The following is a 115,343-nucleotide window of genomic DNA, read 5'->3' on the forward strand; positions in this document are numbered from 1 at the left end:
GATCTGAAAGTAACAGATTCAAAACAAAAACTTGGAAGGTGCCATAGCTCAGTCGGTAGAGCAAAGGACTGAAAATCCTTGTGTCGCTGGTTCGAATCCAGCTGGCACCACCACAAAAGTCCATCTCAAACGAGATGGACTTTTTATTTATACCCCTACTTCACTTATCACTACATTACTGGACACTCCATCACTACGTTACTAGTCACTCAGTCACTGGTCACTATTTAATTTCCCTCTTGTAACGGAAGTTTGATAATCCTGATATTATCATGGTAAGCAATCCGCGTAAGCCCCGTCTGTGTTCCATAAACACCCCATTTAATATAACCGATATTACCAATATTTACATTGCCCGCAAAAGTACGGTAGTTTGTTTTCTCATCAACCAAGGTATAATCATTTTGCCCTAGAAGTTTCATATAAGTCCTCATATACCCTGTAGGTCCATCTGCCCATAATACATCTACCCTGAAATGCATCCATTGATTTACATAAGGACGCAGATCGGGAATAATATTTTTGATAGAAGATGAACCCTCATATCGTAAACGCATCGTATTTCTCGCCGTACGAAACTGGAGTGGAACACCCGATCCTGTTGTACTATTTCCTGATACCTTTAACTGGAAAACATTTGTTTCATAAGTAGGACCCGAAACCCATGGCGTCCAATCTTTAAGCAAAACACTAAACTCGTAACGACGCTCATCACCCGGAAAAAAACGCGCATTCTTTATAGCCACAGCATCACTTTCACTTCTGTAAGCATCATCGGAGTAATATCCCTGATCGCCAAATACAATTTTATGAGCAATGGCATTGGTGGCACCATTTTCGGCAAGATTAACCATATATGCGGCATCAGATGCAGTGGCTTTAGTCGACGTTACTCCCGTAATACCCGAATTAAGCAAGCCATTTTCGTATGTTACATTTAAAATTGTATCATTTTCAATAATGGGCTGTGATTGTACCCCCACTGGCCTCAAATCAATCAGATCTTGGTCATTTACACCTTTGCTGTTTTTACTACAGGAAGCCATGAACAATGTATTGGCAATGAATAGATAGTACTGTCGAGAAATCGATTTCTTTTTCATATATGCTTAAAAGAGTAGTTTATTTGATTTTATCATCTTAAAATTTATGTTTTATCAGGAGATGTAGTATTACAGTACAACATCCAAAGCAAAAATAAAAATTCAACAAAGCGATCCGAAAATTGTTTGATATCATACCTTTTCAAGACCAAAATCCCCTAAAGATTAACGTAATGACAATTTTCTCCTCAGACTTAAATCCCAATTTTTTATTTAAAAATGCAAATATAGATAATTATTGAATATCAATAAAAGGATGGTTTTTCTTTTTGAGAAGCTTTATTTGTTACATAAACAATACGGGGGCCAAATGATCTAATTCCCTCATAACAGAGCTCCAGGCATCATTTCTAGGATTGATGTAAAATATTTTTTCCCAACATTAAGAATTTAATACGATCTACTGGTTTTTTCAAAAGAAATATTGTAGCTTTAAGTGTAAGAAAATTAAGTTAAACCAAATTATAGCAGCTATGAACCGAGTATTACTGAAGCTGGAGAGAGCCATACTATATTATGGCATTCCACATTTAAATGAAGAAGAACATGTTAAAGCCGATCAAAACCTTCTTACTATCATCTTCCAGTTAGAACAAGAATTTGTTCTACGATATGGCAACAAAGAAATATTATTACTAACACGCAAATCATTCAGGCTGTTCTATAGACAGTTATGCAATTTGTTGGATGAGCTCTACCGTTATAAACATAAACAGGCCGATGAAACAATTCTTAAATACTACCAATTCCTGATCCATATTGAAACCAGCTATAACAAGGATATGGACCCACAGGCATCGCTTACACAATTTCACCTTCATGTCTTAAAAACAGAAATCATGGAGCAGTTTCCTGCTCTAAAAGCTACTTTAATAGAAAAAGATGTTTCCGAATGCTTTCTAATTGAGATTCAGCACGTACTGGAAGATCAGTTCCGTGCGCCCGGTCGGAACCTCAGCTATGAGCAACAATTATTCTTCATCAAACTTCTAAGGGTACTCAGACACATTGCCCACGATACGTGGGACAGGGATTATAACCATTGCTTTATTAAATTTATGATCAGTATAAATTTCAATCACATCGGTTTTCTCAATCAATGTTTCGATTTGCTGGATAAAACATTAGAAGATATAGCCGACATAGATAAACAACGGAACTATCTAAATGATATCCTGTTCAAATTGAAACAGGTGGCACGCTATTCTACGGTACAATTTGACAGCAAAAGTAATAGTTTATCTAAAAAACTGATCCAATATGTCAAAAAAAAGATCAGCAGCACAGGCGAAATACCCGCATCCCGCAATTACGACAGCGATGAGAACAGGAGTATCTTTAGTAATTTAACCGCGGGAGGACTTACCGTATACCACCACTATTTTCAAAAAGTGAAATTTTCAAAAGGGGAAACTAAAAAACTGTGGGGTCAAAACTTTGTAAATCCTATTCATACAGCCAATGGGATAAAGATGACCGAAGCACAGCACCTCAAGTTTGACAAAACCAAACTTCATCATGAGATTCGTATTCTGAAAAATAAACTGATGGCTATTATCGATCAGCTCAATAAGGATCTGGATGATTCGGCAACATCCTCTAAAAAAAAGCCTAACACAGCCTAGGAACCACTGATTGGCCTACCCCCCAAAAAAAGGGTAGGCTAAAATAAACTGCACATCGCCCTTTCTCCTTTCAAAAAAGGGACGCTAAAGGAATCAAAACCACTTCGGTTCACACTCGTCTATTCGATCTAACCTTTTATATCGCATATCACTGACTGATTCACTCGCAATTTTAGTTGTCACAGCGCAACTTGGTTACTCCTTAACTGTTTTCATCCGGGGCAACCCAATTTCATGTTCTTGTGGGTAAGGAGCTCTAAAAGTCATGCTGACATCTTCTCTCATACGTTCCTGCGCTTCATACTTCTTTTCCTCATCATGTGAGTAACGTGGATCAGGAATAAAAGGCATCTTTGCCATCTTCGTTATGGTTATGGTCGGAAAATGGAAGTCCACTTCTACCGTTCCTAAGAGTAAATAGCATCCACCCCCTTGAAAAGGATACCGTTCCAGACAGTCCGGAAAATGAGCCGTATCAAAATAATCACCATTGTTGTCCACCCAGGTCCCGAAATACATGATTCCCCTTTTTGTAGGTACATGCTTCCGTGAGATCAGATAAGCAAGCATTTTGACCTCCTTTTTATGATGTTGGATCAGATCTTTAGCCATCACTGTTCCCCTGTACTTTGTCTGCAGCAGATCGAAGGGCGTACACGAGACCGGAAAACTTAAAATTTCTATCTCGTCAAAAGCATCCTCAAAGATATTGCGTTTCAATTCCGGAAATTTAAAATGCTTGACAGGCTCCTCAAATAAGGTTTCAGCGCGACGTCCAGGTTTAAAATCACCGAGCAGCACCCTTGATTTTAACAATAGCTCATTTTTGGGTACACCGCTGAACCGAAAAGCTCCAATAAAGATCAAAATCTGCAAGGTTTCAATACCGATCGGAATACGTTTAATAAAATCTTCCAAAGAGCGATACTCCCCATTTCTGATCCTTTCTTCAGGAATCAACCGGCCAAGTTTCGCTTCCAATTTCTCCAGATGCATAAATCCCAGATAAACCTCATCACCATAGATGGTAGTCTGCTGCTCACTCCTGTTCACGCATGGATTCAGGATCTTGGCGCCAGACATGCGGGCCTCATGGATGTACACTTCCGTTCTGTAGAAACCGCCCATATTATTGATGACAGATACCATAAATTCAAGAGGATAATAGAGTTTGAGGTATAAGCTCTGGTAACTCTCCACGGCATAAGAAGCAGAATGCGCCTTACAGAATGAATATCCAGCAAAAGATTCAATCTGCCGGTAGATTTCTGTACTCAGTTCTTCCGGATGCCCCTGTTGCCTACAAGATTCAAAAAAATCATCCTTTACTTTTTGAAGCGCCTTACGCGATCTGCCTTTTCCACTCATGGCCCTACGCAATATATCACCATCAGCAGCAGAAACCCCGCCATAATGGAGTGCAATTTTAATCACGTCTTCCTGATAAACCATAATACCATAGGTGTCACCGAGCTGTTCTTCAAATATCGGATGAAAATATTCAAACTGATCTGGATTATTATGCCTAAAAATATATTCCCGCATCATACCACTTTGCGCTACACCGGGACGTATAATCGATGATGCCGCCACCAGCACCTTATAATTATCACATTTCAATCTTCGCAGCAGGCCGCGCATCGCAGGACTTTCAATATAAAAACATCCGATCGTTTTCCCCCGGCTTAAAAATTCATTACATAGGGCTTCATCCTTGGAAAGCGTCGTATCCCTAATGTTTACTTTAATTCCCCGTTTTTCTTCCAATAGTTTCACCGTATCATTGATAGTACCGAGTCCGCGTTGCGACAGAATATCAAATTTATCAAAACCGATATCCTCCGCAACATGCATATCCCACTGCACGATCGGAAAACCTTTGGGAGGCATTTCAAGAACCGTAAAATTGGTAAGCGGTTCTTCAGAGATAATAATCCCACAGGCATGCATGCTGCGCTGATTGGGAAACTTTTCCAATAACTTTCCATACTCCTGCACTTTCTGGACCACCTGATCTTTAAAAACTTTTTCCGGATTTTTGGTCAGTTCATCGAGCTCCTCTTTCGGTAAACCAAATACCTTACCCATCTCACGAATAATGGAACGGTACTTAAATTCGACATTCGTACCACAAAAAGCAACATGGTTTTTTCCATAGCGGTCAAAGATATATTTCAATATCATATCCCGCTCCTGCCAGCTCCAGTCAATATCAAAATCGGGCGGACTTTTTCGGTTTAAATTTAGAAATCGCTCGAAGTAAAGATCCAGTTCCAAAGGACAGATATCCGTTATGCCCAAGCAATATGCAACTATGCTATTGGCTCCGCTTCCCCTACCCACATGCATAAAACCCATGCTGTTGCTATAGCGGATGATATCCCAGGTAATGAGAAAATAACCACTGAAATTTAATTCATCGATCACCTGAAGTTCCTTTTCAACACGCTGTTTCGCTACTGCATGATCCTTTCCATAGCGTCTTTCCAGTCCTGCATAAGCCAGTGCTGTTAATTTATTGATATCGTGCTCCTTTGATCCCTTGTAGTGTCTTTTATTTCTCCGTGTGGTAAACGCAAATTCGAACTGGCATATCGAAAGTATATTTTTGGTATTCGCAATGATTTGCGGATAATGCTGATAAGCCTCCAATAGCGATTGTTCCGACCTCAAGTACTCCGATTTACTGCAAATTTCACTTTTCGGCAATTTCGACAGCAGCATATTGTTGTCAATCGCTCGCAGTATCCGGTGTAGATTAAATTCCTTTTTCGTTGTGAAAGTCACAGGTTGCAAGATCACCATCTTTGCAATCAGCGCCTGATACTCTTTACGGAACAAGCTATTCAGTTCTTCCTCCCGGATGCCGATATATTCATTTTCATGGAGCTGCGCAGGAATATTGCTTAAAGGATAGATCACAAAACAGTTCGGAAAATCAGGCTGTGCCGGCAGGTCAATCCCATCGCAATTATAGGAAGTCAAAACCCGGTTCACCTCTCCGATACCCTGAAACTCTTTTGCAATGGTAATATAAAGCAGCTCACTTCCTCTGCGAACTTCAATACCAGCAATAGGTTTGATGTTCTTTTCTTCACATTTCTTTTTGAATTCATAGATGCCCGAAATGGTATTGATATCCGTCAGCACAAGCTCCTTTAACCCCAAGACGGCGGCCTGCTCCACGAGCTCCTCTATGGAAAGCGTTCCATAACGAAGACTGTGAAAAGAGTGGCAGTTAAGAAACATAAGACTATTAAGTTGAAAAATTAAAACCTACTGCCCTGCCCACCGCATCACTGCCATAGCGCATTTTGATGGCGTCCATTGCCTGATACAGATTGATAAGCTGTGTATTATCTTCAAATAAATTCATTTGGTAACTTCCGTGCACCAGATCGGTAAACCGAAGTCCTACCAATCGAAGACGCATCCGTCTAGTATAAATTTTATCAAAAAGTTCTAAAACGATCCTTGTCAGCGTATGATCTGCAGAGGTATAAGTGACACGGCATTGTTTCGTTTCAGTATCAAAATTAGAGTACCTGATCTTGACTACTACGGTGGAAGTCAACCATTTTTCACAGCGCAGCTGGTAAGCCAGCTGTTCGGCCATACCCGAGATGAGGCTTTTCACAACACGAATATCTGTGGTGTCGCTATTAAAAGTTCTTTCCTTGGAAATCGATTTTCTTTCCGAATAGGGCATAACAGGAGTTTCATCAATCCCATTTGCCTTTTTCCATAAATCGACCCCATTTTTCCCGATCATCTGCTGCAGCACCTCAACAGGAATTTCGGACAATGTACCTATTGTACGGATCCCAACTCGTGATAAGAGCTGGAAAGTAGCATTCCCCACCATCGGCATCTTTCTAATGGATAATGGATTAAGAAAAGAATGAACACCCACTGAAGGTATTTCACGATGACCATGAGGTTTGGATTCGCCTGTGCCGATTTTACTGACCGTTTTATTAATAGATAAAGCATAGCTGATAGGCAAACCTGTTTCCTTTTCAATTTTGGCTCCCAGTTCATTGGTCCACTTATAAGCCCCGAAAAATTTATCCATCCCGGTCAGGTCAAGATAAAACTCATCGATAGAAGCCTTCTCCATTACTGGAGCACTTTCTTCAATCACTTCTGTCACCGTATGGGACATCTTGGAATATAATTCCATATCCCCTTTTACTACTCTGGCCTGAGGACAGAGCCGTAATGCCATCTTCATCGGCATCGCAGACCGCACACCAAAAGTTCTTGCTTCATAACTACAGGAAGAAACCACTCCCCGATCCCCTCCACCAATAATCAACGGAATATCGTTGAGTTGCGAATTTACCAGCCGCTCACAGGATACAAAAAAGGTATCCAAATCCATATGTACAATCGCCCTATTCATTTCACTAAATTATTTAGTAAAAATACTAATATTTTTCACATTTATCCTTACATTTGATGTGATTAATATTCACAAAATGTCAACACTATCGATTTTGTCTGATAATATCAGGTACCTCAGGATGCAGATACCCGGACTTACACAAGGAAAAATTGCTGCTGAACTAGCTGTTACAAGAGATTCTTATGCGAAATACGAAATCGGGAAAACGGCTCCACCACTAGATGTGCTCTTAGCGCTATCGCGCTACTTTCAGGTCAGCACCGATCAATTACTCACTGTTGATCTCAGGAAATATAAACTACAAGAAATATAGCGCTTAGCGACTCGGTTATTCACGCTCCGTACAGATAATAAAAACTTACGATTATAATAATATCTGGTTATAAAATGAGCTTATTCAAGAGTAATGCGGCTATATATAATCCAAAACCATATATAGCATGTGCCTGTAAGCTTCTTAATCGCGCCGTGACAGGTTTTGGAGTTTTAGATGCGGCGATGCCAAAACCAAACGCAGGCTGCATCATAAACCAAGGAGCTGCAGTAGTCGCAACTCCGACAATTATACAAACTAAAAATGTAGGTTGGTACAACCAGTCCAGACCGCAGATCAATAAAAGTAAAAAGCGCAAATGAAATACCGATGAGGTAATGTGCCATCCAGCCCAAAGCCCTTTCACCAGTGATTTTTTCAGCATGCACAATGTTTTTATGAGCGAAAACACCCTGTTAAAAATGACCTATCCAACGCCCTACAAGAGCATAATCCAAAGAGGGAATTTTAAAAATCAGTTTTGATAAATAAAGCATACAAATCCATAAAAATCGTGGCACCAACGCCGATAAATATGGAATAACTGATGTATTGTGATAGGATGTTCATGTGCTTGTTATTTTATAAAATTAATTTCTCTTTACTGATTGGCTGTATCCACTTTTGAAGTTATGATTTTCCTGTGCCATCATTCTAACATTTTAATGATTCAAAGTTAGCATGCTTCAACCGATAATAACTGACACATATCCTTGGGAAAACTGCACAAATCAAAGGAATCGCAACAGAGAACAGCAATAAACATTAACTTTATCAGGTTTAAATTATCACACTATGAATAGGGTCCTGTATTAAATTATATCCCATTCAAGTATATTGCCTTTTATCAGGATATTACCCCTCAAGCCTTAAGCGGCATATATAAGTACATTTTTTAACCTGAGTTCAGCGTTTACTGTAAAAAATAACAGAATTTTGTTCACTAATATATACGAGCATGATTAGAAAAATTAACATAACAGATTATCCCACTCTGATAAAAATATGGGAGAGTGCAGTATCAAATACACACGATTTTCTTAAAGAAGAAGATTTCAATTATTATAAAGAACATATCCCAAATTATTTTGAACATGTTAAACTATTTGGATATGATGACAATGGGACTTTAATTGGATTTATGGGGATTTCTGGTGAAAATCTTGAAATGCTATTTATTCACCATAATGCTCGTGGCAAGGGGATCGGAAAAAAGCTGGTGACCCACGGTATAGATCATTTCAAGATCTCCAAAGTGGATGTTAATGAACAAAATTTACAAGCCGTTGGATTTTATACGCATATCGGATTTCAGATACTGAACAGATCCGAAATTGATGGACAAGGCAAAGCATATCCGATTTTGCATATGGGATTATAATCTTGCTTTTAACTCAAACGCCTTATTATTTTAGCGTAGTTTAGCTTGCCATAAGAAAATGAAAAAGACCATGCGGATATGACCGAAAAAATACAACTCAAAAAAATAGATGAACTGATTCAAAATTTAGATTCTGAAACCTTATCCGCTTTAGAAAATACTCGAGAATTAAAAAGATATAAAAAAGGGGAATTTCTCTTACATCAAGATAAACTGTGTCGGTATAGTTTCTGGATTGAACAGGGAATTCTACGAAAATTCTATTGGAATGATACGAAGGAAATCACAACCGAGCTTATTTTTGAACATGATATTGCGGTTTCATTTGATAGCTATGTACTTCAAAAACCCAGTAAGGAATTTATTCAAGCCGTCACAGATGTAACGGTTTACCAGACCGAAGCGCAATCATTTCAGATGATTAAAGCAAAGTTCCCAAAACTGGTTGAACTTGATCTGATGATGACAGAATATTATGCGATGTGGCTCGAAAAAAGGTTATTTGAATTTCGAACACGCAATGCAACTGAGAGATACTTACAGTTACTCCGGCAACAGCCTCACATTATTCTTGAAGTTCCACTTACCTATATTGCTTCTTATTTAGGCATATCCTTGGAAACACTGAGCAGAATCAGATCCAAAATTTGATTATTTGACCTAAGTCAAATGGAATGCAGATTCAATCTTAGAAATTTGAATTTTCATTTAAACATTACATATTATGGGTAACAAAAGTAGAATTATTGGGTTTGATTTAGCGAGAGCATATGCCATTTTTGGAATGTATATTGTCAACTTTAATATGGTGTTTGGGAGTTATAACGACACAAGTCTGGTCGGAAAATTTCTATTGCTTTTCAGTGGAAATTCAAGTACTATATTTGTCATGCTTGCAGGAATGGGAATAGCTTTGATGACCAATAGACCACATTATACGGCCGAGGAGAGGAAAAAACTAAGACATATTGTTTTAAAAAGAGCATTGTTCCTATTCGTTTTAGGATTATTGCTCAGCATATGGTGGCCAGCAGATATCCTGCATTTCTATGGATTATACCTATTCATTGCCACTTTTCTTTTATTTTTACCCACAAGATATTACCTGATCGCTAGTATTCTATCAATCTTAGTTTTCCATGTGTTACTGCTTATTATTCCATTCGAAAAAGGATGGAACTTTGATACACTTGAATATACCGATCTATGGTCGATATCGGGATTTATACGAAACACATTTTACAATGGCTGGAACAGTGTTTTTCCTTGGATAGCCTATTTTACCACCGGAATGTATCTCGGCAGATTAAATTGGACATTATTGATCACCAAAAAAAAGGTATTTCTATTAGGAGCCGCACTTTTTATACCCATTACCATATTACAGATCTGCGCACAAAATATTTTTACCAATAAAGAATTGATAGAGATCATTACTGCAGATTATCTTCCTCCCCTTTTACCATTTTTGTTGAGCACAATAGGTTTTGGACTGATGCTGATCGCAGGCTTCATGTATAGCAGTTCGTTTTTCTTAGAAAATAAATTTATCCAAAATTTAGCAACAACTGGACAAATGACCCTCACCCATTACATCGCGCACTTAACCATCGGAATGATTATTTTTTCACTCCTCTCCGGTAAACCCTATGGAGCAAATATCAATGAAACAGATTATGTACACCCCTTGTGGATATTGACATTCTCTATAGTATATTTTATCTTCAGTTACTATTTCAGCAAAATATGGAAGACAAAATATAAGAATGGCCCCTTGGAAACGCTGATGAGAAAAATATCAAGTTGATATCTGAATAACGATAATGATTTAGCCTGTATTACAACCACATGGCCAATCCCCTGCAACATACATTTTCCAGTTTCCGACTTTCATAATGTGGTTAAATAATGTAGCGTTAAATACAGTTTCTCAGCGTAGAATTTCACATTTCGTTCTTGTCTGGCATATTTTGTAACTTGTATCCAATAACTCAAAACAAACAAGGCGTATTAAAATACACCTATTAAAAAACAATACAATCATGACAGCATACAAAACAGTAAATATAGAAGAGTGGAACCGGAAGGAACACTTTGATGCTTATCGTGATGCGATAAAGTGCGGATTCAGTTTGACCGTTAAATTAGATATTTCAGCAGTTATTCCTTTTGTAAAAGAACAGAGATTTAAATTTTATCCTGTGATGATTTATCTGCTGTCTAAAGCCGTGAACCAACATCCTGAGTTTAAAATGGCAATGAAAGATGGTGACTTGATTATTTGGGACTCTGTAAACCCGGTTTATACAGTCCTTCATCAGGATACAGAAACTTTTTCTGCACTCTCTGTACCCTACACCGATAGCTTCCATGATTTTATAGCCAGCTATAACGCGGTCCTTCAAAGAAATGAAAACAACAGAAGCTTCCTCCCTGAAAAAGCTCCCAAAAATCATTTTAATATTTCGGCACTTCCGTGGATTCATTTTGAGAGTTTTAACCTCAATATTGCTGATTTTACGGACTATTTTGCCCCCAGTTTTACTTTTGGAAAATACCAGACGGAAGGAAACAAAATCCTCATGCCATTGGCCATACAAGTGCACCATGCCGTTTGCGATGGCCTACATGTTGCCAAATTGATCAACACCTTACAGGAATTTTGCACGACCATTCAAACATTTAAATAAAGCTAAAAAGATGAGGAAATCGATTTTAATTTAGCTCGAAAAATATATGGATATTAGAAAAGCAACATCGGCAGATCTTCCACAGATAAAAGCACTTTATTCACTGCTATTTGAACAGCTGGCAAACTATGAACCTGATTACCTTCAGCCTGCCCTTCAGGATGAAGCCTTTCTTCAGCAAGTAGTTGCAGCAGCAGATAATTTTGTTGCATTCATTTACACTATAGATGGAGAGGCAAAAGGTTTTGCCATTGCAAAACTAGAAGAAAGCCCGCCTTATAATTGTTTTGTTCCGTTAAAATGCATGTATTTAATGGATATTGTGGTTGATCAGAATATGCGCGGAAAAGGAATTGGAAAAGCATTGATTGACCGCATCAAGCAATGGGCAAAAGAGCAGGAAGCAGATTATCTAGAACTAAGTGTACTGGCAAAAAATACCCTAGCAGAGGCATTGTATCTGCGTGAAGGTTTTGAAACCTTTAGTAAATCTATGCGAATGAAAATAAAATAGCAGCTTATTGATTTCAATAAAACGCTATCGTTAAATTAAAATATATGGAACGACTTAAAACCCTTAAGAATTTAATATGATAAGAATTGCTGCACAAAATGACTACAGTCATTTAATTGATATCTGGCTGGAAGCTTCCATAAAAGCACATCATTTTATAGATTCATCCTTCTGGATCAATAGCGCTCAAAAGATGAAAGATATTTATTTACCATCCAGTAAAACATGGATTTTGGAAGATGAATCGAATAGTATTAAAGGTTTTGTATCAGTCGTAGACCATCATATTGCAGCCTTATTTATAAGTCCTGCTCATCAAGGAGAAGGATACGGTTCTACACTTCTGCAGTTCATAAAGACAAAATGTGATCAGCTTTCGTTAAATGTTTACGCCTTGAATGAACAAGCAATCCATTTTTATCAGAAACACGGTTTTCGGATTACCGAAGAAATGTTGGACGAAAATACAGGCGCAACAGACTGCCGAATGGAATGGATAAAGGCCAAATAATCGGATGATCCAAATAATCTTAAAACAAAAATCTTATCTTTTATTCTTGATGAACTCCACTATACGCTCACTTGCAGTGTCACAGAAGTCAAGACCTGAATAATCCGGATTCAGCCCGCCAATAAACGGTACAGCCATAATAAATAGATTTTTAGTCGCACTTCCAAAAGCATCAAGTGCCTGAAAATGGTCATTAATACTCAGTCCCTTTACCTGCATATAAAAATTGTTAGTACTGCTTTTCACATGATAACCCTTTTCGTTAAAATACTTTTCCCCTTCAGCCCTATTCTTAAAATTCAGGTATCCTGTACTGATCAGCCCCTCGTTTTTGATCCCTTCAAACGGCATGTCATTAAATTCCAATGGTTGTTGTCCTGTACCGTCAACATATAATTGATAATGCGTTTTCTTTTGTTTACCCTCAGTGTCCATGTAGCTATAAATGGCACCGAAATCATGATGAGGGTCTACCTGACTAGCTTTATCGACTTGAATATGGTCAATGACACCAGCTTCATATAATGCAATAATTTCTCTGTAGGATTCCTGAGGTAAAGAAGCAATGATCACACTGATGAGCGGCATCAAAACCCTCCGCAACCGAAGCATATCTTCTGCAGAGAAGTGTTTAGCAGGATAGTTCATAGCATAGCTAAAAGCAGCCAGTTTTTCCTTCCAGGATATCGACTGCCTTCTGTCAATGGATTTTTTTGCTTCGAGATATTCCGCTCTAAAAAGCGTAAAACTGTCAAGTTCATTTCGGATGCGCAACATTTCTTCCACAAACTGCTCAATCGTCATTTCTTTTATCTTTTCATAAAAAGCAGGATCACTTTTCTGCAACGGACATTTAAAATTCCGCTCAAAAACGTAGTCAAGATCTACAAAACCGTCATTTTTCTCTTTGTATTCATAAATTTCATCCAGTGTCATGGACCAAGATACCGCATAAGGTTCCTCTTCCGAGTGAAAACGCAGTGCAGGTAGATAACCACCTGTGGAAAATAAATGGATCGCAAAATTGGGCGATTCTTCATGCAGAACATAACTCACCTGATCATTCTCTACGATATAACGGCCATTCAGACGAGATAATGTCTTTACGGCATCGACAGCAGTTAGAGAAGCACCCTTAATAGCGACCGGAAAATTAGTCATTTGATCAAATTTAGCAGGTGGATAGGGCGAATCGTACCACCCTTTTATCTTTCCTTCAAAAGTTTCGGGCCAATAATGCCCGGTACAGATAACAACCATTTCAGCTTCATATTCAACATCAGTGGCCGTAAATACGGAGTAAAATTCATTTGCCCTATCATACACCAGATCAATCACTTCGGTCTCGGTAAAAACCTCCACCTTTATTTTACGCTTGATGGCCAAGGCTATGTATTGGTGAAATTGATTTTCAAGATAATCCCCTAAAAGAAGTCTTGGTAAAACCTGATAGGGATTCGATTTACCATGCGCATAGTAATCCGGAAAATCAGTTCCAGCATAACGTGACAGATAAGTCGGGACATCGTCAATTAATGCTGGAATTTCGTTGGCCGAAACATTGGCCAAGTGTTCCTTACGGGCCCCATATTTACCATAAGGCATTCCAACTCCCAAACGTTCATTTTTTTCGAAAATGGAGATATGTTCAACCGCAAGATTTTGGTTGACAATCTCCTTTAACATAAATAAAGCGGCTGGCCCCCCACCGATCAGCGCAATGGAACTTAATTTTTGATTGTCCATACAATTTAAGGCTATTGATTAATTTTATACGTCAACTTTCTACTGATTTTACTTTCCATCGAATATGCTATCGGCATACTGTGGAAGGTCGATTTTTACATTGTGTTCTACAGGTCACTTTCAGTTTCCCATAATCTTTAATAATATTCTCCAAGTGATCGATCTTGATGATCCAAGTATTATGCTCTTCGACAATTTTTCCATTAGGAAACCTTAAAAAAAGGTAATCTCGCTCTCCTCCTCATTCATGTTGAATAAAAGATCATTTGGTCCAAATTTCAGCTCGACTATTGTTTCGCTAAAATTTTAAAAAAAGGTTTTTTTCGGAAAATACCTCAATCCTTATAAACACCGTATCGCATATTCGCAATGATAACAACGTATCGCTAGCAAAGTTCTGCTAACGGTAAAATCAAGTATTTATGTGAAGCCAACAGGCATAAACCACCTATCCCAATAGTTTATACTTATTACAGCATCATTTTCTGCATTCCGATAACTTCGTCTCTCATATTTCACCCCAGCGATCAGATCTGGCATCTGTGATAGATTGCTGAACTTCGGTATCCAGCCCCATTCGGTTCATAACAATGAATTTATACAAAAAAAACATTTAAATTTACTAAAACCCCTAGCCTTGCGACTCTAATTTTGTACTGTAATTTAAAACTATTGAAAAATTAATTCGATATAAATCAAAACAGATATGACGACAAATAATTCTTCGGTCGCCTATGCTTTACTGCGGGCAGCAATGGGCGTCAATATGCTGGGACACGGCTTAGCGCGTATTCCAAAACTTGGTGCTTTTAGTGATAACATGGTGACCAATTTTCAAAAAAGCTGGCTTCCTTCCTTTTCGATCAAAATATTCGGAATGGCTTTGCCTTTCGCAGAATTCCTCATTGGACTACTGCTCATCACTGGCCTATTTACGTATCGCACAAGTGTAGCTGGTGCTATCCTTATTATTTTATTACTATTTGGAAGCAGCACCATTGAAAATTGGGAAGCAATGGGTATACAAATGATTTATGCCTTGCTTTTTTACCAATTGATTACCCAAGTAAATAATAACAGTTATGCCGCTGACCACTTATTTAAAAACAAAATTAGACAAAATGAAAGCAATAGGATTTAAAAAATCATTACCTATCAACGAAGCAGAAAGCTTCATTGAATTTGAAAAAGAAATAGTTCCACCAACAGGACATGATATTTTAGTAAAAATCGAGGCCATCTCCATCAACCCGGTCGATTATAAAATTAGACAGGGCGCCGCAAAAGATAACATATTGAACGAACCAAAAATTATTGGTTGGGATGCTGTAGGTACGGTGGAAGAAATTGGAGATAAAGCAATGCTTTTCAAAAAAGGAGATCACGTTTTCTATGCAGGAGACATTACAAAAGACGGTTCCAATCAGGAGTATCAGCTGGTGGACGAACGTATTGTTGGCTTTGCTCCCAAAAAGATAAGCGTTGCAGAAGCTGCCGCAATGCCTTTAACTGCACTTACGGCTTACGAAATTTTATTTGACCGTTTACGCCTTGATCCTGAAAAAGACAAAGGCAAATCTATATTGATTATCGGTGGCGCTGGTGGTGTAGGGTCCGTAGCCATTCAATTGGCTAAAAACATCTTAGGCTTACACGTTATTGCAACGGCATCGAGACCAGACACAATTGAATGGTGCAAAAAACTTGGAGCAGATTCTGTTGTGAACCACAAAGATTTAGTGAACGAAGTAAGAAATACCGGTTTTGATTCGGTAGATATTATTGTAGATTTTGTAGATGTAAATCAATATTGGGATGCGATGGTGGCACTCATCAAACCGCAGGGAAAAATTGGTTCAATCAGCGATCCTACAGAACAGGTAAACCTCCGTCAGCTAAAAGGCAAAAGTGTCAGCTTTCATTGGGAGCTCATGTTTACACGTTCCATGTTTCAAACAGACGACATGATAGAACAGCATCATATCCTCAACAAAATTGCCCAACTCTTTGATGCCCGGACTTTACAGTCAACCCTTAATACGACCATCGAAGGATTTACGGCAGATAACCTCAAAGAGGCGCACCGTCTATTGGAAAGTGGGAAAACAATCGGTAAGGTAGTTCTAAAATTTTAACCCGAAATACAGATTACCCCAGTTTTATCACAATAGCATCAATAAAATATTTACAAAACGAAATAACATGTTTGCAAAACTTTTCGAATCCTATATCCTGAAAGGGATAGCATTAAAAAACCGTTTCCTGATGGCTCCGATGACACGCTCAAGGGCATCACAACCGGGCGATATTCCGAATGCCTTAATGGCAACATACTATGCCCAAAGAGCATCTGCAGGACTTATCATCACAGAAGCTACCCAAGTTTCTTTACAAGGAAAGGGCTATGCAAAAACACCTGGAATTTATACCCAAGAACAAATTGAAGGTTGGAAATTAACAACAAAAGCCGTACATCATGCCGGTAGCAAAATCTTCTTACAACTGTGGCATGTCGGAAGAGTTTCATCTTCCAAAGTTAACGGATTACAACCTATTGCACCATCGTCATTAATAGCAAAAGATACGAATGTTTATATATTTGATGGTGCAACCAATGGAGATGCTACTTTTGTACCTGTCGAAGAACCAAGAGAAATGACGCAAGAAGATATGGAGGTGGTCATTCAAGAATTTGCACAAGGAGCAAAAAATGCAATAGAAGCTGGTTTCGACGGAGTAGAAATTCACGGGGCTAATGGTTATTTGATTGACCAGTTTTTACGGAGCAACTCCAATCAAAGAATCGATGCGTATGGAGGTACTCAAGAAAACAGGATTCGATTATTAATTCAAATTACAAAAGCTGTAATTGTGGCTGTAGGGAAAGAAAGAACAGGCGTTCGTCTTTCTCCGTTCATTACTTTTAAGGATATGGACGATGCCGAAATACTTGATACGATTATGTTAGCCGCCGAGGAATTAAATAAATTAGATATTGCCTACATCCATCTCTGTGAAGCAGATTGGGCAGATGCACCCTTAATTCCAGAAATATTCCGAATAGAATTGAGAAAAAAATTCACAAATACCATCATCGCAACAGGAAATAAAACTCCTGAAGAGGGAGAAAAACTATTAGCAGACAATTTGGTTGACTTAATAGGTTTCGGAAGGAAATTTTTAACAAATCCGGATTATCCGCAACGTGTTAAATTGGAAGCTCCCTTAAATGACATATCAGACAATCATACTTTATTTGGAGGAGGTGATTCCCGAGGATACACAGATTATACATTTATGAATTGATTCAGACGAGCTGGATGGAAGGAGAAAAAAGATTATTGTGATGACAAAAGTGGAAGCATCCCTGCTTCCACTTTTGTGGTTTTAGAAAGATGTAATCAGGCCAAAAGTAACATTGCGCCCTGGATTATAGACACCCAATGAGAGGTCATGATGATCTAATCTGCCGGGTCTCAGACGGCTCAATGCATCGTAATATTTTTTATCAAGCAAGTTGTTTCCAGCAATATACGTTTGTATATTTAATCCCCTGATCTTAAACGTCGTTCCTAACGAAGCATTTAACAAAGTATATCCCGATACACTGGTTTCAAATTCACGGTCTACGCGTCGTTGCGCAAAAAAGTTATCAATACCGACTTTTAAATAACTGGCCGACAACCCTTTAATTTCCGGGCTATATTTCAGGCTATTTTTGAACTGTCCTGCTGGAATAAAAGGTAAAGGTCTATCCAGGGTTTTATTTTTAGCATACGTGTACGAGAATATATTGTTAAAAGTAAGATAACGGAATAAGGTAATATTAAAATCTCCTTCAAATCCATGCAGCTGTGCATCAACCTGACCATACCGATAAATTGCCATCCCATCGGCTGTTTCATCACCAGGCCGTGATGAGATGTAGATATAATCTTTGATCAGGTTAGAATAAAGACTGATACTTCCATTGAATATACCCCGATCGTAGTCTATACTGATATCCGCCTGATAACTTTTTTCGGGCTTCAGAGCCGTATTACCGATTTCATACCGGAACGTTCCCTCATGGACACCATTTGAACTTAGTTCTGCCGGATTGGGAGATCGAAAAGCATTCCCTAAATTGGCTTTTAGATTAATATATGGACTCACTTGATGCGTTAGACCCGTAGCAAAACTAACGTTCGAAAAATGATTTTTATACTTTTCAAACGTTTCGCCATCTTTGACATATCCATCACCATCATTGACACGATAATCATAGCGCACACCAGCATTAACAGTCGTGTTATCCCAGGTCTTTTTAAGATACCCAAAAGCCCCCACTCCAAAACTCTGGTAATCGGGAAGCAAAAATTCAGCCCCTTTATTGGAGTTTTTAGCATGTTCGGCACTGACCCCAAAAGCTGGATGCCATCCCTGAAATTCATTGACAGTATACTTCGCATCAAGGGTTAATGTATGTAGATCCAAAAAGAGATTGGGAACAGGATTATCATGTTCTCGACGCTGGTTGTTCTGATAACCAAGATCAAATTTTAATGATCCCTGATCTAGAATAAGCTGATTGTTCCAAGAAAGCTTTGTATGTCGGATATCCTGCTTCGGAAACTCCAGGCTTCTATTTTTAAAATCTCGATCCGTAAAACGATTCCCTGCCGCATCGATATAATTACCCTGGCTATCAAAAGCAGGTTCATAAAATCCAATATTATTGCGAAAAAAAGATGCGTTTACATGGGAATAACCCCAAGATTTATTAAGCCCAAACATGGCGCTGAAATTCGTTTCATTAAAACCTGAATTTGGAAAATAACCTGTAGGGGTCTTAAATGAATAAGCATTTTTATAAGTTCCTCTTCCTCTCCAGACAAATCCATTTTGATTACCTGTCAACATAGCAGAACTGGCACTTAATCCGCCGTTGGTCGAATAATTGGATAATACCTCGCCTTTAACTTCCCCACTTTGCGGAACAAGGGGCTCCAAAAAATTGATCACTCCTCCTAGTGCATCGGATCCATACATCAAAGATGCCGCACCCCGCAATACTTCGACACGATCTGCACCATATTGATCAATCTCGATCCCGTGCTCATCGCCCCACTGATTTCCCTGCTGCTTGACACCATTGCTAATCGTCACAACCCGGTTGGATGATAGCCCCCGGATTACAGGTTTAGCGATAGACGATCCAGTCGTAATCGCCGCTACCCCCGGCACTAGCCTGGCCAAACCTTCTATTGCATTCGTCGCAGGCTCCAATAATTGCTGTTTGCCCACAACAGCAATTGAAGTGCTATTTTTTTTACTGCTTGAGCTGATCGCCGCACTCGTTACAATCACTTCATCCAGCGTTAAATTGCTTGGACTTAATGGAATTGAAAGTACATCATGACTACTCAAATCAATTTTCAAACTTCGCGTCTGGTAACCGACACCGCTAAATTCCACCAAATGTTGCCCTTTATATTTCGGAGGAATGATAAACCCGCCGTTCTGATCCGAAACGAGCTCAAGCTTAAGGTCCGGTACTTTAATAGTAATCCCTGCTATCGGCGCCCCCTTTTTGTCATCCAAAATGCGCCCGGTATGCTTACTGTCCGTCTGCCCGTAACTATTAAACGTAGCAATAACCGACAAAGCAAAAAATAAAAACTTCTTCATCATATATATTCATTACTTCATCATTATTAGCCATGACAAAGCATTTTAAATCGTAAAAAACCAGAAAATGAAATGGTGCTACAGCACCATAGTGATATAATTGATGAAGATTGGGGGACCGCGAGGGAAGGTCGGAATTAAAGACTGCGAAATTTCATAAAGATCGATTGGAAATTTCCATAAAACACCCCACAGTGTAAAAAATGGATTTAGGTTATGATAAACAGGCCCTTCGGAAAACTCAAAAAGATAATCAGAACTAAAAGTACGAATTTCATTCTCACTATGGTGATCATTCCCCTTCTTTGTAATCGGATAAGGATGCTTATGCTGTATAACTTCACCAGATTTTAGAACATGGATATGTAGAAAAAATATACTACAGACAATCCAATAGAGATACAAAAAAACGATAAGATTCGCTTTTAAACTTCTAGATTGGATTTGTTTATGTATCAGCACAAGGCAAATATACTAAAAAGCGTAATAGCAACAAAGTTGCTATTACGCTTTTTAGTATATTTCTTTTTACCTGTACAGCTTTTCGCGAAACACTTGACTGCGATAAATTGCTTTGAATGGAATTTTTGCAGAACCTCAATTGTTCCTTTTCCAATTTTAAGTGTAATAAATAAGATTGGAAAAATTGTGATTTCAAAAGCAAACCCCGCAGGCAATGCCTTCAGCACATGCACTTACTTTTTAATACTCAACCAATCGATCGCATCTTGCAGCTCTCGGAGTTCATAGCCCTTAGCTTCGCCCGGACTGATGTAACTAAAGGCATCCGTAAATTTTTCTACCGCTTTCTGATCGGTTACGATGGCCATCTTCTTCCAATCCGTAAAGTGCTTCACTCCTGCTATCAGATCCTGCACCCAGGCACCTGCAGTAAAGTTCTGCACATCGGTATCCAATACCAAAAGATAGTAGATCTCTTTATATTGATTGGCCAGGGATTCCAGTCCGGGCAATAAAACTTCTTTTAAATCATCTTTGGTGACCTCTCCACTTGCACGAACGCCAAACACATGGTCAGGCAGATTTTGAATAACTGTAAGCATATCATGAACATTATGTATACAAAAGATACAAACAAGGCTCCATTTAGTTCACATCGACTCTTTGTTATAATTTTTCTAAAGTAAAATCATCTCCGTAAACAGTTCCGGTACCAGCCTTATAAAAGTATAAAGTTGCCGTTGTTTGTGTTGCTCCCGTTGTAAAAGTAACGGAATTATTGCTGTATGAAGTGGTATTAAAGGCCGCATCGACAGGAGCGCCGCCATAACCTTTAACCCCAAGTAACACCTGTTGTCCAGCAGCGGCAACTTTACCATATCCAGAAAACCGATAGGTCGTATTAGGTTGCAGTCCCGTTAAATACTGTTCAACAGCATTTGCTCCCCCCGTCAATTGAATACATTTTAATCCGGTACGCATATTGGAACTAACAATCGCCGCATTGCCACCCCAAGAAGTCCAAGGCGAAAGTGTACCCGTTTCAAACCCACCATTGTAAAAGATAGGCAGATTATAAACACGTACATAATCCACTTGCATATTAAACGGCAAATCCGCGTTCGTAATAGCACCAGGCCAACCCGCTCCACCAGCTTGATTTAAAATTAAATAAAAAGGAACATCAAATGGCCATTGTTGCCAAGTCGCTCCAGTGGCCTTCGTATACGTATACTGAAGGGTATTATTAACAAAAAATTTGAGTGCATTCGGGCTCCACTCGAGACCATAAATATTATAGTCTGCTGCATTATAGCTCGTAGAATGTGTCGCACTGGTACCTCCCCCAGAACCTGTTACGGTCGCATTATGCACCGATTGATGCACGACCATCTCATTATTGACATGCTCCATAATATCGATTTCACCGCATCCCGGCCATCCAGCATAAGCCGTTGCAGGTTCTGGCATCATCCATATCGCTGGCCACGAACCCCTTCCTTGAGTAAATTTTGCCCTGACCTCTACTTTACCAAAGGTCATACTGAATTTACTCTGTGATTTAACACCGCCACTATGATACGGAACCGGATCTGTTGGAATCACAGCATTGTCCATGCGCAGCACGAGATTATTACCATCTTGCGAAACATAATCAGATGTATGCGTCATATACTTGTTCCAGGCTACAGTACCGCGTTCGGCATAGCTCCATTTACTGTTGTCAAAGCCACCTACCGTATTGAATTCATCCGACCAAATTAATTCATAATCGGATAAACTTTGTACGGAAGCGGTAATCGCAACCGCTTTTGTTTTTGACACATTTAACAATTGATCAGTTGATTGGTTTACATGTTCTTTGCTGCAGGATACATGCATACTGAAAACAGCTAGCAAAGAACCAGCTGCCATAAAATTTAGGGTTTTTCTGTTCATAATGATTATTTAAAAATTTAAAAAGTGCTCACTATAAATTGTAACTAGAAAATCCTCTTTGATCACATTCTTTACGGTCTTATCTAATCTTACTCACGTTAGTTACAAGGTTATTGGTTATATTTATGTACTACATAATGTTTCTAAGATACAATAAATTTTAGGATAACAACTAATTTTTTAATAAAAACTAGACAATATGGGGAATGCATTCCCTTTGCACCTGCACTGAAAGACAGCAAAAAATTATAAGGATAGGTTTAAGCTATAATTTAAATCATTTCCGAGATGCTTAACGACATAAATGACATCAGATTTCTCTCAAATAAATAAATAACATAACATCAAACATTTTCTTGCTGTTTATACGTTAAAATAAGAAATAGTTGTGGGGAAGAATGAAGATACAGAAGAGTAAAAATTAATCAAATAGAGCTGTAATAAACGTGAAAAGATGCTTTCTTATTAAGGAAGCATCTTTTCTTTATAATGACTGCAAAGCTTTGATGTTTGTTTTCACCAAAGCTTTATCATTCTGAAAATAAGACTATCCGTTTAGCATTTTAACAGCTAGGATATGTTTACACAGTCCGCGTTTTCCTTGATGATTGGTAAACCAGTCGCAGGTACATTGCTGTTTGTCTCCAGCAATAATCACGGTATGTTTTACACCCGAACCTTCAACTCTGGCTTCGATGTAGCTTGGCGTATTTTTAACAAATTGAACACCATCAGTTGTCACTAATTTCTGTGCATTCTTCAATCTAGGATTTAGAGCCAGGATACGCTCTGTCTTAAAGGGCAATCTGCGGTAATAATGCTGATGATCATGCAGATCATACCCGAGTAAACCTATTGAAGAAAGGGAACCTGTCAAGGTATCCATGGATGCAAAATCCACATCGTGTTCTATCGCTAATAAAGTCGGATCAAAAAGTGCATTGGACTTGAGCAGGCTGTTCACGGCATGTACCCATTCTTGAGGCACCGCCTTGACCATATTTTCCAATACATTTCCTTCCCCTGAAAAACCGCGGTAGTTATCGGGCGATAATGCCAACGAAAGTCTGATCTTACCAAAATCGGCAACAAAGGCACAACTCTCGCCTCCGTCTTCCTGATAGACGATCAACTTTTCCGCATAAGGCAAGATTCCCTCCAATAAACGCAAGCGCTGTACACCGCCTACGCGTACTGATCCCGCTGTTGCAATAGGTGAAAACACAAACCTAGGCCCTCTCTGACTCAGGAATAATTCACCTTTTATATTCCCTTTTGGAATGCCCTGAAACAGTTGGATAATCTGTATTTTGGACAAACTGTATTTTTCTTGCATACCGGCAAGATATAGCTGTACAGAGGTCAATCCTTTGATCCATCGGGGTGGTAAAGTGACTTTCTTTTCCACTACTTTGGTTTTATCGGTACTGATGGAAACCTCTTTACTTCCGACACCCAGCACCATTTTCTCCGTTTTTTTAACGGCATTTAAGGCATTGAGCATAGGCTCATTAAAGTCTACATTGGTCGTACCACTGCTGATAAACTCGCCATCGATGGCATCTTCAAGCAGATCAACCCGTGCATACACACCATTGCAGGAAGAGAATCCTTCAAAGCGGATCTGATCTGTACCAGCAGATACAATAGGATCCCGTAGACTCGGGGGTACCGGTCCAAAACTGGACTGCACCACTTTGGCTAATGTCAATAAGCATTTTGAAGTTAACAGCGGATCGGTAATACTGCCCCAGAAAAAACACGGAACAGCACTTACTTCACTTAATTCGGACTGGTGGGCAAGCACCAATTGCTGCATACCTGATTGCTGTACAAGTGTTGAATTATTGCTGTAGCTGAACGCTAAATCTGTAATTGCCATGTCTTATTTGCTTAATTTTTTTAATATCGGTTGTAATGATTTAAAAACCATTAATTTCTCAAATACCTGCTTCATTTCAACGGAAATTTCCTGATTTTCCTTATGTACCAGATCATAATATAGTTCGATCAGTTTCTTGAAATTAGTCGGCATTTTTTCACCTATAGTGTAATTCAGGAGCATCTGATTGATCACCTGTATCAAAGCATTATTATGTTTAGATGAGATATCCCGACATTGCCCCAAAACCTCCTCTAATCTTCCTAATGGACCATAAGTATGACTCATCAGTATGCCCAGAAAATATCCCAGATCCTGAACCGGTAATCGATGCCTATCGATGGCCGTGATGAGCACTTCTGTAGCCATGGCTCGTACTTCTTTTTCTTTGTTAAAACATGAAGTCGCTAAAAATAGCACCGACTGCCGATCAAAGTTAAAGAAATCATACATCATTTCCTGCAAATAGCCGATCGGTGTCTTTCCACCTTGATCACATTTAGCCGCTAACCCCAAGGTCAGAAACAAAGAAAGACTTTCAGTATTCTGAGGCATCACACTATGCATGTAAGAGATATCATCTTTATAGAGATAATAACTATGCAAACTGTCCTTGCCCCGTTGATAAATATCCTTATGGTAGATAAAGGTGTGTGGCTCTTGTTTGAAGTTTGGAAAGTGAAAACTTAATTTTTCACCATCATACACCATTTCTGATTTTTTAGTCTCATAATTATATCCCTGATAATAAGAAGGTGTAAACGTAAGCTCCGGTTGGAAGGGCGCTACGGCAAAGGGTATGTCTTTCAAATTTTCATCTTCAAATTCCGGAAAAACAGCCTCTGGATAATGCGTCCGGGCAACAGTAGCCCAAACACCCAGCCAGCCCACATGCGCATTATCGGATGAAGATAAAAGCTTTTTGACCCATGATTTTTTTTCAATTTTCAGTTCGTCATCAAATCCTAACGCATAGGTCAAGACTGCTTTGACCTGACTGTCGTTTACCTGATCGATCAGCGGTACAACACCATCCAGATCTTCCCGAACGGTGCGGCTCAAAGCGATCGACAGATCCAATAAATCTAGGACTACGCCTTTATCTTGATAATCTAAAATACGCTGTACTACTGTTTGAGGAGCAATCCAAAAAGGTTCATGCGTCGGTAAACTCAATAAAGGCAATTGAATTTCTTTTGCGATATGGCGCTGTAGCTGTGTTAACTGCTCTCCGATCATACTCGCCCATTTGGAATAGTTTGAGTATCGATCCGTATTCTGATAGATCTTATTCGGCTGGAAGTACATATTTAAAAATACCCCCGAAAAGTGCTGAAACCATTGCGATTCCCGGTAAACTTTCTTAAGCTGATTGATATAGGGCTCCAGTTGTTCCTTATAATCCGCCGGAAAATTCGCTCTTTGCAAGACCCAGGCATTCATCAATATTTCCATCTGAACGGCATCTGTACTACCGATGACCTCTCCTATCTTAAACAAAATATCATTCCAACTCGCAGGATAAGTAATAGGTTGATGGAGTTTTTTTTCGTTCACTGGATCAAAAACATATTCCTCTCCGGTACTGATCAATAATTCACTTAAGATTTCCTGTTCAGTATAGCTGGATGCCGCCATTAAATTTTTTAAATCTGTAGGAATACTTCCCAGCATTTGCGCACTGTAAAGCGTAAGTTTTTCTGTAAGCGCTTCTATCGGATCTTTCTGATGTTTTAATATAAATTTCGCCGCTCGATCCTGCAATTGCAGATCCTGGACCATAAAGATATCGGCCGCCTGAAGGATAAATTGTTCTTTTACTTCGGGGCGGTTTTTAAGCAATTTATCAAATTGTACCAGCAGTGTTTTAAGTGCCGATTTAATATCATTGCGCATAAAAAGACCCTCAGACCAGGTTAGAAATTCTTCCAACCTAAAGTCAGCATGTGCAAAATAAGGTTTTAAAGTATCGACGACGAAATTGATCACCGCACTATTTTCGGCATGCAGCAAGGGAAAAAATAACTCCTGGTGCTCCAGTAGCATTTTCTCATCCACGCCTATCCGATCGATCAATTTTCTAAAATAACTCTTCAGGTTAATGTTCCAATTTTTGGTTTGAACCTCCAACGCACTTGTTAAAATAAACGCTTTATCAATTTTATTATCGGCCAGCAATTGATCAAATATCTTATCCCAGGTCAGTTCATTGACCTGATTTTCATACCTATAATTAGAGTAAACCGTATGGATCGGTGTTTCATAATCAAAAACAAGTGGAATATCGCGCTGTATGGTCAATTCATCCGTTGTAAAGAAGCTCAGTAAAGCAGCTGATGGATTATGGAGTCTTGACATCGAATTTGCGTAAACCTCCGGTTCAAATTCCAGAAACCCCTTACTTTCCGCGTACCTTAAAGTATCATAATCAACAGATTGCCACGTATTTTTACGAACGTATTGAAGCAAATATGGTGTCAGCCAATTGGGTTTGGCATACGTTAGAATCTGGTCAACTTCCGGGCTTCTCACTTGATTAATTAATTCGATAAATACATCCCAGCTAGCAGCATCCGAACCACTAAAGGTCGCTAAAGCCAATAATTTGACCATTCGTTGCTGCCCCTTTGTCCCGCGTATACCCCAATCATACTGCGCTTTCGACTTAAAAACAGGATCTTTGGAGAGATCCACATAATCAACCCAATAGCGTTTGGCAGCACGAATCTCCTTTTTAATAACCTCTAGATTCCCACTTACATATTCTTCCAGATAAGGAATAATATCAGATACACTGCCTTTACTGATGAGCTCTTTAATACGCTTCACCGCTTCTTCTTTACGCTGCGCTGAGGCGTTAGGTTTCCGCACAGTTCCCTCTTTTGTAACTTGTGGCGCTACTTCTACTGTGCCGTCCTCCGAATATCCTTTCTTAGTTTTCTCATTAATAAGCTTCTCCGCATCCTTGAGACACGCTTCTTCACTATCAAATGTTTTATCTTTAGATTGCCCAGCAGTACCATTTCTACCATAAGTCACTGTATGTGTTGCACCGTTTGTTTGTATTTCCCAGAATTTATCAGATGTACCGTCAATGAATTTTAGATGCTTAAACATAATTGCCTTTACGAATTGTTAAACCTTTATTGTCAAAACTAAATATATAAAATTTTGACAGATTAAACATCAAATATAAATTTTAAAGAAAAGAAAACGTGCGTTTGAAGCTATTGAAATCATATATACCAGAAAATATGCCGACACAAAGCAACTGTTTCACCTATACTTTAAGAGGGTAAAAAAAGCGTCATCATTAGTTCGTTTTTCGAATCACAAAACCAAATTAACAGGCTATGTATAAACTAAATATCCTTTTCTATTTTAATCGCACCTCTACTTCCCTTTTCTCCTTCTGTCCAAACGGCATTTCCATTAAAGTATATTTTTCTCGGGTACACGGTATTATTTTTATTGTACAGTTCCGCCCGCAGGGTATCCTGCTTCGGTATGTCTTTCCATTTCACCATAATAATAGATTCTTTATAAATTGGCGAGAATGTAAGATGTAGCGAATTGACAGCACCTATTTTTCTCAATTGAAAACTATCTACTGGCGGAGTGTCCGGCGTAAGTCGTCCACCCGTTGGAGACTCTCCTTCATTATTATTACCTGAAAGTGTTATTTTCTCAACCCTAAGGTCACCATCTAACAGGTCTTTTCCGACCTTGTTTTTTATTTCCAGTCCTATCTCTGTATCAAATGAATAATAAAGATCATCATCTTTAGCACAAGAGCTAAAAAGGAAAAGAATGGAAGAAAAATAAAATAGGCTTTTCATCATTAAAGGTTTTTTGATTTAAACGTAATATAGATCAATAAAGCTACATCTTATCATGAAATTTATTTAACTGAATCATAGCATGCATTAGACTTTACACTACAATTGAGATTTTAGGCTCCATTCTTTTTTCTTAAACACATGAAGTGGACTCTTAAAATACTCTCCACAGAATAAGATTTCCAATATTTTACATTAAGCAATTTCGAAACATGATTAACGAAGATACATTTATAGCAAAAAGCAAGCGGTCTTAATTATTTTTTTGACATTGTCGGCATGCACGACTAACGGATACTTATAAAAAATGTATAAATAATATATTAATCAAAGACATAATAACACTTAATTTTTTTCATAGATCTAACCACTCTTAAACTTGTAAAGTATGTTGCTAGCCACAGGGTATATGCAGATCTTTAGAATTAAATAAATAAAAAAATGTCACTTAAAAACATTATTTTAGTTTTATCAATGTCCTATAATTATGAAATATTTTATTGTTGCAATATTTTCGTTAGTTTTCAGCAACTTCAGCCTGGCTCAAAAAAAAGAAATCAACTGGTTAAAAAAGGAAATTATCGATCTCAATATCGATACAGCTGGTAACCTGACCAATAACCCAAAAGCCCTGAAAGATATTATTGGAGATGCCGAAATTGTATTATTAGGGGAACAGTCTCATGGGGATGGTACAGTATTTAAAACAAAGGGGCAGCTCATCAGATTTCTACATGATCAAATGAATTTTGATGTTCTTGTCTTTGAAAGTAGTCTATATTTAGCTGAAAAATCTTTCCAAAACAGTTTAGTCTCTAACAATCCTATCCGAGATCTTAGGGGATCAACATATCCACATTGGTCCTGGACAAATGAAGTGCAACCTTTAATTCAGTACATCAATACATCATCAAAATCTGAAAATCCGCTTATTGTATCCGGTATGGATTATCAGGAGATTTCTAAAATAGACAGAAATGATTTCCCAGTTGAATTATATCTAACCTTAAAAAAACTGAATATTGGTTTTATAGATCAGAATGAACAGAATGACTATTTCACATTCTACTCTTATCTAGCGGCTTATCTGAACAACTTGCCAAAAGATATTCAAGAAACCGATTTACTCACCTTATCTAATAAATTTATAAAGACTTCACAAAGATTTTTAAGCCAGTTAGAAAATCAGTCCTCTTCAGATATTGATTTACTAAAACAGGTTCTAAAAAACAAAGTAGCTGTTACTCCAGTTTTAATTTCGCGAAAATATACTGATAACAACTTTTCTATGAACACCAGAGACTCCATCATGGCAGATAATATTATATGGTTAAAGGAGAAGAGGTATCCAGGCAAAAAAATAATAGTTTGGGCAGCAAGTAGACATATTGCAAGGAATTATCATACTGCCTCCGAAAAATCTACTGGAGACTATTTATTTGAAAAATATAACGGTAAGATGTATTCCATTGCATTTATGACCAATTACGGCAATTGGGGCACTATTGGAATGAAAAAAGATAAGGTCATCCCCCCAGCTAAAGAGAATACTTTAGAAAATCTATTTTCTAAAACCGGTAAACAGAACTTCTTTTTGAACATAAGAAATTTAAATAAAAGCTCATGGTTACTCACAGAACAGGTGGCAAGACCTTTTGGATACATGGAAGAATCTAAAGTGTGGCCCCATTATTTTGACGGCATTATTTTTAATAATGAGATGGTAAAAACGACAATAGTTCAATAAACGGCTGACATAACTGTGAAATGAATATGAAGAGCATGCTTTAGAGGGATACGGTTCCTTTACAAATACTGATAAATGAAAAAGAAGTCTGAAATGGGGAAATAATCGTGATTTAACCTTTAGAAAAATTAACGACATGAGCATAGAGACAAAATCTAATGAGAAAAACCAACACATGGTTTTGAACAATGTCTTTTTAAAATATATAGACACTACTGATACTAAAAATATCCATAAACTCCGGACGGACCCTGAGGTGAATAAATTTATGAAACGTGATTTAACCCAATCGCTCGAAGAGATTCAATTATTTATTAAAGAGCGAATGGATACAACTCATTACTTTACGATCAACACGAGAGACACACAACAATTTGCGGGTACAATTACACTCTGGCGAATTAATTCTGAAAAAAATTCCGCAGAGCTGGGCTATGCACTGCTACCAGAATTTCAGGGCAAAGGTTTGATGAGTAGCGCAATAAAGCTGATCTTAAACTATGCTATTTTCACTTTAAAGCTCAACCACATCGAGGCAAAGACAGTTCGAGATAATCTAAAGTCTCGCCAACTCCTAGAAAAGAATGGATTTATCTTACTGCATGATGTGATTGATGAAAATAACGCGGACAATGTGATTTATACATATAACATGAAGCAAAACTGATTATAACTAAATATGAAATACCAATTTACATTACCCAACTTTCCAGAGTCAACCTTTGAAATGAAATATTCAACTTGGTTTGGCGAAAAATCTTTATACAAAGACGATGTACCTATGGAGCGATCAAAGGAAAAAGGAAAACCTTTTTTAATTCCTACTAAATCAGGAGAAATTTTAAAGGCTTATCCAAAAAATGACTTTCCGAGTATTGTCCATGCCCTAGAAATCGATCAGATCCAGCACAACATAGTAGAAAAACTTAGGTGGTACGATTTTGCTATTGCACTACTTCCCTTCTGTTTGGTTTTTATTTTTAACGGTAAAAGTATCCTCGTCGCAATTGCACTCGTAGCTTTTCTAAACAATTTAGATATCCTTAGAACTAATAGCACGCAAAAGAATAAATATCTAAAGTGATCGGTCAAACAGCGTTAATCGCTGCACTTTACTTTGTAGCGATACAGCTTTTAGAGCTATTAAAATAGAATAGAATATTTACAGGATCTAAAGAACCAATTACCATAAACATATTTTCTTAAACGGAACAAGACTTCCTTTTCACCTTGGTGAAGAAAACAAATATTATAAAAAGATAATGTCACTACCAAACATGGTTGAATCTACGTCAACCTAGCATAGACTTCCATTCCCTAAGGAAGATATTAATGCATTGATATCATGTTCTTTCATTGGGCAGTTGAGGTTTATTATTACGTCTCTAAAAACAAGTTTACAATCTGCAAAATAATATTATCTTTGTGCAACAATTGAAGTAGCCAGTAGAAAAGTAGTCTCAGTTTTAGTAAAATAAGTATTAAAATAATCAATACAATGTTTTCAATTTAGTTCTTAATACACCTATGTCATTAAGTGAAAGCTGGTTTAAAATAATTGCGATTAACTTTAAGTAATTAACCTAATAGCACACATGAAAAGCTTATATGTCTATTTATTCAGCCTATTTATGATCATAGGTTGCAGCAAATCAGAAGAAGTAAAACCTCAACCGGAACCTAATACCCCAGTTGAGTTGGAAACGTTGGTTCCCGATGCCGCAAACCGAAAACTGATTGTACTTTCAGGAAGAGCATTACATCTCAATAATGAACAGATCAAAGACCATGGTTTTATCATGCTTGCTGATACCCAGAATCAATTTCTCGAGAATAAAATTTCATTAGGTAAAACCATCCAAGTAGGCAAAATCACTAAAAAAATAGACCCGTCAAAAGAATTAATAGCGATTGGTTCATTTACTTATAAATTTTACGTCGAAACAAACCTAGGCACTTATTATGGTGAACCTATTCGAGTAACTTTATCGTCTATTTTCATTGATTACCAAAGCGACCTACAAGGTACAGTAGGAGAAAAAATAACCGTCAATGGTGATTTTGCCAAGATCACTGATGGCTATATCCTGTATAGTAATTATAATGATCCCAAAGAAATCAAATATGTAATCAGTAGTAATAAAAACAGTATTCAGTTTGAAATTCCGTCCGGATATAATCATGGCACAAAGTTATCCATCTATTTCAGACCTAAAGCCGGCAATACAGCTATTGATCACGACCTAAACATCGCGGAGGTTAAAATTTTGGGGACTTTAGAGCCACCAACTCATTATGAATTTTATTTAAATGATTACCTCCGTCTTAGCGGGCCCTCAGCAACATCAGGTCCTTTCGATAAAATGTATATTATCATAGGCGACAAACTTGTACCCTACTTTTACGAACTGGCTTTGTTTGACCTTATTTATGAACAACCAAGGTCATCCTACCGGATTGGTTATTTTAACGGGAGAGATACTGTTATCTTTCCAGAGAAAATTCGCTTTAAAACACCTCGTCCAGAAGACGTTCAATTAAGACAAGCTTTTGTACATCCGGGTGGGACCATGGCCGCTACAGGTCTAGATATGACACGATTTTATCACATGTCCGTGGCCACTGTAGGCAATAAAGAGGCGTACTATAATGCACATTGGACGGGCAATGATCAGATACAGATCGGTGATGTGCCCGATGGTAGTTATCCGCTTATCATTAACAGCCCATTCTTCAACTATACCAGTAAGGAAAAAATACAGGTGCAATCGTTAAAGCCTAAATCACTCAGTTTGAGTAAAGGTTATTATGGTCAAAAAATCACCATCTATGGTAATTTCATCAATAAGGAAAGATATTTTATCCAATTAGGAAATTATCAATATAGTGAAAGTATTGCAGAAGCTGGTTCAGTAACATTCGACATTCCAGGCGTAGCACCAGGGAAACACCCCATTACCTTGAGCTATCAAGACATGAATAGTAAAACCTATAGCGTGAAGTCCGCCCTGACGATAGAAGTACTTGCACCAACTTTTGAAAGTTTCTCTCCAAAAAGTGGTAAGCCCGGAGATATAATAACCTTAAAAGGTAAAGGTATAGGTTATGGCCGGATATTACTAGGAGGTGAATATGTCGATGTGATTGGTGGTAATGCTGATGCACCGCAGATTAGTATTCCCAACAGATTTATATATAAAGGAAAAGCACACTTTGATGTCCAATTCGATCATGAGTGGATACAGAGTAAGGAAACATTTGAAATTTTATAATTGAAAAGACCAACTATGACACTTTCTCAACTCATCGCCAGATATCCTTTGATCTATAAACTAATGGTTATACTTTTTCTATTCACATCTTGTAGCAAAGAAAAAGGGGAAACTGCGACACCAACAACTCCCCCAGTAGCGATTACTGGTGCTTTTGAAGCGATCAGCAAGAATTCGATCATCTTTAATGCTTCATTGGAAAATCAAAATAGCCTAGATCAAATCACTGAATATGGATTCATTGTTTATGCGATCAATGCGCAACAAGTAAAAAGTGCAGAACAGGAAATCCCCATTGGCCAAAAGTTAAACGAACAAAAAATTCGTTATACATACAAACCGACAGCGGCATTTGAAATGAATCAAACCTACTATTATTGCTTTTATGTCAAAACAAAAAATACATTTATAAAGGGTAAATTCAATGCTTTTGAACTTAATAAATTACAGTTAGGAAGTCCTTCAGAATTTATGGGAATGGCCGGTGAAAACATTCAGCTTCAGGGGGACTTCTCCATGCTGGATAGCAATTATTTTTTACGAACGTATCTTGACCAAACTGTCCGCATAAGTTATAGCATATCAGCCGACAAAAAGGCTTTATCTTTTAAGATTCCGCATCTTCCCAACCTCCAGCATGGAAAAAAATTGGAAATTAAATTAGAAAAAAGATATTCCGATGGAAACAATTACAGCCAATTGGTAGCAAATATTCGTATTCTAGGAAAAATCGAACCACCAGCACAGAAAACCTACAATTTTAGAGATAAAATGAGATTCTTCGGAACTGCACTCCCAAATTCATGGGAAAGTGACAAAACTTTACAACTAATAATCGGCAATATAACAGTCCCTTATCAATCTGAAATAGATATCAGTACCCTCAAAGAGTTGAAAGGTTCCACTTTCAAGATCGGATATAAAAATGGCCGCGATTCTTTGGTATTCTCCGATATGTATCAAGTAATTGGCCCTGATGCCAACAAACTTTCCTTCGAAGTTACCGCCATACATCCCAATACCCTATTTATTGTCAATGGTTTTTACTTTTATACTTATTTCGAGCCAGATAAGAGCAGTGCTAATTTGGGTGGGCATCCAATAGACTTGATCTCCTATGATTATAATCCCATGTCTTTCACGACTAGAAATATTCCGGAAGGCGAATATACCCTTCAGATCAAAAACAATCTTTATCAAGTAGACAGTAAACAAAAGCTTGTCGTGAAGAAATTTGACTGGCAGTCTATTGACAAAAAAACTGCCTATGTCGGCGAATATGTAACATTAAGCGGTAATTTTATCAAAGGATTCAGTTACATGATCTATGCTACTGAATATCAATATGCTGAAATCATATGCCAAGAAGACGGCAAATTACGCTTCAAAGCACAGTCTTTTATGGGCGAAGGATCTACACTAAAAATTGCCTATTATGTGTATTCTAAAGACAAAGGAGCGGAACTTTATTTCCATAACAAGGAGATACCATTTAAAAGCAATGAAATCACTTTTGACAGCTTTTCGCCAGGCTCTGGTGCTCCCGGCACGGTCGTTCAACTCAAAGGCAGAGGTATCGGTCTAGCTGTCGATTATATGATCGGCAATATGAGACTTTATCCACAGGTAAAAAGTGACGATGAGGTAACTATCATTATACCCATATTCAATGCAAAAGGTAAAGTCAAGCTATCCATTGTAAGTGCTAATAACAAAATCATCCAGCCTGAAGGATACTTTGAAATTTTATAATGGTATATATAATGAAAATAAACATCAAGATCTTCCTATTATTACTGAGCAGCTGTTTGCTTACTATAGCCTGCTCAAAGACTGAAGAAACAGAGATCCTTATAGCTCCCATGGAAGTCAGCTCCATGCCAATCACGATTAATAATGAATCGCAGATTACTTTTACTGGCAAGATTGATCAAATCAATAAGGAACCCATAATGGCCATGGGATTTATACTTTCTGAAAAATCAGCATCGGGCGGAACGGTCAACAAAGAGATTGCCGTTGATCCAAAGGAACTAGGGGCTGATAAGACGCTTAATTACACCTATAATTCTGAAAAACCCTTTGATATCGACAATTACTATTCTTACAAGTTTTATGTCAAAACAAAGAATGGCTATTACAGTAGTAAACCTATGCATTTTACACTAGATAACATCAAGGTCGAAACAGAAAAAACAACTTTGGCTTATCTCGGTGAAACGCTATCTTTCAAAGGGAATTTTAAGCAATTTAAGGAAACTTACTACCTCAGTATCAACTCAGAAGCAGGACAGCGACTTGAATACTCTTTTAAAGATAACCATACGACACTCCTAGTCACCATGCCAAAAAGTGGTTTTACACAAGACCAAAAATTTTCGATCACCTTATGTAAAGCGATCAATGGTATGCCGTACACCTATAGTAAGCAATTAACTGAAATCAAGGTCGTTGCTAGAATTAACCCACCCAGTAAATACAACTATGCCTTTAACGAAACCATCCCGATCACTGGTCTGGGCCTCCCTGAGTACTATGCGGAAAACCTGTTTCTACTGGTAGACGGACACCGGATCCAATATTATGGCAACTATCTATATCTCAGCCAAATTGAGAACCTACGCGGAAATAGCTTTAAGTTTGGATATGTAAATGGTCGAGATAGTGTGATTTTCGATAAACCATTAACAGTACAACAGCCGTCGGGAGATTTGATTAATATACGTGGCGAGCACACGCACCCTTACAGTGACCTGTTTGTGGATGGCCTTGATTTTTATAAATACTTTAATTTAAAGATCGAACAGGCTTCCTTGGGAGAACAAAAGCTTCCTCTTTCGATCTATAGCCAAGGTCAGGAATTATTGTATCTTCATGTTCCTGAAAACACAGCAGAAGGGAACTACGCCCTAAATCTTGTTGGCGGGCTAAGCAAAGTCAGCAGCAGTAAAAAATTGACCATAAAAAAATTCAACTGGGACAGCATTAATAAAAACAGCTTTTATTCCGGCGATACCATTCGGGTAAAAGGCAATTTTTATGATCATATTGGTTATGGAATGGTATTTGGAAACTTTGATATGACTGATCACGCCATGATCAGTAATGGTTCTGTAGCTTTTCTGGTTCCAAATATTACTCCAGGCAAATACAAGATCAAAATCTATTATGGCCTTTCATCGTCGCTTAAAAGAATATATGCACCACAGGAAATAAGTATCGAGGTTTTAACACCAACCCTAAAAAACTTAACCTCCATGCTCAAAAAACCAGAAAACACGATCAGTATATCTGGCCAAGGTTTGTATTCATCTTTCAAATATTATCTCGGTAATTATCAACTCCATGCGAGTATAAATGAAGATAAAAAATCGGGATATCTTTATTTCTGGGATGATATACCAGCAGGAAAGTACAAGTTATCCATGGTCACAGAATATGGTAAAATAGAAGCAAAAGACTTAATCGAAATCCAAAAATAAGCGCGATGAACTTCAATAGAAAACTCCTATATCAATTTTTATTCATCATTGTTGCAACAATAATATCCTGCAAACCTGAAGAAATAATCATCGATAAAACAGCAATTACTGTACAGACCCTCGACGCTGGAGAACTCAAAAGTACGCAGGTCACCTTATATGGTGAAATAGGATATCTGAATGATGAAACCGTTTTGGATCATGGTTTTATTATCAGAACGCTGCGTTCTTCTGATTCAAAAATAATTTCTTTAGGCAACAAACCTGAGTTAGGTATTGTGAAACACACCCTTATGGGTAATTTTGAAATTGGTCAGGGTTATAACTGCACATATTACTTAAAAACTGATCAAAAAACTTATGAAGGCAATCCTGTATATTTTACCGTAAATGATATTTATGTAGACAATGCAAAGGTTAGATATAGTTCCATTGGCGATACGATGTCAATCGCGGGAAATTTTCATCAAGTAGACGCAAGCTTTAAGTTACTTTTAGGTACTAGTTATACTGCGTTAGATGTCGCTTATAAACTGGATGCAAAAAAAGAAAAACTCACCTTTGTCATTCCCAATAAGGAGTTTTATCATGGTGATAAAATACGTGTCAGCTTTTCCAAAAACATACAGGAACAACAGTTTACGCAGTATCTGTGTGACTTAACCATAGCTGCTCGGCTTTTACCCCCAAAAGTAGGCCCGCATTATTTCTATCAACCGATCGAATTAAAAGCCACAGCATTACCACGTTATAATGATTCTTTCAAGATCATCATCAACAATAAAGTGCTTCGATTTGAATCTGAAATCTACCCAAGTACTTTGGACTTAAAAGGAAGTTCCTATAAGCTGGGTTATATCTGGGGTAAGGATACGATTTATCTCAAAGAAACTTGGGATTTTGAAAAACCTGATATGAGCCGGGTATCCTTTTTAGACAAAATCATTCATCCACATGGTCATACCGATATTACAGGATTTGATTATGACAAGTATTTACTCAACTCCAAATTTTCCGCTAAAATCGGAAATGCTCCAGGCTATTTCGATTCGAATCTATTTGAAGGAAATATAGGCTTTCGGATCGAAGAAGTAGCCGATGGAAAATATCCCGTTTCGTTTATCAGTGATGTCTATGGCGAATTAAAAATCAACGAGTTGTTAACCGTCCAAAAGTTAAAGATTAATAGTGTAGACGTTGGCGAAGGATACTACGAAGACCCCATCCGAATCAAAGGGAATTTCCTACCTAACCAGGTTTATACCATATCGCTTGGTGGGCAGCAGGTTTATTTTGGCCAACCCATTTCTGGAGATTTAGTCTTTCCATGCCCATTTCAATTTGCAAAAGGTAAAAATATGATTGAAATCGGTTATTCAAATTATGGTGGAAATCCATTCATTATCGACACCCGTGCTATACAAATCAATGGCATAGAAATAAAAAGTTTCTACCCCACCCAAGGTGCTCCAGGAGATCTGGTCACTATTAAAGCAAAAGGACTAAATTCCAATTATTATCAGATTGGTATCGGAGGAATGGCAACCACTCCTTTATTCGTAAAAAATGGTGAAGCACAGTTCATTATCCCAATCGTTTCTAAAAGAGGTAAGACAAAGATCAGTTTTTACGTAGATGGGAAAGAATTCAGGTCTACTGATGATTTTGAAATCATCTAATTTCAAAAGGAACTGATAACAATTTAAACAAATGAAAAGGAAGCCACGTTATGATCATACGTGGAGCTTCCTTTTTCATTATCAGATCTTACCTCTACTGAAAAGCCAAAGAGTTCGATACATGCTCTATCAATTTCTAAAAGTATCTCATTGTGATAAACCCGATTAGATCCCACATAGTCTTACCATTAGCAATGATTTAATTACGATATGAGGACCTTCTATACCCCGATATATGCGAGGTAACCGCCGACTAACATAAATACCACAAAGATTAAGAAAGCACGGATGATCACCCCTCTCGTATTGATTTCCTTTTTCATATTTCAAATATTTATTAAGTTTACTGCTCAGCTACTAATGCACCGATTCCTGCTAAAAACACTGCTCGGGTAGCTCCCGCTACTTGTCTTGCTGTTGTGGTAATGGAGCTATTGGAGTATCAAAGCATGTAAATCCAGGAGGTGGAGGTTCGCCTCTTAATCCATTTGATTAATAATTATAATAGCCACTGTAGTAATTGGCTATTATATTTTAATCTTGTTCTCTCATATTGATAACCATACAAAAACTAAACATACGTTGATTTTCTATGTAAGTTCGTATTAGCCTCCATTACACGTTTATTTCTCGAACGACAAGAACCACATAGCATTCTCGCGCTAGACTTATGAATGGGCTTCTAGTATTGAAATACTGAATATATTGTAATACTTTTGGATATGAAAGGAATCAAGGTAATACTACTGCTTTTAATTTTGGCGCTAAGTGGCAAAGCTAAAATTTATGCACAAGAAGATACAGCATTAAATAGCGCATTAGAAAAGATGGTAAAAGCAAATTTGACTGAGAATGCTACTGAACTTATAAAGTACACATCACCCCGATTAGTAAAAGCTATGGGAGGTAAAGAAAAAGCGATAAAACTGTTAAAACAGAGTTTTTCCTCCCAAAGGACAGATATTGCAAAGTTGGACAGTGTAATAAATTAAATGTAGCTAAATTAGGCTCTATCAATTATAAATTCATTCCTCAGATCATTGTAATGCGAATGCCTGGTAAAGATAATATAGTTATTGGTATCACCAATTTAATGGCTATAAAAGAAAACGCAAGTTCTGGCTGGAAATTTATGGATATTAATGACTTTGATGAAGCTAAAATAAACTATTTGCTTCCCGAATTTAAAAATAAAATCTCATTTCCTAAAAAGTTAGCAGAAAAGCCACTAGTCATTCCTAAAGAGGAACTACAACCATCATTACAAATGCTGCTAAATGCATTTGATGGGGCGCTGAATAAAGCATCAGCAGAATAGGAAACAATACTATAATGTTCTCAAATTTTGTTATTACTCACAATTGTTTTTATATACGATGCTATTTGTAAAAATTAATTTAACAAAAATAGATTAATGAATAAATTTATTCTAATAACAATTTCTTCTTTAGTGGGATTGACAACTTGTAACGCCCAGGAATTTATTGGCATAAAAACAACATATACGACTTCGAAAGAAGTTGATCGGGCCAGAAAAATAATACATAGGGATTGGTTTGGGCCTCTAATAGATCAAGATCCAATACTAATAGGCCCATTACAGCGCAATACAGCTTATTTTGAAATAGACTACAAATTGAAGGGTGTCATTAATAAAGGCTTTCTATCCATTACTAATAAAAATCTTAATACTAAGAACCGCACTATTGATCAAATTATTAAATCTGATATTGACTGGTATTTTCAAGACACAGATTTAGAAGATCGAGTGACTGGCTTTATGAGAAGTACAGTAATTCAAGCCGGTTATTATTTTGACAATTCATCTCCCATTATTTGCATTTACTTTTTAAACAATAACACAAAGGAAATAGTTGCTGCAAGTATAGATATCCTTGGCACAAAGGATGAGAAAATAGGTTTCACTAAAGATTTTATTATGAAATATGCAATGATAAAATGGAAAATAAAGATGTAATTGAGTTCAAGTTAATTGAATCATCCATCAAATAGACATTTTTTCATTATTAAAGTATAAAAAACTTAAGTACCCTTATAAGTATTTTTATCACATAATAACAAACCACAATGCTTAAAAATGTGCCGATAAACGGCCATAAGCTAAATAGTAATAAATCAAAACTTCCGTCAGTCATAATAGCTAATATACAATTTATTGCGATGTAATAAAACATCTCTAATGACAACGACACACAACTTTTAAAAGAAGAATATTCTTGAACTTCCGCCTAAATAAAGTGATGACAGACAAATAAAGGAGCATGAATCGCCTGCCATTTCAAATTGAATATGGAGGGATTATTTTATATAAAAAAGCATTATAAATAATTTTTTTTATGAACTTTTTTCAGAGACAGTTGTTTTATTATTGAAAACTATAGCAAACCTGCTTTTTATAAAGCAGAAAATAAATCGACGTAGTACAGTATTAAATCCAAATGCACCCAAAACTTTTGGATGACGAAACAAAAAAGAGGAAACGATAAGAAACATAAAAAAAATTACTGTACATCAAAACGTCAAGATAAAGGGTCTAATGAAAATTAGGCCCTTTTGACTTTAAACTAAAGGATAACATACCGCTACCCTTTTAGTACCAATAAAGATTGTGATTGATTTAATAACTACTGCTTTCTCCTTGATTTCAACTAACAATGGACTAGTCAGACAACTAACTTCTGTATCTCCAGAGCCATCAATTTTTATAGAATACCTACCAATGGAAAGCCATAAACTTAAATTTTAACGAAAATGCGTGCTCTATAAAATGCTAGCAAGATCAAAAAAACAAGTGTAAAATTACCTGTTGTCAAAATGAGTTGTTTATAAGCCGGCAGCATATTTTCTAGACCATAAGTCAAAGAATGTACGACAGATCTAAAATTGATCATCTCCCCTAAAAAATAAGCAACGATTGAATTCATGCCATAAATCTTCAGCCATTGGAAAGGCTTCAAAACTTTTTTCAGGTCGATAATATAGTAAAACACAGCCATCATCAAAAAGCAGATCCCTCCGGAAAAGAGCGTCATACTACTTGTCCAGATCCGTTTTATAATCGGCATCTGTAAACTCCATAATAATCCGATCGCCAGACAAACAACCCCCGTCAAAACTAAATGCCAAAAAACACGTTTCGGATTAGTCTTTATCCCAGTTTTCATCATCTTCCCAGCAAGACACCCCATCATAACGGTTACCGAAAAAGTTAAACTGCTCCATATCCAGCTATAATCGTATTGATCAGAAAAAATAGCATTTCCATTCTTCCAGTACGCACCATCCATAAATCCGCGCAAAAGCATTCGATCCACTTTAATCGCAAAATTCGACTGCGCCGAATAATCCCCGTCCAATAAAAAAGGTATAGCATATACGATCAGTAATACTATAGCGATCATAACGACCTTACGAATCCCCAGATTCAGGTATAGAATTGCCGTTACGACATAGCCCATCGCAATCGCCTGTAACGTATTGGAATATAATTTAAACTGTTGCCAGTCCCAGGACAATAGATTCCCCTGCATCACCATACCTAAGATCCATAAGATTAAGAACCGTTTGAAAATATGACGGTAGATCGGCCCGGTAGGTAATCCTTTTTTATTATCCAAAGAAAACGGAATTGTTATCCCTGTCATAAATAAAAACAGGGGCATAACCAGGTCCCAAAAACGAAACCCGATCCATATTTCATGATCAAATTGACGCAATAAACTATGGTAATAAATATTATCCCAAACCTGTCCGACACCAATTAAAATAGGTTGCAGACCAACGAGTAAGAAAAGATCAAACCCACGAAGTACATCTAACGATTCTAAACGATTTGATTTATTTGAAAGCATATCCATCCCATTATTTAATTTATCGATTTTATTTCTTTCAGATCCGTCTTGACATCTTTTTTAGACATTTTTTCAATTTCAATCACCGCATCTGCACCCCCAAAATCGTTATTTCTAACGGTAACATTTTTAGCGCCTATCAATTGGATTTCAGCTCGCTTGTCGCCCGATTTCATAAAATTTGTCCTCACAATCTTATTATTATTAAACAATAATCCATCTGTACTTTTTACCGACAAGACCGGATAATCATAGACTTTGAAGTGGTTATTTTCTATTTTAATATTCTTATGCACCCAATAATTAGGTAAAAATGCACTGTTTTGCGGAGAGATCTGAATGATATAATTTCCTGGATAAGAATTATAAGCGCAGTTTTCAAATAAATTATTTTCAATCGTGACATCCTGTACCGGACCAGATTCAAACCAACCCAATGCATCATTTTCAATTAAAATGGCGTGCATACCAATGCCTATAAAAGCATTATTTTCGATGATCACTTTTTTACGGGTTGTCACCAGAATTCCTCTCGTATTCGTTCTTTCAAAACGAGAATTTCTGATCGTTACCGTAGGTGTAGCCGTTATATTCTCCAGAAAAGTACCCACTTGCACAGCTTTAGAAACGGGTTTATCCAATTCGACCAGCATCTCCCTTTCAGAAACAAGTGAAGCTTTTTTAATAATGCCCTCATTAAAAACCTGAAGCGTTGCCGGTTGCACAAATCCGATCGTATCTCCTTCATGAAATGCCATAAACCCATAACTTTGACCATGCATAAATCGAAGCTTCAATGCCGTTGTCGATACCACTTCAACCACTTTTAAATGTGTTCCATGCACATTGATGGGGTCATCATGCATACCTTTAAAACGGCAATTATCAACGATAACTTCCCCTTTACAACCAGAAAAATGCATACCGTCGGCAGAAGAAGCCATCACGCGGCCACTATGCATAGCAGGTTCGACATATACATGATCGTAATGTAGATTTTCAGAAAACTGCGAGACAATACCTAATCCCTGCATATAGTGCATATAAACATGATCCAGCACAATATCCTTCGACTCATAGACCAATGCCCCCACATAATCGCGATAAGTATCCCGAACCGTTAAGATATCACCAGATTTCCCCTTAAACTTTGAAAAATCACCGGTGAATTTCACTTTTAAAGGTGCAATGATCTGGGCTTTACTATTTCTAAAAGGTATCCAGCTGCTGTATACATTAATACCCTTTACCGTATCCACCAATATTGCGTGGAAGTTTTTGCTCACCCATTTTTCTCCGTACCATGCTAAGGTATTATCGATAATATCAAATTTAGCATCGGGATGCACATTTCCGATCACATACTGAGAAGTTGCCTCCACAATAGTAAGTTCAGACATACCAGGTCGCTCATAATCGATTTTAACATTTTGAATCCGGATATTTTCACAGTTGTCCAAAATCCAGGAAATCATTTTTCCATGAAAGATAAAAGTAGCATTGTTGCCTTCGATGGTGATGTTTTTCATTCCCTTTAAGTAAAGACCTGCCCGTTGCTTCTTGGACGGATATTCTTTCTCAGTAGAAGTATTGCTAATATAGTAAACATGCTCTTCCGCTTGATCTGGCCAAAAATCATATCTCCCTTCCGGAAAATTAATCACCGAACTCGTTTCATTGCGAGCTGCCTCGATAGCCTTACGTACTGCAGATGTCGCATCCGAGAAACTATTAGGTATAGCACCATATTCGGTTACGTCGATCTTCTTTTGTGCTTGGAGTACATTATTGACAAATAGCGCAGTCACCAGCAACAAATAACTTATTTTCATATCATTAATCCTATTTAAGTAAAAACAAATCCATTAAAAAAACGTATCCTTGGTCATAGGCCAAGGATACGATCACTACATATTATTGCGCCATACAAGCGTCCGACTTATTTAAATGATGTGGTACCACCACCTTTTAATGTCAGCTCCATTTTAAGATTAGTTTTCCATTTTCCTCTTGTAAAATCAGGCACATCAATTGAATCAGAGCGCTTTTTAACCGATTGCTCACTTAATGGGGCGATTACACTCCATAAAGCGGCATCATATACGTCTTGATCAAGCGGTAGACCATTCCGCAGACAATCAATCAACCGCCAGTCCATCATCATATCCATACCGCCATGTCCACCTATTTTTTTTGCCATCTCACCCACTTTCTGTACAATTTCAGGTCTAAATTGTTCTTCCAGACATTTCATCTCATCAGAAGAGATCCAATCATGTCCAAAAGCAATCCGCTCCGGTTCCGGCCATTTTTGTGCAATGCCCTTTGTACCAGAAATCTGATGGATACGTGAGTACGGTCTTGGGCTGGACACATCGTGCTCCACTACAATTGTACGACCTTGAAAAGTTTTGATAGTCGTCACATTCATATTACCACGATAAGTATGTTTTGCAAAAGGTTCATAGAATGGATCTTTCGCCGCCAATGATTTAGCAAGAGGTTCCATACTGAAATCTTTTGAAGACATGGATGTCAAATATTCCATTTTATCACCTCTATTGATATCCATGATCTGACAGATCGGTCCCAACCCGTGGGTTGGATAAAGATTACCATTCTTAAAATTTTCCTTTAACCGCCACATATCGTAATAACTGTTCTTTCCAAAATTTTCATGGAGCAGATCATGTATATAAGCACCTTCACCATGGATAATTTCTCCGAAAAGCCCCTGTCGAGCCATGTTTAAAGTCATCAGCTCAAAAAAATCATAGCAGCAGTTTTCCAGCATCATGCAATGCTTTTGATATTTCTCCGATGACTCCACCAACGCCCAGCAATCATCCACTGTCGTGGCAGCAGGCACTTCGATCGCCACATGTTTACCTGCTTTCATGGCATAAATCGCTATTTTCGCATGTAAAGACCAAGGTGTGCAGATATAAACCAGATCGATGTCCTGCCGGTCACAGAGCTCCTTCCACGCTTCTTCCTTATCCGCGTATACCGCAGGCTTTTTACCGCCTTTTACTCCATTGGCAGATTTTTCAGCATAGCTTCTTCTGATATCACAGATGGCATTAATTTCCACACCCTGAATATGGTCAATCCGGTAAACAGCAGAAGCACCCCGGTTTCCCACGCCAATAAATCCAATCCGCACCACATCAAGCTTTGGCGCAGCAAAACCACACATATTGTTCTGCGATTTTAAATTATGTACTGCAGCATCAGTCCAAGTTTCCTCAGCGGGATTAGCCATTAACTTATTTCCCATTATCCCTAAACTTGTCAAACCTGCCAAGCGGATAAAATCTCTACGAGAAGTTTCCATTATCGTTTTTTAAAATTCTTTCTTAATTATTTCTTAAATGACACGACCTTGATTGTCCATGTTTTAGCATTCCCATTTGCCGCTGTAACCTGGTACTGCCATTCCTTGGTTAGATCTACCGGATCACCTAATTTAGGAGCACTACCTATAGGAGCAATTTTTGCAGCGGTCGATATATCCATATACATCCACAAATAATTCTGCATCAGCTTATTGCGGACTTCCTCCGTAAAAGTACCAGACGCTTGCGGTACGTCAATAGACAATTCGATCGTATTGCTATTTGCAACGACATTCTTCTGCACATTCAGTCGCTGATAAGCGACCACCGGTTTATCATTCAATATTTTACCACTTTCATAGCGGTATTCGACATAAACATTATCAATATTATTCACATCCCAGCTTTCATACTCCGGTAATCCCTTTTTAAGACAACCGTTCAGTAGCACCAGGATCATAGCTGCGAAGCCTATTATCTGTATTCTTTTCATTTTCATTATCTTTAATCATTAAAACTTACCAACCTGGATTCTGAAGACCAAAATTTGGATTACGATCCAGAAAAGATTGCGCTATAGGAAACAGATATCTTCTCGAAGCATCAAATTCACGTACGTTATTCGACGAAAAGAAAGCTCCCGATACAATTGAAAAATGTTTTCTATCCTTACTCATATCCATCACCTGTGGAAGGGCCGTCAATTCAGGAATTGTAGCACCCGAAGCTAAACCATGATTGGCATTGCCCCCATATCTCCCCCATCGCAACAAACTCCAGTAGTAGTCATTTTCTAAAACAAGATCCACTCTTCGCTCCCTTTTATAATCTGTCCACGCTGTGGCTAGATCTGACAGTTTCGCGGGTGGCAGTTGACCATGGGTAACCCGTGTCTGATTCAACAACTCAACCGCTTTCGGTAAATTTTGCTGTAACAAGTAAGCTTCGGCCATATTAAGATATACCCGTCCCAAACGCGTAGACACATAGTGATAATCCGTTGGCACACCGACGTAGATGCGCGGGTTAACATTATTGTACACCCCTTTTCGCCAATACATATTCGTCAAGGAAGTATAATAGGCCTGACCGTTCAATTTCATCCAGCGCCCCGCATTTCCTTTCACATCCGTAGTTAATGTTTCGCCATATAAAACTGCTGAAGAGTCACTCAATACACTAGCATTCCAACGAGCATCCCTACTTGCATTCGTTATTTTCCAGATGGTCTCCGTTTTACCGGGCTTGATCGACCCCCGTTTCACTTCCGACTCACCCGCTGCTTTTGGTATCAGCGATGTCGCAATTGTTGCCTGTTCATCCACCGCATTTTTATACTGCGAAGTTTCATACCAGCGCACAGCTTTCTGTTTATCTTGATCGTCTATCACTAAATAATCATCGGTCAGATTCATCGAAGGTCCATGATCACCCCAGGCTTCAAAAATGCGGATCGAAGATTTCAATAATGGAGTAGCCCCCGCTAACTTGATATTATCATTATTCAGATTTGGGATCATCACCTGCATCGGTGTTCCATCGCAGGTTGTATTGATCGCTTTACGGTAAACCCCAAAAATAATTTCGTTTGAATTTGGTTTCACTTCGTTGAACATCGCCCCGTATTCGGCCTCCAATTGATATCCGCCAGACTTCACAATCTCACCATATTGGATCACTTTCGCCAATAAAGGATTGTTTGGTGCCACCGTATTAGCCTGTGGATAACCTTCATAAGCAAGCGCCTGTAAACAGACCTCCGTTAACATTGCCGCCGCGACATATTTATTAGCTCTACCGTTTATTTTTGCAGTTGCAAGTCCTTCAACGGCATCTTCCAGATCTTTAATAATATAACCATAAGATTCCGTCGGATTTTTTGTCGCCGGCAGCATAAGCTCATCATTTGGTGTCAGTACCTTATCGATCCAAACAATCCGACCAATTCTTCTTGCTACATGGTAATAAGACATCGCTCTTAAAAACTTTGCTTCCGCGATCAATTCTTTCTTATCTGCCTCGCTAATCCCTGCAGATGCACCGACATTCTGAATAATCAAGTTACAACGACGTACATTTGCCCAGTTATTAAACCCCATATCTGACGTTCGGTCCAACCGTTCTGTAAATACATTTGCCGCACCATTATAGGTGCCATCCATGCTGATCAGATTCATGGTCCAGGCATCCGTTGCAGGACCCCCGTTAAAATTATTCATGATACCGTAAGTGCCGAAAATAAACGTCTCGGCATTGGCACGATTTGTCCAGATAACTTCCTCTCCCACTTTATCAAAAGGCTGTGTATCCAGCACATCCTTACATGAGTTTAAGGATAAAGTCAACATGAATAAAGCAGCCGATATATAGGTAATCTTTTTATTATTTTTCATATACATTAAACTTAAAATCCAACATTTACACCAATAGAAATTGTACGCTGAATCGGGTAATTTTCATTATTTTGATCCGATTCCGGATCCACAAAATATTTCTTCGTATTCGAAATGGTCAGCAGATTGGTACCACTCGCAAAAACCCGGAATTGTTTAAATTTTGTATTCTTCAGCAACTGTGATTTTAGGTCATAGCCCAATTGAAAATATTTTAAGCGCACAAAACGAGACGGTAATATCCAAAAATCACTACTCACAAAGTTATTTCCGCCATTGACGCCAGAGGTAGATACCTGCCTTGGGAACAGCGCATCGGTATTGTCTGTACGCCAGTAGTCCTGTTGAAATCCGTATATAAGCATATTATCAGGATTACTGCCCTGCATTATTCCACCTAAATAGCGATCCCTGTTACCAGAACCCATTATTACTGCAGACAGTGACCAGGCTTTATATCCAAGATCGATTGTTGTACCATAATTGATTCTAGGGAATGAGGCATTACCGATACGGGTCTGATCATTGCCATCAATTTTACCATCGCCGTTAAAATCTTGATAGCGCAAATCACCGGCAATCACATTGATCGAACTGATCCGTCGGGCACCATACAGTAAATCTGCATTATCCTGATAAAACCCTTGACTGGTATATCCCGTTGCAACCCCCAGATTAAGCGTTCCGGATTCCCTTGTATATGGATTTTTAAGCGCTGCATCATCCTCTCCGGGATTACGTTCCCACAGTTGGTTGAAATAAGTAAAGTTAACACCTAGTTTATACGAAAAATCGCCCTTTCTATCATTCCAGGTCAGATTAAACTCCGCCCCATGTCTACGCATCGCTCCCGGATCAAAGTTTATAGGAGGAAGCCCAATACCTAAGGTGGCAGCATAACGTGTATCTGCTACCACATACCCAGTGGTACGTTTATAGAAATAATCAAATGAACCACTTAAACGACTATTAAGGGAACTGAAATCCAATCCGATATTTCGTTCGCGGATACTATACCAAGAAAACATCGTACTTGGAAGGCTCCCCGGCTCAGAAGTTCCCTGCACCGGTCGGTCATTGACCACCCATGTATTTGCATTGATGGAGTACCCTGGTACATATGAAAACGGCGTAATTCCTTCTGCACTACCTACCAGACCATAAGAACCTCTTATCTTCAAATAATTCAAGATATTACGCTCTTTCAGCTCTTTAAAATAATTTTCTTCAGACAAGGCATAACCACCTGAAAAGGCATAAAATGTACCCCATTGTTTTTGTTTTGGAAAAAGATCCAGCCCATCATAACGCAAGGATGCATCTACGAAATACTTAGCATCATAATTGTAAGATAGACGCCCCACATAACCCGCACGTCCACTTTCAGATTCCGAACCACTGGCCAGTTGGTTTACTGTAGGTCCTGCCACAAATTGATCAAACAATATTTGATATTGCTGACGTGTTGCCGATACCGAGCTGCCTAAATTTTTAGCTTGTTCATATACTCCAGTAAAATCCACATTATGCTTACCAAACTGTCGGTTATAAAGCAAATAACCTTGTAATAACAGCGTACTTCCATCACCACGCGTTGCGGTTAGATTCGGTGGATTTCCCAATATGGGTGTTTTACTGCCATTCGCATAAGAGGGAGCAGTCAAGTTCCAGGATTTATTTTTTGAATTCCACATGTTATAGTTTCCATTGGCCTTTAAGGTCAATCCTTCTAAAAAAGGAGCTGTATATTCTAAGGAAAGAATACCATTAAAAATCCTCGAATTGAACTTATAATATCCCGACTGGTCGGATAGTTCTACCGCAGGGTTGTCCGTTGTATTTGCCGAAGGAAGACCAAATTCATTATAGGCAAGCTGTGAAGATTTTCTTTGCTGAATATGCTGAAAGAATGCGCCATAAGAAGAAGCCGTAGACGAACTTGGAAGTATATTATCTTCGACGTAACCATCCAATCCCGTAGTCACTTTCAAGTTCACCTCTTTAAAGTTACTCACCGTATTCAAACGATAGGTAATACGCTTATTATGGTTATTATCTGTCCGCAGGTTACTGTTTTGATTATAGTAAGATCCCGAAGCAAAATAAGTTAATTTTTCAGTTCCAGAAGTTACAGACAAATCGTGTCGCTGTTCAGAAGCAAAATCCTTCATTCCAACTTTTCTCCAGTCGGTATTTGGATACTCAAATGGCTTTTCCTGTGTTCTGTAAAATTCCAGGATATTTTCCGGAGTAGGTATCTGTAAACCCTCAAATTTGTATACATCATTGATTGTTTTCAAATTCTCATAGGAACTCAATTTTTTGGGAAAAATAGTCGGTTGAGAAATCGTTTCATTAAATGTATAGTTGATATCCATCTGCCCATTCTTTCCCTTTTTGGTGGTTACCAAAATAACACCATTTCCACCTTGTGCACCGTAAAGCGCTGTAGCGGCAGCATCTTTTAATACCGAATAGCTCTGGATATCACCAGGGTTGATATTCACAAAGTCATTAGCAGAACGAATCACATTATCGATTACATACAGCGGTGTACCCGCACCACGAATAGAGACCGAGCTTTTAGCTCCCGGAGCACCCGAACTACTGGTTACTATAACACCCTGTATACGACCTGCAATACCATCATTGATAGACTGAACCGGTAATTTAGCGACATTGTCGATATCTAGGGTACTGATAGAACTGTTGATATTCTTACGGTTACTATTACCATAACCAACCACAATAACTTCATCCAAAGCCGCTACATCGCGAACCATTTTAATCAATAATTCATTTTGACCAGCTTTCACCTCCTGGATAAAAAAACCTATATATTTAAGTACAATGGTCGCATTTGGTTTACAGTCCGTCAATGTAAATAAGCCATTTTCGTCTGTCGTCGTACCATTTAAGGTTCCCTTTTCAAGTACCGTAGCACCGGCTATCGGCTCTCCTTCTTCATTGACGATTTTACCTTTTACGGTCAGTTTTTGTACAGATAAATCTTTCTGTGGTAACAAATAGATCATACCGTTCTTGATTTTATAAGAAATGGCATATCTATTTTTTAACACATTAAGTGCTTCCTCTAAGTTTACATTTCTAAAATCAGCATCAACAGTACCAACAGATTCTATAAAATCAACATTATAAAAAATATCATGATTTGACTGCTGTTTAATTTGTTCCAGAACTTCTGCTAATGGCGCATTTTTCAGGTGTAGATTTATTTTTTGGGAATACGCAGCTCCATAAGAGGTTAAAGTTCCCAAAAGTGTTAACATGGCGATTAATTTCATAATCAGTAAGTCATACATAATTGGTCTATGCTTAAATTTTAGGCAATAGACCGCATAATACAATTTCTTGTATAGAATTTTTAAATTCATACTTTTGTAAGGTTAGGTTATAAGATTCGTTTTTTAATTTCCTGGCATTATCGGATGTGCTGGTACCACATCCGATTCCTTTTTTTAATCGTGTTTGTTTTTTATCATAATCATATTTTAAAAGTTAATTGGTTATTTATTAATTTTATTTTGAGGCCACCTACTTCATTTAGAACTTCCACAACCTCATCAATCGTAAGTTCTTGGGGAATTTTCCCTTGAAAGCGTAGGTCGGGCACAGTATCCCAGTCCACCTCCACGTTATACCAACGCGTCAGATCTTTCAGCATAATTTTTAACGGCGTATTGTTATAAATAAACTTGCCTGTCGTCCAGCCCAATATTTCATCATGATCAACAATTGCTTGCTGCTTTATTTGCATGTGATTTTTCTCGATATCCAGCTGCTCCCCAGGTCTAAGCATACGTTCTGATCCAATACGGTCGCCTTCTAGCACTTTTACAGATACTTTACCTTCAAATAACGCTGTGGAAGCCGCTTCTTCATCTAAATAATTGCGCACATTAAATTTCGTCCCGAAAACCTGGATTAATTGATTCGGAGTTTCCACTAGAAATCGCTGTTCTTTATTATGAGCCACTTCAAAATATCCTTCACCCACAAGTTCAGTCCCTCTATGCTCATGATGAAAGATCATTGGAAATTTAAACTGCGACATCGAATTGATCAGCGCTACACTGCCATCTGCCAATAATACTTCCATGTGCTTACCCTTAGGAACATCAAGACTTACCCATTCTATACCCTTTTCTTCAGTTCCTTTTTTAGTGAGAACTTGGATTTTATCGACTGATAATTGCTCGATCCGAGCTTCTTGATTTTCATACAGGAGTTTTGGACCATGGGCTATTGAATCTAAATAGACCACATCACCATTGGCAAACAAAAGCTTCGATTGAATCGATTTTTTTTCTAATGAGCTTGAAGCGACAGAAGAGACTCCATCTGCCTTTAAGAAAAATTTATACATAGGAACTGAACTTGCAAGTAACAGGCAAGCTGCAGCATAAGAAATCCATCTGATATTTTTTTTGAAGAATCCTTTTTCTTCGGCAGGGTTTATCCGTTTGTTCAAATAGGCATCTGTTTTCAAAAATGACTGGCGCATTTTGAATTGAAAATCAAGATCATCACTTAAGTCATGCGACCAGTTCGATTCGATGAGTTTCTTTACCTCTCCTTCATATTGGTCGTCAGCAAAATACCGAAACAAAAGATCCAACTCTTGCTCAGTACATTCTTTCCGCAAAAATTTTACGAATAATTGGTTTAATTCTTTTTCAGACAATGGTTTATTGTTATTGATTGTACCTAATACGAATCGTAACGAAAAACCAATTACTTAAAAATGTAAAAAAACAAAATAAATATGTAATAATCTGATTTCCAATTCTTTTTTATTATACGAGATGCCTTAACAATATGACTATTTACTGTAGCAATCGAAATATTGAGCAGTTTGGAGACATCTTCATAGCTTCTTCCTTCCAATTTACAGAGAATATATACTTGACGGCATTTTTCAGGCACCTGCTCTAATATTTTATCTAAATAAGCTTGAGTTTCTTTTAGATCAAGAGCATTCTCCGTATCATTTCCAGAGGTTTTTAGGTAATAGGTTTTAAACGTATCTAATTTCTTTCTATTGGCAGTTAACTGACGTAAATGATCATAAACCAGGTTTTGAGCAATCATATAGAGATAAGATTTAAAAGATTTATCAGGATCCAGTCTGTCTCTTTGATTCCAGATTCGAATAAATACATCCTGAAAGATTTCCTGACTCAATTCGTGCGATTTTATCAACTTAAAAATAGCGGTATAGATTAAGGGTCTATAACGATGATATAAGTCTTCAAAAGCTTCAGTACTCCCTTCAATTAGCTCCTTAACCCTTTTCCTTTCCTCTACTGGTTGCATTTTATTGATTAATAATTAGGTATGTATAATAATTAAGGTCAAAATTATCATAAAATTTAGAAAAACAAAATTACTTAAGAAATCCCGCCCTACAAATTTATGATCGATTGTAAATACAAAAAGATAAGTTTCTATCTATACATTTTATCATCCATTACAATCTCCAGCCCGCCCCAGCGCAATGTATTTAATCATAATCAGTTATTACAATAAGTTATGAGGTTAGATAGTTAGCAGGTTAGAAACTATTACTCTTAACTCCGTTACAACATCACTCGTTACGGTGTCACTATTAACTTCGTTACTTCTTCACTTGTTTCTTCATTACCTTAATTTGCCTCCGCTAGAGGAGCATCATAATTCCATATTTTTTCTACTCAATAATCTTGTAAAAAGCATTTTAATAAAAAGAAGTAATTTTCTAAAAGCAATTTAGTTGCATTTACAATATATACCTTTATATTTGTCAAAACTTAGCCGAATAAAAATGATCGTTAAAAAATTTAAGCATCTGCCCAGTCTAGTGGTAGTTCTTGCAGGTTTAAATTCCACTTCCGTTTTTGCACAAGAATCCCATCAAATTAAAGGAACAATCTTTTCGCAAGATTACGGAGCAAACAAAAAACCGCTGGCGAATGCAACAGTCGCCATTCAGAACATAGGACTTAGCACCACAACAGACCACAATGGAAACTTCAGCTTCTCTGCCATTCCTGCTGGACAACTGAAAATAAATGTATCTTATGTTGGAAGAGTTACTTCCGATACAGTAGTTTATTTTTCAAGTAAAATACCCCATCTTGAATTTGTACTTCGAGCCACAAATTTCAGACTGCAAGAAGCAGATGTAACTGCAAAAAATGAAAACAGCTATAATGGTACTTCTTCCCTGATCTCGCGCAACGCACTGGATCATCTACAGGCAAATAGTTTGGCTGATGTCATGGCGCTTTTACCTGGCGGAACGGTCAGCAATCAGGATCTCACCGGTAGTAAACAGATCAATATCCGTAACGTGGTCGGTTCAAATAGTAACGCAAATGCATTTGGCACCGGTATCGTGTTAAACGGTGCTCCAATGAACAACAATGCCAATCTCCAGACTATTTCCGCTACTGTTGCCGGAAATACGGCACCCTTAGCCGGCGGAGCTAACCCCAGCGGCGGTTTTGATACGCGACTACTTGCAGTCGATCATATCGAATCGATCGAGATCATACGTGGTGTACCAAGTGTTGAGCACGGTGATATTACCAACGGACTGGTCATCGTCAAAACGCAGGCTGGACAAGCGCCATTGAGAATCAATGCGAAGACCAATCCGAATATATACCAACTATCCCTCTCAAAAGGTCTTTTACTTGGAAAAGATGCCGGTGCATTAAATATCGCTTTAGACTATGCCAAGAATACCAATGATCCGGTACAATCGTACCTGAGTTATCAGCGGTTCAATGCAAACGGCCAATACAGCAATTCTTTTTTTGATAAAAGATTGCGTACAAACTCTACTTTAAGTGTGCTTTTTGGAAAAGATACGCGTAGACAAAATCCGGATGATGCCGTAACCATGAAAGCTTCCAGCGGACGTGATCTGGGCTTATCTTTCAATACAGAAGGAAACCTCTCCTTCACTGCAAAGTGGCTTAAAAACATCAACTATGTCGCCAACATTGCTTACACCAACAAAACCGCCTTTGCACAGGAACAGCAGACTTCAGCGACAGCACCCTATTCCATGACCAAAGAAGACGGGACCGTGCTCACAAACAAACCCGGCATGCCGATTTATGATATCGATGGTCATCTTCTAAACCCTCAAAGTTTGACCCTTACTGATCATTATGCACACTATTTGCCCAGTACTTATCTCGGTATGTACAATATATACGGCAAAGAATTCAGTACCTTTTTAAAAGCGAAAGCAACATTTTTCAATAATATCGGAAATACTCAAAATAAGTGGTCAATAGGTGCCGATTATAGAATCAATAAAAACTTCGGAAAGGGAACTGTTTTTTCACCAACAGCACCGCCCTACCGCAACCTGTCTTATGTAAACTCGACTTATCGACCTCGAGCATTCCAAGACATTCCTGCATTTAACCAGTTTGGTGCCTATGCTGAAAATCAGTTTTCCATGGATCTCGGCGAACGCCAATTAGCGATAGCAGCAGGAATTCGATATGATGTTTTTTCAACCAATAAACAAGCTTTGTCCCCACGTATTAATCTAAACTATGAACTGGTTCCGCGTACACTTAATTTTCGAGCGGCATACGGTAAATTAGCAAAGGGTCCCAGCCTACTTTACCTCTACCCGCAAGCTGCTTATTTTGAATACATCAATATCAACGAGATGGCAGATTCATATCTCGCAGAAGAAGAGCGAATTTTTATGACCACAACACGAAGTTTTGAGACGAAAAACACGAACCTTAATATCGCTTCCAATGAACGTATCGAAATCGGTACAGATCTGTTTTTGGGTAAAAAGAAATTTTCAATCACCGCCTTTCGCGACCATTTGAGAAATGGCTATGCAATGGGACTCACTCAAAACTCTTTTAAACCCGTCAGTTATATAGAATATGAGCGGACAGGTGATAACAGTAAGCCCATCTATGAAGTAGCGGCAAACAACCCTGTATTGGCAAAATATAATATGCCCACCAACAACAGGCAGATCAATACCAAGGGAGTTGAAATTGACTTTTCTCTCGGAAGATTTGAAAATATCCGGACCGAATTTGCTTTGAACGGTGCTTGGATCCGTAACGAAAGCTACTCCAATGATTATCATTATTTTGACGACAATAGCACAACTGGTGGTGCTGGACGAACACATATTGCCCTGTATGATCCCAACATAAGCCGTTCTTATGAGCAGTCTATGACTTCCACCCTGACCACTACCCACAATATCCCCAAAATAGGATTTGTCGTGACACTGCGTACCCAGGTCATCTGGAATGAAAGTAACTGGAACACGTTTGGGAATGATTCTATCCCCATTAAGTATATCTCAAAATTCGACGGAAAAGTTCATGATTTCGATCCTGCGCAAAGTGAAAACCCCGAATTTAAACCATTAATACGTAATATCAACCGGTTAAATGCCATTAGCGAGTCATTCAGTCCGCTCCTTTCTTTCCATATCAATATCAGTAAAGAGATCGCAGATCTTGGACGCATTTCATTCTTTGCAAACAACATGTTCAGACACTATCAGATCGCATCATCACAACGTGTAAAAGGATATTATTACAAAAGAAATGTTCCCTATTACTTTGGGATGGAACTCTCTTTCAAATTATAATTTATAAAAATCAGATCATGTCAACAGTTAAAAACTATATAGGGCTTGCCATGAGTATCCTATTACTCTTTGGTTCATGTAAAAAAATCAATTCGGCACTGGATACACCGATTGTCCAGTATTACAAAATTCAAGTCAAAACAACATCAACAATACCAACAATTTCAAATTTGGACGGATTAACGGTCAAGTTCACCAATTTTAAAGAGGGAATCGTAAGATCCGGAACCATTGCTCAGGGTCAGCTCCTTATGGATAGCCTTCCCCCGGGCTTATATAGCATCAACATCGCCGGGTTGCGAAAGGATGATCTTGAAGATTCATATTACTTAAATGCAGGTGTGGTCAATTATGGTATTGTAAAAAATGACCAGCAGCTCAATCTAGCTGTAAGCGGACTCAAACAGAGCCCTTTAGTATTTAGTCAGATCTATTACTCAGGGTCAGCACCTTTCTATTTTAGGGATCAATTTTATGAAATATACAACAATTCAGAGGAAACGGTTTACTTAGACGGTTTACACTTTGCAACTTTGACTCCGACCATAGCCACCCAAGTATTACCTGTATGGCCGACTGAAGATGGAGACAAATACGTTTATGGTGACCGCGTTTGGAAAATTCCCGGTACAGGAAAAGAATATCCCCTACTTCCTGGCGAATCCATTCATATAGCCCAATTTGCAGCAAACCATAAACTCGCACAATACAACCCTTCATCACCAATCGATTGTTCGACAGCTGAATTTGAATTTAACATGGACAATCCCAATTTCCCCAATCAGCCTGCATTGGATATGCAGCACGTATTTTATAATGGCAATTCATCCAAAGGATCTGTACCGCAATACCTGACCTCGGTCTTTGGAGCGGCATATGTTATTTTTCGCATACCAGAGGCATCAAACTGGGATCCTGTAAACAATATAAACCTCAGGACCAGAAATCTGGGAACCACAGGTACCCAACTTTTTGCCAAAATACCACGCAGCTATCTTTTAGATGCTGTGGAGGCAGGACACAATGCCAATATGATCACCGCCAAAAGAGTTCCTGCTGAAGTGGATGCCGGTATGACGTACGTCGGAGCAACATATATCGGACAGGCAGTAGCCCGTAAAGTCAGGGAGAAAAAAGAAGATGGCCGACCTTTCTACATGGATACAAATAATAGTACGGATGACTTTGAACGCAATACTGCTCCTCAATTCAGAAGAAATGGCGAAAAAAAACCGAACTGGAGCCATGCGAACTAAGCTAAAAAATTACGATCACCTAGCAATGAATAAAAAATGAAAATATCTTCTAAAATAGTCTATTTAACACTGATCGCAGCATTAAGCGGTACGCAGTTACATGCACAGAAAAGCCCCAACTCATTGGAACCTTCATCCGTTTCCTTAAATGAAAGTAGACGGCTTTGGCAACATACAGGAGTTGCAGCGGCATTGACGTTAGATTCAGTGCTACACTATTCCACTTTATACCTTGCACATCGTTCTGATCAAGGAGATTTCAGGCGTCCTCAGCAAGCTAGATCAGCAAATGAACAAACAATCGCCACTCGCGGTAATTTAAACCTCGGCCAGTTCTATTTGGAAGGCGGATTTAAATATAAACGGCAGCAATTGAATGAAGTCGATTTTAATGCTTCACTTATCGATCCTTACCGAGGAATGCCCTTTTTAGTCGCAGATACCAACAGTAGTGATTGGCGCAACCAGCATTATACTTTGGACTTTGCTGTAGCTTCCCCGAGATACAAAGATCGCTGGACTTTTGGATTAGAAAGCCAATATAAAGCCTCATCCGGAGCAAAACAGCGTGATATTAGAGCCGAAAATTATTATTACTCCCTCTACCTGAGTCCGAGTATCATGTATCATTTAGGCAAACACCATCTTGGAACGAGTTTTATATATCAAGATACGAAAGAAGAGTCTGCTCAATCTTTGGTCAATACCTATGTCAACCAACAATACTATACCGTTATGGGGCTGGGGCATTCCATAGCTGCACTTGGAGGAAGTGGATTGTATAACTATATGGGCAATTCCAGGGGGCTAGGTTTGCACTATGAATACAGTGGATCGGTTCGCGTTCTTCTCAGCGGCCATTACAAATGGGAAGTAGAAGATGTCAACAGCTCCTACAGCAGTCCGATGCCTGTGGGCTCTGTATCACGAAAAATTCTGTCCGCAAACGCTTCCCTATTCAAAGAAGATAACGTACGGCTCCATCGCATAAATGCAACCTTTTATCAGCGCGATATGAACGGCATCGAATATGTATTACAACGTGTCAACCGTGAGGAGGAAAATTATTGGGACATCTTATCAAAAGATATCAGATCCACATACCGCACGACAATCAGTGGTCTGAACTATACATTCTTACATAAGAAAAATGTTAGCTATAAATGGAAATTTAATGGGGGTATCCAATATGAAAAGATTGACGACCGCTATATCATCCCCGGTAGTAATAAAAAATCAGAAACATTTTTATATCAATTAGGTACCGAGAGACAGATCCTATTATCTTCCCACCTCGAACAAGGATTAATGATCGGTTTACAGACATCCTATCGTCAGCGCATCAGTGCAAACTATCATTATAAAGGAAATTTCCCTGAATATCCTACCGTAACGAAGCTCGAAAATAATGATCTAGCCTGGATGCAGAGCGATGCGCTATGCTTACACATTCCGGTCCGCTATTCGCGTCAAGTGCAGGAAAATAAGCTATCGCAACTTTATATTCAGGCTGAGGGAAGTTTAATGAAACCCTCAAGCAAAACATTTGATAAACGAACCTCCTACCAAGTGAGCCTTGGGATAAACTTTTAGATCAAGGATTACAAATGGGAGCATACAAAAAACATGCTTCCATTTGTAATTTCTTAAATGTAAGCCATAACAGCAGCATAAAAGAGATAAAGGTTGGAAGTGCTGATGACTAAACAATAGCCTATCGCACAGATTTTAACAAATAACGATAAATCTGCCCGATCTCCCTGCCTTTTATCATGAATAAACAATCCCAGTACTACCGAACACAAGGATAAGACGACCGATGTGAGCGCAAGAATTGTTTCAAAATTAACAATCCAGATAAATAAAATACTGACAAGCGCCTGGATTACGATATGCTTTCTGGGGATTTCAACGAGAGAAATAGTTCCCTTAAAAAGTTCTTCGACCTTCATCGAAACACGAGAACCAGCCCAGACCATTGCGCTGATCCCCGATACAAGCAGTAGCGCGATGACAACAGAAAATGCACGGCCTACTGTACTGCCAAAAATATTTTTAGCAGCCACTTCCCCTACTTCGACCATGCCTTTAAGTTGTGCTATACCAGACGAAGTCAAAAACACGAAATTCAGCAACATATATAAGACTGTGACCAGAGCCACAGACAAAAATAGAGACCGGTATAAGACCGTATCCTGTTTAATTTCACGGAAGATATAGACGCTTGCATTCCATCCCGAAAATGCATAGTGAACATACATTAATGATAACATATAGGGCACGGTAAATATCGCATCTATATCACGCTCACTCGGTTGGATCCGCACAGCTCCTTGATTACCGGCACTCAACCCAAAACCTATAAAAATCAGTAACACAACCACCTTAAAACCAGAAGAGATGGCCTGTAAACGGCTGCTTGTACGAATATCGATGGAATGCATGACACTGATACCGATAACCAGTGCCGAGGCCACAATTGCGGCATTACATAACGTTGTAGGTATTAAATAATTTGCAAACGCGAGCGCAGATAACGCAATTGGTGCAGAAAATCCAAATATTAAGGTGATAACCCCTGTTAGATAGGACGCCTGCTTACCGTAGAGCTGGCTCACAAAGTAAGTTTCTCCTCCAGAATCAGGAAAATAGCGAATCAACTGCCTGTAACTGACCGCTCCGCAGAAAGCAGTCAGCCCACCGATAAACCACAAAAGCATAATCGGAAATACAGAAGTGACACCCTCTAATTGAAAACCTAAACTTGTAAAAATTCCTGTTCCGATCATATTGGCAACAACAAGAGCAATCGCACCCAATAACCCTACTTTTGTGGAATATTTAGTCATTTCTTTTTGTTCATCGCTTTAGCATGATCTTGGATTAAGTCATAAGCTCGCACTGTGCTATCTTGGTTTAAATAATGCCCACGTAATGCTTTATAATTTTCTAAAACATGTTTCGCACTTTTATAAATTGCCGAATCGATAGCTGATGGCAGCTGGTCTTTGGGGTACGCATATACAAAATTCCCGGTTTCACGAGCGTAAGTCGGAATTTGAAAAAAGTTTCTTTCAACATGTATACCTGTGCTATCCGATTGTTGAAAAGCTTTAACGAAAAAATCTACCGCATAGTCCGGATAGCCAAATAAATAGCCATACCCGCGAAGCCTTTCATAGCGTTTTTCGTACTCATTGACCGTAAGCAGCACTGCAGGATCCGTACCGGGCACAAAACCATATTGTCCAAAGAACGATTTTCTTGCACTGAGCACACTGTCTACAGCAGAAATACGTAACACGGTCACTTGCAGTACCCGTGAAGAGCTGTACCCCGATCGATAAGGAACAAGAACAAATTTAAGGTCAGGAATTTGAATCAAATTTAACGCCTGCTGAATCTGGTGAAGTGTATCCAATTCACGAAACTGTTTTTCACCCGTTACAATATTCCCTTCCAGCCTTTTACTGCTATCACGATTGCCAATTGGAAAGTTAAAAGCCACAACGCTGCTCATAGGCTTAATGTGACCAAGAATGGTATACAAAGCTTCACCATCAAGTCCCGCCTGCAAAATAGAATCTCGCAAGCGAAGTATGGAGCTGTCATCTTTTTTTGATAACAGATTTCTGTTTGGAACCGTCCGACAGGAGTTATTTGCAACCACGGTTAGGACAGATAAAAAAATTAATGCGAACAAGCGCTGACTACGTTTCATATGATAAATGTGTATTTCTTATGCATACAAATGTACTGATTGAAAATTCTAAAAGCAATATTGTTGCATTTATAATTTATTTAAAGAGTAGTCCTTTTTAAATAAAGTTGTTATATCATAGAAAGCTATAGCAGACCTGCTGTTTATAAAGCAGCAAAATGGATTGACGTAGTACAGTAGAAAATCAAAATGCACTCAAAACTTTTGGATGACGAAACAAAAAAGAGGAAACGATAAGAAACATAAAAAATACTGTACATCAAAACGTCAAAATAAAGGGTTTAATGAAAATTAGTTACTTTTAATAACTCTCCAATTGCCATGAAATCCGTTATCAAGCAAAAATGGATTATTTTTCATCCAGCATACTTTTTGAGAAACGAAAAGAATTGTACTTAGTAAATAGCATTTATATATTGAAAACTATATCTTTAAAAACTTTAGAAATTATTACATAAAGCGCCATCTACTAAACCAACTTTTTTGAGACTTCAATGAAAAAATACCTATACCCTATACTTTTAATTATATTCCTATTTATCGCTTATAAATTTATAGCACAGCGCATGAGCCCAAAGAGGTTCGAATATGAAATACCTTTAATCCAATCCAGCACCTCTTCAAAAATATTAATACCTGTGACCATGAAAGATTCAACCTATCTCTTTCTTTGGGATACTGGTGCCGACGCTTCTATAATATTAAAAGATCAGGTAAAACTTAGAAATATCCCAATCGAGATCTTAAATTTTAAAGCTATAGACACCTTACATCATAGTCAAGAAACTTTCTTCGTGGAATCAGAAATAGCAAATATGGAATACGCTACGATTGGTGAATATAAAATCCCAGCACAACAGATAAGAGTAAATCAATTTAGTAAAATAAAAGACAATCATAAAGCAGGAATTGTTGGGGTTATAGGTCAAGATATTATTTCTACACTACATTGGAAAATAGATTTTCAAAAAAAAATAATTAAGATCTCAAATTTAAAATTTCCAGAAGAAAAAACTGAAAAAAGAGCACTCGTAATACCCTATTTTAATAATCTAAAATTCTCCAAAGTACCATTTTTCACATTGAATTTTGATGGGAATATGAAAGGAGATTTTCTTTTTGATACTGGGTGGTCAAATAGCATTACTATCAAAACTAATAAAATTTTTACACTATCACCATCATTAGTATTTAATAAGAATACAAACAAAATTAAATTTAATTCCCTAAGGACTGTAGAATTAGAAGATCAAAGCCCCAAAAAAAGACATAAAAAAATCATGACCCTTGATAGTATTACAATTAATAATTATGAATTTAAGAATTTTGTGATTGGTGAAGAGTATCTAAAGGATTTTAATTTTTGCACTTTCCATTTTCTACAGTTATTTCAAAGAATGTACTATAATCCAGATGAAAAGAAAATAACTTTTGCATTAGATCAAGGTCCTAGTAAATAAGAAAAGCGACGTCCCTTTTATAAAAGAAAAGTATCAAGTATAAACAATACCTTTTATAATAAAGGGGATAGTAAAAAGCTATCCCCTTTAGTTTGTGAACCTTTAAAATTAATCTCGTCTCATTTTAATAAGGAGAAGAATCTAGTCGCTTTTACGTCGCCGTACTCTCCCTAAGAGCCTACTGGTCACAAAACTCACCATAGTACCCACCACAGCCATCAAAGCTGTTTGCAGTACATCCCCTAAAGAAAAGCTTGCCCAGATCGAACACAAAGTACCCCCAATAGCGCCTATCCGGATATCATTCCATTTCATCCTGTACCTCCTTTTCTTTTTGTGAAGAATCCTCCGCCATTGGTGGCGACTCCTCCTCTCCTTTTTTGTCTTTATCATCCAGCACCGTTTCTATCACACCTAGACCCAGAGCGATATATTTAATAATATTCAATGCCTTTCCCGGCAACTTAATCGGCGCTATTAGCACAACCTGCAGCGCACGGCTTATTTTTTGAATTATATTTTTCATGTTTTTTAATTATTAGAAGGTTATAAGGTTAGATCGTTAGTAAGTTATTTAACAAAGTATTCCCCTCGTCACTCCGTTACTCTGTCACTAGTTACTCCGTCACTTCAATAAACACCTCTCCTTCCACCAGCAAATCCACCAGCATCCCATACAATTTCTTATACGCCGTTACCGACTGCACCAACCGAAAGTCTCCATGCTCAAAGACATAACCCGTTCCTACAAGCAGACAGCCCGCAGTTTCTTTGTGCGTATTGCCGATATGGATATAGACATAGCTAAAAGCAGGAATATCCTTGATCTCGATCATACCCCGATGCAGTTTCGGAAAACGGTCATAATAGTTACCGTTCATGCCGCCATCCTTATTAAAACCCAAGGGATAAATACCCAAGGGAATGGAAGTACTTCCCGGTATCTTCTTCGTGCGGGGGATATCTTCCAGCCCATAGCAGATAAACTGGTTATTCAGGTAGATTTCAGACAGGGTACTATTCTTCCCCTGCTGTTTACGCAGCACTTTTAATATAGATTTCTTAACCATGATCTTAATTATACCACCCCAGATACTGACTATTACTGCAATTCTGTTTACTACGGTCGTGTACGATCAGGTAAAGGTGTACCCCAAACTGCTCCATCCCCGCAGGAAGTTCCAGCTGTAACTTCCCAGCTTTGCGCCACACCTGCTCCTCATTGACAGCAGCAAGCTCCTGCTCTACCGCATAAGCACAAAGCAATACCCGATCATCGCCTTCAGTACAAGCTACTCGAGATACTTGTGGATCCCACGACACGGATATGGACTTACCGACACGGGAAATATCCGTTACCCGAAGCCCACTTATTACACCGGCACTCAATCTTGCTTGAGATGCATTGACGGTGATATCTGGGAATAAACCCTCCATAGCACTATGTAAAATATAGGACATGGCCCTACCTATTGCAGTCCCTTTATTTTTGCCCCGTGCAAAACCAATCTGGATAATTGCATTAACAGGATTCAAAAATTGACGTGCTTTTTGAAATTTCAACCGAACAGTTTGACGACCATTTTCAATGTTAGATTTTTTTGGAGATTGCATTGCTAATATTTTCATATCAAATCCATTATGTAGCCGGCACATAGCGCCGGCTACAGGTTAAACCATTAAGTTAAATCCAGTTCACCCAGATAATTCGTTTTACTTACCCGCTTTCCTTTTCTATCGGCAAAGAACATCCAGGCATGTGCCTTTTCACTCATGAAATGTTCCGGATATTCGATATCCACTGCCCCACTTCCTCTAGTCGGTGGAACAGGAGCCGTTAAGAACTCATCGATAGCAGGCACATACAGCAAAATATGTACAACATCATCCAGCTCGCCCTTCTGTATTTCTATCGCCTCGGGCGACCAGGTAACGGAGAGGATACCGATCGAAGCACTGGCCCCTATTATACCTCCAGGTTGCAGATTACCCTTTGAAATCAGTATCTTACTGTAGTCAAGCGTAAAATTGGGATATGTACCGACCACTGCGGTCTTGATATTGGCTTGTAGCGCCACATTGGTCGGCGTCATGATATCGGCATTGATCTGACCGAATCCCAGCTCGACAAAAGACGCTATCGGCATGATGAATTTGGCTATCGTATAAAAACGCGCCTGCTGTATCAGCTGTTCTTCCGATGCAGGTTTCGTCCGTTTCTTAGACAATCCCTTAATATAATTGATACTCTTCCAGCTCGAACCTATAATAGCTCCCGCTTTACCGCTAAATCCTCCTAGCGCTCCTTGCAAAATTTTTCCCATTGTTTTCTTATTTAAATATTAAACCATCATAAAGCATTGATGCATACCGGTATAGCTCACTTTACGAAAGCAAACATACGACAGGAAACACCTCAAAATCAAGGGGTAAAAGACCTTTGTCCACTTGCTGACCGGCCCAAATTGCGGATAAGAACCATAAGACAAGTAAATTGTCCATTTGCACTCCTATGCGTTTTTTAAGGCTTGAGGGTTAGATGATTGGTTAGAAAGTTATGAGGTTGAATGGGTATAAGGTTAGAAGGTTATGAGGTTAAAATGTTAGGGTGAACGTCTATTATCACTCTACCACCGATCACTTCGTCACTAATTAAATGTCACTTACTTATTACTACTTCACTAGTCACTCCGTTACTTGTCACTTTGTTACTTGTCACTACTTTACTTGTCACTACTTTACTTCATTATTCGTTACTATGTTACTTCATCACTAGGTCACTAAAACTAGTCACTAAAAGTTCGAGATTTATTCGGGTCGTCTTCGGGAAATTTTCAGCTTTCCTACACAGATCTTATACACATCCTATACCCTGCCTCTACTAAAACACTAGAGGAACTGTAGAGGCACAGTAGACAAACAGTATAGACGAAGTAGAGCATTGCCGAATCCATCCCGAACAGTGTGCGAATGCAATGACAAGCTAATCCTAGCAGAAAATCATACAAACTTGAAGCAAAAATGGAAATACGAAAGAAGAATTAAGGTCGCTATTCCGGGCGGAATACGGATCGATCAGCAGTCTGATCAATCGGGGAGATTGTGGTATATTTTTTTCAATTTGACCATATCCTCATAGCGATACAGTTTCCCTTTACTGGTTCGGCTATGGTAGCTGATCATGTTTTTCTTTTCACAGCGGTAGAGTGTTTTAGGCGCGATGGCTGCGTATTCGCATACCTCTTTGCTATTGACCAATACCAGGGGCGGATCGGGAATTTTACGGCAGATCAGATCTTTGATTTCCCTTTTGCAATCCAGGATCTCTTTTCTTAAAGACTCTAAAAAAACAAACCAGCAATGATGCTGGCAGCCCTTTGATTCCGATGGTTGTCCGAGACAACGACACGATTGGTTTTCCTCCATATGATTCATGTTAGCGTCAATTCCCTTCTAAACTGCTGTATAGTTAGCAACTGACAGGTTTAAAGAAAAAGCGCTACTTTTAATGGAAAATACATTTTTTGTACATTTTGAAAAGCCACCGGAAATGTTTTCGAAAAGAACGTTGACTACGGACCGAAGTTTTAATCAAATCATCAGAACGGCCTTTCAGTGTAGCAAACGAATCATCAAAATCTGCCAGCAGCACCGCATCACTGGTTAAAAAACTCTGCAGCATGAATTCCTTCTGGCTCAATTTAAATGGACGCTGCCCATTTCCATAAACAACAAAACCATCCCTCAGAATGGATCCATACTCATAAAAATTCACCTTCTCCCGATCACCTTTGTGGGCAGACTTTACACATTTCTGCAGATAACGGGCCAGTAAATTCGCTTCTTCCATCAATACCCTGAGCGAAGCCACATGCTCAAACTTGCCGTAATCATTGCATTCTTTAATCAGTAACAGCAATTCCTCGAAAGCTTTCCGGTCCCATATTTCAACACTTTTAATGGAAGCATAAGCAATTGCTATCGTTTCAAAACTTAGATCTAGGCAGAGCAGTTTCAGACGTTCCCTAAATTTTTCAAAAGTTAATGTTTTATCAAATTTATGATGATAGTACATATAGAACTTAAAATAAGTCAAATGCTCAAACTTCATAATATGAAACATCGGTACATCCGAACAGATGATTTTGATCCAAGGATTGTCCATTTTCAGCATCTCTTCCATCAGGTCTCGGTAAAGACGCACATATCTCGGAATTTCATGAAAAAAATTTTCCTTTGTAAGCCTGACATATTCGTATAATGAACTGTCAAAATAGGCTTCACCGTTCAGCTTTGCCAAGTCTATCCAACTAAAATTAAAAGTTACCATCAGCTTCTGAATTTCATCAACTCGGAGCACCGTATGACCTTTTGTACGGTTGATAACAGACCTTTTTCCAACGCCAAAAACAGCTATCAATTTTTCAGAACGAACGATTGGATTCGGTTCAATTTTAGCGATCAGTTCAAATATGCTCTCATGAAATTCTTTCATAAACGACTTTATCTACAGCAATATATTTAACACAATAAATAATACAAATTCTAAATGTATTAAAATATCGTTTTAAATAAAAATTAATTTCACTCAATTTAGTATCAAATCAAGTACAAAGCATAAAATATACGCTACAATTTCATTAAGAAACATTTTATCAACTACAACAATATTCACATGTAACAAATACTTCCAGAAAGTAATCTGCGGAATAAAATATACCTTCCTTTTCAGCGCAATAGGTACTAATTTTATGAAAGATCGACGTATATGCTACTAGGCATGCCCTATTATAAAAAAGCTCCAATTCCAACATGCATTATAGGTTGATCAACTAAACCGGATAAGGATGAAAAATGATAAAATTAGTGCATTTACGAATGTTAGCGATCGTCAATTGCGACGTTTACGCAATACCGCTGTGTTTTATAAAACTTTAGACTAAACTATGGGAACCTATTACACAGAAAAAGAAGTACTGCAAGACTTCTACTCTTATTGGGAAAAGATATATCCTCCTTTGGAAGATTTCCATCGAAACTGGCTGGAGAAAAATGCACAGATCCTGCGTGTCAAAAAAGGACAGGTACTATATGAATCTGACGATCAACAAGAAAATCTGTACATCGTATTGCGTGGTCTTCTAGTTAAAGAACGGTACACTGCATGTAACGACAGCAAGCAAATCCTTACGGTTGCTTTGCCTAATATGGGCTTTTTCACGACCATGCATTATTACAGCCAGAGCCCGGCACTGGGGGATATTGTTGCTGTCCGGCCAGGAATTGTATTGCAGATCCCCTACAGGAAAATAAAACCTTACCGCAACAACGATAAAGGCATCGATACCCTGTTACAGCTTTTAATGTATAAAAAGAAATACCAACTCGAACACTTACGGGCTATGGATGGTATTACTTTGGTCACAGACCGCCTATTCTATTTAGCAGACAATCTCCCAGACCTTTACCGCAACCTCAATAGACAGGAGCTAGCTAGATTACTTCTTACATCCGAGAGCTCGATATATCGGGCTAAAAATCTATTTCTGAGAAGAAAAAATAGTCGATAATCGTTTTCTGTCAACCGCTATTATCTATTTTGAATGGATAAAAAAAAGGCACCGGAATCTTATCGGTTCGGTGCCTTTCATTTTATTTCTGACTGAGCAGTTTATCGATATAAGCGATGATACCCGGATTCGAAGGACGAATGCTATCGTTGTCCACGATAACACCTTTTTTATCCAGTATCACGTTATGGGGTATACCATGAATCTTAAAATAAGCTGTAAAATTATTATCAATATCCTCAAGCTGGGTCCAGTTCATATTTTGATCCTTGATGATCTTCAATCTGTTTTTGACCTGCTTTTCCTTATCATCAAACGCAGCAACACTGATGAACGCAATATTAGGGTTATCTTTATAATGCTCGACCAGCTTTTTAAGATGTGGAATTTCTTCTTTACAAGGACCGCACCAGCTCGCCCAAGATTCAAGAAATACCATTTTACCTTTTAGGTCTTCTAATGTCAACGTATCATTGGTGATTGTGTTTTTTAATTTAATCGCCTTACTAATTTTATTTCCCGGCTTTATTTCACTTATGATAGCCTTTCGACGAGAAACAAGCTTTTGCAATTTATCTCTAAACGCTCCATTCGTAATCCAGGGAATGAAAGTCTGTAAAGAATCGACCTGGGCCAACTGATGTGTGTTGAGAATACCCACACGAATTTCATATTCCAGTACATAATCGCGCACTTTACCAGTAAACAGCTCCTTTACGAGCAATTGCCTTGAAAGCGGAGTAGCATTAATTTTTTGATAAACTGCACCAGGATATTTTATCAAGCCTTCATCTTCAAGAAGAAATATCTGTTCAACGAAGGATCTATATGCACTTGATTTCAAATTTTCATCTTGATTCAGTTGATTCCACAGATCTGGAAATCCGAGATCTTTCAGATAGATCTGACTTTTTTCAGAAGGAATCGTATTGTTATAGCAATAATTAGCGATAAAATCATGTAATTTGGAGTACTCCTTATTCAGTTTAAAAATCGATCTCCATTCCTTGATCGAAGGATCACTGGGATCTTCTTTCAGTAAACTATCCACTCTTTTATCATAATTTACCCATGCCACATTATTTAAATAATCGACATAGGTTTTTATATCCTTTTTAAGCCAATTGATTGTATCTCGCTTTCCTAAAGGAGTTAAATAAAGCTGCGAAAGATGTTTACCCTTCCCATCTATTACAACAGATTTCTTTGTTTCATCTGGATCACCATCTTTAATATTGGCCGTAAGTTTTAATGAATAATCTGGTGCTATATAAAGATTTAAGAATAGTAACGAGCTTTTATCCTTATCCGACAACGAGAGTATTGCAAAAGAAGGTTCCTGCACGACGTCTTGTAAATCGACCGCAAACTTCCCATCACTTGACACACCGATTGTACTATCCAATTTTACTGTTGCATTCGATAAGCGTAATGTCAATTTATAATCTGACTTATAATTTGACAGCTGTCCACTGAGCTTTGTTTGCCCGTTTGATTTAAACAGTACAGCAAATATAGCAAGCAATGTAATGAAAAGGTTTTTCATCGGTTTAATGGTTAAAAAATTTACTGAAGATAATTATTTATTCCATGATTATAGAATGACGGTATAAAATAGAAATATGGTGGCACCCCATCAGCAATAAAAAAACCTTTATCAAGATCTAGAGCAAAAAGAATCCATTTTCCCAAAAATTTGTCTATTTCAGGTCACCTTATGACCTACTTTCGCCAAAATTCCTGCTATATCTTTGAAATATACGAAAGAAGAAAAAAGGAGTAATAACAGAATCATCATGCAACAACAGAAGACAAGTAAAGGACAATCTGGAAGGCAGCCAAAAGACGGGCGCTTTGCTAGCTCCATGATGAGCTGCGGGTCTACAACTATGAGCTGCGGGACTGCTGGACAGATTGCGGTAAACCGCAGGTCTTTAAGAGGAAACTGCTGTTGCGCAGGTCCGGTGCGTGATGCACATGGACGTAGATTTACGATATTCCCCAGAAAATGGTACGGGGAAAAATTGATCTTTCAGTTGTGTAATCACTGAAAGATCGGAAGACCTATTGTTGCAGTACCTGATTACAAAGGTACGATACCGATAGTCGGATAAGCAGTAGGCCAATCGTGTACAAGTTCTCGCGAAACTTAAGAAGGGATTGTAACCATTATAAATCTAATGTTAATATAGTAATAAAGATCGGAGGCCCAAATGGCGTATTTTTCATTAAATAGCGGCGGTGATCCCGTAGATCCTCAAGACTATACATTGCAAGCAAGTCAACCTTCTTGTAGTGGCTCAAATCAAATCTGTGCTATTCAAGCGGCAAATGATGGTAATAACCATCCTGAGTTAACTGAAGCAGTAAAAGATCAAATGATTAAAGCCCTTAATAGTAGGACTTCAAATGCAACTGTAAGCTTGAAGAGCTAAGGATTACCCGTAAATAATCTTTAGTAACAAGGGGCACTTTTAACGGTGCCCCTTTCTGTTTATTTTACTTCCTCAAAGACCAGCACATCAATTTCTCGTTGCTCCTCTACAATCTGTAATCCATAATTAGACAGACCTTGATTAAGCTCCTGAAGATTTTTATAAGAAGGCAGAATAAAACTTTCCTTTACATCAACCAAATCAATTACAATCGGGTATTTATTCTGCATATCTATTCCAAATGCAAGAAAATCTGTACTCGATATTTTATTACCCTTCACCATTTTATCAGACTTATGAAAAGTTCCCTTAATGGCCCATACCTTTCTCATTTTTTTACCCCAGTAAACTTTTATGTTCAAAAACCTGTCCATATCACTCAATGTTAGTTTGGCTTGCTCTACAGGACTTCGTGGATATTTGTCTAATCTTTCATAACAGATTCCGTTTTGAGAAAGCCAAACTTGAGAGGTTACAAATGAATTAAAATCATCAAATTTTGAAGAATCAGCAACCAATAGTTCAATTCGTTCAGGTCTCAAGATAAATTTTGGTTTAAAAATCTCACTATATGCTGTTGTATATGCAGCTATAATCGATTGATTTATGATGCTAGTTTTATAAAAGCCACTCGTACTATCCAAGCTATAGCTATAGCTTTGAGTAGGCCTTCCATCTTGAAATCCTGTCAACTTAACTTCACCTAACAAGCTTTTCGCCTCAACATCTTTAATGAGAGTTACATCATTAAAATCCCATTTCAGGGGGAGAGATATTATCCCTTCCTTTGATAATTTCAATATATTGTCACGATTAATAAACTCTGAAAAAGTAACTGCCTGAACATGACCTCTAAATAACCATGCTACATGAGGAACTCCCGTATGAGGAAAGAATTGACGTAATAAGGTATCTCCATAAATAACAGGCAATTGAATTTTATTTTCTCTAATAAAAGCATTTGACTTCCAAAATTTTTCAATTGTTGCTTTATCCTGCCATGTAACCATAACAATTTGCAGGTTCTCCTTTAATTCATCCTGTAACTTCTGAAGCTTAGGAAGGGAAGCAATACATGCTGTACAAAAAGTATCAAAAAAATCTAGTAGCACAACTTTATCATTGCTATGAAGTTGTATGTCCTTTGCTGATTTAAATAATATCTGACTATTGTCCAGTTGGGGAACCTTATCCCCAACATTAAGCCTCTGACTAAATTTTGTTTCATGCTTGTTTTGAGCATGTGCACTCCATGCAATGAACATACATAAAAAGTAAAATATATTTTTGATCATCATTCCTTATCTTATATTTTGTGTTATTCCAGTTTGTTCAATTACGATTTGAGGGATTTTAATAGCATATTTATGAGAATTAGGTTCAAGTGAATATGTTTTCCCATCTAGTACACGTACTAATTGTTTTGCAAATCGAGGTTCTTTATTAAGCCTTTTAAGGTCAGCCCATCTTCTCCCCCTAAAAATCAATTCCAATCGTCTTTGTTCAAGAATTAGCGTTAATAGTTTCGTAGGATCATTTTCCAAACTTGGGGTATAAAAAGTATTACTTATCCTATTCTTCAATAATTTATTATAATCAGCAAGAGCTTGAGCAGCACGATTAGTGCGGACTGCAGCTTCAGCCCTTATCAATAGCAACTCTGGAACCGTCAGTCCAACGAAAATACCGGAAGTTGATCCATCATAAGATCCTTTAAAAGAATAATAATTTGGAGTGCCGGAGCCAATCCTAAAGAAAGCTGTTTTACGTAAATCATGGGCACCATATGCTTGATACAAATTAGTATCTACCCTACAAAATGCAATACCTAACGGTCCTGCGGAAGGCGTACTGGCTGAAAAAATGACCTCACTATTGAAACGTTTAAATGGTATGCTCAAACCTACATTGATGGTATTAAAATCGATAATTGAATTATTCATGTTCAATGCAGAATCGGCATAAGCATATGCACGCTCATAATCTGACATATCAAGATATACCCGAGCTAACCCCGCATATGCCGAGATCTTCGCTGGTCTGCCCAACAGTATTTCCTGCTCTGGCAGTAACCTAACCGCTATCTGATAATCTGTTATTATCTGGTCGTAGGTTTCCTTAAGCGTGGACCTTACGGACTTAAAATCTATATCTGGAGATAACCGAAGAGGTAATCCTAACGCATTTACATTTGAAGGAACATATACCGGAGCAAACACAACTGCCAGCTGATGTAGCGCAAATGCTCTATAAAAACAGGCTCCTCCTTTTATCCTGTCATACAAGGATAGTTGTTTATTCCTTTCAATATCCTTTAAAACTTCCAAAACTTGGTTGACCTGATAAATGGCCCGATATGATGCTTGCCATTGTTTACTATTTGCAATATCGGGATCACTCCAATTATAGGTTAATTTCTCGTCCATATCCGAAAGCCCACTCCAATTAGCGGTGCTTATAAAATAGTCATCAGAGGCAATTTCACCAAAAGTTGGATAAACCGAATTCAATGTACTATAATCATTTAACAGTAGATCCGCATGTTCCAAAGTCTTTGGAACAGCCATTTTCTGATTAGGTTTGCTATCTAAAAAGTCGTCGCAAGAAATTGTTATTATCAAGATAGCATATACGAGTATTCTAATATAATTTTTCATCTGTATAAATTTGTTTATTCATTATTCAATTTTCCCTTTAAGCATTCATGCTGCCTTCGGCGGTTTAAATTGTGATGAAGCTATCATGATTTATTCATTTCCAATGTGATTGAATAAATCATGATAGTTTCATAAGATTTCCGTTATAAACTAAAATTTAAACCAACTGAAAGAGCAAAAGGATCCCTAACAGTCTTACCATATTCGGGATCAATTCCAAATTTATTTGCACGCCATATGGTACAGATATTTTGAGCATATCCATAAATCCTTACACTTTTCACCCCCCTTAGTAAATGTGACGGAATCTGCCATGAGAGCTGCAAATCCCGTAATTTAATTTGGTCAGCCGAAGCAATAAGAGCAGAAGAATACTTATAGAACTGACTTGCAAAACTGTTATTCGGGTAAGTAAATGCAGGTACATCAGTAACAAGTTCATCACCTGGTTTCTGCCAACGCCTTGCATAATCAGCATGGCCTTTGCCCGATTCAATAAAGAAATTATTATCAAAAGATTCACGGCTAAATACATGCCCCAACTGATAGGCGATATTAAAGGAAAACTCAAGGTTACCTAGTTGAAAAGTATTTCTTAATGAACCAAAATATAAAGGCAGCAAAGATCCATGGTTTTCCAGATCAGTTACCAACGAACTGTTCACCATAGTAGCATAGTCCTTCGAGACCTCTCCATTCAGATAACCACGAGGAGAACCGTCAACTGGATCCAGACCAGCCCATTTATAAGATAATTGACTAAAAAGATCTAGCCCCTCAATTGGAGTCATCAGTAATCCTCCGGGGCCACTAATATAATTTTTAGCTCTATAATTGCTGAGATAGGATTTTTCTACTTTTGTCCTACTATAGGCAAAAACAAGATTAGACATCCACTTAAAATTATTATAGTTTATATTTTTGCTGTTTATCGAAATATCTACTCCTCGTCCTTTCAAGTCAGCACTGTTGATGTTCATTCCGGTAAAACCTGTTGTTGGGTCTATTTGTGTATTTGTAACAAGGTCAGTTGGTCTTTTGATATAATATTCTATAGATCCGCTTAATCTATTACTTGACAAAGCAAAGTCTAATCCCACATTCAACATTCCTACCTTCTCCCATCTCAAGGAAGGATTTGGAGGAGATTCTATTGATGCATAATTTTGATTAGTCGTATAGTTTGGTGAAGATTGCACATATATAATCGGATAAGCCGCAGTCGTATTGTTCACATTACCATTGTAGCCATAGGTCGCTCTTAATTTCAGCAATGAGAATCCAATATCTTTCAACAGCTCCTCTTTAGACAATAACCACGAACCGCCTATTGACCAAAACGGTTGTCCTTTACTATTACTTTTTACTCCAAAAAGATTCGAAGCATCCTTTCTAAAACTACTTGTAAGTGTATATTTCTGTCTAAACGAATAAGCTCCATTCACATAATACGAAACAAACCTATTGGTAAAACCCGTAATTTGATTGTAATCCGTCAGGAACGCTCCGCCAGCAATACCGTTTAAGGCCGGTACAGTGGCTCCGTATTTGACAGATTGAAATGAAAGAGTTTCTGGATCATATCCGAAAAAAACAGAAGAAATAGAATTCATATTCATCGATCTGATCTCAGCTCCACCGATAGCATTTATTTCATGATCACTGCCAATAGATTGATGAAAATCAGCTTGAAACCTACCTTGATGAGTATTGAAATTACCATGCAATGTGTTGAGATAATCGCCCGCGGGCAATCCCCAAGTAACACCATTTTTATCCCAAGAGGTATAAAAGTTTATCTGTTCACGCTGTTGAACAGTACCTATACCCCGCCAAATTTCGTTAGGTTGATACACATTCTGATAGGAATAAAGACCGCTTAATTTTAGTGATTTTGCTAATTGATAATTCGCAGAGATGTTAGCCATGGATTCCCTAATCGAATTAATCTGATACGATTGATCCATTTCATCCAGTGGTCTATATTTCCAATCTAATAATCTGCCGCCTGCTACAGTATCTCTAAAAATAGGATTATAAGGTACATCATCGACAATTTTCGAATTCCCATGATCATCAGCCAATTGCAGGTATGGATAATTTTGAACCATCATATTATATCCCATGGGCACATAGCTTTCTTTACTTTTTGATTGCGTATAAGAAATCCCTAGATCCAAGGTCAAATTTTTGATAGGACGATATTGTGTATTACTCTTAAGTGAAACCCTATTAAAACTTGAGGTGACCAGTGACTGTTTATTATTATCGTACCCGAGGGATATCGATGAATTTAATTTTTCTCCACCTCCTCTCATCTGCAAACTATATTGCTGATTTACCGCTGGTCTGTACATGTACTTTAAATAATCAGATCTGCTATCCACTCCCCTTAATCTATCCAACTCAGTGTTGATTTCACCCTCGGATATTGAACCTTCCTTTTTTCTCTTTAAAAGTTGTATTACAGGAGACAATGTGTAGCTATAATTTTCCATACGACTATCCCAAAAACCTTTTTCAAAGAGATATTGCTCTGCATTGATATAATCAGAACTGTTCATCTGTTTAAGCGAATAAAAATCAGGTTTTTGTGAAACAGTTAAATTAGAATTAAAATCCAACTGAAAGGGCTGATTAAATTTCCCTCTTTTAGTCGTAATTACAATGACACCATTGCCCGATTGCGCACCCCAAATTGAGGAAGCAGCAGCATCTTTTAATACAGTGATATTTTCAATGTCATTGGGATTTATGTTATTGAACATACCTAATCCAAATTCCGTATACTTACTTGGATAAGGTACCCCATCTACCACAATTAATGGCCATTTTTCCGCACTCATTGTACTCTGTCCCCGCACATTAATATTTAATAATGCTCCCCTACTAGATTGTGTATTTTTAATAGATGATATACTCGGCACCACATCTTCCAACCTGCTTACAAAATCTGTCGAAACTTTTCTATTGAAAAGCTTATTATCGACAAACTCAAAACTTCCCGTTGCCCGTTCTTTTGGTATCTTCTGGTATCCTGTCGATACGATTTCAATTTCGTCAAGTTTATTATCTTCAGGTATCAATTTCACCGTTATTGATACTCCTGAGGTATAATTGATTTCTTGGCTTTTGTAGCCTACATAGGTAAACTTTACCACTCCTTTCTGACTCTCTACCGAAAGGCTGAAAGTACCATCTTTCTTGGTGGAGGTTCTAGCCTTTTCGGCTTCGACTCGGACGGATACACCATCTAATGGTCTGTTATCTACAGCAGATACGACTGTACCGCGTAGCACATGATTGATAGGCCCATCAGCCCCGCTGTCCTTGCGGGGCGTCTGAGCACTACTCAACATATGAAAGGTCATGAATAAGCACACTGAAAGCACCTTACTGATCAGCAGTACGTCTGCTCCTCGTGGCTTGCATTGCTTCCGGAGATATCCCCAGAGCTTGTTTATATAGAATATATATGTGTTCATTGTTGTTAATTTTTGGACAAAGCTTCCCCTTTCACCGTTTCTTGCCGAGGATTGACCAGGTCGTCAATGTATCCCTCGGAAGACTCGGCGTCCACAGGTAGTGAAACTTTATGAATACTTTTTTAATTTAATTCTTGATCTTTTTCACCTGAAACTTTAGCTTTTATGATCAGCATTGGCAGTTCTTCCCAAATCAATTCGACCAACTCACCAGCAGTAGTAAATACTCTTCTACTGTCTTTCACTACGGAAAGATTCTCGACTTTCACATCTAACTGAAAGTGCTCATTCAGATCGTTCAAGATCTGCTGTTGATAGGCTTCTATACTTATACCGCTAGGAACAGTGAGCTCATAGTCGAATAACAGTTTTTCACAGTACTGGCAAGATCGACAGGGGATATATCGGACACGATCGTCACCATGAATGATGATCTGCTCACTCGGAAAGTTAGCGGGCAGTCCCAGTGCAAAAAGGTAACACTCATAGATCGCCATATTGACCATTGTAATCCGTAATACATCATTCCGTACATTCTGTACAACAGTAATGAATGGACTAATATCTTTTTCAGATGGAACCAATATAGAATAATAAGATTCCTTCGCCCTTTTTTCTAAGATAGCCTGGGGCAAATAAGGCGGGCTACCTTTAGTTCTCATTTGTCTAGCATTTTTCAATGTTCTTGTGGGTAAGAGTGTTATCATAATTGGTTTTTTGATAACGTCGACTCGAGTTTCACTCAAATACGAAAACATTTCTTCCTCTCGGGATAGCGCATAGCTGTCCCCGACGCAAGTTTTTTGCATTTTTTTAGTGTTTAAATTGGTTCCCTTTTACCCTACCCGATTGGACATAACTTGGGCATTAAGGAAACCAGGTTAAAAAAATAAAGAATGAAAATGCAATTATATAGTCCTCGTCAATTGGTTATTTGTAGTCTCCGCTATTGCATAATTTGGATTAAAGAACAAAACCGACTTTTATAATATTAATGTATTACGATAAAATATTAACGTACATTATTTGCTTTACTAAAAGAAAGATGGTACTTTTAAAGTGGAAAAAGAAAAGTAGGCCTCCGATCCTCTTTTTGTTGGAGCATCTAATTGTGTACTAATAAAATAAAAGTCGGTAACATAAAACCATTCAGGAATGGTAAGAAGCTGATAATAACCTATCAAGAGCTCGCATTTTTTAGTATCAGGTATGGTCATCACACCATGCTTTCTACTATCTGCGCACCTTTTGATTTGGTACTAGTTTCCCCTAACCTATTTGGCAATATGTTTTTTGCAACGTTTATTCTGGCGCCCAGAATATGTTCTTTATTAAATCGGAATTCGCGAACCGATGACTATAATCCTGGATTATGTCGTGAGTGGTTCTTTTGGTGGTTACTTCTCGTTTCATCATAATTAATTTTTTGGTTATGAAAAACGATACACTGTTGAAGCAAGGGAATTCCTTATTGGTTATAAAAACCAATAGGGCGGAACTCAATGCTTTTGAAACTGGTACCGTCAAGACCCCTCAAACCGAGATTTGAGTTTCACAAAAGACTAACATGAGCTCCGCCCTATTGAATAAGATATCACGAAGATAACAAAACTCAATAGATATGGCGAACTCACGATCAGCTCATGTGAAATTTGACGGTTTCGTTTCATGAGTGACATCGTTTAGAAAAGCTTAACAAGTATGCTTCTCCTAAATTCACGCTATATACTACACAAATATAGGTAGTTATAAACAATAAAGCAACTACAGTTGCAATTAAATACAAAACAAACTGATAAACAGATATATAAAATGAATTTCAAAAGATATTTAATGAAAGTTATCCCTGACTTTGAAGAGAAACTAAAAGATAAGTTTGATAAAAATGTGCTTGATGACCTATTGAATAACCAGTTATCAAAAATAAAAGGAAAGCCTTTCTATAATATCATGATATTATTAACATCAGAATTTGATTTAATTACGAAAGATACTTTTACTTTAATAATTGAAGATGCAAAAGCATCGATCCTAGATAAAAAAAATAAAGCTAACACAGAAGAAAAGCGACGAAATAATATTCAGAAATTTATTGACCAATTTATTACCCTACAAACAGATATAGCCGATTCTGCATACATAAGTGAAACACGATTGAGTAAAATCCTAACTTCAAAAATTGATGACTTTTATGCATGGGAGGTCGTTTCAATAGCAAATTCACAAAATTACTCGCGCTTAAAAGCCTTTGAAGATCTCTATAAAAATGATTCCGTTTAACATACCAATAAGAAGAGATACAAAGAAATGGAATAAGGTATAATAGCGAATATGTTTGGAGAGTGATAAATAGTGTGACGAATAACAATACGTAATTTTATTAAACTAGAATAAATATCATGAGATCATTACTACTTTTTGTATTCCTACTGTCAATGACTACTATCACACTTGGGCAGGAAACCACTATTAAGCCTATTATAGAAAATCAATCAGTTCAGAAGTATGCCTACGCATACATAGTAATTAAAGGTAAATTTCTATCAAAAAAGCTTAAGGTCAATGTTGATTTTGGTGAAACCAAAGAACAGATTAAAGCTGGTAAAGAATACTCCGACTTTCTAACTAATAAAACATCATATGCCGCAATTCTTAATCATATGGTGGACAACAACTTTGAATTAGTCGAAACTCTGGATTACAATGATATAACAGATGGCAGTGGTGGTACAACGGGAATTGTTTTTATCATGAGAAGGAAATTGTAACGAATAATAATTAGATATGGATGATCTTATTAAATCAATGGAAAAAAGTCTCTTAGCATTTGATAAAGAAAGCATTGAAAGAGAGTTAACAAGAAGAGAAAAGAAGGAAATGGAAAATCTTAAGTACGAAATCTATTGGATTAAATTCAAAAAATTTAAAGCAGATTTCGAGAGGTTAATCTTCACTGATGTTCAAGAACTAGCCAATAGTTTAAAAACCACTCTTCTGGATAAAAATATTGTGCTTAGAATCGAAACGCATATAAAAAACAGTACCAGATTTTTTGGTCCTGATCTTTCTTTTTATACAATCATATCGATTAGTGATAAATCGCTAAGCTTAAATAATCGATGGGAAAAATCCCCTTTTCTTTTAATAATAGGTAAGGATGAAAAAGATACAATTGAGCTGTACGATTGTAATCAAGATCTAGAATATGTATATAATTATATTGAAAAAAATGTGTGGGGTGACCCAATAGACCAGTTTAAATTGAAGAAGTACAATTTTTCTTTATTGAAACCACATATTGAAAAGTGGATAGATAAAAATGTAGACAGAATTCTTAATAGCTAGTCTTACAAAGAGAATAATAAGATTATTTAATCTAAAAAGCTGACCAAATTTAAAGAATTACAATAATGAATTATATAACCAAAAGAACTAATGAATCTATCCTTTATTAACATAGGAACAACGGAAATGGCACTTCTTGTCATCCCTCCTCTTCTAGTAGTCATATATACTATTTATCATATTATAAACAATAATAATTTGTCTGGCAGTAAAAGAATACTATGGCTGACAGCAGTACTACTCTTGAACGTTTTTGGATGTCTTTTCTACTGGATAATAGGTCGAGAGAAGGTTAAAGCTATATGAAACATAAATTTACAATTCCTAATTTACCAGATTCCAACTTTGAAATAGAAGTTTCATTTTGGACAGGTAAACAAACATTATACAAAAATAATGAACCTGTTCAGCAATCCACTGAAAAAGGAAAACCTTTTCTTATACCAGATAACAATGGAGGTATCGTGAAAGCATATCCAAAAGCATCATTTCCAGAGATCGTACCAGCTCTAGAAATCGATAATATAAAATACAACGTCATAGAAAAACTTCCTTGGCACCAGTCAGCGCTGTCACTCCTACCCATGTTATTAGTATTCACCGGAGGTGGAATTGGCGGAGGCATCGGTGCAGTTGCATCATTATATAACATGCAACTGTTAAGAGATAACAGACCAGGAATTGGTAAATATCTAAAAGTTATCGGTGTAACATGTGCTGCAGCTGCACTTTATTTTGCTCTAGCAATAGTTATTAAGAAATGGATTGGTTAGGAAATTGAAAGGATCCCAATAATATACATTCAAAGTTAGCAAAGGAATATTAAGCTTTTAAAAAGATAATATGATAGAAGAAATCAAACAATATATAAATGGGTTAGCAACAAAATTCGGCGCAAAAGTTGATTCAGAAAATAGCAACTCTTATGCTATCAGAAACAATGTTGGTGAAGAAGCTTTAAGAGATAATGGTGCTTATTTTGGATTTGTTGAACCTGAGGAAGGAACAAGTGGTCAATATCATGATTTTTCTCTCGTTATTTTCCCCACGAATAATGAGAAAGCATGGCTTGTATGTCTTGGTATTGGGTCTTCTGGTTTCAAAAACGATTATGAATTAGCTTCATATCCTGGTGTGAGACGCTTGTTCAAAAACCTGATAACTGAAAATGGGTATTGCAAATCTGACTTTACAGATATCGAATCTTCATTATCTAAAGCTTTTACTGGTCGTGAAGATTTAAGACATCTAAAAAATAGCATTTCTAGATATACCAAGTTTTTACCTGTTTGCGAAATCATACAAGATGCATCATCTGAAAGTGCTAAAAAAACTATTGCTGCGTTTGTAGCTGCGTATGCACAATTAAGAAACTGGCCAAACAATAATGATCAAAGAAAAGCTGTAAACATTGCTTTAGCTCCTTTTGTCCAGAAAAAAGTAATCAATACAACTTCTGAAGTCATCAATTTAATGACCGATAGAAAATTTGTGGTTTTACAAGGTCCTCCTGGCACAGGTAAAACTAGAACTGCTAAAGAGGCAGCGCAAAAAATTAAAGCTAAGGTTTTCTTTACCCAGTTTCATGCTGAAACGAGTTACTCGGATTTCATTTATGGTATTCGTCCAGACACTTCTAAAGAAACATTACTTTACAAAGAAAATCATGGTATCTTTTCGCAAGCCATAAAACATGCTTTAACGCATGTTAATGAAGATGTAGTACTCATCATAGATGAAATCAACCGTGCTAATTTGGCGAATGTACTAGGTCCTATCTTCTACTTGTTTGAGCATAAAATAGAGCACAGTGATATTGAAATCGAAATTGCACCTGGATTATCAATTAATAGATTGCCTTCCAACTTTTTTGTACTTGCAACCATGAATACAGCGGATAGAAGTCTAGCTGTAGTTGATTTTGCATTGAGAAGAAGGTTTGCTTGGTATACCATTCAACCTCAAGCCTTGGAAGGTAAATATGCTAAAGGTGTCACGAAGTTGGCAAACGAAAACTCATTCTTTAATAGTGATTTTGATGAAATAAGCAAAATATTCAATTGGTACGCGTCTAGTGAAGAGTTGTCATTGCAGCCTGGTCAAGGATATTTCATAGCGCAAACTGAAGAAGAAATGAGCAATAGAATCAAATACGAAATCTTTCCACTAATAAAGGAATATCTGCAGGAAGGTCTATTGCGATCAGCTAAAGAAGAGTTTAATACATATTTTATGAATCGGATAAATCTAAGCTTAGTTGATTAATGCATAAATCGCTTGATATATTTTATCAAATACCTTGTTTAACGGAGTCTTCGACGAAGTTAAGTGGTACAGCTATTCAAAAAAAATGGTTTAGGGCCGCGGATAAAAGAATAATGGGACAATTTCTTCAAAAATTTGTTTCATATAACCAAACGAGCTTTGATTTTTTAGGTGTAAATCCATTCCTAGTTGGCAATGACCAGCATGTAGAAATTGGTTTCCAAAGTAGTCATTATATTGGTGCAATTCCTTTAAGAAGTTCCGATACCGGTAAACAGATCGGAGACTTCTTGGTCGTCCCCCGATTTATGGGTAAGAATATATTTGAAGAGTATGTTGACATCATAAACTTACTGGGAAGTGATCTAAAAATTGATTTTCTAGAGTCTTTACCATTAGCATCTGGCAAAAACTTCCGTCCTCCACTTTATTTGGAAGCGGTTAAATTTATCCACGTTTTAGAAAAATTAGTGAAGATCCCGTGGCGGAAATTCACGAATAAAGAGATCGTAAAAGATGAGCCTCTGGGGCAGGTCAATTGGAATAAATACATACAAAATGAATACAAGGTAGAAAACAAGTTAAAGTATCCGGTTAGACAGAATTTGCTAACCGAGCTACATGCCGAATATGCTCAAATCCGCTATGTCTTTGATATTTGTACGGAAAGCCTATCGGCAAACACAACCCCAATAAAAATCAAAAGTGCTGTAAGATCCAAATTAGATTTTATAAACAGCAAAATGAAGTTTCACAAACCGCAAAAGACAAGTGAAATACAAATACATCATGCAGACAGTCTGCTGATAAAAGAATGCAAAACAATTGCAAATAGGATCTTAAAACATCAATTAGTTGATTCCATTGCGTGGCGTGTAGACTTTAACGAGGTGTTTGAAAAGTTTGTACAACATATATTCAAAGAATACGCAAAAGAATCGGGAGGACAACTATTTACAAACTTCAAATTTCGATCAAACAAATCCAAGTCATTCTCGTGGGAATTAAAACAACTTGAACCTGATGCGATCTTAAAAAAGGATACGATCGACGTATTTATTGATGCGAAATACAAGGCTCACTTATTCAACAAATACGATCAAAGTGAAAAACTAAAAGAGGAACATCGTAGAGACCTACACCAAATCCTTGCCTATAATTCGTTCAGTACTGGTCTTGTAAAATATGGTTTTCTGTGTTACCCTGCGAACGACGTCGAATGCAAACATATCAACTACCATAATTCATTAAATAACACGCAAAATAAAATATTCATTTTAGGTATCCCGCTGTCAAAAAGCGTCATTCCTCGTGTTAAAGAAGTTTTGATTAAAGAACTCGATCAAATATTTGATCACTTACAAAGCACCTAATCGTTATGTCTACAAAATTTCAAATCAATGACCCCAGTCTTGAATCGCAATGGCGTGCACTTATCTTGTTTGGTAAAAACTCCGCTACCTATAAGTTTGCTTTTGCGAAGGCCATTATTGAATTATTAGATCAAAATAAAACGACGCTGACTTTAGAGGATCTGGCAAGTCCATTCGCTCGAAATATCGTTGCGCATTTGAAAAAAAGTGATAAACAAGGGAACTCATCATCTAGTAAATTTCTAAATACCTGCAGAGATTTTATTGATTGTAAGCTGAGTGAAGATCAATTGATCCAAGAGACTACTAAATTAGGTTTTGTCAACGTGGTGGATGCTTTTCAAAATGTAAATGGCGGTATCGTCACCGATCCCTTTTATCACAAAAACTACGTGGAGGGTAAGAAAGAAATTATTCTGACAGACAGCATATTCAAGTTAAAAGAGACATTACAATTTATAAATTTAGATCAAGAAGTAGAGGCACGATGGAATTTGGTAGAGACCGCCTGGAATCTTCAGATTAATCCCAATTTGCTTGAAGTAAAACATGACGCTCTTAAAGAAGAGCTATTTATGGAATCAGATTTTATGCGTCGAATCAATATGACAACTGTAAGGGATGCTTTAAGTGGTTATCAAAAAGGGAAATGCTTCTATTCATACCAAGACATATTTTTGAATGCAGGATCTCCACAGATCTGTGCTGTGGACCATTTCCTCCCACATTTGAATAAAAAAGCACATTCGGTCGAGGAAGCAAATATCAATGGTGTGTGGAACTTAGTTTTGGCAGACCCTAAAGTCAACATTGCTAAAAGTTCACGCGTACCGCATCGTCGGTTTTTAGAACGTTTGTATAATCGTAATGAGTTCTACATAGAAAGCAAACATCCTCTTGCAGAAACAATCGTTAATCAAACAGGGAAAACAAAGGAGAGGAGGCGCTTGTTTCTTCAACAACAATACAATGTAGCACTCTCCCACTCCATTCACGAGTGGACGCCCAGTATTGAAATACCGGGTACATTTTAATACTTTTGAATATGCAAGGAATCAAAATAATACTTCTCTTCATCGCTTTAATGTTGACTGGATCAAACATGATCTATGCACACGAAGATACGGCTCTAAACAGCGCACTAGAAAAGATGACGCAGAGTGTAGTAACTAATAATCCTCAGGAGTATATACGACACACATCACCACGTTTAATTATAGTAATGGGAGGTGAAGAAAATGCTTTAAAACTATTCAAAGAATCTCTTTCAACTCTTAGAGATGTTCACAATATTACAATAGATACAGTAATCAATTATAATAAACTGGATGTTATAAAACTGGAAACCATAAGTTTCAAATTTATACCACAAATAATGGTTACAAGTGTTGCCGATACAGAAGAGAGCATTCTTATTGTTACTAATGTATTGGCGATAAAAGAAAATGTTTCGCCTGAGTGGAAGTTTATAGATACAAATTTCGTAGGTGATGAAGAGATCGATATCATGATCCCTGAATTTAAAGATAAGGTAAAAATTCCTAGATTGGCAGAGGAACCCTTAATACTTCCTAAAAAAGAAGTTCAAAAAGTATTACAAAATATGTTGAATTTTCTTGATGAAAGTCTTAAACAGAAACCTGCAGTGATCGATTACCCATAATCATTTTTTATAATCACTCATTCACTCTATTTTAAAACAACAAACGATGAGTATCAATAACTTTCTAGAATTACCTGTCGATAAACATATCGGACAAACAGAGCATTTCTTTTTGATCCGAGATGGCTTTCCTGTTTCACTAGGCCATACGTTGATTATCAGTAAGCAACTACGCAAAGATTATTTTGAGCTAACTCACGATGAGAAAATGGATCTTGATAATGCCATACTCCTAGCTAAAACGCTAATAGAAGCCGAATCAACGCCAGACGGCTATAATATCGGTATGAACTGCGGAGAAGCTGCTGGTCAAACTGTTTTTCACTTTCACTGTCACCTCATCCCCCGCTTCGCTGGCGATATGGAAAACCCTCGAGGTGGTGTAAGACATGTGATACCTAGCAAGGGGAGTTATTGATTAATATAGCACGTTGCTTAAAATAATACCATTCTCCTTTATGATAAGGAACACTGTTTTGTTTTTTTAAACTCTTATATTTTTTTCTAGTACGGTTATTATAAAATTATAAAAGATTTAACTACATTAGAATAAACAATTATTCCCTATCACAATTTAAACTTATTAGTACAAAACTAGTTTTCATTCGGATCATTAGTTATACAGTAAAATTGTTTTACATAAAAAGTACTATGAAGCATTTAAATTACGATTTCTAGTAACTAAAAACATTAAAAAAACTAAGATCAGAATATTAAGCAATAATATATTATTTTCTACCGATTCACATAATATAATTCTAATTAAGAAAAACTCCATACAAATCTAAAATGAAAAATAAGCCCCTAGAACCGATTAAATTCAATTTCTATAAATTAGATATTTTACCATTAAAAGAAAATGGAGATTTAAGAGCTAAAGATCTTTTGGATAAAATTATTAGCGTATGCTCTCCGAACAAAAATGGCAATAAAGGGTATTTAATAGATAGATTTGAAAGTAGAATTGGTGTTGATAGACGTGAATTATTTATTAATTATATTACTTATAATCATCTCCAAAAAAGATACAAGGGGTCCATTTGCTTATTAAGACGAGGCAAAACGCCAATGGTAAAACCACTAGAGAGTTACAGCTTAATTCCTTTAGAAAGCTTAAATCTTGGTTCTTTAGCTGAAACCACTCATTTTTTTATAGATGTCTCATCAACTAAAATAATTTTATGCTTCGAGTATAATTACTATGGTCCAAGAATTTCAGATTTGGAATATTATTTTAGAAATATTGGAAAAGATAATTTAGGTATAACCAAAAAAACTTCTATTACTTTTTTCTTAGACAGACCATTTGAAGAAGTACTTGATAATATTAAGGAATTAAATAGTTTCGATATTAAAATTGAACCAAAAAAAATTGCTCAAATTGAAAAAAAAATTGTTAACAGCTATTTTACTTCCTTAAACTCAATAGGCTCATTGTTTTCTCCTAAATACTTATCATTTAAAGCTTATTACCAAACACCTGGAGCAAGTATAAGAACTGATAGTAGCAAAGCAAAAAGTATGGTCGAAAAACTTATTAAAAGCTTTAGATCAGGACATACGGATTTAGAAAGTTTTGATTCATTTACAATTGAATTTATAAATCAGAATGATGAACCTGATAAATTGAACCTGATAAAAAATCAAAAATCATTTACTATCGAAGTTAATATGGATGAAATTAGATCTCATAATGATTGGTATATACTTATAGAAAATGAGTTTAATAAATTTATAGAACAACAAAATGGTTAATTATATTATAGACTTTTATTTTAAACATTCGGTAAAAATAGATTACTTTTTAAGTTTTTTAATTTGTTATGGAATTTATGTACTGCATACCAATTGTATAATTAAGACACCTAAAGATCAGACAATAACGACGAATGCATCTGAAACTATAACTATTTTATTAACAATAACTGGATTCATCTTAACATTATTAACCGTTCTAATAACTTTTAAGTCTGGAAGTAAGAGTATTAATGATGAAAATATATCAAAATCTTCTATGTCAGAGATTTTTTATGGCACATCTTTATATCTATTAACTGTTATTCAACTGAAAAACTGCATAAAGTCTTTAGTCGCTTCTTCAATAATAATATACGTAACCCGATTATTTTTAGCCGATTATGACATTATATTTTTATACTATTCTAGTATAATAGGTATATTTATTATATTATCTACAATTTGTAGATCGCTAGTTATTCTAGGTAAAATAATTGAAATTCAAGGAAATTAATTTGTATTAACAATAAATTTACTATTAAAGTATCATTTTCAAACTACCAAGGTCCATTGAATAATTTCGTATTATAAAATACGACAAATTGAAATTATTCAGCATTTTACATTACCGTATTTGTATTTCGGTTGAATTCCTTGCTATACTCTTAATCCGTACACTAATTAAAAGTCTACATTTAAATAAAAACTTCTTCATTTAAAATCCTACGATTACTGGTAATTTTTCCTGGCTCATATTCAACATCAGGATAAAAGTCCTCCGTAAAATACTGAATTCTATAACTTTCAGGAATATTTTTAATTAAATCGTACTTAGTTACATACTTTAAGTTTTCATCAGATTTATTTAGCTCCCAATCTCTTCCAAAAATTGATATACTATTCAAAAAAAAGATAAGTTGTTCATGATTAGAAAATAATGCTCTTAAAAACTTAACATGATCCCATTTTTGATAATACAAATTTTTTTCATGCTTGAAATTATCAACATACTGTATTATCATATATAAATGCCTAAAATAGTGTCCCAGCCTACTTTGATGACCATTATGATATCTAATAAAATTACTTTCATTTGGATTTTCCCAATTAAGAAATTCACAAAATGATTTATAAACCGTCCAATCGTCAATTAAAGATTTATTATTTACCCAATAAGTAGGTTTAAAACTTAGATAATTAAGTAAATGATCTATATAAATGTTATTATATCTCCTTTTCAAACTAGCTTTAATGGATTTACGTCCATTATCTGATACACCATAATATAAGACTAAATATGCAATTTCCAATTCTGAATAAAGAGAATGATCTTTACATTTATTCAATTCAATCTTATAATTATACTCATCTAAGGTATCACATGTTTGGTACTTGAAGGCTATATTAAAAGCTTTTATGTCAGACAACGCGGATTTAAATTCTTGATGTAATGCATAAAAAAAATCCTTTCCATAATAAACCTCTTCTGACTCTCTACTTTTTAGTTCAAACTTATTTACTATATCATTATAATTATCGACAAGCTTGAAGATCCTATTCTCAAATTTATCCAAGTTATAGTTTAATTCTTGATCTTTAAATTGAGTTATTACAACCTGATTTGCTTGATATTGAACATAAAAAGCTAAACCAGTGACGATAACTGCCACTAAAGCTATAAAAGGGTTCATTATACCACCAATTGTATCCCCTATAGCTCCTGTTTCAGCAGAAAAATTAAATATACTATTCTTATATTCTCTGGTAAATAAATATGGTGCTATTACACTGAATATGATTAAAAGCAAACCTATCCCCAGTAAATTCTTAATGATAGGTGAAAATTTCGGAGAGTTCTCTTTAATATCTTGTGATAGAGATTTCCACCATTTGCTTTCATTAATTAATATTACAAATATTAATAATATAAATAAAGTAAAAAGTACATAATAAACATCAGTACAGTGCATAATAAGAAATAATAAATTGATTAACATTAATTAAATAGGTTGCTAAAAATAATAGTTCAAGTATTAAACTATTATAAAAAACTCAAGTATTCCGCTAAGTTAACAATATTCTATTATTCAACAAACATCTAGAATATAAACACCTGTTTATTAATGATTTTCACGTTACAATCTCGTAATTTTATTTACAAAACTCAGCAGAAAGAGTAATGTAAAAATTATTAACCACAAAGAGACCTTATCACATCTACACCAATATCCTCTTTCAATTCACCTGCTTCATCTAAGATAGAAAACAAACCGATCTTAGCGTGAAACTGTCTTGCGTTATAAACAGCATGTAGATTTGTATCATCTAAGGTTATATGGTGCGGGTAGAGTAACATTCCTCCTGTTGCTTGCCAATAATCTGAGTAGACATAGATTTGTCTTAAATCTTGTGACGATATGCTTTCATAGCTATAATTCTTCCATTTGCTATCAATAATATAAACTTGCTTAGTTTCTTTATGTTGTAAGATGATATCGGGTCGAATGATTTTGTTCTTCCAAAACTTCCTTTCCACTTGACTTGTAACCAGCCAGTCTTTCGATGCTTGCTGAATTTTCACCAACAAATATTGCTCCCATAGATTGTTCATGTTAAACATAAGTGCTAGCATATTTTCAGAACCTGAATTTACATTAGGAGCATAATTAAGGATAATCAAACGAGAGATTTCAATAACTCTTCGGTAAGATTCGTTTTTACGTGAATAACTCAACGATTCAAAGGTCTTCTTGGTAAGATTTACATCTTTAACTTCAGGGAAGTATAATTGAACAGTTTTACAACGTCCATAGCGGTAGGTGCCCTTAGATAGTTTTCCGACAACTTTTAACGCGATATTTATAATGTGATGGAGCAAATGGTCAGTGCCATAAACTTGATGTGTTGTATAAAAACGTTCTTGATGAACGTTATTACGCTGAATATGGCCTGAAAATTTTAATTTACCTTTCAGTGCTAAAGTATTTTTAGTCTCGGAATAGTATTTTTTGATTAGGCCACGATGCTGTAAATGCTCTACTTCAGAAAGAAACCAGTCAAAATAGATATCCAAAAGATGGATGTCCTGTTTATCAACGAAAGCATTACCCACTTGCTCTACACGAAGATGCTCTGTTTGCTGAAGCATCTGGATCAATACATCTCGCCACTTAACCTGTACTGTGACACGTTCTATTTTTGGCAACACCTCAATGATAAGATTATCTATCTGAAGAACACCAACATAACTCTTGAATTTCACACCGTCATAAATGGGTATAAAATACTTTGCGCCATGCAATTCATTGAATTTAAGTAAAGCATCAAAATAATGCTTTTCAAAACGAAATAGCTGTCCACCTATAGTTTTATAAACGTGGTTTAATAAAAGCACGTCGTGCTCATATACTTGAATGACTTGATGCACTTTAACGGAGGAGTTTATTCACTGCTTCAACTATTGTATCAGCTTTAATTTCGTTAAATTGATAAGTTGGCTTCAAATTAGGTAATCGATTTACAAAAGACAAACTAGGAAACAATTCGTCTGCTTGAATATCCTTGTTATCTACACTGATAAAGCCTTCACCCAATACTAATGCGATCTTTTCTTCATCGTGGTAAAAGTATTCCTGCAATAAAGGAACAATACAATTTTTAAAAGCACTCGCTAGATCCTCTAAAGTTTTAACATTGATGAAGTATGAGTGACCTATCTGATGATTAACATCTAATAAGGCTACAATACGCATATTAATAAGCGTTAATATAGAAGCTAAATCTATCAATTGACCTTCATCAGTTTTTAAAATACCCTCGCAGTCTTTCAAAGCTCCATCTGTACGTATTAATATTGGATCCGGCATCAGCTCTGTGAAGGCAAATCGCCTGCGAAGAGCAGTATCTAATGCTTCAACAGATCGATCTGCTGTATTCATCGTACCTATTATATAGAGGTTGCTTGGCACCGATAAAGTTTCTTTGCTATAGGGTAAAGTAACTTCAAGAGCTTCATACTTTCCTGATCGTTTAGATTCCTCTATCAAAGTAATAAGCTCTCCAAATATAGCTGACACGTTACCACGATTGATTTCGTCAATGATAAGTACATAGTTTTGTTCCTGCGCAACTTTATTTACGCCCCGTTCTACTTTTAAATCATTATAGGTTTGTAATCTGTTTAAAATTGCGGGATAGTATATACCTACGCCAGCTTTAAAGTCGTATTCCTTCCCGTAATAAAGATCTTCAAGAGTTTTTATACTCAAAGTATGACCTGTGCCTCCACTAGCTTTCTTAAATTGGATGGAGGTATTCGTAAATCCAATGATTGAATAATCGTACCCTGCTGTCTTTAATGGAAAAGCGATCGTGTTATCATCTTCCCAGTCTAGTTTCAATTTATCAAATACTTCTTCAAATGGTTTTTTTAATCTATTAATGGATAAGTTTAATGTAATATTTGTCTCAGCTGCCTTGCATATATTTCTAAAAATGCCTGGTTGCACGTCATATTTCACAAATGTATCACTAGGCACTGGTTTAAGGGGCTTAATCCCCTCGACAAAATCCTCATAACTCATACTCTGGTGAAAAGTCGTAAAGACAATTTGCCCTGCTTCCAATAATCGATTGTACTCTGCTTTAATAATAGATCGATCTTGAGTTAAATCAAAAGATGGATTTATGATAGAAATAGCTTTGTTAACAGTATTGTAAGTTTTCCCTGTTCCCGGAGGACCATATAGTATTTGATTAAGAGGCATATTGATTTGTGTTTTTTCAGGTAACGTAATGGATTCATTTGAGGTATTCTTACTCGTATGCGCCTCAATTCTATTTTCCATACGACTGATTCGATTTTCAAATTCACTTAATTGAACACGGTGAGCTTTAAACATGGGATTATTTTCCTTTTCCTTTAAAATAGCAACATCAACGAGTTCAATAATTTGAGTAAGTTGCTGATCAATATCAGAAAACATCGCTTCAAGAGAGATATAGTTCTCTTGAATAGGCGCAATGAGCATCCTGAACATTTTGTTCTGCTCGTTAACCTTTTGTTTGAATAAAAATTTCTGTTGTAAAGGATCTTTTAAATCCTTAATTACATTTAAGACAGACTGATTTTGTGGGTCACTTGGTTGTTGTGTTTGCGTAAAATCAAAATTATAGGTGTATACAGATTCATTTAACGTAAAAACGAGACTAATAGCTTCTGCTGACGAACCAGGAAAGGAAACAGGCATAGCATAAAAGCTTGTCGCAAAATAATTGGACCGCTCCGTTCCAATAAAATAATCCTTCTCCGAATTTGTACCTTTCTTCTTGCGAACATTAAAGGTAAACGTCTTGTCTAATTGATGCTTAGTATACAACCAATCAAAAACTACCTTTTCAAATTCTTTATAACTTAACATATAAATATCTCAAATAATTCAAATAATTTCTTCTCTACATCCAGGCTGACATAAATGGTTAATATATTTTGCTTAAAATAAACAAATTAAATGCATTTAAAGCGGAAAAGTAAACATTTTAGTATAATTAAATTTTTAGGTTCCCTTATATAGCAGGAAGTAGTAAGTTTTACAAGATGTTATTAAGTTTACATGTCTTTATTATTCTGATTATTTATTCTCCGAAATGATTGAATACAGAAGATTGATAGAAAGATTGAAAAAAAACAATTACTTTAGTGAATTCTTACGGATGGTAAAATTCCTATTTAAATAACATCACTCTAAATGTCAGAAGAACAGAAAAAAATATTAGAGCAACAGCTTTGGAATATAGCTAATACTTTACGCGGTAAAATGAATGCAGATGAATTCCGTGATTACATATTAGGCTTTATATTCTATAAATATTTAGCTGAAAAAATGGAAATTTTCGCAAACTCTATTCTTGAACAGGATAATATTCAATTCAGAAATATATCAGAAAAGACAAAAGAGGGTCAGAAATATATCGAAGCAATAAAAGAAGAAGCTCTTGAAACTTTAGGATACTTTTTGAAACCATCTGAACTTTTTGGTGAAATTGCAAAAAGAGGTAATAGTGATACTAATACCTTTATTCTCGAAGATCTACAGAAAATATTGACTAATATACAATTGAGTACCATGGGAACGCAAAGTGAAGAAGACTTTGATAACCTATTTGAAGATATGGATCTCAATAGTACAAAATTGGGTAAAACTGCAGATGCAAGAAATGCTATTATTGTTAAAGTATTAATACACCTTGACGAAATTGATTTTAAACTGGAACATAGTGAGCTCGACGTACTGGGTGATGCTTATGAATATTTAATAGGACAATTTGCAAGTGGAGCAGGTAAGAAAGCGGGTGAATTCTATACACCACAAGAAGTTTCTAAAATTTTGGCAAAAATTGTTACTACAGGAAAAAATAGACTGAAATCTGTTTATGATCCAACCTGTGGATCTGGTTCGCTTCTATTACGTGTTGCTCGGGAGGTAAAAGATGTAAATAATTTCTACGGACAAGAGATGAATCGAACCACCTACAATCTTGCCCGAATGAACATGATACTTCATGGTGTGCATTATATGAAGTTCGACATCAAGCAAGAAGACACGCTGGAGCATCCACAGCATTTAAATGATATGCCATTTGAAGCTATAGTCGCTAACCCTCCTTTTTCTGCTAATTGGAGCGCAAATCCTCTGTTTCTAAATGATGATCGTTTCAGTCAATATGGAAAGTTAGCACCTGCAAGTAAGGCAGACTTTGCATTTGTGCAACACATGATTTATCATCTAGCGGAAAATGGTACAATGGCAATTGTACTACCTCATGGAGTGCTATTCCGCGGTGCTGCAGAGTTACAAATTCGTAAATACTTAATAGAACAGAAAAATTATTTGGATGCTGTCATTGGGTTACCTGCTAATATCTTTTATGGCACCAGTATCCCTACGTGTATACTAGTATTCAAAAAATGTCGAGAAACACCTGATGATGTCTTGTTTATAGATGCAAGCAAAGAGTTTGATAAGGTAAAAAATCAAAATATACTACGAAACATCCATATTAATAAAATTGTAGAAACTTATCGAAATAGAACTGAGATTGAAAAATATAGTCATCTAGCTTCATTAAAAGAGATATCTGATAACGACTACAATCTTAACATACCACGTTATGTAGACACTTTCGAGGAGCAAGAGGAAATCGATATTCAAGCTGTGATGGCTGAAATTAAACTCTTAGAAGCCAAACGTGCAGACCTAGATAAAGAAATTGATGTTTATTTCAAAGAATTGGGCCTTATTTTCTAATTATTCAAATCCTTAATGTTATTAATAACGAAACTACAATGACCAAGATTGCGAATAAAAAATTAAAAGTAGGTAACGTTCCTAATTTGAGATTTCCGGAGTTTGGGGGAGAATGGGAATTTAAGAATGGGAATCAAATTTTTGATAATATTTCAAATAAAAACCATAATTCGGACTTGCCAATACTTGCAATAACTCAGGAATTTGGGGCTATTCCGAGAAATCTTATAGACTATAAAATATCTGTTACTGATAAAAGTGTTGAAGGTTATAAAGTTGTTGAAAAAGGTGATTTTATTATTAGCTTGAGGTCATTTCAAGGTGGAATCGAATATTCTGAATATAAAGGTATTTGTAGCCCTGCTTACATAATATTAAGATCAAAAGCTCAAATCATTGATAAATTTTTCAAATTTTATCTAAAAACTCCTGCGTACATTATTTCTTTGAATAAAAATCTGGAAGGTATACGTGATGGAAAAATGATTAGTTATAAATATTTTTCTGAAATTCATTTACCTCTTCCGCATATTGAAGAGCAGAATAAAATTTCCAATTTTTTTAATTTAATTGAAGCAAGAATTCAAACCCAAAACAAAATAATTGAGGGTTTAAAATCGCGAAAAATTATAGTTTTAAAGCAGATCTTTGATCAGACCTTAAAATTTAAAAATGATGAAGGAAACTCTTATCCTAATTGGACCAGAAAAACACTTGGTGATATATCAGAAAGGGTTGTTTCCAAAAATAAAGAAGATAATAAAAATGTGCTAACTATATCAGCGCAACATGGATTGATAAGTCAACTAGAATATTTTAACAAGTCAGTATCAGCAAAAGATGTTACGGGATATTATCTACTAAAAAGAGACGATTTTGCTTACAATAAAAGTTATTCCGCGGGTTATGCTATGGGGGCTATAAAGAGGTTGATAAGGTATGATAAAGGTGTGGTATCAACATTATATATATGTTTTCGTTTTAATGAATTGGTCAGCAAAACCTTTATGGAACAATATTTTGAAGCAGGACTTCAAAATATTGAAATTGAAAAAATTGCTCAAGAGGGCGCAAGAAATCATGGTCTTTTAAATATCGGAATATCTGATTTTTTTAATATTTCTTTAATATTACCATCTTTTTCGGAGCAGAAAAAGATAGCAGATTTTTTATCTGTTCTAGATAATTCTATTAGTAATGAAATTACTTATTTACAAAAATTAGAAGAACAAAAAAAGTTTTTTTTGAGAAACCTATTTGTTTAGAGTATTAATTCTGCCCAAAGAGTATAGCTATTAATCTCCTTTTGACTTCAGTTAAATAAACATTTGCTGTAATAAGTGTTTTTTCTGTTTTTCAATTTGTTCTAAAATTGATTTTTCAATTTGGATTTTTTGATCGATTGATAACAGAAATGAAGCTATTCTCTTTTGTTCATTAAGTGGTGGAAAAGGTATAGGTATTTCGGAGAAATATGAATAACTTATCATTTTTCCATCTCTTATCCCTTCAAGTTTTTTGTTAAGTAGTTTAATATAACTAGGAGTTTTAAAATAATATTTATAAAAATTGGTAGCAATTTCAACTTTATTTCTAAGAATAATATATGCTGGGCTACAAATACCTTTGTAAGCAGAATGTTCAATTCCTCCTTGAAAACTTCTCAAACTAATTATAAAATCACCAATTTCGACAACTTTGTAACTATCTACGCTTCTTTCAGTTACTGTAATCTGATAATCAATCATATTCCTTGGAACAGCTCCTTGATCTTGAGTTATCGCCAATATTGGTAAATCTGAATCATGTTTTTTATTAGAAATACTTTCAAACAACTCACCTCCATTTTTGCATCCCCATAATTGAAATTCATTCTCTTCACTATCTTTGAATTTTATTTTTTGTTTGAAAATTTTTTCTTGCAATCCCAACATTTGGGTTTTTAGGTTTTCAATTATTTTGTTTTGGGTTTGAATTCTTTCGTTGATTAGTGATAGAAATTGAGCGATCTTAATTTGTTCAGATATTTTAGGAAACAAAATTTTCATTTCCGAAATCATATTCATTCTTACAGAGTCAACAGAATTTTTTGCAGATAGTTTTATTACTCTGTTATAAAATTTTTCAGAAAAAACATTATAAATAAATTTTCCATAATACCCCTTTTCAAAATTTCTCAAAGCATATACTCTTTGATGAAAATCAAATTTCCCATCAATATAATGGAAGTTTTTCCCAACACCAACACCGTCTCCTGAAGTAAGAATGGCTTCACCATCAAATGAATAACTATTTATTTTTTCAACAGTATTTGAACGAACAAAAAATGGATATTTACCATTATCAATTTTATTCTGTGTATCCTTATTTCCTGTTTTTATCTCACATATCTCCCCTAACCTCTTTGTTGCCCACTCTCCCTCAAACTCTGGAAATCTCAAATTAGGAACCTTAGTGAAATATAAATCCTCAATTCTTTATTTCTTTCCTTTGGGGTTCATAAATTTTAATAACAATGAATAATCAAAAACAAATCGTAGAGATAATTGAACTCTGGAAAACAAACAAAAAACAGTATGTAAAAAAATCAAGCTTTTCAGCTTATACACTCCTTATTGAAAATCACCTATTACCTGTATTTGGGAAAAACTATACTATCCAAGAAATTGAGGTGCAGGCTTTTGTTTTTCAAAAATTGAATACCGGATTAAGTCAAAAAACAATTAAAGATATTCTTATTGTTTTAAAAATGATTATGAAATTTGGAGCCAAAAATAAGTGGCTGGTTTATACACCATTTGATATTCAATTTCCTACTGAAAGAGAAAAATATACGATAGAGGTGTTGAGTCGTACAGATCAAAAAAAAATAATGAATTATATTCAAGAGCATTTTACTTTTCGAAATTTGGGCGTTTACATTTGTCTAAGTTCTGGCATGCGCATAGGAGAAGTTTGTGCCCTTACATGGGAAGATATCGACACAGATAGTGGTATTATAAAAGTTAACAGAACTATTCAACGTATATACGTCATTGAAAATGGAATCAGAAAAACTGAACTTATTTTAGATACGCCGAAAACAAAAAATTCTATTCGTGAGATTCCGATTAATAAAGACTTATTACGAATACTCAAACCGTTTAAAAAAATCGTTAACTCCTCATTCTATGTATTGACTAATGATGCCAAGCCTACAGAGCCAAGGACATATCGTACTTATTATAAGAATCTGATGAAAGAACTAAATATGCCTGAGCTTAAATTTCATGGCTTAAGACATAGCTTTGCAACTCGATGCATAGAAAGTAATTGTGACTACAAAACAGTTAGTGTGCTTCTAGGGCACTCAAACATCAGTACAACTTTAAATCTATACGTACACCCTAACATGGAGCAAAAAAAGAAAGCTATCGAGCAGATGTTTAAAGGCTTGAAATAATTTTTAAATTATGAATTAGGAGAAGTATAATAAGATTGCTAGATTTTGTTAGATTTGTATATAAATAGAATGATCAATATAAACTCCTAATTCATAATTATTTTGGGTAGACAATCAGAACAAATTTTAGAGGAAGAACTCATTATCCAATTGCAAAAATTGGGATATAAATATATTACTATTGTTGATGAGAAAGCACTATTGGTAAACTTGAAAAACCAATTAGAAAAACATAACCATATTCAATTTAGTGACAATGAATTTGAAAAAGTACTGAACATTCTCAATAAAGGATCTGTTTTTGAAAAAGCAAAAATATTACGTGAAAAGAAGCATCATATTTTAAGAGATAATGGTGATAATCTTTATTTTGAATTTCTGAATGTAGAGCATTGGTGTCAAAACGAATATCAAGTAACTAATCAAGTAAAACAAGAAGGTAAATATGAAAATCGTTATGACGTCACGTTGCTAATTAATGGTTTGCCCTTAGTACAAATTGAACTAAAGCGAAGAGGTCTAGAAATGCGAGAAGCATTTAACCAGATCAACAGGTATCAAAAACATAGTTTCGGAACAGGAAAAGGTTTGTTTCACTTTGTTCAACTATTCATTATTAGCAATGGTGTAAATACAAAGTATTTCAGCAACTTTGGGACGCATAAACAGGAATATCTTCAAACTTTTCATTGGACTGACGAAAATAATAATCCTTTGAACAACATTCTGAATGGTTTTACAGATTCGTTTTTAGAACCGTGTCATATCAGTAAAATGATATGTAAATACGTTGTGTTAAATGAAACTGAAAAAAGATTGATGATACTTCGCCCCTATCAATACTACGCGGTTGAAAACATAATTAAGAAAGTAAAAGAGAATGAAATCTTAAATGGTTATAATATAGAAAAAAACGGGTATATATGGCATACGACGGGAAGTGGAAAAACCTTGACAAGTTTTAAGGCTAGCCAGATTTTGTCTAATATACCTTCTATTAAAAAAGTTGTATTTGTAGTAGACAGAAAAGATTTAGATTACCAAACAAATAAGGAATATGACAATTTTAGTAAAGGTTCAGTTAGCTCTGCGACGAATACGGATGACCTTATCCGAAAATTCAATGATCCTAATGTCAAGATAATCGTAACTACTATTCAAAAATTAAACAATACGATTTTAAGAAAGAATTTACTAAAAATGAAACCTATTCAAAATGAGCGAATGGTTTTTATTTTTGATGAATGCCATCGTTCACAATTTGGAGATACTCATAAAAATATTGTTGGTTATTTCTCCAATATTCAACTGTTTGGTTTTACTGGAACGCCCATTTTAGCTGAAAATGCCGATGGAGAAAAAACGACCGCAAGTTTATTTGGAAAATGCTTACATAAATATGTAATCACTGATGCAATACGCGATGAAAATGTATTGAAATTTTCAATAGAATATATTCAAACTTTCAAAAAGAAAGACCATATCATTGATTTGAAAGTAGAACAAATCAATGAGTCTGAAGTTTATGAAGCACCTGAACGTAAAGAAGCAATTATTGATTACATCATTCAGCATCACGATCAAAAAACACAGAACAGAAAGTTCTGTGCAATGATGTGTGTGCAAGACATTGATGCAGTTATTGCGTATTACGAGATTTTGAAACGTAGAAAGTTAAATGGGGAACACAATTTAAAAATAGCAACTATTTTTAGTTTCGCACAAAATGAGGATGAAATACCAGAACGGATTATTACTCATCAAAATATGGCCGCAGAGGAACATATGGAATACGAAAGCAGTTATACGCCTCATCGACGAGAATTATTAGAAACTTATGTACAAGATTTCAATGAAATGTTTAACGAAAAACATGACATTAGAGATAATGAAGGATTTTACAATTATTACAATGCTGTTGCTCGGAAATCAAAACATCCTAAACATGAAACAGATATCTTATTAGTGGCTAATATGTTTCTCACTGGTTTTGATAGCAAAAACCTCAACACTTTGTATGTTGATAAGAACTTAAAATATCACGGACTAATACAGGCATTTAGTCGTACTAACCGTATTCTCGATAAAAATAAAACTCAAGGTAATATCGTTTGCTTTCGAAATTTGAAAGAGAAAACAGATCAAGCTATTGCTCTATTTAGCAATAAGGAAGCTATAGATGAAATCATTGTCGAGCCATATGAAAATTATGTTGAGAAATTCAATGAAGTAAGTAAGACATTATTTGAACTAACTCCTGAAGTACATGAGGTAGATAATCTTTACTCAGAAGATGATAAATTACAATCTATCTTAACTTTTCGTGCGTTGATGCGATTGCATAAAAAAATGAGTCATTACACCGAATTCACATGGGAAGACCTACAAATAGAAGAACAGTTATTTGCAGATTTTACAAGTAAGTATTTAGATTTAAAAGATACACTTGCAACTAATACGGGCACAGAAAAAACATCAATTTTAAATGATATAGACTTTGAGTTGGAATTGATAAGGCGAGACACGATCAATGTCACCTATATTCTACAGTTATTGATAAAATTTAAATCAAAGCAAACTCATAAGGACAAAGAAAGTATTGAAAAAGAAATATTCAACCTATTAAATACTGAAGTATCATTGAGAAGTAAAAGGGATTTAATTGAAAAATTTATTCTAGAAAGCTTACCAAACATTAGTGATACGGATAATATTACTGATGAATTTGAAAAATTCTGGAACAAAGAGCAAGAAAAAGCACTCGACACTTTAATAGAAACTGAAAAACTATCTGAAGAAAAAACTGAAAAACTTATAGAAAACTATCTATTCACGGAGCGAGAGCCATTAAGAAGAGAAATTTTAGACCTTCGAATTGAAGGAAGGCCTAGTGTTTTAAAATCTAAAGAAATCGGTGATAGAATCTTAAATAAGATTATAGGATTTGTGGACACATTTGTTACTGGCTTAACAGGAAGTTAGTAATAATATGTTGTAGAGTGATTTAAAACGAATTAATAACATATCTTTTGTCGTTATTAACGTATTAAGAACGACACCACCAAACAAGGAATCCGGTAATTAAACAAAAAATAAGATCACTTGTAGAACAACCTCTTTCTGCAGGTGATCTTATTTTTGGGCATCATCCTATCTACTTCGAAGGCCTCACCGCCCATTAATCTGTCGTAACACATCAGTACTTAATGAATACAAATCAGGTTTGAAACATAGATCAAGGCGACCTTGAATTAGGTTTGCCTAACATTAATTATTTTCAATATGGTTATATAATACATTTGACGGTTTCATGCTAGAACTATTTTTGTAGAGACCTTCATGACCGAACATGATAAAAGAATCTTTAGCTCTGGAAACGGCAACGTTAAGCATATTAGGTCCCATATCATAAAAGAAGCTTGAGCTTGCCATATTTGGCCCATAAACTGACGAGAAAATAATGATTGATCTTTCAGCTCCTTGCAATGCATGAACTGTTCCTATCGTTAAATTTTTCATTGACACACCAGAGCTTTGCAATACTGATTTTAAAACAGACTTCTGCAGTGCAAATGGGGTTACAATAGCAATAAGATCTCCCAGAATTAACTGCTTGGCTTGTCTGTTTTCTTTAACTGCAGCTTTATTTTCTTGTTCTTGGTAGTAATCAATAATTCGCAGCTCGTTCTGCTTGATCCATGTTGCGATTTCCTTAGCTTCACCTCTATTTGATTTACTTACAGCAGACGGGTCTGTCTCATAATTGTGATGAATGAAAGACATAGGGGCTACAACTAAATCTTTTGGAGCTTTACCTTTTTTGGGCAACAATAATCCTTTATATGCGAGAACATTGCAATAGTCTATGATTTCATTGTAACAGCGTCTATGTTCTGTAAGCCATAACCCTTTTGATAAGGTTTTCTTCTCGTGATGTGGTGAGGATTTCTGTGCTAGTTTCATAACTGAACCTGTACTACAGAGGAAACCTAAATCACTTGCCGCAAAATAATCTTCATCTATTTGAGCTAAATCATGTTTATAATAATTTGCCTTATCTACTAATTTAGTAACACTCCAAACGGGATCAATCTGTAAGGTATCTCCAACAACGATTGCTTTTTTTGCTAAACTAAACGTGGCCGCACCGACTTCTGGTGTAACCTGACCTGACTCATCTACTATTAAATAATCTATAGCAGCCACCAACGGTTCACTATCCCATTTGCTTTTTCCACCAGCATCTTGGTCAGCAAATTTCAATTTTTGAAAATACTTAGGTGCCATATAAAAAGTAGAAACAAAACATGGAAATAACATGCTGAACCTTCTCCACTTTCGCAGTGCAAGTGGACCTATGGATTTCCAGTAATTATTTTCAATGAGGGCTTCTTGCATTTCAATCAACCAGCGAGCTTCCCAATAGTGGGTAGCTAAAAAGAACATATCATTTTTTATGTCCGTTTCAAGTTCATTGAAAAAATAATTTTCTTTTTCATTTCCAATTTCCTGATATACCTTTTCTGTTTGTGGTGGATTGGCACGAATAGTATTTTTATTTTTCCAGTTGTCCCATTCAATACATTTTTTCTCTATCTGCTTAATTAAGTTAAATTTGGATTCAAAAAATAGATCTATTGCATCAATTTTGCGCAGATTAATCGCAGTTAAATCAAAATTAAATTCACGGAATAGGCTTTTTAATTGCTGTTCACGTATTCTTCCTATAAAAGGTAAAAAACAAAAAATCTTGATCCACCAAGGTTCCTTAAAAAAATAATCGTTCTTTTGTCTTTCAAATGCCGTAAGATGTTGTTTGACATCATTTATTTTACTGGTAAAATAAACATCTTCCAGCTGAATATCTTTTTGATAATGAAGTTGGCGCAGTTCGCTTTCGATTGATAAATAAGACTTCCAATAATCGGCTCCAAGTTTCAAATTACTTTGATGGCTGATCAGTTTTTCTCTTAAAAACATAGCTACTTCCGCAATATCATTCTTCTTGTCATCAGGAAATGATTCATGAAAGCAATCAAGAAAAGAACTTTTAGCCTTATTCAAGAAGGGTTGATTCTCAATTTTAGTATTGATTCCATCTTTCATTTTTAGATAAGGAATATCATCTTCAACTACTTTGGATGCACTTGGAAGAAATAATGCAAAGCTTGATATTGCAGGAATCCATCGTTTATATAAAAGACCAGATCTAACCTTTACATTTTGAAAACTATCGACAATATTTGTTACAGCTTGATTGTTGGTTGAACAAGCTAAAATTACTGTAGGTTCCTCTCCTTTAATGGCAGACTTAACAACTTCATTAGCAATTACACTTTGTAATAACGTTGTTTTTCCTGTACCAGGAGGTCCATTGATAGCGAGAATCTCTCCTTCTTGCATTTTATTGATTTCATACAGACTCTGTCTTTGCGTTATCGACAGCGGATATTCATACCCCATTTGTCCTAAGTGTTTTGTATTTTCTTGAACAAAATCTTTATAAGGTATTAGTGGTCGAACTTCGCGTCCTTTAGGTTGAATAAGATTTCCTAAAAGTGATAACTTATCTTTATTCAGGTGGATTAAATGGTCATACAATTTTATAATTCCATCTGCAGCCATTTGAATTGATTCGTCGACGATTATTGTAATTCTTTCAATTTTCTCATAGTCCAATGGCACGTATGTTTCAATCGATTGGCCTGTAATTGATGTAAACTGTCGTGTAAGATGATGGTAATATTGATTCCATTCTGTACCTACGAATTCATCTGAGAATATTTTATCAACGTCATTAATATTTGCGAAAAGATAATCAATTGATTGAGGAGGCAGTGGCTCTAAATAATCTCGGCAAATATATGGAGCGGGTGCATCGGGAATGGATAATTCGCCATTAAGTTTCAAATTTGCTCGAATTAAAAAAGGCATCATAAAATTTTCATCCTGAATGCTTTTATTATGTGCAAATTTACTGTTGATAAGAAATGGACTGATAAGGACAGAGACTTGTTTTAACTGAATCCAATCCGCATCTTTTTCCTCTTTTATACCCTTCTGATTATTTACTTTCAGACTCTCTACAGAAATTATTTGTGCAGCCAACTTATCATCTACACGTCCCAACTGTAAATTTACATCAGGTAACTCTGCAAAGTAGTAGGAAACTTTGCCCTCCTTCAATTTAATCGCTGGTCGACTGGCGTCTGCTAATGAGTTGCGCCAATATTTTAGTGTATTCAAATAGGTCATATTCCCCCTTTTAAGTTTATTAATCAAAATTAAATAATCTGTCGAATATTTAGTTTATATGCTCAAATATAATTTATTTTTTTTCCTCTTTCTTAAGAAACAAATGTGAATAAAAACTTATTGAAAAGCACTATTATTCTTAAAAACCATATCATCAACTGATTTTATGCCTTTTGGCTAAAATAGTTAATGGATGCTTATCTTTGTACTAACAGTACACGCCACGCTACCCATAAGAACAGCGTCCCAGGGCGTGTCTTTTGTTTTATAGACCTTTTTTAAGCCACATTCAATGTATGAAAAATTTCTTATCAGACGATGAGGATCAAATACATGTATTTTCTTAAATGGGTACACAGTGAAACGGATTGGCAATAAGATAAATAGTATTCTACTCCCTCACTTGAGTAAAGAAATAGAATACTGTTTTTATGTTAAAAAATTCGGATAATAATATTAAAAACCTGATTTTACGGACATTCTGGTAAACTCAATAAATTATTTGGTTGCTCACCATCATTCTTTGTTTTTAGATACTTATTGCCATATGCGCTAATAGCGACAATTACATCAACCGATACCCCGTCTTTCTTAACGAAAAAATCCCATGTGCCATTTTCAATTCCCTCAATAGCTGCCTCCTGTGAGAGTTTCCACCTTCCCCCATCATGATTTATCCCACCAATAAATTCAATCCTTTCGTATGCACTTGTACGATTTGTTTTCTTAATGCATTTAACTTCATGTTTAGTTGCCATAATTTTATAATTAATTGTGAATGATTAAATAACTTATTTATGCTGCCAACATCTACCACCACCCGCAACTTTTCTAGTGCACGATCCTCCTTTTTTAGTAGGCGCTCCGCAATAGCCAGAAGCAGTTGTTCCTCCGCCACCACCACGAGAAGAGACAGTATAACTTGTAGTAGCTTCAGTTAATCCTGAATGAGATGAAATACGAGAACCATTTTTAGTAATATATACATGCATATTATTTGTGTTACTCACTAAAGTTTGTGCAGTCACATCTAGTTCGTAGACGACAGCATTCGGGAAATCAATCTTCCAACGCTTACTTTGTCCCTTAAGAGACACCACTCTCTCATTTGCATCAAGGTAATTGATATGACATTGTTCGCATTCCACTTCATATCCGTAAACATCTTCTGTTGAATTCTCTTTACTACAAGCAAATAAAAACGGTAATAAAATAAATAGTAAAAATTTCTTCATATTAATATTTATATATAATTTATAATGTCAATCCACTATGAACGAACATATTGAAACAAAGCTAATCAGGATTTGTACTCCATGTTTACGGCATACCGTAAGTGGGTAGATCAAAGAGGCAGATCCTCGTATACTTATATTTAGTTTTTCCAGATCTAAGCCAATTGTTTAATAGATTGCTGATATTCTCTAAAAGCTTGTCCAAAAGCTGCAGTTGCTTCGTAATTACTAAATTGATACTCTTCATGAACTCCTGTTGTCGTTTTTAATTTTAACTCTCCGTATCTCACAACTGGAATTTGATAATTCCCCTTAAACCGCTTGTCTCGACTGCCATTTTTATTAACCTTAGCCCAGGTTTGCTCAATGATTTTTGTATCTGCAGGTACGCCCTGAGTTTCTGTAAATCTTACATAATTCTGCTCCATGCTTATTTCATCTAACCCTATAACTGCAAAGTCTTTGTTTTTGCTATACATCACGATAAAATTAGGATAGATATAGAGATCGGCACCGTTTGCGTTTTGTAAGAATAATGCTTGTACATCAGATTTAAATTCAGGTATTGACTTCAACCCAAAAGAAACAGTATTGCGCTTTACAATCGTACTTGCCGAAGAACGGGTAATGCGACGGTCTTCAAAGTGTGCACTTGTTACGTCCCATATTTTACGACTTCTTGTTAGTTCGATAAATGTATTGACAAGTTCTTCATATTTAAATTTCGATTCGGTATCAAAATCTACTTCTAAATTGACATATGATGCTTCTTTCTGCTCTTTTGTTTGTTTGAGTGCTTCTCTTTGAGTTTTTAAATCATTGTCTATTTGCTCTGGAATAGATTTATTGATCAATCCATAAACCAGCAAATAACTCATAGCTTTTTTGATTTTGCTAACCGTTAGGGCTATTCTAATTTTGGAAATATCTTTTTCCAATGATAAACGCTGCTCCCGTGCTAGTAATATGGCTTCTTTTATCCCCTGCATATCTTGACTAGTAATTTCATGAATAGCTGCACTAAAGATATTATCGTATTTAGAATCGTATGGTTCTAATTGTTGTGGAGAAATCGGAGATTCAAATGATGGTGAATCACCATTAACAAGTTTCTGTCTATTGTATAAACCCAATCCTGGTATACCGGTGTTGAGATAGGTTCCAGATTTTCCTAATGTGATACTAGCCCCTTTTACTCCGATTGAGGTTGAAATACCATTCTTACTAAAATTAAGATGAACACCAGGTATAATTTTTACACGTCTTCTGAAATTCCAAGCCATAATAATGTTTCGTTAAATATTTTTTAGTTAATAATTGAACACAAAACTATATGCTGAAGTCGTGAATCTATTACGGCTAACCGTAACACTTACTTCTAATTCCTTTTTAAATTTGGCTATAAATCAATCATTATAAATAGTATGGAAAATGACCTATTACTCAAACTAGAGCAGCTACACCAACGTGTCGGAAACCCAAAGGAACAAATAAGTACTGAAGAGGCTACTAAAAATGCCTTTGTTATGCCCTTTATTCAGATATTGGGCTATGATATCTTTAACCCGACGGAAGTAATACCTGAATTTATCTGTGATATAGGTACTAAAAAGGGGGAAAAGGTAGATTATGTCATAAAGAAAGATAATGAGCCTATACTGATTATAGAATGTAAGCATTGGAAGGAAACTGCTGACGCACATAACTCACAATTCCATCGTTATTTTCATGTGTCAAAAGCAAGATTTGGCGTTTTAACAAATGGTCATATTTACAATTTTTATGCAGACTTAGAGAAGCCAAATATAATGGATGAGAAACCATTTTTTACTTTAGACCTCTCTAATCTCAAAGACTCCAATATTAAAATCTTGGAAAAATTCACCAAGAATGGTTATCATCTTGAAGGGATATTGGATTCTGCTGAAGGTTTAAAATATATTAAAGCAATTAGAAAGGAGTTTGAAAAAGAGATCCAGGAGCCTTCTGATGAATTGGTTAAGTTATTGGTCAATCGTTTCTTTGATAAGCCTCTAATCGCTTCAAGAATGGCTGCTTTTAAAGAATATACGAAAAAAGCATTATCGTCATCTATTAACGAATCTATTAATTCGAGATTAAAAACTGCTCTAAGTATTAACGACACAATCCCTCAGAAAACAATAACGGAAATTGAACCTATTGATGAAAACACCGGAAATGAATCTAAAATCATAACCTCTGACGAAGAAATCGAAGGTTCTCAGATCGTAAAAGCAATTCTGAGGGAGCATATACCAGCTTTGCGCATTGCTTTTAGAGACACAAAGTCTTATTTTGGAATTTTGCTGGACGATAATAATCGGAAACCTTTAGCTAGGTTGCACTTTAATTCTGCAAACAAGTATCTGGAGGTCTTCCATGAAGGGAAAGACAAAGGAGTAAAAAAACTCTTAAATTCATTAGATGAAATCTATAACTATAGACAGGAGATCACTGATGCTCTTCAGAACTATGAGTAATGAAAATGATGTTTAATAGTATGTCCAACTACTGAATTAGGTTCGTGTAGCCTAATTTAATAGTTGGACATAAAAAATTATTAGTCAAATACTGGATTATCGTATAATTTCCAAAGCCCTAGATGATTTGATTTTGCATAATTTTGATCTCGAACAAATTGGGATTCAAAACGTATATTAGGGGGGATCGTCATTAAAACCGCATAACCATTCTTAATTAATTCTTCATTGATAAAGACATGATCAAGATAGGCATATGCCAATGTTCTACCAAAACGATCAAGGGAATCAACATCAAATTCCAACCTAATTTCCTTATTAAGGATCAAACTGTCAAGATGACTCTTTGCGACTTTACCAAAGGGATGTTTCTTTTTCTTAAAGGCACTTCTTTCTTCTGGAGCATCTATACCAATCAGTCTAATTTTAACATTTTTACCGGATCTATTTTTTCCCCAAAAGGTATCACCATCTATCACTTTATAGACATTTACATAAGATTCATGTGGCAGACTGCTTGTTGACATAAAACCCTCAGATTTGAATGTTTGTTCTGAGTGAACACAGCTCATGAGAAATACAATAAGAAAGAACAGTGCAATTATAACAAGCTTTACAGCGACATTAGTCCATTTATTCATAATATTAAGCTTAATGAACTACAATGTTTTAAGAAATTGTTCAAACTCTTTGTAAAACTGTTGTTTTGTATTGACCGCCTGAATAACCTTTACATTGGAAGCTCCGCTATCTTTCAACCACTTTTCCCAGATAACCTTAATAATCTGAAAATCGGTTGGCTGTACCTTTGAAACTCCATATTTATCGAGAGAACGATCTACCATTTCTGCAATAAATATGTTAGCGTCCTTGAGATTAAAGTTGGTCTTATTTATCGCGTAAGATGAATCTTGTGCTATAAACTCCTGCAACTCTGACTTACCACTAGCATTAAATGCTTTACGTATTTTTTCGATCATTTCCGGCCCTAACTTATACCCCTTACCTTGATTAGCGCTTTCAATGTATCCGTCCGTTAAAAGCAATACAACATTGGTATTCTTCTTATTGACGATTGCATTAGTGGTTTCATTTAAAAATTGAGGGGATACATCTACCAAAGAGGTTTTAATGGTTTCGTTAAAATAATTCCAAACATCAGCCCCTGTTTGGTTCTGTAATGAATAATCGTAAACGCGATTGACTTCATCTGCAAATTCTTGTTTATCCGAATTCAGTTCTTTACGGATATAATTAGATCTATCCAATTGCTTGCTTCCAAACTGACTAAAATCGATTGTCATCTTTTTGGGATCAAACGACGAGCTGTTTAAAATCCCTCTATTTATAAAATCAATTTTGTAAATATCTGACTGACCGGAGCTCCGATCATTTAATTTCAAAAGATCGTCAGCATGATCAATAACCTCCCGTATCAGTAAGGTATCGTGGAGAGGTTTAGGATATTTCATCATATTGATCCGATTTGACAAGTCTGGTGCGATAATAATATTATAATCTTTAATCATCACCTCTTTTTTGGCAGTTTTATCACCACCACTGCAAGCCACTAAAAATGGTAACACTACCAATGGCAATATATGTTTTATATTCATATACATAATTATTAGTTATTGAAAGCTGGGGTATCTTGGAAAAGTTCATGTTTGACGTCAGATTGTAATCCTAAATGGGAAAGCCATGCCTCACACTCTCTAACTGCCTCGCGGGTTTTTGTTTCTGCTTTTAAGATTGCGTAGACTTCATATAGGTATTTGCTCCACCCTTCCATGTAAATATTGACCCGATTTTCCATTTCAGCTTTAGAGATGGGCAATTTATCATTGTCAATCTGACTTTTGTAAATTTGTCCAATATTGCTGATCCGCTCCTTAAATGTAAGTAACTGCTGTTGTAGTGTACCTATCCTTTCATTTTGTTGGATAGGTATGTGTTGTATATGACTGATCTTTTCTTCTTTATTAACCTGCAAAGTAACAAGCTCAGCTTGAAATGCATCATTCTCCAATTGAATTTTATTAATCTGTTCTTGATATTCTTCGATTTCGGCTTGATGACTTTGTGCAATATGTTTGCTTTTTTGTTGCTGAAATGAAAGATTGCGCTCGTTTATTTGATTCATAAATTTTTCAAAAAAGAAGCTGAAAAGAAAAACACCTAATGCCCCAAGCACAAATACCAACCAAAAATTACTGTCCTGGAGAATACCGGAGAGTTGTAGCTTTTCGTCAATCTGATTTGTTTGAAATTCAATATCATTAATATTTTTAGAGACTTTATAGGCAATAAAAACATCTACTACAATAATTAAAATCATCCCTATGTTATCTATAAATAAGCTTTTAACCTTTCTAATGAAACTTGGCTTTTGATCGTCGTGCTTTCCTTTTTGAACAAATAAATCATTAAAAACCTTATACATACCTAAGGATAAAGGAATTGAAACAAATAAAATGAGAAATAAGATACCTCCAAAACCCTTAGTCCATATTTTAGAAATAGCTTTAGGATTAAATACTTCTGGCGATTCAGTACTCGCTGATCCTAAAAGCGTCAATTCTTTTATTTCCTCTTTTGAGAAAATAAAAATATAAGCTACTGAAGAATAAAAGACAAATATATATAATGCGAGTAGCAAGGTAATACCCCCCAAAATAAACATGATAGGCTTGTTCATAGCGGGTTTTACAAATTCGATCTCCAGCTCCTTAATCTTTTGTTTCAAGGATGAAATCTTACTTTCTATAAAAGGAATCTTTGTCGTATTGTTTGAAGTTATCTGCAGACGCTTTTCTTCGATTTTACTCGTCAATGCATTAATATCCGAATCTAAATTCTGCTTGTCAATTGTAGCATTGTTTTTTATCTTTTCGATCTCATGCTCCGTCTTAAATTCCATATTCGTTGAACTTAGCTTTTGCTGTTCATCTATTCTTACTTTCAAACGTTCTTTCTTTTCGGCAATGACGTCAATTTCATTGATAAAGTTAGAATACAAACTATCCATTGCTTGATGAAGGATTTGATGGTCGCCACTGTTCTCATAGGCACGATTGTATCCACTAAGCTTTACTAAGTCCTTATCAAAAGCTCCAACTTCTGATGCGATAATATTATCTAATACATCTTTATACTCCTTAAGCGATTGTTGCTGAAAATTAAGTTCTTGAACAGGTTGGGAATAAATTATAGTTTGCGGTTCTGTTTTCACTGTTACAGAGTTTTCTTTTTTTTCTGATTGTATAATATCTTCTAACAGTTCACCATTATTGATCCTGATAGCTCTGGAACGAATTTGATGAAATGTTTCAATATGTTCGGTTACCGTTTTTGAATAATTTGTAATGATAACGCTTACATGATTGTTCTTCGAATTATTGCTCCAATTATAAGAACCTGTAATAACCACATTTTGATCAATAACACAGAATTTTTGATTCATCATTCCCCAGCCTACATTCTTGACCTTGGTCACCTCAGCGCCGTGTTTCTCTAATAAGGAAAAATCTAATTTTTCATTATCTGGCTGGTCTGATATAATGATAAGAACTTTCACTTGTCGATCAAGACAGCCTTGGACTGTGGCAAATAGTTCATTATCGGTAAACCATGCCATTGCAATCAATACCTCGGTTTTGGCTTTAGAAAGCTCCTGCCTAACACGTTCATTGATACCCCTGCTATCCGACAGTGTATCTTGGATCAAATGATCTGAATTCATAAGTGTTCTTAGTTAATATGGTTAAAATAACTTTTCTGATGGTTTAATAACATCGATCCAAAATTATCAATAACCGGATCTAAAATGATACGGTTTCCCGTAACTAAAACTATTATAAAAATGGTGTTGTAAATTGAAATAATTGACAAAAAGATTAATAAAAAGCATTAAAAAACTCTTCACGACAGATAGCAAGCGAAAAAATAATTTATTTGAATGGAAATAAAAAAGGCTACCCAAGGATAGCCAAATATTAGGTTTATAATTACTAAATTTAATTACATGATGTGCAGTTACGTATCTGTTTTTCGCGAAAAACTATAACATGTACTATTTTATTTTAAATAATACCGATCTCTTTGCAATGAGCAACTAACTGTTCATTTTTAGTAAAATTAAGCACATCTTTCATGATATTGAGTCGTTTCTCAATACTGCTCAAACTGGATGGAATAACTTCTCGTTGCTGTAAATAAAGTGGCATGTCTTTTTGAGATATCCCTTCGTATAATAACCGAATGATGTGTAGATCAAATTGTGTAAACTCATGCGAGTTGCGCTCTTGAATAACTTTTTTTACATCTGGCGATTGATAGGTTTTATTATTATATACAATCTGAAGTGCTTCGCGTAAATGTCGCCCGTCATGTCGCGCTTTACGGACCATGCCATCAATTTCATTTAACTTAAACATCTCACTTATCTTACTAGTTCGATCTTTTGCTGTGAATAATATGACCTTAATATCAGGTTGCACCATCTTAATCGCTTTAATCAGTGATAAGCCATCTTTTAATTGCTGTGGACTTTCATCATCTTCAAATTCGATATCAGTAATAATCAAATCATATGGATCCTTATCGCGAAGCGCATTATTTATCCAGGTCAATGCATGATCGCAATAATGAACGTACTTGACATCTTCGACACCAAGATCTTTAAGTGTTTTCTGTACTGAAATATTGGTCATCTCGTGATCTTCGGCAATGAGTACTTTTTTAAACATACATTATCGTTTTTTATAATATGGGTATATTGATTTTCACACTAAGCCCCTTCCCCTCTTCTTTGACAAAGATAATTTCACCACCAATACCTTCGATACGGGAAACCATATTAGATAGACCTTTTCCATATGTTTTTGAATCTGCTAAACCAATCCCATTATCTTTATAAAAAATTTCTAACTGATTACCCTGGTTTTCAAAACGAATAACAACTTGATCTGCTTGACTGTGTTTTTTCATATTGACCATTAATTCCTGCAGGACATGACTAACCTCTTCCTTGGTCCTTTTATTTAGTCGTGTCCATAGATCTGGTTCATTTCCGGCAATAAGGACGCGACGGTGATCACTTGCAAATGATTTGAGTAAATCTGACAGTTTTTCACTATAAGAAGCCTCGGTTACAGTCTGCTCTTCTACATCATGTGAGATATCCCGTGATTTTTGGTACATATCATCTAGTTTATCCAATACACCTTCTCGATCAATATCTTCTTTATACTCGATTTCAGTCATAACACGATAAATTCCATTGGCCACAACATCGTGGATCTTCTTCGAAAGATGAAGCTGGTTTTGTTTGATCTTGTTTTGTGCTTCAAGTTCAAGTCGCTGTTTACGTTTTTTGTACCAAAAGACTCCAAGAACAATTGAAAACAGGAGAAATCCTATACCAATACGCTGAATTAGTAAATGTGATTCCTTTTTTTCATTCTCTTTTTCCAATACTAAATTCTGTGCTTTGCTCTTTTCGGATTCATAACGAATTAAAGCAAACTGGTTCTTAGCTAATGTTCTTGCATTTTGAAGACTGTCGTTTAAGGTAAGATAAGTTTTAAGATAGCGCTGAGAGTAAATAAGGTTTATTTGGACCAAACCTCTTAATGCGTTGAGTTGATCATCAGCACTTTTAATTTTTTTAGCGATCTCATATTGCTTACTCAGATAATATATGGATGAATCCATATCTCTACCTTCATAGTATTTAGAAAGTGTTGCATAACTTGAGTTTTGCCCCCATAGATCATTTTCTTTTAACCGTATATTTAAAGCTGTATGGTAGGCAGGGATTGGATTATAAGAATGACTAGACGCCCATTGGGTTTTTGCCAAATTATTTAAAAACTTGGCGTAGTCTGAACTTCCTTTAGGGGCTTTGACAAGGATTTCTTCAGATAATTTAATGGATTCATCATAACGCTTCACGTTTCTCAAACATACAGCTAAATTATTTTTGCATAAAAGATTACTTGCTTCATTAGTTGAATATTGAATAGCTAGCTTGTAATAAGAAATAGCTTGATCATATTGTTGCATCTCATCAGCAGAATTGCCAATTGTATTATATAAATAACACAAAACATAATGATGAGCTAAATTTTTTGAATCTAAATATTTAGTTGCTTCCAAAGATGTCTCTTGGGCTCCAAAAAAATCCCCCCCTTCGTATTGGTTGATTCCCATATTAATTAGACTACGTGCAACATTAAAACTGTCTTTCACTAAAAGGAATTGCTGCTTAGCTTTTTCAAAATATAAAAAAGAACTATCTATTTTTCCAGCATTTAATAGAAGAATAGCTTTTTCATAATACGCATTTGTCTTCAGACTGGGTATTGATCTTTCTTGCTCAACTTTTGAACATGAAAATAAAAATCCAAATAGTAAAAAGAGAATAATTGATATTTTGTGCACGGCCAAATTTTTAACCGAATGTATCAAATATTAGTTTAAAATACAATTTTAAGTATTGAAAATCAGGAGTAGACAAATTCTACTCCTGATCTCATTTATTATGGTCTGATATTTCCTTTATCTCCACCATCACCATCATCAGGGTCATCATAACCGGATGTTTGCATTGTAGGATTACCTTGTGCTGGTTGTGAACTACTTGGTTGACCTATTCCGAATAAAAAATATAATATTAAACTCCACATGATTCAAAAAATTAGAATGTAAAAACTTGGTAGTTCCATATGCTCCGTGCATAGGATTACTACATGCGTTTTCAGAAGGCCTTCTGAATTTTTTGGGAAGTAAGAGTGTCACTCACGGGAGGCAAAAGCTGCTTCCCAAACCGGCTAACGACTACCGTGAGATCTTCTCATTGTGAAATCTATTTAGTATCTTAGTCTCATAAACTAATCAATCTATCATCTGACTTCGAAAACAAAGGTATAGCGGTTAAAAAGCTATACACCAATCGTTTCCGACATTACTGCTATTACTGATATATTACTGGGATTACCGATATATTTCCGATATTTCCGGTGCATAAGGCAAGAATTTAAAGATGTTTTGATTATGGTTTTCCGTAATTACCGATTGGATAATTGATTTATTTTTGCAAGGATGTCTACGTT

General features: G+C 36.2%; 92 protein-coding genes, 1 tRNA gene and 1 pseudogene (1 of these 94 running past the window's edge). 47 read left to right on the forward strand and 47 right to left on the reverse strand.

What is annotated here, in order from left to right:
• The first annotated feature begins 37 nt into the window (after positions 1 to 37).
• Positions 38 to 113, forward strand: a tRNA-Phe gene (locus tag ACFS6I_RS00870).
• A 114-nt stretch (positions 114 to 227) separates the two neighbouring features.
• Here ACFS6I_RS00870 and ACFS6I_RS00875 read toward each other — a convergent pair.
• Positions 228 to 1,103 (reverse strand): heparin lyase I family protein, encoded by an 876-nt coding sequence (locus tag ACFS6I_RS00875; protein WP_380917433.1) that lies wholly within the window; start codon positions 1,101 to 1,103, stop codon positions 228 to 230.
• 473 nt (positions 1,104 to 1,576) lie between these two features.
• On the opposite strand from ACFS6I_RS00875, the gene ACFS6I_RS00880 reads away from it, so the two are divergent.
• A complete protein-coding gene (locus ACFS6I_RS00880) occupies positions 1,577 to 2,728 on the forward strand; it encodes a hypothetical protein (RefSeq protein ID WP_380917435.1) in 1,152 nt (383 codons plus the stop codon).
• Between the two features lie 195 nt (positions 2,729 to 2,923).
• Here ACFS6I_RS00880 and ACFS6I_RS00885 read toward each other — a convergent pair whose 3' ends face one another.
• Positions 2,924 to 5,977 carry a DNA polymerase III subunit alpha gene (locus tag ACFS6I_RS00885; protein ID WP_380917437.1) on the reverse strand — a complete coding sequence of 1,018 codons (3,054 nt, stop codon included), beginning with the start codon at positions 5,975 to 5,977 and terminating at the stop codon, positions 2,924 to 2,926.
• A 7-nt stretch (positions 5,978 to 5,984) separates the two neighbouring features.
• Complete coding sequence (dinB, locus tag ACFS6I_RS00890; protein WP_380917439.1) at positions 5,985 to 7,133, reverse strand: DNA polymerase IV; 1,149 nt, start codon at positions 7,131 to 7,133, stop codon at positions 5,985 to 5,987.
• A 76-nt stretch (positions 7,134 to 7,209) separates the two neighbouring features.
• On the opposite strand from dinB, the gene ACFS6I_RS00895 reads away from it, so the two are divergent.
• Positions 7,210 to 7,449, forward strand: a complete 240-nt coding sequence (locus tag ACFS6I_RS00895) for a helix-turn-helix domain-containing protein (RefSeq protein ID WP_206368172.1) — start codon at positions 7,210 to 7,212, stop codon at positions 7,447 to 7,449.
• Positions 7,450 to 7,516: 67 nt separating this feature from the next.
• Here the strand turns inward: ACFS6I_RS00895 and ACFS6I_RS00900 are convergent.
• Positions 7,517 to 7,838 (reverse strand): annotated as a pseudogene (locus ACFS6I_RS00900) (DUF2938 family protein).
• 569 nt (positions 7,839 to 8,407) lie between these two features.
• Between ACFS6I_RS00900 and ACFS6I_RS00905 the strand changes: the two are divergent.
• The 6 genes from ACFS6I_RS00905 to ACFS6I_RS00930 all read left to right on the forward strand — a co-directional run bounded on the left by ACFS6I_RS00905 (position 8,408) and on the right by ACFS6I_RS00930 (position 12,545).
• Positions 8,408 to 8,830: a GNAT family N-acetyltransferase gene (locus ACFS6I_RS00905; RefSeq protein WP_132771324.1), complete on the forward strand. Its 423-nt coding sequence runs from the start codon at positions 8,408 to 8,410 to the stop codon at positions 8,828 to 8,830.
• 78 nt (positions 8,831 to 8,908) lie between these two features.
• Positions 8,909 to 9,481, forward strand: a complete 573-nt coding sequence (locus tag ACFS6I_RS00910) for a Crp/Fnr family transcriptional regulator (RefSeq protein WP_380917442.1) — start codon at positions 8,909 to 8,911, stop codon at positions 9,479 to 9,481.
• Positions 9,482 to 9,554: 73 nt separating this feature from the next.
• Complete coding sequence (locus ACFS6I_RS00915; protein WP_380917443.1) at positions 9,555 to 10,637, forward strand: DUF418 domain-containing protein; 1,083 nt, start codon at positions 9,555 to 9,557, stop codon at positions 10,635 to 10,637.
• Between the two features lie 235 nt (positions 10,638 to 10,872).
• The gene (gene catA / locus ACFS6I_RS00920; protein WP_380917445.1) at positions 10,873 to 11,520 is read left to right on the forward strand and encodes a type A chloramphenicol O-acetyltransferase; all 648 of its coding nucleotides are present in this window, start codon (positions 10,873 to 10,875) and stop codon (positions 11,518 to 11,520) included.
• A gap of 46 nt (positions 11,521 to 11,566) precedes the next feature.
• Positions 11,567 to 12,034, forward strand: a complete 468-nt coding sequence (locus ACFS6I_RS00925) for a GNAT family N-acetyltransferase (RefSeq protein WP_380917447.1) — start codon at positions 11,567 to 11,569, stop codon at positions 12,032 to 12,034.
• A gap of 76 nt (positions 12,035 to 12,110) precedes the next feature.
• Positions 12,111 to 12,545 carry an N-acetyltransferase gene (locus tag ACFS6I_RS00930; protein ID WP_380917449.1) on the forward strand — a complete coding sequence of 145 codons (435 nt, stop codon included), beginning with the start codon at positions 12,111 to 12,113 and terminating at the stop codon, positions 12,543 to 12,545.
• Positions 12,546 to 12,578: 33 nt separating this feature from the next.
• Here ACFS6I_RS00930 and ACFS6I_RS00935 read toward each other — a convergent pair whose 3' ends face one another.
• Positions 12,579 to 14,291, reverse strand: coding sequence for an FAD/NAD(P)-binding protein (locus ACFS6I_RS00935; RefSeq protein WP_380917451.1), 1,713 nt, complete (start codon positions 14,289 to 14,291; stop codon positions 12,579 to 12,581).
• A 706-nt stretch (positions 14,292 to 14,997) separates the two neighbouring features.
• On the opposite strand from ACFS6I_RS00935, the gene ACFS6I_RS00940 reads away from it, so the two are divergent.
• From ACFS6I_RS00940 to ACFS6I_RS00950, 3 genes are all read left to right on the forward strand, one after another.
• A complete protein-coding gene (locus ACFS6I_RS00940; RefSeq protein ID WP_380917453.1) occupies positions 14,998 to 15,432 on the forward strand; it encodes a DoxX family membrane protein in 435 nt (144 codons plus the stop codon).
• Positions 15,413 to 16,426, forward strand: coding sequence for a zinc-binding alcohol dehydrogenase family protein (locus tag ACFS6I_RS00945; RefSeq protein WP_380917455.1), 1,014 nt, complete (start codon positions 15,413 to 15,415; stop codon positions 16,424 to 16,426). Before ACFS6I_RS00940 ends, ACFS6I_RS00945 begins: the two co-directional genes overlap by 20 nt.
• 67 nt (positions 16,427 to 16,493) lie before the next feature.
• Positions 16,494 to 17,597, forward strand: a complete 1,104-nt coding sequence (locus ACFS6I_RS00950; protein WP_380917457.1) for an alkene reductase — start codon at positions 16,494 to 16,496, stop codon at positions 17,595 to 17,597.
• Between the two features lie 81 nt (positions 17,598 to 17,678).
• Here the strand turns inward: ACFS6I_RS00950 and ACFS6I_RS00955 are convergent, their stop codons facing one another.
• From ACFS6I_RS00955 to ACFS6I_RS00985, 7 genes are all read right to left on the reverse strand, one after another.
• The gene (locus ACFS6I_RS00955) at positions 17,679 to 19,964 is read right to left on the reverse strand and encodes a TonB-dependent receptor (protein ID WP_380917458.1); all 2,286 of its coding nucleotides are present in this window, start codon (positions 19,962 to 19,964) and stop codon (positions 17,679 to 17,681) included.
• Between the two features lie 75 nt (positions 19,965 to 20,039).
• On the reverse strand, positions 20,040 to 20,423 hold the full coding sequence (locus ACFS6I_RS00960) for a hypothetical protein (RefSeq protein ID WP_380917460.1): 384 nt from the start codon (positions 20,421 to 20,423) through the stop codon (positions 20,040 to 20,042).
• Positions 20,424 to 20,656: 233 nt separating this feature from the next.
• Positions 20,657 to 21,025, reverse strand: a complete 369-nt coding sequence (locus ACFS6I_RS00965; protein WP_380917462.1) for a SpoIIAA family protein — start codon at positions 21,023 to 21,025, stop codon at positions 20,657 to 20,659.
• Positions 21,026 to 21,089: 64 nt separating this feature from the next.
• Positions 21,090 to 22,361 (reverse strand): family 16 glycosylhydrolase, encoded by a 1,272-nt coding sequence (locus ACFS6I_RS00970; protein WP_380917464.1) that lies wholly within the window; start codon positions 22,359 to 22,361, stop codon positions 21,090 to 21,092.
• A 547-nt stretch (positions 22,362 to 22,908) separates the two neighbouring features.
• Positions 22,909 to 24,243 (reverse strand): SWIM zinc finger family protein, encoded by a 1,335-nt coding sequence (locus ACFS6I_RS00975; RefSeq protein WP_380917466.1) that lies wholly within the window; start codon positions 24,241 to 24,243, stop codon positions 22,909 to 22,911.
• A 3-nt stretch (positions 24,244 to 24,246) separates the two neighbouring features.
• The gene (locus ACFS6I_RS00980; protein ID WP_380917468.1) at positions 24,247 to 27,360 is read right to left on the reverse strand and encodes a DUF6493 family protein; all 3,114 of its coding nucleotides are present in this window, start codon (positions 27,358 to 27,360) and stop codon (positions 24,247 to 24,249) included.
• Between the two features lie 245 nt (positions 27,361 to 27,605).
• Positions 27,606 to 28,085 (reverse strand): hypothetical protein, encoded by a 480-nt coding sequence (locus tag ACFS6I_RS00985; protein WP_380917470.1) that lies wholly within the window; start codon positions 28,083 to 28,085, stop codon positions 27,606 to 27,608.
• 484 nt (positions 28,086 to 28,569) lie between these two features.
• On the opposite strand from ACFS6I_RS00985, the gene ACFS6I_RS00990 reads away from it, so the two are divergent.
• The 10 genes from ACFS6I_RS00990 (at position 28,570) to ACFS6I_RS01035 (ending at position 40,240) form a co-directional block, all read left to right on the forward strand.
• Entirely contained in the window at positions 28,570 to 29,829 is a 1,260-nt protein-coding gene (locus ACFS6I_RS00990; protein ID WP_380917472.1) for an erythromycin esterase family protein, read from the forward strand.
• A gap of 136 nt (positions 29,830 to 29,965) precedes the next feature.
• Positions 29,966 to 30,496, forward strand: coding sequence for a GNAT family N-acetyltransferase (locus ACFS6I_RS00995; RefSeq protein ID WP_380917474.1), 531 nt, complete (start codon positions 29,966 to 29,968; stop codon positions 30,494 to 30,496).
• Between the two features lie 12 nt (positions 30,497 to 30,508).
• Positions 30,509 to 30,913 carry a hypothetical protein gene (locus tag ACFS6I_RS01000; protein WP_380917476.1) on the forward strand — a complete coding sequence of 135 codons (405 nt, stop codon included), beginning with the start codon at positions 30,509 to 30,511 and terminating at the stop codon, positions 30,911 to 30,913.
• 511 nt (positions 30,914 to 31,424) lie between these two features.
• A complete protein-coding gene (locus tag ACFS6I_RS01005; protein ID WP_380917478.1) occupies positions 31,425 to 33,101 on the forward strand; it encodes an IPT/TIG domain-containing protein in 1,677 nt (558 codons plus the stop codon).
• 15 nt (positions 33,102 to 33,116) lie between these two features.
• Complete coding sequence (locus ACFS6I_RS01010) at positions 33,117 to 34,853, forward strand: hypothetical protein (protein ID WP_380917480.1); 1,737 nt, start codon at positions 33,117 to 33,119, stop codon at positions 34,851 to 34,853.
• A gap of 11 nt (positions 34,854 to 34,864) precedes the next feature.
• Positions 34,865 to 36,583 (forward strand): hypothetical protein, encoded by a 1,719-nt coding sequence (locus ACFS6I_RS01015; RefSeq protein ID WP_380917482.1) that lies wholly within the window; start codon positions 34,865 to 34,867, stop codon positions 36,581 to 36,583.
• 5 nt (positions 36,584 to 36,588) lie between these two features.
• A complete protein-coding gene (locus ACFS6I_RS01020; RefSeq protein ID WP_380917484.1) occupies positions 36,589 to 38,262 on the forward strand; it encodes an IPT/TIG domain-containing protein in 1,674 nt (557 codons plus the stop codon).
• Between the two features lie 722 nt (positions 38,263 to 38,984).
• Positions 38,985 to 39,254 carry a hypothetical protein gene (locus ACFS6I_RS01025; protein ID WP_380917486.1) on the forward strand — a complete coding sequence of 90 codons (270 nt, stop codon included), beginning with the start codon at positions 38,985 to 38,987 and terminating at the stop codon, positions 39,252 to 39,254.
• A 59-nt stretch (positions 39,255 to 39,313) separates the two neighbouring features.
• Positions 39,314 to 39,580: a hypothetical protein gene (locus tag ACFS6I_RS01030; RefSeq protein ID WP_380917488.1), complete on the forward strand. Its 267-nt coding sequence runs from the start codon at positions 39,314 to 39,316 to the stop codon at positions 39,578 to 39,580.
• A gap of 96 nt (positions 39,581 to 39,676) precedes the next feature.
• Positions 39,677 to 40,240 carry a hypothetical protein gene (locus ACFS6I_RS01035; protein WP_380917490.1) on the forward strand — a complete coding sequence of 188 codons (564 nt, stop codon included), beginning with the start codon at positions 39,677 to 39,679 and terminating at the stop codon, positions 40,238 to 40,240.
• Positions 40,241 to 41,018: 778 nt separating this feature from the next.
• Here the strand turns inward: ACFS6I_RS01035 and ACFS6I_RS01040 are convergent.
• From ACFS6I_RS01040 to ACFS6I_RS01075, 8 genes are all read right to left on the reverse strand, one after another.
• Entirely contained in the window at positions 41,019 to 42,134 is a 1,116-nt protein-coding gene (locus ACFS6I_RS01040) for an acyltransferase family protein (RefSeq protein WP_380917492.1), read from the reverse strand.
• Between the two features lie 14 nt (positions 42,135 to 42,148).
• A complete protein-coding gene (locus ACFS6I_RS01045; RefSeq protein ID WP_380917494.1) occupies positions 42,149 to 43,966 on the reverse strand; it encodes an alpha-1,3-galactosidase-related protein in 1,818 nt (605 codons plus the stop codon).
• A gap of 107 nt (positions 43,967 to 44,073) precedes the next feature.
• Positions 44,074 to 45,471 carry a Gfo/Idh/MocA family protein gene (locus ACFS6I_RS01050; protein WP_380917496.1) on the reverse strand — a complete coding sequence of 466 codons (1,398 nt, stop codon included), beginning with the start codon at positions 45,469 to 45,471 and terminating at the stop codon, positions 44,074 to 44,076.
• A gap of 26 nt (positions 45,472 to 45,497) precedes the next feature.
• Positions 45,498 to 45,965 carry a DUF5018-related domain-containing protein gene (locus ACFS6I_RS01055; protein ID WP_380917498.1) on the reverse strand — a complete coding sequence of 156 codons (468 nt, stop codon included), beginning with the start codon at positions 45,963 to 45,965 and terminating at the stop codon, positions 45,498 to 45,500.
• A 25-nt stretch (positions 45,966 to 45,990) separates the two neighbouring features.
• Positions 45,991 to 47,865, reverse strand: coding sequence for a RagB/SusD family nutrient uptake outer membrane protein (locus ACFS6I_RS01060; protein WP_380917500.1), 1,875 nt, complete (start codon positions 47,863 to 47,865; stop codon positions 45,991 to 45,993).
• Positions 47,866 to 47,876: 11 nt separating this feature from the next.
• Entirely contained in the window at positions 47,877 to 51,170 is a 3,294-nt protein-coding gene (locus ACFS6I_RS01065; RefSeq protein ID WP_380917502.1) for a SusC/RagA family TonB-linked outer membrane protein, read from the reverse strand.
• Positions 51,171 to 51,370: 200 nt separating this feature from the next.
• Positions 51,371 to 52,570, reverse strand: a complete 1,200-nt coding sequence (locus tag ACFS6I_RS01070; RefSeq protein ID WP_380917504.1) for a FecR family protein — start codon at positions 52,568 to 52,570, stop codon at positions 51,371 to 51,373.
• A gap of 50 nt (positions 52,571 to 52,620) precedes the next feature.
• On the reverse strand, positions 52,621 to 53,202 hold the full coding sequence (locus tag ACFS6I_RS01075; RefSeq protein WP_380917506.1) for an RNA polymerase sigma factor: 582 nt from the start codon (positions 53,200 to 53,202) through the stop codon (positions 52,621 to 52,623).
• A 487-nt stretch (positions 53,203 to 53,689) separates the two neighbouring features.
• Between ACFS6I_RS01075 and ACFS6I_RS01080 the strand changes: the two genes are divergently transcribed.
• The 3 genes from ACFS6I_RS01080 to ACFS6I_RS01090 are packed head-to-tail and all read left to right on the forward strand — an operon-like array spanning position 53,690 to position 59,370.
• A complete protein-coding gene (locus ACFS6I_RS01080; protein ID WP_380917508.1) occupies positions 53,690 to 56,521 on the forward strand; it encodes a TonB-dependent receptor in 2,832 nt (943 codons plus the stop codon).
• Between the two features lie 17 nt (positions 56,522 to 56,538).
• Positions 56,539 to 57,777: a DUF4876 domain-containing protein gene (locus tag ACFS6I_RS01085; protein WP_380917510.1), complete on the forward strand. Its 1,239-nt coding sequence runs from the start codon at positions 56,539 to 56,541 to the stop codon at positions 57,775 to 57,777.
• A gap of 36 nt (positions 57,778 to 57,813) precedes the next feature.
• The gene (locus ACFS6I_RS01090) at positions 57,814 to 59,370 is read left to right on the forward strand and encodes a DUF6850 family outer membrane beta-barrel protein (RefSeq protein WP_380917512.1); all 1,557 of its coding nucleotides are present in this window, start codon (positions 57,814 to 57,816) and stop codon (positions 59,368 to 59,370) included.
• A gap of 53 nt (positions 59,371 to 59,423) precedes the next feature.
• Here the strand turns inward: ACFS6I_RS01090 and ACFS6I_RS01095 are convergent, their stop codons facing one another.
• Both ACFS6I_RS01095 and ACFS6I_RS01100 read right to left on the reverse strand, forming a co-directional pair.
• Complete coding sequence (locus ACFS6I_RS01095) at positions 59,424 to 60,626, reverse strand: APC family permease (protein WP_380917513.1); 1,203 nt, start codon at positions 60,624 to 60,626, stop codon at positions 59,424 to 59,426.
• A complete protein-coding gene (locus tag ACFS6I_RS01100) occupies positions 60,623 to 61,498 on the reverse strand; it encodes a hypothetical protein (protein ID WP_380917515.1) in 876 nt (291 codons plus the stop codon). Before ACFS6I_RS01100 ends, ACFS6I_RS01095 begins: the two co-directional genes overlap by 4 nt.
• A 644-nt stretch (positions 61,499 to 62,142) precedes the next feature.
• Between ACFS6I_RS01100 and ACFS6I_RS01105 the strand changes: the two genes are divergently transcribed.
• A complete protein-coding gene (locus ACFS6I_RS01105) occupies positions 62,143 to 62,958 on the forward strand; it encodes a hypothetical protein (protein ID WP_380917517.1) in 816 nt (271 codons plus the stop codon).
• Between the two features lie 141 nt (positions 62,959 to 63,099).
• Here ACFS6I_RS01105 and ACFS6I_RS01110 read toward each other — a convergent pair whose 3' ends face one another.
• The 5 genes from ACFS6I_RS01110 to ACFS6I_RS01130 form a co-directional block, all read right to left on the reverse strand.
• On the reverse strand, positions 63,100 to 63,273 hold the full coding sequence (locus ACFS6I_RS01110) for a hypothetical protein (RefSeq protein WP_380917519.1): 174 nt from the start codon (positions 63,271 to 63,273) through the stop codon (positions 63,100 to 63,102).
• Complete coding sequence (locus ACFS6I_RS01115) at positions 63,260 to 63,484, reverse strand: hypothetical protein (RefSeq protein ID WP_380917521.1); 225 nt, start codon at positions 63,482 to 63,484, stop codon at positions 63,260 to 63,262. Before ACFS6I_RS01115 ends, ACFS6I_RS01110 begins: the two co-directional genes overlap by 14 nt.
• Before the next feature lie 91 nt (positions 63,485 to 63,575).
• The gene (locus ACFS6I_RS01120; RefSeq protein ID WP_380917522.1) at positions 63,576 to 64,028 is read right to left on the reverse strand and encodes a DUF5675 family protein; all 453 of its coding nucleotides are present in this window, start codon (positions 64,026 to 64,028) and stop codon (positions 63,576 to 63,578) included.
• Positions 64,029 to 64,032: 4 nt separating this feature from the next.
• A complete protein-coding gene (locus tag ACFS6I_RS01125; RefSeq protein ID WP_380917524.1) occupies positions 64,033 to 64,587 on the reverse strand; it encodes a DUF6266 family protein in 555 nt (184 codons plus the stop codon).
• Between the two features lie 50 nt (positions 64,588 to 64,637).
• Positions 64,638 to 65,282: a DUF6266 family protein gene (locus tag ACFS6I_RS01130; RefSeq protein ID WP_380917526.1), complete on the reverse strand. Its 645-nt coding sequence runs from the start codon at positions 65,280 to 65,282 to the stop codon at positions 64,638 to 64,640.
• Positions 65,283 to 66,060: 778 nt separating this feature from the next.
• Between ACFS6I_RS01130 and ACFS6I_RS01135 the strand changes: the two genes are divergently transcribed.
• Positions 66,061 to 66,294, forward strand: coding sequence for a hypothetical protein (locus tag ACFS6I_RS01135; RefSeq protein ID WP_380917528.1), 234 nt, complete (start codon positions 66,061 to 66,063; stop codon positions 66,292 to 66,294).
• 169 nt (positions 66,295 to 66,463) lie between these two features.
• Here ACFS6I_RS01135 and ACFS6I_RS01140 read toward each other — a convergent pair whose 3' ends face one another.
• Complete coding sequence (locus tag ACFS6I_RS01140) at positions 66,464 to 67,453, reverse strand: hypothetical protein (protein WP_380917530.1); 990 nt, start codon at positions 67,451 to 67,453, stop codon at positions 66,464 to 66,466.
• Between the two features lie 451 nt (positions 67,454 to 67,904).
• Between ACFS6I_RS01140 and ACFS6I_RS01145 the strand changes: the two genes are divergently transcribed.
• Positions 67,905 to 68,528 carry a Crp/Fnr family transcriptional regulator gene (locus ACFS6I_RS01145; RefSeq protein WP_380917531.1) on the forward strand — a complete coding sequence of 208 codons (624 nt, stop codon included), beginning with the start codon at positions 67,905 to 67,907 and terminating at the stop codon, positions 68,526 to 68,528.
• An 82-nt stretch (positions 68,529 to 68,610) separates the two neighbouring features.
• Here ACFS6I_RS01145 and ACFS6I_RS01150 read toward each other — a convergent pair whose 3' ends face one another.
• Entirely contained in the window at positions 68,611 to 70,074 is a 1,464-nt protein-coding gene (locus tag ACFS6I_RS01150; protein WP_380917533.1) for a TlpA family protein disulfide reductase, read from the reverse strand.
• A 250-nt stretch (positions 70,075 to 70,324) separates the two neighbouring features.
• Between ACFS6I_RS01150 and ACFS6I_RS01155 the strand changes: the two genes are divergently transcribed.
• Both ACFS6I_RS01155 and ACFS6I_RS01160 read left to right on the forward strand, forming a co-directional pair.
• On the forward strand, positions 70,325 to 70,579 hold the full coding sequence (locus ACFS6I_RS01155) for a hypothetical protein (RefSeq protein ID WP_380917535.1): 255 nt from the start codon (positions 70,325 to 70,327) through the stop codon (positions 70,577 to 70,579).
• 162 nt (positions 70,580 to 70,741) lie between these two features.
• Positions 70,742 to 70,963 carry a hypothetical protein gene (locus ACFS6I_RS01160; RefSeq protein WP_380917536.1) on the forward strand — a complete coding sequence of 74 codons (222 nt, stop codon included), beginning with the start codon at positions 70,742 to 70,744 and terminating at the stop codon, positions 70,961 to 70,963.
• Between the two features lie 59 nt (positions 70,964 to 71,022).
• On the opposite strand, the gene ACFS6I_RS01165 is transcribed toward ACFS6I_RS01160, so the two are convergent.
• From ACFS6I_RS01165 to ACFS6I_RS01180, 4 genes are all read right to left on the reverse strand, one after another.
• Positions 71,023 to 72,258, reverse strand: a complete 1,236-nt coding sequence (locus tag ACFS6I_RS01165) for a TlpA family protein disulfide reductase (RefSeq protein WP_380917538.1) — start codon at positions 72,256 to 72,258, stop codon at positions 71,023 to 71,025.
• A 6-nt stretch (positions 72,259 to 72,264) separates the two neighbouring features.
• Positions 72,265 to 73,620, reverse strand: coding sequence for a RagB/SusD family nutrient uptake outer membrane protein (locus ACFS6I_RS01170; RefSeq protein ID WP_380917540.1), 1,356 nt, complete (start codon positions 73,618 to 73,620; stop codon positions 72,265 to 72,267).
• A 143-nt stretch (positions 73,621 to 73,763) separates the two neighbouring features.
• Positions 73,764 to 77,105: a SusC/RagA family TonB-linked outer membrane protein gene (locus ACFS6I_RS01175; protein ID WP_380917542.1), complete on the reverse strand. Its 3,342-nt coding sequence runs from the start codon at positions 77,103 to 77,105 to the stop codon at positions 73,764 to 73,766.
• A 122-nt stretch (positions 77,106 to 77,227) separates the two neighbouring features.
• Positions 77,228 to 77,914, reverse strand: coding sequence for a hypothetical protein (locus tag ACFS6I_RS01180; RefSeq protein WP_380917544.1), 687 nt, complete (start codon positions 77,912 to 77,914; stop codon positions 77,228 to 77,230).
• 1,003 nt (positions 77,915 to 78,917) lie between these two features.
• On the opposite strand from ACFS6I_RS01180, the gene ACFS6I_RS01185 reads away from it, so the two are divergent.
• From ACFS6I_RS01185 to ACFS6I_RS01235, 11 genes are all read left to right on the forward strand, one after another.
• Positions 78,918 to 79,385, forward strand: coding sequence for a hypothetical protein (locus ACFS6I_RS01185; protein ID WP_380917546.1), 468 nt, complete (start codon positions 78,918 to 78,920; stop codon positions 79,383 to 79,385).
• Positions 79,386 to 79,504: 119 nt separating this feature from the next.
• Positions 79,505 to 79,873 (forward strand): hypothetical protein, encoded by a 369-nt coding sequence (locus tag ACFS6I_RS01190; protein ID WP_380917548.1) that lies wholly within the window; start codon positions 79,505 to 79,507, stop codon positions 79,871 to 79,873.
• Positions 79,874 to 79,910: 37 nt separating this feature from the next.
• Positions 79,911 to 80,450 (forward strand): hypothetical protein, encoded by a 540-nt coding sequence (locus ACFS6I_RS01195; protein WP_380917550.1) that lies wholly within the window; start codon positions 79,911 to 79,913, stop codon positions 80,448 to 80,450.
• 126 nt (positions 80,451 to 80,576) lie between these two features.
• On the forward strand, positions 80,577 to 80,756 hold the full coding sequence (locus ACFS6I_RS01200; protein ID WP_380918155.1) for a PLDc N-terminal domain-containing protein: 180 nt from the start codon (positions 80,577 to 80,579) through the stop codon (positions 80,754 to 80,756).
• Positions 80,753 to 81,223, forward strand: a complete 471-nt coding sequence (locus tag ACFS6I_RS01205) for a hypothetical protein (protein ID WP_380917552.1) — start codon at positions 80,753 to 80,755, stop codon at positions 81,221 to 81,223. Before ACFS6I_RS01200 ends, ACFS6I_RS01205 begins: the two co-directional genes overlap by 4 nt.
• Positions 81,224 to 81,293: 70 nt before the next feature.
• The gene (locus ACFS6I_RS01210; protein ID WP_380917554.1) at positions 81,294 to 82,715 is read left to right on the forward strand and encodes an McrB family protein; all 1,422 of its coding nucleotides are present in this window, start codon (positions 81,294 to 81,296) and stop codon (positions 82,713 to 82,715) included.
• Positions 82,715 to 84,088: a hypothetical protein gene (locus ACFS6I_RS01215; protein ID WP_380917555.1), complete on the forward strand. Its 1,374-nt coding sequence runs from the start codon at positions 82,715 to 82,717 to the stop codon at positions 84,086 to 84,088. The genes ACFS6I_RS01210 and ACFS6I_RS01215 overlap by 1 nt, the downstream gene beginning before the upstream one ends.
• A gap of 5 nt (positions 84,089 to 84,093) precedes the next feature.
• Complete coding sequence (locus ACFS6I_RS01220; RefSeq protein ID WP_380917557.1) at positions 84,094 to 85,122, forward strand: hypothetical protein; 1,029 nt, start codon at positions 84,094 to 84,096, stop codon at positions 85,120 to 85,122.
• An 11-nt stretch (positions 85,123 to 85,133) separates the two neighbouring features.
• Positions 85,134 to 85,751, forward strand: coding sequence for a hypothetical protein (locus ACFS6I_RS01225; RefSeq protein WP_380917559.1), 618 nt, complete (start codon positions 85,134 to 85,136; stop codon positions 85,749 to 85,751).
• A 46-nt stretch (positions 85,752 to 85,797) separates the two neighbouring features.
• Positions 85,798 to 86,169, forward strand: a complete 372-nt coding sequence (locus tag ACFS6I_RS01230; protein ID WP_380917561.1) for an HIT family protein — start codon at positions 85,798 to 85,800, stop codon at positions 86,167 to 86,169.
• A gap of 371 nt (positions 86,170 to 86,540) precedes the next feature.
• On the forward strand, positions 86,541 to 87,506 hold the full coding sequence (locus ACFS6I_RS01235; protein ID WP_380917563.1) for a hypothetical protein: 966 nt from the start codon (positions 86,541 to 86,543) through the stop codon (positions 87,504 to 87,506).
• A gap of 677 nt (positions 87,507 to 88,183) precedes the next feature.
• Here ACFS6I_RS01235 and ACFS6I_RS01240 read toward each other — a convergent pair.
• From ACFS6I_RS01240 to ACFS6I_RS01250, 3 genes are all read right to left on the reverse strand, one after another.
• Entirely contained in the window at positions 88,184 to 89,458 is a 1,275-nt protein-coding gene (locus ACFS6I_RS01240; RefSeq protein WP_380917565.1) for a putative phage abortive infection protein, read from the reverse strand.
• A 221-nt stretch (positions 89,459 to 89,679) separates the two neighbouring features.
• Positions 89,680 to 90,915 (reverse strand): McrC family protein, encoded by a 1,236-nt coding sequence (locus ACFS6I_RS01245; protein ID WP_380917566.1) that lies wholly within the window; start codon positions 90,913 to 90,915, stop codon positions 89,680 to 89,682.
• 1 nt (position 90,916) lies between these two features.
• The gene (locus ACFS6I_RS01250; protein WP_380917568.1) at positions 90,917 to 92,908 is read right to left on the reverse strand and encodes an McrB family protein; all 1,992 of its coding nucleotides are present in this window, start codon (positions 92,906 to 92,908) and stop codon (positions 90,917 to 90,919) included.
• A 327-nt stretch (positions 92,909 to 93,235) separates the two neighbouring features.
• On the opposite strand from ACFS6I_RS01250, the gene ACFS6I_RS01255 reads away from it, so the two are divergent.
• Entirely contained in the window at positions 93,236 to 94,795 is a 1,560-nt protein-coding gene (locus tag ACFS6I_RS01255) for a type I restriction-modification system subunit M (protein ID WP_132845740.1), read from the forward strand.
• Between the two features lie 38 nt (positions 94,796 to 94,833).
• Positions 94,834 to 96,060 carry a restriction endonuclease subunit S gene (locus ACFS6I_RS01260; RefSeq protein WP_380917570.1) on the forward strand — a complete coding sequence of 409 codons (1,227 nt, stop codon included), beginning with the start codon at positions 94,834 to 94,836 and terminating at the stop codon, positions 96,058 to 96,060.
• Positions 96,061 to 96,111: 51 nt separating this feature from the next.
• Here ACFS6I_RS01260 and ACFS6I_RS01265 read toward each other — a convergent pair whose 3' ends face one another.
• Positions 96,112 to 97,236 carry a restriction endonuclease subunit S gene (locus ACFS6I_RS01265; RefSeq protein ID WP_380917572.1) on the reverse strand — a complete coding sequence of 375 codons (1,125 nt, stop codon included), beginning with the start codon at positions 97,234 to 97,236 and terminating at the stop codon, positions 96,112 to 96,114.
• 74 nt (positions 97,237 to 97,310) lie between these two features.
• On the opposite strand from ACFS6I_RS01265, the gene ACFS6I_RS01270 reads away from it, so the two are divergent.
• Positions 97,311 to 98,237 carry a tyrosine-type recombinase/integrase gene (locus ACFS6I_RS01270; RefSeq protein ID WP_380917574.1) on the forward strand — a complete coding sequence of 309 codons (927 nt, stop codon included), beginning with the start codon at positions 97,311 to 97,313 and terminating at the stop codon, positions 98,235 to 98,237.
• Positions 98,238 to 98,339: 102 nt separating this feature from the next.
• Positions 98,340 to 101,219: a type I restriction endonuclease subunit R gene (locus ACFS6I_RS01275; protein WP_380917576.1), complete on the forward strand. Its 2,880-nt coding sequence runs from the start codon at positions 98,340 to 98,342 to the stop codon at positions 101,217 to 101,219.
• 285 nt (positions 101,220 to 101,504) lie between these two features.
• Here ACFS6I_RS01275 and ACFS6I_RS01280 read toward each other — a convergent pair whose 3' ends face one another.
• The 4 genes from ACFS6I_RS01280 to ACFS6I_RS01295 all read right to left on the reverse strand — a co-directional run bounded on the left by ACFS6I_RS01280 (position 101,505) and on the right by ACFS6I_RS01295 (position 107,010).
• A complete protein-coding gene (locus ACFS6I_RS01280) occupies positions 101,505 to 104,492 on the reverse strand; it encodes an AAA domain-containing protein (RefSeq protein ID WP_380917578.1) in 2,988 nt (995 codons plus the stop codon).
• A gap of 470 nt (positions 104,493 to 104,962) precedes the next feature.
• Positions 104,963 to 105,250, reverse strand: a complete 288-nt coding sequence (locus ACFS6I_RS01285; protein ID WP_380917580.1) for a DUF3892 domain-containing protein — start codon at positions 105,248 to 105,250, stop codon at positions 104,963 to 104,965.
• Between the two features lie 33 nt (positions 105,251 to 105,283).
• Complete coding sequence (locus tag ACFS6I_RS01290) at positions 105,284 to 105,727, reverse strand: hypothetical protein (protein ID WP_380917582.1); 444 nt, start codon at positions 105,725 to 105,727, stop codon at positions 105,284 to 105,286.
• A gap of 155 nt (positions 105,728 to 105,882) precedes the next feature.
• A complete protein-coding gene (locus ACFS6I_RS01295; protein WP_380917584.1) occupies positions 105,883 to 107,010 on the reverse strand; it encodes a DUF4236 domain-containing protein in 1,128 nt (375 codons plus the stop codon).
• A 141-nt stretch (positions 107,011 to 107,151) separates the two neighbouring features.
• Between ACFS6I_RS01295 and ACFS6I_RS01300 the strand changes: the two genes are divergently transcribed.
• The gene (locus ACFS6I_RS01300; protein WP_380917586.1) at positions 107,152 to 108,228 is read left to right on the forward strand and encodes a type I restriction endonuclease; all 1,077 of its coding nucleotides are present in this window, start codon (positions 107,152 to 107,154) and stop codon (positions 108,226 to 108,228) included.
• An 80-nt stretch (positions 108,229 to 108,308) separates the two neighbouring features.
• On the opposite strand, the gene ACFS6I_RS01305 is transcribed toward ACFS6I_RS01300, so the two are convergent.
• The 6 genes from ACFS6I_RS01305 to ACFS6I_RS01330 all read right to left on the reverse strand — a co-directional run bounded on the left by ACFS6I_RS01305 (position 108,309) and on the right by ACFS6I_RS01330 (position 114,917).
• Positions 108,309 to 108,869, reverse strand: a complete 561-nt coding sequence (locus tag ACFS6I_RS01305) for a thermonuclease family protein (protein ID WP_380917588.1) — start codon at positions 108,867 to 108,869, stop codon at positions 108,309 to 108,311.
• 18 nt (positions 108,870 to 108,887) lie between these two features.
• Positions 108,888 to 109,844, reverse strand: a complete 957-nt coding sequence (locus tag ACFS6I_RS01310) for a hypothetical protein (RefSeq protein WP_380917589.1) — start codon at positions 109,842 to 109,844, stop codon at positions 108,888 to 108,890.
• A gap of 11 nt (positions 109,845 to 109,855) precedes the next feature.
• Entirely contained in the window at positions 109,856 to 111,970 is a 2,115-nt protein-coding gene (locus ACFS6I_RS01315) for a phospholipase D-like domain-containing protein (RefSeq protein WP_380917591.1), read from the reverse strand.
• Positions 111,971 to 112,310: 340 nt separating this feature from the next.
• Positions 112,311 to 112,976 carry a response regulator gene (locus tag ACFS6I_RS01320; protein WP_380917593.1) on the reverse strand — a complete coding sequence of 222 codons (666 nt, stop codon included), beginning with the start codon at positions 112,974 to 112,976 and terminating at the stop codon, positions 112,311 to 112,313.
• A 13-nt stretch (positions 112,977 to 112,989) separates the two neighbouring features.
• Positions 112,990 to 114,672, reverse strand: coding sequence for a tetratricopeptide repeat-containing sensor histidine kinase (locus ACFS6I_RS01325; protein WP_380917595.1), 1,683 nt, complete (start codon positions 114,670 to 114,672; stop codon positions 112,990 to 112,992).
• 98 nt (positions 114,673 to 114,770) lie between these two features.
• Positions 114,771 to 114,917 (reverse strand): hypothetical protein, encoded by a 147-nt coding sequence (locus tag ACFS6I_RS01330; RefSeq protein ID WP_380917597.1) that lies wholly within the window; start codon positions 114,915 to 114,917, stop codon positions 114,771 to 114,773.
• Positions 114,918 to 115,332: 415 nt separating this feature from the next.
• Between ACFS6I_RS01330 and ACFS6I_RS01335 the strand changes: the two genes are divergently transcribed.
• Positions 115,333 to 115,343, forward strand: the 5' portion of a protein-coding gene (locus ACFS6I_RS01335) for a hypothetical protein (RefSeq protein WP_380917599.1). It continues 1,204 nt past the right edge of the window; 11 of the gene's 1,215 nt are visible here — the first part of the coding sequence; the start codon lies at positions 115,333 to 115,335; the stop codon falls past the right edge of the window.

It is taken from the genome of Sphingobacterium anhuiense, assembly GCF_042686355.1.
Taxonomy (GTDB): domain Bacteria; phylum Bacteroidota; class Bacteroidia; order Sphingobacteriales; family Sphingobacteriaceae; genus Sphingobacterium; species Sphingobacterium anhuiense.

Bases quoted from the DNA above. Each gene is read 5' to 3' on its own strand.
- ACFS6I_RS01025 (WP_380917486.1), top strand. From the start codon at position 38,985: ATGAAAGGAATCAAGGTAATACTACTGCTTTTAATTTTGGCGCTAAGT.
- ACFS6I_RS01175 (WP_380917542.1), bottom strand. From the start codon at position 77,105: ATGAACACATATATATTCTATATAAACAAGCTCTGGGGATATCTCCGG.
- ACFS6I_RS00975 (WP_380917466.1), bottom strand. From the start codon at position 24,243: ATGGCAATTACAGATTTAGCGTTCAGCTACAGCAATAATTCAACACTT.
- ACFS6I_RS00955 (WP_380917458.1), bottom strand. From the start codon at position 19,964: ATGATGAAGAAGTTTTTATTTTTTGCTTTGTCGGTTATTGCTACGTTT.
- ACFS6I_RS01240 (WP_380917565.1), bottom strand. From the start codon at position 89,458: ATGCACTGTACTGATGTTTATTATGTACTTTTTACTTTATTTATATTA.
- ACFS6I_RS01315 (WP_380917591.1), bottom strand. From the start codon at position 111,970: ATGAATTCAGATCATTTGATCCAAGATACACTGTCGGATAGCAGGGGT.
- ACFS6I_RS01000 (WP_380917476.1), top strand. From the start codon at position 30,509: ATGAAATACCAATTTACATTACCCAACTTTCCAGAGTCAACCTTTGAA.
- ACFS6I_RS00945 (WP_380917455.1), top strand. From the start codon at position 15,413: ATGAAAGCAATAGGATTTAAAAAATCATTACCTATCAACGAAGCAGAA.
- ACFS6I_RS01005 (WP_380917478.1), top strand. From the start codon at position 31,425: ATGAAAAGCTTATATGTCTATTTATTCAGCCTATTTATGATCATAGGT.
- ACFS6I_RS01125 (WP_380917524.1), bottom strand. From the start codon at position 64,587: ATGAAAATATTAGCAATGCAATCTCCAAAAAAATCTAACATTGAAAAT.
- ACFS6I_RS00980 (WP_380917468.1), bottom strand. From the start codon at position 27,360: ATGTTTAAGCATCTAAAATTCATTGACGGTACATCTGATAAATTCTGG.
- ACFS6I_RS01015 (WP_380917482.1), top strand. From the start codon at position 34,865: ATGAAAATAAACATCAAGATCTTCCTATTATTACTGAGCAGCTGTTTG.
- ACFS6I_RS00915 (WP_380917443.1), top strand. From the start codon at position 9,555: ATGGGTAACAAAAGTAGAATTATTGGGTTTGATTTAGCGAGAGCATAT.
- ACFS6I_RS00885 (WP_380917437.1), bottom strand. From the start codon at position 5,977: ATGTTTCTTAACTGCCACTCTTTTCACAGTCTTCGTTATGGAACGCTT.
- ACFS6I_RS00965 (WP_380917462.1), bottom strand. From the start codon at position 21,025: ATGCTTACAGTTATTCAAAATCTGCCTGACCATGTGTTTGGCGTTCGT.
- ACFS6I_RS00970 (WP_380917464.1), bottom strand. From the start codon at position 22,361: ATGAACAGAAAAACCCTAAATTTTATGGCAGCTGGTTCTTTGCTAGCT.
- ACFS6I_RS00950 (WP_380917457.1), top strand. From the start codon at position 16,494: ATGTTTGCAAAACTTTTCGAATCCTATATCCTGAAAGGGATAGCATTA.
- ACFS6I_RS01210 (WP_380917554.1), top strand. From the start codon at position 81,294: ATGATAGAAGAAATCAAACAATATATAAATGGGTTAGCAACAAAATTC.
- ACFS6I_RS00930 (WP_380917449.1), top strand. From the start codon at position 12,111: ATGATAAGAATTGCTGCACAAAATGACTACAGTCATTTAATTGATATC.
- ACFS6I_RS01215 (WP_380917555.1), top strand. From the start codon at position 82,715: ATGCATAAATCGCTTGATATATTTTATCAAATACCTTGTTTAACGGAG.
- ACFS6I_RS01145 (WP_380917531.1), top strand. From the start codon at position 67,905: ATGGGAACCTATTACACAGAAAAAGAAGTACTGCAAGACTTCTACTCT.
- ACFS6I_RS01045 (WP_380917494.1), bottom strand. From the start codon at position 43,966: ATGAAAATAAGTTATTTGTTGCTGGTGACTGCGCTATTTGTCAATAAT.
- ACFS6I_RS01080 (WP_380917508.1), top strand. From the start codon at position 53,690: ATGATCGTTAAAAAATTTAAGCATCTGCCCAGTCTAGTGGTAGTTCTT.
- ACFS6I_RS00910 (WP_380917442.1), top strand. From the start codon at position 8,909: ATGACCGAAAAAATACAACTCAAAAAAATAGATGAACTGATTCAAAAT.
- ACFS6I_RS01305 (WP_380917588.1), bottom strand. From the start codon at position 108,869: ATGAATAAATGGACTAATGTCGCTGTAAAGCTTGTTATAATTGCACTG.
- ACFS6I_RS01140 (WP_380917530.1), bottom strand. From the start codon at position 67,453: ATGAAAGAATTTCATGAGAGCATATTTGAACTGATCGCTAAAATTGAA.
- ACFS6I_RS01075 (WP_380917506.1), bottom strand. From the start codon at position 53,202: ATGCAACCAGTAGAGGAAAGGAAAAGGGTTAAGGAGCTAATTGAAGGG.
- ACFS6I_RS01205 (WP_380917552.1), top strand. From the start codon at position 80,753: ATGAAACATAAATTTACAATTCCTAATTTACCAGATTCCAACTTTGAA.
- ACFS6I_RS00905 (WP_132771324.1), top strand. From the start codon at position 8,408: ATGATTAGAAAAATTAACATAACAGATTATCCCACTCTGATAAAAATA.
- ACFS6I_RS01155 (WP_380917535.1), top strand. From the start codon at position 70,325: ATGCAACAACAGAAGACAAGTAAAGGACAATCTGGAAGGCAGCCAAAA.
- ACFS6I_RS01220 (WP_380917557.1), top strand. From the start codon at position 84,094: ATGTCTACAAAATTTCAAATCAATGACCCCAGTCTTGAATCGCAATGG.
- ACFS6I_RS01270 (WP_380917574.1), top strand. From the start codon at position 97,311: ATGAATAATCAAAAACAAATCGTAGAGATAATTGAACTCTGGAAAACA.
- ACFS6I_RS01020 (WP_380917484.1), top strand. From the start codon at position 36,589: ATGAACTTCAATAGAAAACTCCTATATCAATTTTTATTCATCATTGTT.
- ACFS6I_RS01095 (WP_380917513.1), bottom strand. From the start codon at position 60,626: ATGACTAAATATTCCACAAAAGTAGGGTTATTGGGTGCGATTGCTCTT.
- ACFS6I_RS01230 (WP_380917561.1), top strand. From the start codon at position 85,798: ATGAGTATCAATAACTTTCTAGAATTACCTGTCGATAAACATATCGGA.
- ACFS6I_RS00925 (WP_380917447.1), top strand. From the start codon at position 11,567: ATGGATATTAGAAAAGCAACATCGGCAGATCTTCCACAGATAAAAGCA.
- ACFS6I_RS01320 (WP_380917593.1), bottom strand. From the start codon at position 112,976: ATGTTTAAAAAAGTACTCATTGCCGAAGATCACGAGATGACCAATATT.
- ACFS6I_RS01030 (WP_380917488.1), top strand. From the start codon at position 39,314: ATGCCTGGTAAAGATAATATAGTTATTGGTATCACCAATTTAATGGCT.
- ACFS6I_RS01310 (WP_380917589.1), bottom strand. From the start codon at position 109,844: ATGAATATAAAACATATATTGCCATTGGTAGTGTTACCATTTTTAGTG.
- ACFS6I_RS01115 (WP_380917521.1), bottom strand. From the start codon at position 63,484: ATGAAAAATATAATTCAAAAAATAAGCCGTGCGCTGCAGGTTGTGCTA.
- ACFS6I_RS01285 (WP_380917580.1), bottom strand. From the start codon at position 105,250: ATGGCAACTAAACATGAAGTTAAATGCATTAAGAAAACAAATCGTACA.
- ACFS6I_RS01260 (WP_380917570.1), top strand. From the start codon at position 94,834: ATGACCAAGATTGCGAATAAAAAATTAAAAGTAGGTAACGTTCCTAAT.
- ACFS6I_RS01170 (WP_380917540.1), bottom strand. From the start codon at position 73,620: ATGAAAAATTATATTAGAATACTCGTATATGCTATCTTGATAATAACA.
- ACFS6I_RS00990 (WP_380917472.1), top strand. From the start codon at position 28,570: ATGAAATATTTTATTGTTGCAATATTTTCGTTAGTTTTCAGCAACTTC.
- ACFS6I_RS01110 (WP_380917519.1), bottom strand. From the start codon at position 63,273: ATGAAATGGAATGATATCCGGATAGGCGCTATTGGGGGTACTTTGTGT.
- ACFS6I_RS01040 (WP_380917492.1), bottom strand. From the start codon at position 42,134: ATGCTTTCAAATAAATCAAATCGTTTAGAATCGTTAGATGTACTTCGT.
- ACFS6I_RS01195 (WP_380917550.1), top strand. From the start codon at position 79,911: ATGGAAAAAAGTCTCTTAGCATTTGATAAAGAAAGCATTGAAAGAGAG.
- ACFS6I_RS01120 (WP_380917522.1), bottom strand. From the start codon at position 64,028: ATGGTTAAGAAATCTATATTAAAAGTGCTGCGTAAACAGCAGGGGAAG.
- ACFS6I_RS01280 (WP_380917578.1), bottom strand. From the start codon at position 104,492: ATGACCTATTTGAATACACTAAAATATTGGCGCAACTCATTAGCAGAC.
- catA (WP_380917445.1), top strand. From the start codon at position 10,873: ATGACAGCATACAAAACAGTAAATATAGAAGAGTGGAACCGGAAGGAA.
- ACFS6I_RS01330 (WP_380917597.1), bottom strand. From the start codon at position 114,917: ATGTGGAGTTTAATATTATATTTTTTATTCGGAATAGGTCAACCAAGT.
- ACFS6I_RS01065 (WP_380917502.1), bottom strand. From the start codon at position 51,170: ATGAAATTAATCGCCATGTTAACACTTTTGGGAACTTTAACCTCTTAT.
- ACFS6I_RS01035 (WP_380917490.1), top strand. From the start codon at position 39,677: ATGAATAAATTTATTCTAATAACAATTTCTTCTTTAGTGGGATTGACA.
- ACFS6I_RS01100 (WP_380917515.1), bottom strand. From the start codon at position 61,498: ATGAAACGTAGTCAGCGCTTGTTCGCATTAATTTTTTTATCTGTCCTA.
- ACFS6I_RS01185 (WP_380917546.1), top strand. From the start codon at position 78,918: ATGAATTTCAAAAGATATTTAATGAAAGTTATCCCTGACTTTGAAGAG.
- ACFS6I_RS01090 (WP_380917512.1), top strand. From the start codon at position 57,814: ATGAAAATATCTTCTAAAATAGTCTATTTAACACTGATCGCAGCATTA.
- ACFS6I_RS01085 (WP_380917510.1), top strand. From the start codon at position 56,539: ATGTCAACAGTTAAAAACTATATAGGGCTTGCCATGAGTATCCTATTA.
- ACFS6I_RS01130 (WP_380917526.1), bottom strand. From the start codon at position 65,282: ATGGGAAAAATTTTGCAAGGAGCGCTAGGAGGATTTAGCGGTAAAGCG.
- ACFS6I_RS01300 (WP_380917586.1), top strand. From the start codon at position 107,152: ATGGAAAATGACCTATTACTCAAACTAGAGCAGCTACACCAACGTGTC.
- ACFS6I_RS01105 (WP_380917517.1), top strand. From the start codon at position 62,143: ATGAAAGATTCAACCTATCTCTTTCTTTGGGATACTGGTGCCGACGCT.
- ACFS6I_RS00895 (WP_206368172.1), top strand. From the start codon at position 7,210: ATGTCAACACTATCGATTTTGTCTGATAATATCAGGTACCTCAGGATG.
- ACFS6I_RS01050 (WP_380917496.1), bottom strand. From the start codon at position 45,471: ATGGAAACTTCTCGTAGAGATTTTATCCGCTTGGCAGGTTTGACAAGT.
- ACFS6I_RS01225 (WP_380917559.1), top strand. From the start codon at position 85,134: ATGCAAGGAATCAAAATAATACTTCTCTTCATCGCTTTAATGTTGACT.
- ACFS6I_RS01295 (WP_380917584.1), bottom strand. From the start codon at position 107,010: ATGGCTTGGAATTTCAGAAGACGTGTAAAAATTATACCTGGTGTTCAT.
- ACFS6I_RS01250 (WP_380917568.1), bottom strand. From the start codon at position 92,908: ATGTTAAGTTATAAAGAATTTGAAAAGGTAGTTTTTGATTGGTTGTAT.
- ACFS6I_RS01165 (WP_380917538.1), bottom strand. From the start codon at position 72,258: ATGATCAAAAATATATTTTACTTTTTATGTATGTTCATTGCATGGAGT.
- ACFS6I_RS00995 (WP_380917474.1), top strand. From the start codon at position 29,966: ATGAGCATAGAGACAAAATCTAATGAGAAAAACCAACACATGGTTTTG.
- ACFS6I_RS01180 (WP_380917544.1), bottom strand. From the start codon at position 77,914: ATGCAAAAAACTTGCGTCGGGGACAGCTATGCGCTATCCCGAGAGGAA.
- ACFS6I_RS00985 (WP_380917470.1), bottom strand. From the start codon at position 28,085: ATGATGAAAAGCCTATTTTATTTTTCTTCCATTCTTTTCCTTTTTAGC.
- ACFS6I_RS01055 (WP_380917498.1), bottom strand. From the start codon at position 45,965: ATGAAAAGAATACAGATAATAGGCTTCGCAGCTATGATCCTGGTGCTA.
- ACFS6I_RS00880 (WP_380917435.1), top strand. From the start codon at position 1,577: ATGAACCGAGTATTACTGAAGCTGGAGAGAGCCATACTATATTATGGC.
- ACFS6I_RS01010 (WP_380917480.1), top strand. From the start codon at position 33,117: ATGACACTTTCTCAACTCATCGCCAGATATCCTTTGATCTATAAACTA.
- ACFS6I_RS01160 (WP_380917536.1), top strand. From the start codon at position 70,742: ATGGCGTATTTTTCATTAAATAGCGGCGGTGATCCCGTAGATCCTCAA.
- ACFS6I_RS01150 (WP_380917533.1), bottom strand. From the start codon at position 70,074: ATGAAAAACCTTTTCATTACATTGCTTGCTATATTTGCTGTACTGTTT.
- ACFS6I_RS00875 (WP_380917433.1), bottom strand. From the start codon at position 1,103: ATGAAAAAGAAATCGATTTCTCGACAGTACTATCTATTCATTGCCAAT.
- ACFS6I_RS01060 (WP_380917500.1), bottom strand. From the start codon at position 47,865: ATGAAAAATAATAAAAAGATTACCTATATATCGGCTGCTTTATTCATG.
- ACFS6I_RS01190 (WP_380917548.1), top strand. From the start codon at position 79,505: ATGAGATCATTACTACTTTTTGTATTCCTACTGTCAATGACTACTATC.
- ACFS6I_RS00940 (WP_380917453.1), top strand. From the start codon at position 14,998: ATGACGACAAATAATTCTTCGGTCGCCTATGCTTTACTGCGGGCAGCA.
- ACFS6I_RS01290 (WP_380917582.1), bottom strand. From the start codon at position 105,727: ATGAAGAAATTTTTACTATTTATTTTATTACCGTTTTTATTTGCTTGT.
- dinB (WP_380917439.1), bottom strand. From the start codon at position 7,133: ATGAATAGGGCGATTGTACATATGGATTTGGATACCTTTTTTGTATCC.
- ACFS6I_RS01255 (WP_132845740.1), top strand. From the start codon at position 93,236: ATGTCAGAAGAACAGAAAAAAATATTAGAGCAACAGCTTTGGAATATA.
- ACFS6I_RS01235 (WP_380917563.1), top strand. From the start codon at position 86,541: ATGAAAAATAAGCCCCTAGAACCGATTAAATTCAATTTCTATAAATTA.
- ACFS6I_RS01200 (WP_380918155.1), top strand. From the start codon at position 80,577: ATGGCACTTCTTGTCATCCCTCCTCTTCTAGTAGTCATATATACTATT.
- ACFS6I_RS00935 (WP_380917451.1), bottom strand. From the start codon at position 14,291: ATGGACAATCAAAAATTAAGTTCCATTGCGCTGATCGGTGGGGGGCCA.